The following is a 115,343-nucleotide window of genomic DNA, read 5'->3' as shown; positions in this document are numbered from 1 at the left end:
CCAGGCAGCAGCAGGTTGGGCTCACAGGAATGTCCATCTCGCCCGCCTTCTATATTGCCCTTGGCATATCGGGCCAGGCGAATCATGTGGTGGGCATAAGGTACGCCGGGAAAGTTCTCGCCGTGAACAGTGATCCAGCCGCAGAGATATTCAAATATTCGGATTACGGCATTGTCTGTGATGTGAATGAGTTCATTGATGGATTCCTGAGCTATCTCGGGAAGAATCCGTGGAAAGAATGATCACGGTTTCTGGAACACAAACACATACTCATGCTTGAAGACATAGAATCCTGACTTGAGCGCCCTGTATCTCCAGAGGTTTTCGCTGCTTCTCTTGCCTCGGGTGTTCTGGATGTCCTTCACAATTATTCCCCTGATCTTCATATTCAGGGAGGCTACGGCATCCATGCACCTGAATCCAAGCGGTACTATCTCTCCGTCGCGGTACGCATCGCCAATGACCAGGCCCATATAGCCTCCACTCTTCAGCACGGCAATGGACTTTTTTGCTATCTGCGTGAACCGGGATATGAAGCTCTCCATGTCCGGGGAGGTACTGAGATCGCCCTGATCATCTGAAAACCTTATTATATCCCAGTAAGGGGGATGCAGCAGCACCATGTCGAAGCTGGATACTCCGTTCCTTTCCATTACTGGCACCAGATCGACAGTGTAGGAATCTCCCAGAATTATCTCCGCCCTTGTTCCGTCGTGAGGCAGTGACTGCACAGCCTCTCTGGTCCTTGAATATACCTCAGGGTTTATCTCTATTCCAACAGAATTCCTTTCCATTCTGATGGCCTCAATCAGCGTAGTTCCTGATCCGCAGAATGGATCAAGGATCCAGTCAGATGTCCTGGTATACCTCATCATCAGCTGGTGTGGAATCTGCGGGACAAAATTTCCCCAGTACCATCCCTTGTGTCCTGCCTCCCGGTCACGCTTCCCAAGAATCCAGAGGCTGTCTGTTCTGATCTCGTCGTAGGCCTTCCACAGATTTATGTTGAACTCCAGTGAACTGGCACTTGCGGAACTGCCAATGTCTCTTATGACGGATCTTACGTAATAATGAGCCCGGTCGATCCCCCTGGACCCAAGAATCCTGTGCAAATGGTCAAGAATGACTGACTTCAACGGTTCCGGAACCTCGTCAGCAAGCTGGACGGCATTAGCAGTTTCTTCCTTGATCTTATTGAGATCACCTTCTGCAAGAAGGTTTTCACAGAGAAAATGCAGTCTTTTTAGAGGTTCTGCAGCTATATTTTCAGAAGTTATGGACATTTGAGGCTTGTAAGTTATTGAACATAAAATTTTAACATTTGCACATATGAAGAAATTTGCTTTCAGAATTTTCCAGAATTGAGGGAGTGAAGATCAGGGGATCCTGCCTTCCAGCCCTCAGATACGCGACCAGTTACAACAGCTTCAGTCAGAGCTCCACCATTATCTGGCCGTTTTCCACCCTGGTCTTGTAGGAATGAAGTGGGCCGATATCTCCTGACCCCTCCGGCGGGCTGATCACGGAGCCGTCCTTTGGATTGAAAACAGCAAAGTGGTTGGGGCAAATGAGAGTATGATCATCCATGAAGCCTTCCGAGAGATCATAATCTTCGTGCGTGCAGTAACACGATGTTGCGTAATAGTTTGCTCCATCTCTTATAAGCAGTACCTCTCTTCCTTCTATGTTTGCCTTGAAAAGGTCCCCATCCTTCATGGCCCCTTCCTTGGCTATCTTATACCATGCCATGTTACTTTGATTGTATTAGGCAAATTATAATTTGCGTTTTTCTTGAAATTCCAAATGTGGATGATTGTCAGTGGTTTGTTCCTCTATGAGAGTGGACAGGCTTATGACTAATGCCCATCCCTCTATTATGTTTCCTTTCCATTTTTCATATACTTCCCTAGGGAATCTGCAATTGGCCACAGAGTGCAGCCTTTCATTGCTGTAGAATAAGATAAACCTGGATACTGTGCTGCCTGGATCCTTGAAGGAAGAAAACTCAAACCTCCTTATCGCTTTCTTCTCCAGTATGGAACTGAATGATACTATGTGTGCATTCCATTGGAGTGGCAGGATGTATCCTCTCATTTGCGATGTTAAATGATCATAGGAACAGCTGCACAGATCTGATCACAAACTTAGTGCCGTTGTCGCGTCTCATCCAGACACTGGAAAGCATCTTTATTCCTTGATCCAGGGGGCGTAAGATCCATTGCCTTCTTCACATCATCAGAGGTGCAGTTATATCCGGGATATTTTCCGATTGCTTCCCTGATTCCACCGATCATCGGATTTCACTATGCACGGAAAATCAGCGGATAAGGGTTTCTATTTCTTATTAGACTCAGTCTATCATTTCAAATAGACTGGATGTTCTGTTTTCTCCATGCATGCAGACGTATTTCATGTCAATTTTTGAGATTTCGTTAGACGCCTTCACTGTGGAGATGGGATGACAGCCATTTTGGCCCAACTTCTGTAATCGTATGTGTGTTAATGGGATTTTTCCCTTTTGATACTTCAGTCTTCGGATATGATGTAAATTTCCATACACACACCGTCCATGGCTTCAGTAAGCGCTGGGCATGATTCTAGCCACCGACGATCTTCTCACCTTTAAGAAAGGTCTCACCGAAAATTTCCAGAAACTGCAAGTCTTAAGCCGGACGTTTTTGGGGTCATGCATCTCACCAGTATAGATACATGTACGGTCATCGTCACTGGTTCCAGAAATGGCTCCCGGAACCACTGGTCTCCATCGTACACATGCAACTATCTGATGGGTAAGTAATTTACGATGTCCAGCAATCCAGAACCACTGGCTTAGCCGTCAGTTTGATATGGCTTCCAAATTTGTTCCAAGCTTGCTCCCTTAGGAATCCCTGAAAACAGAGGTTCTCAAACACATTCTGAAAGTTCTAATACAACTCTTGTCGGAACCATGGTTCAGCAGTAGCCATAAATGCATCCTGTCGGAAAAGCCATAGAAATAGAGGATTTCTGTAACTTGAATCCACCACTGGCTCAACTCACTCCACACCAATGGTTTCCATTGTACACTGCAATCATCCGGTGAATGCCTATTTTACCATGGCGCGCCACAATCTGATAGTGGCGCTATTACTGGCTCATGCTGGCTCCTCAAATGGTCCCGGCTGGCGCATGTCAGAAAAGCCAAGAAAAAAGCGGATTTGCAGAATACAACGGTACCATTGGCCGGAGCCATTTATTGCAAGTGCCTGGTCGAATTTCATTTATATACATGGATGCAGACATATAGAACAATCCTGTTTCCAATATTTAATCATTTGTCCGACAGATGTCATATTTATCCAATGATGTAATTGTTAATTTATGACCGATCCTGTCAGAAAGTTGCTGAAGAATGTCTGCTCCGATATTTCACAGGAAACACTCACCGATCTGAATTCAAAGAGGATCAAGCTTCTGGATCACACAGTTCTGCTGGTGAAATCCGCCATGAGGAATGAGGATTTAACAGATATGGCAATGGGGAGTGGAATAAGCAAATCACAGCATACCAGGTATTCGTTGAAATGTTCTATTCCCTTCTGTATCCGTACATAATGGCGCATAACTACAGCGTATACAGCAGATTCCTGAACATTATGGGAATAGATTCAACATTCATCAGAACACGAATCAGGGAATCTGGAAAATACAGGCGGCAGAAAACGGAGAACGGGATCAAGATGCACAGTGCCTCCATAATATTTCCATTCACCCTGCCCGTTGAATCCGTGGTTACTCCTGCAAACATGAATGATTCCCCTGAATTCGATGTAGTACTTTCCTCTATGGATCAGGATCTCCTGGGAGAATCCATACTCACATTCGATCTCGGCTATTATGATCTTGAAAGGTTCAGGGACCTGAAGAACAGGAACATAATGTTTGTTACCAGAATCAAGAGGAACGCCAGGTATGAAATCATCAGGGAATATGCCCATTCAAGAATCATAAGATTCAGGAATGGTATTGTCATGAGGCTGGTATCCCTCATGATTGGGGGAAAACAGAGGGATTACCTGACAGACATCATGGACATGCCTGACATCTATATACACAACATATACCGGCAGAGATGGTCCATTGAGATATTTTTCAGGACCATGAAATCATACCTGAAGCTGGATCATCTCATATCGAAGAAGATTAATGGCATCATGGTGCAGATATTCACTGCACTGATTTCATATCTCATTCTTATGATGATCCAGGACATGCTTTCCCTTTTCATTGGAATCCCGGATTTGATCAGGTACATCCGACATGGGATTCCGCTGCCATTCAAATCGGATGGCAAAACTGCAATACAGTATACCATATAATAACAATTGAACTGTCGGGTCTCCTCCGGAGAGGAGACCCTTACTCCCACATTACAAGAGCATATTATGATCAGCATCCATTAGATTAAGGTTTCTTCCGGTGATTTTCCAAAATTCAGCACGGAGTGCATGGGAGCATGACACCTGTCAACATACTTAGGTGCAAAAATTTACAGCAATTTCACAGAATTGCATGAAGCAATGCTTAAGTATTGGAAACAGGGTTGATAGAAGTAATAAATTTAGATCTTCTATGAAAAAAGTTCTATGACATTCATGTCATGGCATTGGCCTTATTTATCTTTCCTTCATTGCCATTTCTCTTCAGCCTCTCCTTCTGAACATTCCTGAGCACATTCATGCGATCTTCCAGGGTGATGGTCTGGGAGGGCTTTACTGCCCTTGATCTCATGGATGCTATCTTCCTCTCTGTCAATGTATCTATCTGGTCAACGAAATGCTCTCCCTTCTTCAGCATTGTGTAAATGGTCTCAAGCAGTATCCTTGCAATTGCAACAATTGCACGGTTCTTCCCCAATCTCCGTACAAGGCTGAGATACTTCTTCCTCATCCGTTCGCTGTACTTGATGACAATATGTGCTGCATTCACCATTATGAATCGGAGCATGGAGGGTCCATGCTTTGATATGTGACCCTTTATGTCACGATTCCCGGACTGGTCCTGCCTTGGAACAAGGCCTGCGTATGAAGCAAGCTTCTCCTTTGAATCGAATCTGGATATGTCATCTATCTCTGACATGATTGCAGCTGATGAATATATGCCCATACCGGGAATTGTCATGAGGAGATTCACGTTCCTGTCATTCATGACAGATCTGGATATCTCATCCTCCACCATGGTCTCTTTCCCCATCAGGTATGCTATCTGATCCAGCAGATCAGCGAGGACGAATCTCTGGGCAGTGGAAATGCTATCCACTGATCCCAGAATGCATTTCATCCCCTTCTTTCCGAATATGTCAGTTGCATCAATGCTTATGCCTGCAGATGCCAGGATGGCATGAACCCTGTTCTTGATCATGGTTATGGCCTCTCCAAGTGACCTTCTGTACCTGACGAGTGATCTCAGATCATCAGAGTACCTGGAGGGGAGATGCACCTCAGGGAGTTCCCCTAACCTCAGGAGCTTTGCTAATTTGTAGGAATCCTCCCTGTCGTTCTTCTTCGCAGTCCTGAATATGAGTGCCAGTGTGGACGGATCTGCCATATGTGTGTGGAATCCCATGTCCCTGAGCTTCCGGGCAACATACTTCCCAGTTGTGGATACCTCCAGGGCAATCTCAGTATCCGCAACAGCATATCTTGCCCTGAACCCATCCCATGATGATGCACTGTTGCCCATATCATACTGTTCATTCACATTCCCCTCATTATCCATTTCCGTAACAAATACGGTACGTTTATGTATATCAAGTCCTATGTATATCCAGACCACCTCCAGTGGTTTGTGTGGGAGCATGAGTCGGAGTAATCTCGACAGCCTTCTATTCACCCTTGTTTCAGGGTATTATGTCGAGGCGAAGGGCAGCAAATCTAAGTTGCGACCTCGCAGGTCAAGTCTAAACTCTGCTGCCTCTCCGGCTCTCACGCTAACATCGTCATGAAAGCGTGGCCAAAAGAACTTTTTTCATGACATCTATGGCAAAGAAGAGGAATAAAAATGACCCGCACATACGGGAAGCAATAGAAACCATGCTTAAGGCCGGCCAGAGCCAGCGCACCATAGCGGCATCTCTGAGGATGCGTCGAGCCACTGTGGCCACAATATTACGGCAGATACGGGAAAGCGAGTTAATGCAGAAACCGCCAAATTCGAAAGCGGGAGTCACTTCAGAACCATCCGGGAACCATGGCAGCGAATCACAATCAGACAAATCGACCAGGGTCAGCAGGAAACCGGCTAAAGAGATCACCGAGGTCCGTACAGTTAGCCGTTACGTGCAGAAAGGGAGCGAATACCTGAGCGATATGCTGCTGAGTGACCTGAAACTCAGCATGGAATCGGCCAAGGCCATTCGTGAACTTGAATTAAGGTACCGCGTGAGTGCCGAGAAGTACGGCGTAAACTGGGTTACATTTCTGAACGAAGCGATTGAATGGGGATTTCAGTCCATAGTCGAGGCCGACGCCATGCTGCAAGAATGGCGGTGACGGCAGCGGGAACGGCTCATTCAGGAGCAGGAAACCAATCAGGCATTAGAGTGGGTTATTACCGCCCATAAGGCAAGGCGTGAATCAAATAGCAGATGAGAAAACAAGACAGAATAGAATAGCGAACGAACTAAGAAAGGGCAATAGAATAGTGCACCGGCAGCAGCGGCCAAGGAAATTACACCGGCCGATGTCATAGATCAGGTCAACCAGCGGATAATGGCCGGGCCATTGTCAAGTCTTGCTGATCCGGTCAGGCACGACGAATAGAAAATGTGCTCAACAGGTTCCTGTGATCCTTGAAATAAAGGCCCAGTTTACATTCAGAAGACTTGTAAAGATGGGATGGCACATTCACACAGAGAAATGGAAATAACTTCTTCGGATACAAGCAGCATTCATCCCATGGTGTGGATATGCCACTGGTACGGGAATTTGTCATCATCACTGCCTCAGTGCATGATTCCCGAGCGGAACTCTCCGTTTCGGAGACGCCATGTTACCTGGATCGTGGATACCAGGGTGTTCCCTGTCGTGAAATAAACGGCACCACGAATCGTGCATCCAGAAACACTCCCCTGACCATGAAACAGATACGCAGGAATCTCAGGATTTCAAGGAAACGGACGTCGGGAGAACACCGTATTCAGTGATCAAGAGAGTACAGAATGGTGACCATACCCTTGTCACCATGGTGAGAAGAGCCAGGGTGAAGATGACATTCGTGAACATGGCATACAACCTTTTAACTGTTGTTCACCTGAAGAGAAGGGGGGTGATGGCGTAAGCGCTGTAAAATAAGGGAAGAACCAGGAGAAGATGCGGAAAATAGATGGAAATATGAAGAGTCTTCTGTGAAAACTGACTGAATTTGTGGGAACTTCACAGAATCAATAGAATCTTAAAAAACTGCCAGTTAAAAGAAAAGGTCTAAAAGAGAATAATGACGATCGATAACTTTGGGCAGAGTCCTGAAATAAATATTGAAGAAAGTAGATCAAGGATACTATAGAAGCACTAAATGAAAAAAAGATAAATAAATTTTTACGGGTCTGACATCACGCTTATCATTATGGGTATGCTGACAGAAGATTCTTGATATCCGTTACCCGCACCATGGGAAAGTCCAATGTAAACAGTATAATCTGCTTCACTGCTGTGGGTTAGTGATTCTCCAAATCCAGATGTTATATAGGCAAAGGCATATCCACTAAGTCCTGCACCGCCAGTCGTAGCACCATAATTTGTCGCAAACAGTGTTCCAGCGGACAATCCGCTGAGTGGTGAACCGGATGCGAACAGTGTACCTGAAAAGAGACCAGTGGCACCACTGAGGTTCGTGAGATTCAAATCTGGAGGAGCGCTTGAAGGCGTAAATGCAACATCGGATGAGATGATATGAGGTGTTTCAGCAATAAATCCAACCGTGCCTCCATTGGTTATTGTCAGGTGAACGGAGACCCAGTTTCCAGGCGCCAGATTTGTCACATTTACATAGTATATTACGTCTAGTGAATATCCCGAATATGGCACAGTTGCCAACGTAGGTGCATTCGTTGTTTCAGTTGACAGATCTGCCGCAGTTATTACTACACTGCCTGTATTGCTACCAAGCCCTCCTGAGACCGTTACGTTAGTGTTACTCACATAGCCTGAAAAGAATTCCCCAGTTTGAGATAATGATATATCCCCAGCCGTTGCAGAAACATTTGTGCTAACTGATCCTGTGAAGGCAGAAAAAGCAAGTGCACCGCTCATCGTTAGAAGAACGGGCACGATTAATAATGCTATCACTTTCTTGTTCATTGCTATCCACTCCCTTATGGATCCGAGGTTATCGTGAAAGGCACAGCATAGTTGAAACTGGACTCTGCCCAGTAGTTGTTGCTCCCTCCACCAAGTCCTACATAGACATAGTAGCTAACTGAGCTGCCCGAATCCATTGAAGTTGCTGGTACTGAAGAAACGTAGATCACGTAGCCGCTGTCTGATGACATATCTGTTGTAAATGCAGAAGCACTAGATGCTGTTGTGAAATTAGTCATTCCTGATGTGACCGTTGATGACTGAGAGCCCACTGGCGTGCCAGTCGTTATAATGAACCCTACAGATCCGTTGTTCGTTATTGTGAACTCAAACTGAGCCCAGCTTCCCGGTGCCATACCTTCAACCTCAACTGTTTGAGACTTTACGCTATTATTTGCTTGAGTGTGCAACCCTGCCCATCCCAGATCGATCGGAAGGTTGGAGTTTACATGACCTGTATAGTTTACTGGCAGTGTCATCGTTGACATGGAAGCAGTAAGCGAACCGTTTGCCGGATAGTTTCCGTAGGCCAATGTCAGAAGCGTGTTGTCCGAATAGTAACCAGTCAGAACCATATTCTGGTTGTAACTCATATAACCCGCTGTCGCGCTCACATTTGTGGTTATGGAACCAGAGAAGGCTGAGAAAGCGAGAGCCCCGCTCATCACAACCAGCACCGGCACCAAAGCCAACACTAACAATTTTTTGTTCATTTGGTTTTCACCGAAGGATGATTATCACGAAAATACTTAAAGGGCCAGAATTATATATCAGTACCATAAATATGGATAATTAATATGTATGAAAGATACATTTAGTCACACCTAGAACTTTCTTCCTTTAGGTCCAGACATGCCCTCCTTGACTATTGAGGCCACAATGATTATCATTACGGCAGCAGCTGTTACCCTGCCATAAATTAAGGGATAACCAAGGTAAGGAACATGATAGATCACAATGCCCACAAGATCCGATGAGGGAACGAGTCCGGGATCGTCCACGGGATTATTTATTCCACGGGTTCTGAAATAGATTTTTCCGTCCACATTTTTAATCTGGACCACCTCGTGCGCGTAAAGTGTGCCATTATCCCACGGAGCATGAAATTCAATTATTTCGCCCGTTTTGATCGTCTGCGCAGAGGCTGGTTTAATAATTAAGAGCGAACCAGGTACAATGACAGGATACATGCTTGGCGTTGGATCAGCTGCCACAGTGTGGGTAACGTACCCACCTACTGCCCCTGTCGCTATGATAATCACGAATGATGCAAAAACAATATCAGACAATCTGGCCTTTCTTCTTATGCGAAGCTTTTTTTTCGATTTGAGAAGTTTTCTAACCCAGATGTTTTCGCCAAAAACAAAATAGGTCAGCCAGAATAGTATAGATACCGATATAATCTCCCAAACAATATTGAATAGAGGAGAAACCTTTTCTGTGAGGCCAAGAAATGAAAATGTTGAATAAAGAAAGAAGAACAGGACAGGAGTAACAAGTTTTTTGTTCACTGAAATGTAAAGATAGGAAACATATATTGAAAATGCAAGGTCAAAACTCAGCTGATATAGAAGAATTTTAACTATCTGAATCAGCGTGTACGGGACAACTACTGGTGTAAGCACAAGAAAATATGCAGCTCCAGAAGCTATCATTCCGTAGAATATTTTCCTGCCGCCCATATCCACAAATGTTGAGAAGATGACGGGAACAAGGACAACGGAAAGTGCAAGGGAATACTCCATTGAGTTTATGAAGGCGGAACTATAGAAAACAATATTCAGGGTGTGTGAAAGAAATGCGGGCATTATGAGAAGAAATGCTAGAATGGCAAAGAGAACTGGAGCATACTGCCATTTTCTGTCTCCACGGAATTTTCTGTAATAGAGGAAGAGAACCGGCAGAGTTGAAAGCATCACGATCCATGGGCTGAATTTGAAAAGGTAGCTGGACTGCCAGAAAACAATGTACAATACCGGTATGTACCATCTTGGCTTCATTTTTTGATCTCCGAATAATATGTCTTTCCATCAATCTCAATAAATACTATATCATTGAAGATGAACACAGGTCTTTCCACAAAAGTTGCCATTCTGAACAGGTCATCCGCACTCTTTACAGGTATGGCCCCTTCCGGTGGGCCAACACTCAATTCAATGAGGTTCTCTCGGTTATCATTTTTGAATTTCTGAACAGGATCAGGCCGTGATGGCATAACCAAATATACGAAAGAGCCAAGAAGTATTGCAGCCACGAAAATCAGCGCATAAGAAATATCACGATTCAGCGGGATAATAATCTTTCCCGGAATCACAGCATTCTTGAAATACGAACCTGTCACTGGGGCATCTCCGGGTCCTGTAACAGAATCGGTGGTTCCGCCTATGGCAATGGTGAGATTTGAATCCGCAAGTCCAAGATCGCTTTTTGCCTGGGAAATTATGTTTATAGAATAGGACGAACCTGAGGTAAACCCAAGCTGATCATTGATCTCAGATCCCAAGGAAACATTGGAGGTCAGATTTATTTTCATCATAAAAGAATCCGAAAAGCCAGATGTTGCGTTAAAAACCTTATATATACTATATGATAGTTTCTCCCATGATGGGCTTGATGATACTATGTACACAGTGTAACTGTAATAGATCTGTTCACTTGATCCACGAGAATTGAAACCTATCTTTTCCCCTGATTAACACTACATTCTATCTCAAATAAGCTGTTTTAAGGTGTCTGTGAAGGAAAAGATTCTTATAGATTGTAGTGTTATTATCACTACATGACATTCACCCGGAGGCTTCCAAAGGGAAAAAACATCTACGTTTACCGTGTGACAAACCACAGGATAAAGGGAACTAAGGAAGTGAAACAGGATTCTGTGTATCTTGGAAAGGAGATTACCGTGGATGGAAAAACCGTGATACAGGAACCGAGGAAGCGGATCATGGTTAGGAGGCTTCTGGAATCTGCGCCATACATAATGTACCGATATGCGGAGGATTTCGGAATAATGGATGATTTCATACCTGCCATAAGCGGTTTCACCAGCATGAGGGAGGCAGCCAGGAGAATCGTTGTACTGGCTGCAATGGACATGTTCGGTTCCACCGGTTCCATTGAAATGCATACGGGCATAAGGGATGGCACAGTGAAGGAGAACCGTGATCTGGTGGATTTCATCGGTTCTGAAAGTCCCCATATTGCAGCAGTCCTTCAGAAGGCCATATCGAAACGCATAGTGAAGGAGTTCGGATCCTCAGGCATAGTATATGATCTCAGTGCAATACGATACTACGGAAAGGATAATGATCTTGCAGAGTACGGCCATTACTATCATTCCAACGGGGAGAACAGGGAGATCAACTTTGTTCTGGCAGTGACAAGGGATTCCGGAATACCGGTGCACCACAGGATCATGCCCGGCAACATAGTGTCGGTTTCAGCCATCAGCAATCTTGTGATGGAACTGAAGGATTTCGGCATCCGTTCAGTGATGATTGTCATGGACAGGGGTTTCTATTCCGAATCCAACGTGAAGGAACTCCAGGATCACGGCATAATCGCTTCAGTCCCCGGTACGCTCTCCGTATATACGGATCTCTTGAAGAAGTCCTCGGGCATAGAGAGCTCCAGGAACTACATGCAGTATGGTGAGGATACAATATTCCACAAATCATTCATGATCAATAAGATGCGTTACATTGTGTACTACAGTGCAAAGAGGAAGGCAGAAAGGATAGAATCCTTCTACTCCAAACTCTCGGAGGCGGAGAAAAGGCTCAGGGGCATGATGGCTGTGAAGTTCAGCAGCAGGAACGACATGATTCGGTCCGTCACGGAATCTGTCAGGGGCATGGGAAGGTACATATCGCTTAAATTCACCGGATCAACATTCACATATTCACTGAAGCACAGAGCAATACAGTCACACACATCACGCATGGGATTCTTCATACTACTCACAAACACCAAGATCAGTGAGGCGGATATCCTGCAGATATACAGAAGGAAGGATGTGGTTGAGAAGGCATTCATGCATTCAAAATCCGCCATGGAACCTCTGTATGCACGTACAGAGGATGGTACACGGGCGAAGGTGTTCCTCTCCATTCTCGGGTATGCAATCATGGCAATGATTGCATACAGGTGCGGCCTGACATACAACCGGACTCTGGAAACCATAAGGGGCATCAAGGAGGTTGTCTACGCCAATGGCTCCCACAGTACTGTGGAACTCACAAAGGATCAGAAAACACTGCTGGAGAAACTTTCAATTGAACTGTAGTGTTAAAATAGGGCAAAGATAGGTTGAAATAATTTACGTTCACATCAATAAATATATTTTTGCTAATGCTTTTATATATTACAGATGGATCTGTGAGGTTAGTATTGTTGCCATAAAGGGTGCTATTTCGCAACTGATCAACAAGAGTCATACGTGTATTTAGTGAATAAGAACCATATGCTTCACGAACATCCCTCGGACGAGGCTGAACAAGAACAACGAGAGCTACGGCAAGAATAATGATGCCCACTACTGCTAAAACCGTAGATTTACTTTTCTTACTAATTATAGACTTCATGAAGATATTGAACCAAGTGAATATCCTTTAAAATATTTTGCAGTGCAGAGTATATATCAAAAAATATAGAAAGAATAAGGGCGCAAATTTTGATATTTGGCTGGCCAGTCCTCATAGATTATGGAGAATTTCTTTATGGTGTACATAATCGAGGCATCAGGTTTCTGTAGTTACTGCTCTGTCATTGTTATGATCAGTGGTAAGGTGAACGAGGACTCCTGGTAATTGTTTCCAGAGGTCTGTGATAGAAAAATGAAGAAGCCGATTGTAAGTGTAAAGCCAGGAGATACCTGGTTTCCATTTTCCCATATTATGCCATAATAACCTCCGGGATTCTGGCACTGGCTTACGGTGTTGTTAACAACTGCAAACCACGCTTCCTGATTATTGCAGCTAGTTGCGTTGTAGAAGCTCAATCCATTCCCCGAGAAGTGCCCAAAGGATATATTCGATACGGATAAAATCTGGTCATTGGGATTGTAAATCTGTATACAGAACAATATTGCATTTCCAGGTGAGAAATTTGATATGTTCAGGTTGTCAGCTATGGAACCGGAATAAGATGTATGATTCTTAATAACCTCAACTGGCGGCCACAGTTCATTGAACAGACAGTTCGAATCACTCTTGAAAACGTGACTGTTAACGTAGAGTTCAGTATTATCGGCCCAGAAAGCACACACTGAAACGCCGTCGTTGATTCCAAAAAAATTTGCTGTAGCTGAAACATTTGTGGTTGCGGTTCCTGAAAAAGCAGAAAAAGCAAGAGATCCGGACATGACCGAAATAATCATCACGGAACAGATTATGATAGCCCGGATTCGCATATCCTACTAATGCTGGAGTATTTAAAAACCATTTTGAATTTTAAATATGAACCTTTCATCAATTTATGTAACGAAGACAAAGTTTTATACCTTTATCTGTCACCATTCTGCACTGACATTTCAGAAATTACCTGGCAGGATTTAATGAATTTATTCCGGGCTCGTTGTCTGCAGTTTTCACAAGTTCATGATCTGAATATTTCAGGTTTTTAACCCTTCTGGCCAGTCGTACTATGTCTACATAGAATAGAATTATAACTGCACCGAAAATCAAAGTAGCTCCTATCATAATATCATCTATCTGCTTTATCGGAGCAAAGGAAGGAACTATGATGTAAAGAGTAAGTATGGTATACTGCATTGCAGCTACAATTATGCCATAGGCAAGGACTGTATTGGTCATTATGGACGTCAGCGCCTGAAGCGAAACCAGATTTTTCTGCTTTCTGGTTATCCTATCAAGATAATTATGAAGCTCCGCTATTTCCTTGGTGGCATCACTGGCGATATTCGACGCCCCCTCCTCTATCCTTTCAGTAAAATTTTCCATATTGTCAAGAAGCTGTTCAGTATCCCTGCTGGTTTTGCTTTCTACGAAAAAACGTATGATCTTTTTCAGGAATATCACGTTCATTATTCTGGTCTGGTCCTCACTGAGCTGTCTCATTTCTGCGATATATTTTCGTGACTCCTTTCTCAATCCCACGAAAACAAATAAGCATGTTATGAAGATGATGGTGGGAGTAATAACCATTATTGGATTTATCATGCTGAGTACATTTTCCTGACACTTTGCAGTGCATCGCTTCCAGCTTTCGTTAGTGAGTATGAGCTTTCATTTTCATTGTCTTTTCTTAACTGAACGTAATTCTTCTTTATGAGTTCATCCAGTAGTTCGTTTGCTGTCCTGTAATTCAGGTTGCACTTGTAGATTATGTTGGTGATTCTGCTGCTGTGCTCATTTAAAAGTTCCATGACGTCCAGCATTATTCTCATTCGATCTCTTCTAAGTCTCATTGTTCCCGGTGTGTTTCTTCGTCCAATTGAATCCTTAACCAATGATTTCTCTGAGTCAGCAGTAAAGAGTTCACTGCCGAATCTGAAATTTTTTATGATGGTGGCCCCAATCATTTTCATGGCATTTATGAGATTGCCATGGTTTACATCGCAACTGCACATTATGAATATCATGTCGGTATATTCTTCGGTCGTGAGAATCTGAACCTTTCCTATTATTTCATAAATTGAAACGTAATCTTTGTCAGCCTTAAGTATGATAATTTTACCACCATCTTTAGATTCGCAGTAAAAATCAACATGGTGATTTATTCCACTCTTCCCTTTTAATGAGGCTTTCTTCTTTAAGATCCACACCTTAGGGTCAAGCTGAAGAATATCATCTCTAATTGAAATGCCCTTTTGAGCGTCATCATTAACCGAATCTAACATACAAAAAACATGCCGCTGATGATAATTAAATTTCTTATGTTATTATAAGTATATATCTATATTATAAATGTATTTAACATACAATTAGGTGACCTGATTGATCACCATGAAGGTAACAATAGAAGATTTAGATATACTGGATTCATCTGGTCTAGCTGTAAGCTAAGTGCAGATTACTTATCCATTTAACGGATGTGAGCGGGAAGTCTATTTTTGCAGGATATGGTGGCTAAGAAAGCGAAGTTTTATGATTGCTCTCAATATATTCATTTATCTGTGGTAAGAGGAAATGAGAGGGATGGGATTTACATATTGCTTTACATACGTCTGCCTGCGAAAAATTAGCGGACTCATCGTGAAGCATGTGACCACCTTTTGGCTTATGGGAGTTAACGCTCATGGATATTCTGCCAGCAAACTCTGAATTTCGGAGCTTCCCGCTAAAGCTGGGAGAGAAAGCCGCATATTTGTCTTGCGGTAATAAAATAGGTGATTATTTTGGATCAGGAAGTTAAGAAAAAATATCTTGAAGCAGGCGTCATAGGCAGGAATGCGCTGGAACTTGGAAAGAGCCTGGCAACACCCGGTGCTCTGCTTCTGGATGTTGCAGAAAAAATTGAAGGCTTCATCAGGGAACAGGGGGCGGTTCCGTCATTTCCCGTAAATCTGTCCATAAACAACGAGGCCGCACATTATTCACCATATGTGGGCGACAAAAGGAAATTTGCCACCGGAGATGTGGTGAAGATAGATGTGGGGGCATCGGTGGACGGTTACCTCTCGGATAATGCTGCCACTGTGGAAGTTGGAGAATCCGGCCAGCACAGTGATCTCATTGATGCCACCAGGGAGGCCCTCAATGCAGCCATAAAGAAGGTCAGACCTGGAGCCCAGATCAGGTCCATAGGACAGGAAATCGGCAGGGTAATCACATCACACGGATTCAAACCCATAAGAAATCTTGGTGGGCACGGCCTCAACAGATACGATCTGCACTCTGAGATATTCATCCCAAATTATGATGACGGAAATGGCGAGACATTCCATGCGGATATGGCCATTGCCATTGAGCCATTTGCCAGCACGGGCATAGGCATGATTCACAATGGCCCGGGCGGGCACATTTACATACTCAGCGGAACAAAGGTCAGGAAGGATGAGCCTCTGTACCAGAATTTCAACACGGTCCCATTCGCGGAGAGATGGGTGGCAAAGATAATGCCGGACTACTCAGACTACCTTCACAGGATGATGAAAGCAAAGGAAGTGAGTGAATTCGCAGTCCTGAAAGAGCACAAGGGATCTTTCATATCCCAGGCGGAGCACACTCTTCTTATACTTTCAGATGAGGTCATTGTGACTACGGCCTGATGAGGCCATATATTTCGTCAACCACCCTGTCCAGCTGGTCTTCGCCGTTAATGGTAATGAGGTGTTTCCTCAGCACACCGGTATAATAGGACCTTACCCTGTCAAGGTACTGGAGATCCTCAAAGCCTGTTATGCTGCGCCGGCTCCATATTCTCTTTATTGCTGTGTCTGCACTTATGTCAAGGTAAACATTGATGTCAGGTCTTACCTTTATGATTTCTGAAACTTCCGACATCCATGTAACAACCCTTTCCGGAGTGCCGAAAATTCCTTCAATAAGTGGTCCCTGATAGGCGAAGGATGAGTAGATGTACCTGTCGCACAGCACCAGGTAGCCCTGATCAAGCTTCTCAGATATCTCGGCCTGGTGCCTGTACCTGTCCTCGGTGAACATGAAGAAGAGTTTCAGGGCGCTTTCCGGATCCCTCTGCGACACAAGCTTCCCGGAAATACTGTCAACGCTGAATGTAGGTTCATGGGTGAGGAAAACACTTATGCCATCACTTTCAAGCTTATCCCTGAGCCTTGACGATACCGTTGTCTTGCCTGAGCCGTCAATGCCTTCAAGAGCTACAAACATTCACAGAGTGAACTGTTTGATCTATATTGAAGTAATGATTGGATGCTGCAACAAAAACATATATGCACGCTCAATATGGCAGCAGAGTCCGGAAAAAAATTCTATGCGCTTAAAGATTCCAGGCGGGGCGCTGTTGAGCAACAGGCATGTCTCTGCAATATCCATGGCCCAGCTCATCAGGATTCTTGGGCGATCCCAGTCCTGGATATTCATACCGGTGTACCTTTCAGTTATACGGCATGTCCCTTATATCCAGATAGGCTTGCTTTTTTTCGGTACTGCACTTCTCAGCCTTCCGTTCTCAATCTACGGCGGAAATCTCATAGACCGGCTGGGAAGAAGAATGGCAGCAGTGTGGCTTCCTCCCATAATTATGGCGCTTCTTCTCTTCATGGCATTCTCCATATACTTCCATTCATCTCTGTATTTCATCTATTCAGCATTTCTGCTGGTTGAGCCGTTCACAAGCATTCAGGGGATACTGGATAATGTTGTAATAACAGACACCACGGAAGAGAAGCAGAGGACTGATGCCTTCAGCATGGTGAGGATTGCCGGAAACCTCGGTTTCTCAGTAGGCCCTGCACTGGGAGGTTTCCTGTCCCAGATCAGCTATTTCTATGTCTTCCTTTTCCCAGCCGTGCTCACTGCCGGGGAGTGGCTTCTCTACATCCGTTATGTGTCGGAGACCAAGACGGATTTTTTAGTGAGGACAGGAAATTTCGAATTTCCCTGGAGGGACACTAAGTTTGTGATCCTGAGTCTCCTGGTGGCGTCCATGTGGTTCGTGGCAGGACAGTGGGGCACAACCCTGACGCTTTTCTGGACCAACATAGACAGGGTGCCAAACTACATGATCGGCATACTCTATTCAGTGAACGGCCTGGCAGTGGTGTTTCTCCAGATGCCAGTGAACTGGGTGCTGGCAAGGATGAGGGATTTCAACAGGATCGCCCTGGGCGGCGCCATATATTCCATGGGTTTCTTTGTCCTGGCATTCTTCTCGGGTTTTCCGTTTCTCATTGCCGACGTCATTTTTCTTACCATTGGTGAAAACGTGATGTCACCTGTCACGTACAGCCTCATTGGAAAGATATCGCCGGCGGAGAAACGGGGCCAGTATTTTGGTGCATTCCAGCTGCTTCTTGGTCTCATTGCCCCCATGGCACCGGTACTGGGCACCGGCCTCCTCTCCAGGTTCTCATATGACCCCCTGCTTGTGTGGCTGCCAATCCTTGTCATAGGGATATCCATGTCTTTCCTGGTTTCCAGAGTCGGCATGATCATGAGATCCGAAAGGAAGCCTGAAAGCTATGAGACAAAACTCTGATGACATTAACAACATGCCTTAAGAACGGGCAGGCATGACCAGACCATGGATCATGGGGATGGTTTCAACACAAGGGCAGTGCATGCCGGTGAGATTATGGACGAACGTTTTGGAAATGTTGTCACTCCAATATTCGAGACAGCAACATTCATGTCGCCAAACAGGAGCGCAGACCCGTATATGGACATCAGCAGGGGCGAGCCCTTCCTGTACACACGATGGGGCAATCCCACAACACAGGCACTGGAATCCAAGTATGCATCTCTTGACAACGTGAAATACGGGCTTGCTTTCTCATCGGGAATGGCGGCCATCAGCTCTGCGGTGTTCGGCCTGTGCAGCAGGGGTGACAGGATACTTTCCATAAATGAACTGTACGGCCAGACACACTCATTCTTCTCCTCATACCTCCAGAAATTTGGCATTGGATGCGATTTCATAAGCCTGGATCAGGCCAACTCACTTTCATTCAAGCCAGAAAGTCACGCACTGCTGTACCTGGAATCCATAATAAACCCAACACTGAAGGTTGCTGATCTGGATAGAATCGGCAGGTTCTGCAGGGAGAACGGCATTCCGCTCCTTGTGGATGCGACATTTGCCTCCCCGTACAACCAGAACCCCTCTGAATTCGGCGCATCAGTGGTTCTGCACAGCGGAACCAAGTACATTTCGGGGCACAGTGATGTTACTCTGGGACTGGCAGGCACAGACAACAAGGATATATTCCACAGGATACAGGCAGTGAGGAGAACCACCGGCCCAGTGCCGGATCCGCTGCAGTCTTATCTTGCATCAAGGGGAATGAAGACAGTTGGACTCCGGGTTGAGAAACAGAACAGGGTGGCCATGGATCTTGCAGGGTTCCTGAGCCAGCACAGAAAGGTGGTCCGTGTGCATTATCCCGGGCTTGAGGAATCGCCCTACCATGCAATAGCCAGGAAAGTGCTCAGGGGATATGGCGGCATGGTATCATTTGAGGTCGTCGGAGGCCTCAATGGTGCAAGGAAATTCATGGCTTCACTGAAGGTGCCTGCCGTGGCAGCAAGCCTGGGAGGTGTTGAGAGCCTTGTAACCCTTCCCGTTGAGACAAGCCATTCCTCAATACCGCCCCATGAAAGGAAAGCCATGGGAATCGAAGACGGGCTGGTGAGGTTTTCATGCGGCATTGAGGATTCACAGGATCTGATTGATGATATGGATAACGCGCTGTCGCTGCTGTGATGATTCACAGCAGCTTGAAAGATCCGGTTATGGGGTCAAGGGCGCTGGACTCAGCGGGTCCTATGCCCACGCATGTCAGGGTCCCGGGATCAACCTGGGTGTGGCCTGCGTCAAATATGGCCTCGGTTATTATGCCCTCTGAATCCGCCCGGGACTTTAACTCAAGAAGCTCCTGCTGATTGGCCAGCCTCACCACGATCTTCTTCTGCCCCCCCTCCATCCACTTCCTGAAAATCTTCTTCTCTTTCTTCTCAGCCTTCAGTGCACAGGCAACGGCAGCATGTGCCACCTGTGCTGCTATCTTTCCCTTGCCAAGGTCAAGATCCTTCCTTACGGCTATAACCATCTTCACTTCATCTACCATGGGACATCCTTCTTTTTCATTGCAAAGCCTATTATGTTCACCCCTCTGTGTAAGGGGGGCGTTATGACCAGAATTGCCACAGCTCCTATTATGTTCCCGTAGTAGCTCATGAAGAACGGCCTGGCAAATATGAACAGAAAGAGGAAAGACATCAGCACGAATGGCCACTGATCCAGGAGGGCACCCTTGCCGCCCCTCTGTATGCCAATCCTCCTCTTTATGAAGGATCCGGCAACATCACCCGTGAGCGATCCAAAGGACATTGCCAGAAGTACCACCAGTATCTCACTGAATGTCCTGCCGTAGGGCAGAGACCCAGCGAAGCCAGATATGTAGAAAATGCCGGCAAGTATGAAGCCAATGATCACACCGGCAAGTGATCCCCCGAAGTATCCAGTCCAGGTCTTCCCGTCCCCAAGGATTCGCTTCCCATCGGGGAAGTTCTTCCCAGCATCCATCGGATAGTGTCCTCCGGTGATCACTGCAGCAGGGTTGGCCACAAATGCCGGAATGAACAGGATGAAGGCGTATACTATGTCAAGAATTATTTTGACTATCTCAGGCATATTCCTCAACGGCCTTAAGTATATCCGCCTTTGTGACAATACCTTTCAGTTCACCGTTCTCCATTATGAGCACTGCGCTTGAATACTTCAGCAGTGGGTAGATCATGGATATGGGTGATGAGCGATCAAGCTGCGGTAGCGTTGGGCCCATGACCTTCCTGACAACCAGTGTTTTCAGGGAATCTATTGTATTGCCCTTCAGCAGGAGATCATTGATATCCGATTCCGACACGGTTCCAACAACCTTCCTGTCAAGTGTTGCAACAGGAAGCTGTGAAAAGCCCTTCTCCCTCATGACATTAAGTGCAGTTATTATTGAATCGGTGGGAGAGCACGTTATGACCGGTGCCGTCATTATTTTCTCGGCAGTTATGTCAATGGTTGTTGCCTTCTGCCCGGTCCTGTTGAGGTAGTCAAAAATCTTCCTGACCTTGTCATATGTGGGATTTATGCTGCCCTTTTCAAGCCTTGCAATATATGACTGGCTCACGCCACTTATCCTGGCCAGCTCTTTCTGGCTGATCCCTAGGTTCTTACGCATCTTCCTGAGTTCCTCAATGGACGGCAGCATGACGGGGAGAGATTATTACCGGTTTATTAAAATTCACTGTGGTTGAATTACTCAAAAGAATAATCTGCAGCTCAGCTGGTCAGGCTGCACAGGGCAAACACAGGCAGCAATGGCCGGTATGGCTTTCGTAATGATGGACCCTCAATTTACCGGGAAAGTAACAGCAATCACCATTCTTACAACTGTTTGCAGCACTTTTCCCTGCCTTGTGGCCTCTCAACTCTGTACTGGCAGCGTGACAGCAGCTTCCTCATGGGACTGCAGTGTTCCACTGGATTAAGCCTGTTGACGGTCCCCGCTTTCAGGCACATGTTCCTGCTTACAAAGGCAGGCTATATGGCGGTGTAAATACCATTGGGCACGCCCTGTGCCTGTTATGCTTCAGGCAGAGAATTCAGGTCAGGTTCGGATAAATCAATATAGTAAGGTACATTTACTGTTCTATTGTCTGATATCAGAAATTGGCTTGAAAAGAACAACAGGTTCACGGGTCTTGGCATAGCGATCCTGACATCTGCAATAATCGTTGTTCTTTCGGTATATGTCTACGGGGAGATAATCTTCCTTGTTCCTGTTGTAACATTCTTCAGCTTCCATTTCACCAAGCTCTACAAGCTTAAACCCAGGTTCCTGGGAAGCGTTGTGGTGTTTATCATAGCTGCAATGCTTTCTTCTGCCATCGTTGCCAACATAGAATACTCCTCACACCCAACATTTGCGACCACGTTTCCAAATGGAATCCAGGTTCTGGGAAACGTGACTCCCTATGGCTCTGTTGCTGATGATTTCCACTACACCATTACAATAACCCAGAACTCATCAACAAACGTCAATCTGTCAAGCGTGGTGCTTCACATTGCAACTTCCGGCTATACTGCAAATCATATACTGGCTGCTTCCATAACAAACTCCTCAGGCATAACAACTTACAGGTATTATTACAACACCACAGATCTTCCCTCAGGGATTTACAAATACAACGTCAGTTACACGGAAACAAATGGAACAGTTGTTTACAGTGGGCCCATGGGAGGGCCTGTGCATGATCCAGAGATAGATCTCTTTGAGGGCTTTGTGCCAACATATCTGCTCACTTACCTCATATACTTTGAGCTCATATTTGCAGTTGGCGTATTCATAGGCCGCAGCATAGGAAACAGCATGAGATACAGCCAGCAGAGGAGAAACCAGCCTCCACCCCAGTCATGATCCTGCCAGTGGGCAGGGCTTGATCATGCCCATGGGGACAGTTCCTCATGATATTTTTCTGGTGCCATTCGAAATACAGACTGGAGATACGAAATCATCCTTGCATTTGATCACTGGAAACATTAATATTACCTGAACGGAATGTTAAATGCGATGGGAATGGCAAGTTATCGATTCAGATGCAGGGATATAGGCATGGATTGCCAGTATGAAGTGTCATCAAAGAAGGCGGAAGATCTGATTCCACAGATCGTGGAACATGCAAAAAACCAGCACGGGATTGAGGAGATCAACGAAGATCTGAAGCAGAAGATCAATGGGGCGATAAAGAGGCGCATGTTCTGATATTCGTTATCATTCATATAGATATACTCAGCCTTTATAAATAATATTGAAACCATCGGAAGCAATATATATGTGTGTGAATTTCTAAATAGATGGCAACATATACCAGACGAGTACAGCTTACCGGAGGCTCCACTTTCATAATATCGCTTCCATCCAAATGGGTTAAGGAAGCCCGGATCAGCAAGGGCAGTGAAGTGATAATTGATGATTCCCAGGGTGTTCTGACTGTAACGCATTCCCAGGCAAGGCCCAAGGAGAATGCGCGCATACTCACAGTGACTGGAAAGCCAAACCCGGAATATTTCCAGCGTGTCCTGACTTCCCTTTACATAGCGGGCTTTGACACTCTCACCATAAAAAGCCCGAAATACATGGACGCAGGGATGGTGGATGCAATATCCCGGTTCTCCCGGCTGGTGATGGGTGTGGAGATATTCGACGAGTCCTCAAGGTCTGTGGTGCTCCAGAATGTGCTTGATTCCAAGTCATTTCCTCTTCCAAATGCCGTGAGGCGCATGTCGCTGAATGTGCAGACAATGATAGAGGATACAATAAACGGCATTTCCGGTTCAGATTCAGCCCTGCTGGACAGCGTAATCAACCGCGATGATGATGTTGACAGGTATCAGCTCTATGTTTACAGGGAGGTGAAGAGCGGCGAGAGCGATGAATCCAACAGTGTCTTTTACCTCATATTCTCCCGCATTCTTGAAAGGATAGCGGATCATGCTGTGAACCTGTGCAAGCTCTGGAAAACCGTACCGGAACACAGTGGAAAGGAATCCGAATCAATAGTGGAGTTCCTCAGGGAATCAGGCCAGATGTACAATGAGGCGGTTGATGCTTTCTATGCAAAGAAATTCGATTCCCTGGATCCCATAATAGGGAAGAAAACCTCCGTAACGGCAAGGAAGGACGAGATCCTCCGGTCACTTCAGGGAGGCGAAATGGTGGCAATCGTTGTGCCCTCATCCGAGGAAATCGTAAGGATTGGCCTGTACGCCACAGACATAGCGGAGCTTGCCATGGATATGATCCTCTCAGAGAGGGAGGAATTCAGTATCTGAGATCATTCCAGGAATACCTTCTCAACCTTGGGATTCTGCAGGTCTCCTGATATTATTCCGGCAGGCGTTTCAGGATCATGGTTGAAGATGCATACGCATTTTTCACGAATGGCCCTTTCAATGAGTTTCCTCTTCATCCTGACAGTTTCCATGGGAAAGCTGTCTATGGCAGTTACATAGGGGATCTTCACGTGAAAGGCCGAAGGTATGAGGTCACCGAAATACATGATCTGGTGGGTTCCGCTTCCGGCAATGATGACCTGGTGCCCGGCCGTGTGCCCGCCAGTCCTGATGACCCTGATATCGTTCTTGAACCTCACTGATCCGTCCAGCCTGATCCTGCTGGCCCTGTTCATCTGCGCGGTATTGCGGATGTAGCTGCTTCTTGTGAACTCGTTGGGCCTGCTGTATGCCCTGAACTCAAGGTCCTGGGCAACAAGGGAGGCATTCCTGAAGACACGTTTTCCAGGCATCCCGTCCAGGCTGTGTCCGCTGTGGTCAAAGTGCAGGTGGGAATGTATGATGAATCTTATGTCATCAGGATTCATGATGTCAGTGATCTGCGGTACAATATCACTGGTTTTTTCTATTTCATAGATAGTACGCATCTTCTGGCTTTCCGGAAAACCGATGCCGCTGTCTATGAGAGCCGAATAATCCTTCCCCTGGAGAAGTACAACGTTCAGTGCCAGCTTCACTCTCCCGCTGGGTGTTTCCCTGAAAGTTTTGCTCCATATTGGCCTTGGCACTATGCCGAAATATGCTCCGGGGTCAAGGGTGAAATAGCCATCGGAAAGCAATCTGGCCTCAAATTCTCCTGTCTTCATCTGGACATCCCCTGGAAATCATCGGGCCTGTCCCTGATCCTGCCAACCTCCTTTATGTAATCCATTATGGCCGTATCCTCAAGATTGCTAACATCTCCAGGATCCTGGCCAAGGAAAGCTCTTTTCACGACCCTCCTCACTATCTTGCCGTTCCTGGTCTTGGGAAGCTGCGGAAGCCATATGGTGAACCTGGGAAGAAATGACTTTCCCATGCTCTCCTCCACCTTCGTCCTGATTGCTTCCATGGTTGCGTCGCTGTTCTCGCCAGTGTAGAATATGACAACGGCTTCCCCCTTCAGGGCATCAGGCACTCCTATGACCGCAGATTCCACGACTCCCGGCACCTCCATTACTGCATTCTCAATCTCGTTGGGCCCGAGCCTTTTCCCGGACACCTTGATGACATCGTCTGACCTTCCGAACAGGAAATAGTAACCGTTGCGGTCCCTCATTGCCCAGTCCCCCTGAACCCATACGTCCTTGAACTGGGACCAGTAGGTTTCCAGATATTTCTCCGGCTGTCCCCATATTCCCCTGGTCATGGAAGGGCAGTGGCTCTTTGAAACAAGGTAGCCGACCTGATCCACCACATCCATGCCATCCTCGCTCATCACGGAAGTATTCATGCCCAGTCCACGGTACAGGCACCTTGGCATGAGTGGTATGGCAGGAGTGGATGCCAGGAAGCATCCGATTATGTCGGTTCCTCCTGATATATTCGCTATGGGGGTTTTACCTGACCCAATCTCCCTGAATAGCCACAGCCATGATTCCTCGTCCCAGGGCTCCCCGGTGGATCCGAAGACCCGCACGGATGGCATGGGAAATGCAGCATTCCTGGATTTCAGGGACCTCACAAGTGTTGGGGAAAGGCCAAGAAGCGTGATCCCATGGGATGAAATTATCCTCCAGAGCCTCCTGATGTCAGGATAATCAACAGCCCCGTCATAAACGAAGATTGATCCGCCAAGTGCATTGGCGCCAAGAATTGACCATGGGCCCATCATCCATCCAAGGTCGGATATCCAGAAGAGGGTATCCTCCGGCCCCATGTCCATATAATATTTCACCTCCTTCACGATGTTTACAAAGCTCCCGCCATGGACATGCACAGTTCCCTTGGGTTTTCCCGTTGTGCCGGAGGTGTAAAGCATTATGGCCGGGTCCTCGGACCCAGTGTCGGCCGATTCAACATACTTTCCTGAATCAACGCTCTTCCAGAAATCAAAGACGTCAGGTGATTTAGCATCCTTGACTATGTGCATTATATCTGGCATGGAATGAACTGTGGACTGCATGTCCACGGTCTTTCCCTTCCTGGAATAGAATGCGAATGAAAACAGTGCCTTTGCGCCTGAATCCTGAATCCTGGTCTTTACCGCCTCAATACCATATCCTGAAAATACAGGCACGGCAACAGCGCCGATTCTGAGGACAGAATAGAGGGCAACAACCCCTTCCAGTGATGGCGGCATGTATATGCCAACCCTGTCGCCCCTGGCAATGCCAGCTTCCCGAAGAAAACCTCCAAGCTTGCCGGTAACCCTGTTAAGTTCCCTGAAGCTCATTGATCCGGATCTGCCGTCCTCGGTTTCATACTTCACCGCAGGCCTGTCAGAATCACCAAATTTTTCCACGCAGTTATGGGCGATGTTTATGTGCCCTCCGGTGAACCATTTTGTCCAGGGTTTTCCACCGCTGGCATCCATCACACTACCATAGGGCTTCCTGAAGGTGATGTTGCAATCCTCAATAACCGCAGGCCAGAACCATTCTGGATCAGCATCTGCACGGTCATAGAGATTATCAAGTGTCTGCAATCCGTGTTTTCTGGCCAGCCTCATTATATTTGTTGATTGGGAGTCTGGTGGATAGTACACCATTTCGGACATAAACACCATACTCCCGGACAAAACAATAATTTTGCGGTCACTGCCGGCACTGGTGAAAAAAGGCACTCTCATTCTGTCATTATTAAGCGGTTGTGCAACAGTTTTATGCCATTGCGGCATGAATATCCATGACTTCAAGAATATTGATGCACGTGGGGCCATCCATTGGCAACTATGATGTTCTGTCGGCCGCTGTCCAGCCAAATATTGGTTTTGCATCACCTGAGTTCAACAGTGCCATGAAGAACTCCCTTGAGGGCTTCAGGTATGTTACCGGATCGGACAGTTCTTACACACCTTTCATTCTTCCCGGCAGCGGAACAGTTGCAATGGAGAGCGTTATGTCCTTCATACCTCGCGGCTCCCGCATACTTGTGGTGAGCAATGGAGTATTCGGGGACCGCTGGGAGGCAATAATGTCAAGATATCCTTTGATCCTGAAGGTGCTGAGGGCTGAAGCCGGGAAGGCAGTCTCCACTGGGGAGATTGAGCACGAGGTATCCTCAGGCAGGTACTTCGCCGTTGCAATGACCCAGGTTGAGACAAGCACAGGGGTGAGGCTTGATGTGGAATCAGTTGCAAAGGCAGTCAGGAACCATGTGGATCTGGTGATTGTTGATGGAGTCGCAAGCATAGGCGGAGAGACCATGAAAGCGGCGCAGTGGGGCATAGACGTATGTCTCACGGCAAGCCAGAAGGCACTGGGTGCCCAGGCAGGAGCCGGTCTGCTTGTGGCATCGCCATCAGCAATGGAGAAGCTGAAGGGTGAGTCCATAAGCGGTTATTTCGCCGATCTCAGGAACTGGTCAGATATAATGAATAAGTTTCTTGCAGGGGGCGGGGGATATTTCGCAACTCCTCCCATAGGCACTGTATTCTCGATACAGAAGAGCATGGATCTCATCAGGTCAGAGACCATGGAGGCCAGGGTCAGGCGCCACGAGATATGCTCCCAGGCATTCAGGGCCGGAATCAGTCATCTTGGCCTTGAAATCCTGGCGTCAGAGAAGCTGAGAAGCAATACTGTCAGCGGCGTTATGGTTGATGGCATAAACATAGCCGATTTCCTGCAGAGATGCATGAAGAAAGGAGTGGAGTTCGGCGCAGGGGTGCATCCCTCTGTGCGGGACAGATACTTCAGGGTGGGGCACATGGGATGGGTTCAGCCCGCTCATATTATAACAGCCCTCAACGCAATAGAATCTTCTTTGGAGGAGATGGGGAAGAGGGTGGACAGGGGCAGTGCCCTGGCCGCAGGTGAAATATTCTCCAGATATCCCGGAATCTGAATATTCATGAAATTGCAGAGCTGAAATATATGGGTTCATTCATCAGGATTTTGCGGATCTGCCATGGAAAGAATTTCGTTTTCTGGTTTCAGGGCAGGATCCGTTTCCACAGAAATCCTGGTCACCGATATAAGGCCGGAATGGAGGACCACTGAGATATCATCCATATGGCCGCAGGCCTCAGGTTTTTCCTGGACAGGCACGATCCTGAAGGAACCAGTTTCGGCTGTCCTGTGATTGAAAACAAGTTTCCTTCTGTACAGAGGGCGCTTGGAGAATGGCACCTCCACAATTCCTGTGTTTTTATGAACATTCTCCGGAAAATTGACGTTGATCATTCCACTGTTGCGAATTCTGGAATTCAGGAATTCAGAAACCATCCAGGCTGCAATTGCAGATCCATTTTCATAAATCTCAGGACTGGAACGGTTCTCGGCAGTGACATGCTGTGAAAATGCGAATGAGGGTACACCCATCATGGAGGCCAGCAGTGCAGCAGACATGGTCCCGCTGTTAAAGATGATTCCATAGCCTGCATTGATTCCGGCATTTGTACCGCTAACAACCGCGTCTATCTGACCTGGGAATAATATATTCAGGGAAAGCAGCACGCAGTCTGCAGGCGTACCTCTGACAGAATATGCCAGGCCTCCATCAAGACTGAACCTGACGTAGTCAACAGGCTCAGACAGGCTAATTGACATTCCGGATCCACTCCTTTCCTGGGATGGTGCAACAACCACAACATCAATCCCTTCATTCCTCAGGGATTTCCACAGGGACCTGATACCAGGGCTGAATATACCATCGTCATTTGTCAGGAGTATCATTGTCCTCCACCTGCTTCTGCAGCCTTCTGAGCTATTTCCGGAACCTGCAGTGTTTCGCCTGAGGACTTCTCCAGGCCTTTTCTGGCTGTCTCAGGGATTCCCACCAGCGTTACTATGGAGGCAACAAGGGCAATGGAACCAAGGAAATACACAGCAAATGATTCGCCATAGACACCGAAGAGATATGGGAATATGAAAGTGGATACAGTGGCGCCCATCCTTCCGGAGGCAACAGTCAGTGCCTGTATGGTTCCCCTGATCTTTGTGGGGGCCAGTTCAATGCCAAGCATTCCCGAAGCTGAAACTGATCCGGGACCTGCCTGCTGGAACAGGTTCTGGGAGCCATAGAGCACAAGTGCAATTGCTGGCACTGCCAGTACTCCGGCCAAATGTTTGTACATTCCAAAAGATACCAGGGCCGCAGCCATGCCAATGAATCCGGCAATCTGCAGGGGTTTTCTTCCTCTCTTATCTATGAGCGACAGGGCGATGAGACCACCCGGGACCACAAAAAGTCCCTCCATGAGAAGCTGGAAGTCACCAGAGTTAAGCCCAAGGCTTCCGGCTATGAGGCTTGGCCCGAATAGAATGCCGGAATAGGCAACCATGTCGAAGAGGAACCATAAAACTGAAGCAGACAGAAATACCTTCCACTGCTTCCTGAGATAGTACCTGAGGCCGTTGCTGTCCCTGACTATTGTGCTGGGATCAACACTCCTGCCGCTTATCTCATGGATGACTTCTGCCGCCCCATCCCTGTCCCCCTTAATTCTGCCAAGATATCTGGCCGTTTCAGGCATTTTTCTCCTGAGGTATATGACAGCAACTGCTGGAATTGATCCTGCTGCCAGCACAATCCTCCAGAGAATGGAATCCGACACAACTCCATGAAGGCCCAGGTATACCACAGCTGCAACCGTTGCACCGAAACCCCAGAGCAGCCCGAACCCAAGGGCAATTATTTTACCACGATCTCTTGAGTTTGCGTGTTCTCCCATTATCATGGGTGAGAGCACATAATCTGCTCCCACTCCAATTCCCAGAACAGTCCTGATGAGTATGAGCTCAAGGGGATTGGCGGCAAATATCTGAAGGACAGCGGCAACAGCCATTATGGTGACATCAAGGCCATAGAAACGCTTCCGCCCTCCATTTGAAAGGATGCCGAAAATCAGCGCACCTGCCACGGCACCAATTAATGCCGATCCAGCCAGAAGGGAGGATTCTATTCCAGTCAGGCTTTTGATCCCGAATGATACAAGCACAAGAGGAAGGACTATGCCAATGGATGAAAGATCATATCCATCGGTGAAGACTCCCATTCCAGTGGTAATCAGGCTCTTCCAGTGGAAAAAACTCAGTTTCTTGCTATCCAGATTTTCATAAGGATCATCTAACATTTTGTTCCCAGGTAGCCAGCCCTGGGTTACATATTTATCTAATTCAAATACTAAATACATTGGACAATATCTATATATACCATATACATGGTCCAAATATTTTACATGGAACTAATTACGCCCGTCAGGACACCAAGCTTATATTACCTCTGAGAAATAGCACCCGATCTCTTGAACGGCAGCATCTACGAAAGGGAACTGTCCGGAATACTATCCGGGAACGAGAACGTTATATCGAGGTTGATCAAGCGCCTGGATCCTGTTTCGCAGGAGGCCCTGAGATCAATAATATCGCGGCCCTTCTTTGTGACGCGTTCGGCGGGTTCCCTTGGTGCTGACCTGATTGCGCTCAGGCATGATTATTCAATGATAATAGAGGTGAAGTCATCGGTGAATGACACCATAATGTTCACGGAGGCTTCCGGGCAAAGGCAGGACCAGGCCACCCGCCTCAGGGATCTGTGCCAGAGGGCAGGCCTCTTCGTTGTTTATGCCTACAGGCTGAAAAGTGTTGGTGGAGATCCATGGCGTATATTCACCATTCCTGCCAGTCCCCAAGGTCGAATACGCCACCTGTATGAGATAATCCCGGATGTGGGCGAAACAAGAAATGGAAATTTCATTTTAAAATGGGCTGAGGGTATGCCCCTCACAAAACTCATAGACTATATGAATCAGGAAATTTAGTGGGAGGCCACAATGGCCTTTTCAAGAGCCTCAACGCCCATGTCTATCTGATCCCTTGTTATGTTCAGGGCAGGGATCAGCCTTATGGCGCTCAGTCCTGCAGCCAGTACAATGAGGCCGTTCTCAAGTGCCTTGAGTTCAACCGTGTCCCTGTATTTGGTTGCCGGTTCCTTTGTCTTCCTGTCCTTCACGAAGTCCACGGCAAGCATGAGCCCTATGCCTCTCACATCTCCAATGACATCATGTTTTTCCTGAAGTTCAAGCAGGCGCTTCTTGAAGTAATCTCCCTGCTTTGTGGCATTTTCCAGAAGGTTCTCGGTTTTTATGGTGTCAATTACCGCAACTGCTGCAGCACTGGCAAGAAGGTTTCCGCCGAATGTGTTTGAGTGCAGCCCGGCTTCCGGGAAATCCAGTGAATCCTTTACAATAATTGCACCCATGGGAACACCGTTTGCAATGGCCTTTGCAAGCCCTATGATTTCAGGCTCGACTCCGAAGTGCTCCGATGCAAAGAATTTGCCGGTTCTGCCCATTCCCGTCTGAACCTCATCCATTATGACAACTGCATTGTTTTCGTCGGCCAGTTTCCTCAGCTTCCTGTGGAAGTTCTTTGGTGGCACAATGTAGCCGCCCTCTCCCTGGATTGGTTCCACAAGGAATCCTGCAAGGTTCTCCCGCGGGAGGTAGGTGCGAAGCATGTACCTGTCGATGAAGTCTATGACGCGATCTTCCAGTTCGTCCGGTTCCTCGTAACCATCTATGTTGAAAGGGTTCCTGTATGGGTTGGGGTAAGGTGCATGCTCAACTCCAGGCATGGAGGGGAAAAAGCCCTTGTGGTGGATGGCCCTGGACGCTGTGAATGACAGTGCACCCTGGGACCTTCCATGGAATCCGCCAATGAAGCCTATGAACTGCTGTTTTCCAGTATGTGCCTTGGCAATCTTGATAGCTGCCTCAGTGCTTTCAGTTCCGCTGTTTGTGAAGAACACTTTCTTCTGGAAACTGCCGGGAGCCACACTCTCCAGTGCTCTGGCAGCATCCACCTGAATCTTGTAGTAAAAGTCAGTGCCTGCAAAGTGCCAGAGCTTGTGGAGCTGTTTCTCAACGGCCTCTGTCACATGTGGATTCACGTGCCCGAGATTTGTGACGCTTATGCCCGTGGAAAAGTCCAGGTACACATTGCCGTCAACATCCTGGATGAAGGCCCCTTCACCCCTTTCTGCAACTATGGGGAGGGATTTTGTGCTGGTTACCATGTATTTCTCATCATCCTGGATAATCTTCCTGGCCTTTGGCCCGGGTGGAGTCACCTTTATTGATATGCCGTTCAATTTTTCAGTTTTTTCCATATCTTTCATCATGGTTCTCAGTTACTTATATTTGCCAATAATATATATCTTGTTGAAAGAAAAACGGATGTATTATACGTATTTCGTATTAAAAATAAAATATGAAAGCATATTTATCTCTTATTTCACTGTGGGGAAGATGGACATATCTGAGAAGATCATCAGGACCCGTGATTTCTACAGGGATGAACTTACAGATATGGATTTCTATCTCAGGCTCTCAAAGCGCATAAAGGATCCATGGCTCAAGCAGTCGCTGGAAAGGCTCTCGGCCATAGAAAAGGAGCATTCTGAATTCTGGAAGGCATATCTTGAACGAAACGGAGAGAATGTTGACAATCTGGGTCCAAGGAGTTTCAGGGTCTCGTTACTGCTTTTCCTTCACTGGATCCTGGGAACTGGACTGACAGCCAAGATAATGGAGCATGGCGAAGTTGAGACTGTTGCCTCCTACAGGAAAGCCGGCCCACTTGCGGCTGATGATCCGGAATTCAAGGCTGGCCTTGAGAAGATAATTGACGACGAGGTTGAGCACGAGGATGTATTCAGCTACACTCTGGACCAGAGCAAGGAGCAGCTGGAACGGAACAGGAATGTTATATACGGCATAAGCGACGGTCTGGTGGAAGTTCTCGCAGCACTGGCCGGCCTAACAGCCATAATTTCTGATCACACATACGTTGCCATGGGCGGCCTCATAGTGGGTGTGAGTGGCGCCATGAGCATGAGCGTGGGTGCATATCTTGCAACGAATTCCGAAACACAGTTCAAGATATCACAGATGCGAAGGAATGCAATACTTAACAATCAGGAGAATGACGACTCAAAGGTGCAGAAATACAGGAACGAAAGCAGGAGGGCAGCTGTAAACACTGGAATGTTCTATATTCTTGGCGCTGCAATACCAATAATACCATTTCTCTTCCTCCCTGTTCTTTACGCACTCATACTCTCAGTGATCCTTGTGGGATTTTCCCAGGCAATATCCAACTCAATCGTTGCCATTTCAATGAACATGAGCGTGAGAAAGGAAGCAGTTAAATCAGCTGCACTGGCCCTTCTTGCTGCGTTTGGCTCATTTCTTGTGGGCCAGATATTTCACATCGTGTTCCACATTTCCATCATCTGATGGCCCATGAGCTCTCAATGAAATGCCACTGCAGGGTTTTTCGGCATCACATGTTATCGGAGTCCAGAAAAATGGTGAATCAGAACGTGCTGATTTTCAAATGAATGCTGCACATTGCTGCAATGGGTGATGCCAGTTTCAACACCATACCAGAGAAATACCATTTCGGCAACTCGATGAATAGATATATTATGGGGAGCCCATTAGCATTCTCATGAGCCCACCCTCCATAGTGATTCATAATCTCGTCAAGAACTACGGCGAAACAAGGGCTCTTGACGGTGTAGACATGGAGATAAGTCCGGGAGAAATATTTGGCCTGCTCGGTCCGAACGGTTCTGGCAAAACAACACTTTTGCGGATCATATGCTCCATACTTGACTACACATCCGGTTATGTAAGGGTTTCAGGACTGGACGTTTCCAGGGACAGCCTGGAGGTCAAGCGCATAACAGGATACGTTCCGGAAACCCCTGTACTGTATGAATCCCTGACACCAACGGAATTTCTGAATTTCATAGGATCGGTCAGGAAAATTGATCACGAAACTCTGGCAAGGCGTATAGAGAGTTTCGCCAGCGCATTGGAGATAATGGATAAAATGAACACTTTCATCGGATCGCTTTCATTTGGCACAAAGCAGAAGGTGGCAATAATGGCGGCACTAATACACGATCCCGAGATCATAATCCTCGATGAAGGCATGAATGGACTTGACCCGAGGTCTGCCAAGATATTGAAGAACCTGCTTAATGACTATGCAGCAAGAGGCAAGACCATAATATTCTCAACCCACGTTCTTGAGGTAGCGGAGACGGTGTGCACAAGGATGTCAATAATCTACAGAGGAAAGATTGTGGATACTGGAACTCTGGAAGAACTGAGAGAAAGGTCCGGGACATCAAAACTTGAAGATATTTTCCTGAATGTTACCGGTGAAGGCGATCTGGGGCCAGTCATAAAATCGCTGAGAGAGACGATGTCCTCGTGAATCACGACATATTTGAACTGAGCAGGCGAATAGTTGCCGAGCAGAGATATCTTGCACTCAAGGATTCTCCAAAATTCCAGGAGAAAACGGGCAGGTCTGCAACACAGGGCGCCAGGTACATTGAGCGCCTTATATTCATCACCTACGCCGTAACTGCAATTTCAATGATTGCATTCTCCTCATTCCTGACGTATACGCAGATAAGGCTTCCAGATCCTGTGGATCATCTGCAGACGCTTTCTCTTCTTCTTTATGCCTACATATTCATCATAAGCCTGTACAGCTTCATAATGTTCACAAACATCGTTCGCACTTACAGGCTTTTTGAGCCGCTTAAGCCCCTTCCCACAAGGATCGGCCACCAGGTCCTTCCTCTTTCATGGTTCGTGTTCACAGGTTCCTCAAGCCTCTTTGTAATAGTTCCAATACTCTGGGCATACATCTATATCACAGGAAACATTCTTTCAGCCTTTACCGGAGTATTGTGGGCTTTCATCATGCTTGGGCTTGGTTACACGGCCGGAAGCGCCATGATATATATTCTGTCTGGAAGTGTGGAGAGAAAGCGTGGTCTCAGGAGCGGGTCCATTTCTACAATTCTGAGGGTTACAGGGTTCATAGCATTCTTCATTCTTTTTGAAATTGCCATACAGATTCCACAGGAGATCCCGGTGCTGCCTTCAATCAGGGGTCATCTTTCGTACCTGTTTGTGCCGCTTTTGAATTCGGCCTATATAATATTCCCCGCAGCACAGCCATCCTCATATGTCTATTACGGCATGGCTGCGTCGTTTATCTACGCCCTGATGGCACTTTTTCTCTTCCTTACGGTCAACATGCGCACATTCAGCAGGGTGACACAGACCGAGACGGTGTCCTATAACACCGCAGACATATCTCAGAAGAAGTTGCACGAATCAAAGTCTGGATTCTATATCACAATATTCAGGAAGGATGTGCGGAATATTTTCAGAAAGTCCCAGAATTTTCTGATGATGCTCATACCAGTATTCCTGGTTCTTCCTACACTTCTCTCCATATTCTTCTATTCATCAGATGTTACCTTCGGCTCAATTTCAATTTATTATTCTATGCTTGCAATAGTGATAGTTTCATCAGCCTTCTATTCCATAGTGCTCATAATATCGGAAGGAAACGGCATCAGTGTACTCCAGGCACTTCCAGTCAGGCTCATGGATATCATCTACTCTAAGGAATACGTTGGTGCAGCGGTCTTTGCAGCAATAGTTGCGCCAATATCGGTGCTGTTTCTTATGAAGGCCAGAGGAAACCCTGTAATCTTCTTCCTCTTTCCCGTTAATCTTGTAATTGCATACATATACAGCTCCCTGTATAACCTCCGGCGGCTCATGAGGAAGGTTCCCAGGGGAGCCACCACTGTTAACTTCTATTCCTTTGGCGGAAACACTGAGCTTGTGATCCTCTTTGCCATAACTGCATTACTGATTTCCCTCCCGACACTTGTTTCCACAGTGATTTCATATATTTCTCTGGGAATAACTTTTTCACATTCTGTGGCTTTCTACCTGTCAACACTGGCGCTCAATCTGCTGAGTCTCTTCGTAGTAATGAACATTGTAAACAACTCAAAATAAGTTGCAAAACCAGAATATTTTGCGTAAGATATGATAGATGGTATTTTTCATTCAACTATCAGCCAATGACCAACCCAGTGAGGGATATTGACTGGCATTTGTCATCAGTATGTATTTTTTCACTTAAATTATGATTTTATGTAATCCGGTGAATTTTCTAATTCGTTTACCAGCTTTGGGATAGAATATGAACAATATTTATATAATTGAGCAAAATGCTATAATTTACCGTGAGAATTTTAAGAAATAAAATAACGATGTGTGAATTTTTTTTGATATATATTGATCTTTTGTAAAGATGACTTTAAGTAGTAATAGTATTTTATTGATCATGCAAGGAAAATTAGATGCTAAAGATCTTCTGATTTTAAACCACCTTAAGGAGAATGGTAGAGACAAAATCTCAGAAATATCATCCAAACTTGATATTCCGCGCGCAACTGTTTTTGAGAGAATGGAGAAGTTACGAAGGGAAGGTTTCATTAAAAGATACACGCTGGATATGGACTATGATAAGCTTGGTTACAGCATCATGTCATATATTCTCATAGAATTTGACTTCAGGTCTCCAGTGAATCATAGAGAACTGGTTGAACAGATTGCAAAGCTGGACAACGTGATTTCTGCATCCATAATAGCGGGAAACTGGGACATAATCGTACTTGCTGTTGCACGCAACATGAAAGAACTCTCCGACCTTGTGCTGGAAAACCTCAAGGGAATGAAGGGGATATCAAAAACCCTGTCCGTTCCGGTGTTTGAGCACATTAAGTAACTATTCTCCATTACTCTTGAGGAGAATGGATATACCGGTAGGAAAACGTTGACCCAGTTTGAATTCTGCTCTCTGCATAATAATACAATTCAGTATAACATATCATATTCCATACAGATGAAGGCATTTACGGTGTATCATGGCAATGGGAAATCGTTTAAATTTTGATTTTTTTAATTCTATACAAGCAATGCTGCCTTAAAATTATGATACCGTTAGGAGTTTGATGGAAGCAGTAAAACCCTCATGCTTTAGCATGGAGATACACGGGTCCCCATTAACGGAAATAATATAATTGAGAGTGGCATTCCATTCTGTCCACACCTGGAATGGTAAGGCACTCTCACGAAGAGTAAGACGGTTAAGCTGGACTGAATGTTCGCAAGAACACATTGATTCCAGCGGCATGTTCTCCGTGAGGAGAATGGATAAATGCCTCAAGCCCTCTGCTGGAATCAGGCTGTGGAGCGATGCCCGAAAGGGATAATGAATAGCCTCCTTCCCCTGGTGCGGGAATGTCAACCAGCCAATGTTGCGGTTCGATGAAACCATGCCTGCGGGCATGGGGGAAGACAGCAGCAAGTCCACTCCTTTAGGGATGGGCAGTTGAAATAAGTCACTGGTAGGGGGTAAGCAAGCTGGGATAGCCTAGCCTGGTAGGGCGCAGGTCTGGAAAACCTGTTCTCTTTGTAGATCGGGAGTTCAAATCTCCCTCCCAGCGCTTGACACGAGATTGAAACTCACTCCACCAGATGGAATAGCGGCTGGCCACAAACAAAAACATCGATAAAATTTCTCTACCATTAAATCAAAGGTCATGCAGAAATCATCATGAATTTTCTGAGCATTGTTGCACATGTTGGATGATGACGGAAAACCCGTGAGAAAGTAGCAAAGGACGAATCAATTACGGAAAATTAGGAAAAAAGAGATTCTGCATCGAATTCCGGGGATATGTTTGGAAAGTGGTTCAGAGGTTCAGAAGGTGTTATCTCCATGATGGAATTATCATAATGAAAGAAATGGCGGGAAGGGTTTCCCCAGAAATGAGGAGGGGCATTATTGAAAGATATTCTGCCGGGAATATTTCAAGGGCACAACTTGCCAGGGAAAACGGGATATCCGTATCCACAGTGAACCGTATACTGAAGGAGGCTGTTGCAGTTGATTCCGGAATCAAAGGAAAGGAAGCCGTTAAGCCGGATCAGGGTAATGAAAAACACGGAATCTATGATGAATATATTGAATATCTCGCATCCAATGGCATCAGCAGGGAAGACCTTATCCGCATCATTTCTGAATTGAAGGAAGTGGAGGCAAGATTCTCATCCAGTTCTGAGAAGGTACCGCAGGGTGAAGTTTCAGGGGGTCTATCAGATTACGTTTTCAGGGACTTTCTGGAATGGGTTGAAAACAGGAAGAGCCATGATCTGGAAGCCGCATCATTGTCATCCGAAATAAATCTGCTGGAAAACCAGAAATCCAGGCTGAAAGAGGAAATGGACAGTCTCAGTTCACGGGTGGTCAATCTGGAGATGTCTGTTGGACAGATGAGGCAGGAAGCACAGAAGGTGATTGATTCCGTATCCATGGCACAGGAAAGGATAAATGCCATGGAATCACGTTTAGCCGAAGATCGAGAAATGCTCGTTGTGGCGTCTGGCATTAACTGGATACTTAAGAATGGGGAAATCACAGATGAGACTCTGGAGTTCATCAGGAGATACCACAATCTCTGGGATCCTACAGATGGCGAGATCAGAATAAAGATCAGGAACGCACTGATCCAGGAAATGGAAAATTCACTTTCAAAGCTTAAAAGTGCTGTTTCTGCTTGATGTGATGTTGTGGCCCGCTTTAAGCGTCGCCCCCCATAATCATCTGCAAAGAAACTAAATAAATCCACGTTCAACCATTTTGTTTACACGCCTTGTCCAGTAGTTTTTCCTTGTGAGTATGAGCGCAAGAATCACTGCCATGAGGGCACTTAGATAAATAAGTGAAATGGGTATAAAAATTATGGAGAAGGCAATTATGTAGAATCCTATTACTGGCAGGATCATCAGAAACTGGTTGGCGCTGAACCTTGCCGGTATGTAATTTTCATCCTTCATCTGGTAAGGCCTGACAGAGAAAGCCATGAAAAGGTACACTCCCACCATGAATGGGCTTGCAATCTCGAAAACAGGAATGACCATGAGGGTGCCCTGCACCCCAAGAAGATACAGCGCAAAGCCTGCAATGGCTATTGGAATGCCGGCAATGGCAGCCTGGATCATTTTAGATATAATGAGCATGTTGACGTAGGATCCCGGTTCCATGGACATGAAGGATAGCCAGGCCCTTTCATATGCCATGGCACCTGAACTCATGATCATCTGCGGTGTCGACCCGAGGTATATGATAAGAAACATTGTAACAAGGTTGACTCCGGAGATTCCCGGAAAAGAAATATACTCCGAAGGTACAGCGTAATGCAGCATATAAATGGAATAACCCACTGCAATGGCGATGAATATGATGAAAACAACGGAAAACTGTATTCTCCTAGCAGTGGACTTTATGTTTCCCATTGAGCTTGCCCTGGTGGCAAGGCTTATCTGAGTTATTCCCAGCTTCAGGATTGCCATGTTTGGAGAGAGACCCTCATACCTGGAAGTTTTCCTGAAATTAATAGACTGTTTCCGTATTCCGGAAACACGGTATGGTAGATTCTCCCCTGAAAGGATTCTCACCGCAAAGAACATGCTGGCAATGGTCACGGGAAGAATTGTAATAAGGGACAGAACAGGATCGTACTTCAGGAAAGAGATTGCGCCATATTTGAAGCCAAGATAGCTGGAAAGTATCCAGAGCAGGGACACAGCTGCAAGTGGGATTCTCAGGAAAAGTGACCTGTCAGTCAGGACAATGCCAACAGAAACCGAGAACAGGGCAAGCAGGATTACATCAAGAATGGCAACTCCCACGAGGGCGGAATATCTGTAAATCCCAAGGATTGTTATGAGCGAAGCTGCCAGAAGTATGAGGCCCGACGCAAGGAACTGTGCTGTAAACAGGGCAGGAACCAGGTCCCTTCTCCGGATAGCTGATACCAGCAGGAATTCCTGGTCAGACTTTGTGACTGAAATTCCGCCAAAAATTATGGATATTGTGGAGAAAACACCTATTATAAGGGTGAAATAAAGGTCGCCATACAGGTATCCACTGCCAGCATCATTTCCTGACAGTGAAATCAGGGAGTACAGGAGCACAAACGCTATGACGGCGAAATAAGAAGCAGAAAACCTTGTCCTCAGGATGAGCTTCATTACCCTAGTGAACATCTGACATCAACCGCGCAACAATGGATTCAATGGGCGTATCCTTGGCTGCTTCAGCTCTGAGTTCGGACATGCTGCCCTCCCAAATTCTGTTTCCATGGGATATGATGAGGCACCTGTCTGTCAACCTCTCTGCTATTGACATTATGTGTGTGGACACGAGAAATGTTGCTTTCATGCCGGTAAGGAAACTGATAACTTTCTCCTGCGTTGGAATATCAAGATAATTGAGGGGTTCATCCATGAGGACAATTTCAGGATGATGTATGATGGACAGTGCCAGGGCCAGTTTCTGGCGGTTTCCTCTTGACAGCCTTGAGGTCCTGGCCTTTTCATATTCCCTGAGTTCCAGCAGATCGATGAGCGACTCTATTCGATTCGCAAGGTCAGGGGTGTTTCTTATGGCACCAATATATTCCAGGTTCTCCCTGACAGAAAGGGTCAGGTAAGGGCTTGCATCCTCGGGAAGATAACCCATCAATCTCTTTGCATCATAGCTGTTTGGAGGAAAACCCTTTATTGATAAGGAACCAGCATCCGGTTTCAGCATTCCAGCAAGAAGCTTAAGTGTTGTTGATTTCCCGGCGCCATTTGGGCCAATGAGTGCAACCCTCTCGCCACAGGGGATATGAAGGGTCAGTCCCTTGAGGGCATCCTGCTGGCCATAGCTCTTCCACACGCTATCGGCCGAAATGCAATAGGAACTGAACTGAAAACCCTGATTCTCTTCTATGTTCATAATCATGACTAACATAGTTCGGTGATATATAACGAATGGGAAATCATGGAGGGGTGCCTTCAGGACGTGGCAAACAGGACTTCCGGTTCGTTGCACATGCAGGTCAGTTTTACACCATGAAACCAAAACCTATGGGTGGCCGCGGCCATGAGGTTATCAAAAACATCAACAGGAAAGAATTATAAGCAGTTTTTAAATGCACCTTTATTCGTGATGTTAAATGGTAGATGTTAAGAAAGTGCCGCCAGATATGCTGCTGAAAAATCTGGCAGAAACGTTCAAGGGAGACAAGAGAGTGGAAGTACCTGAATGGGCTTCATATCTCAAGGCAGGAATACACAGGGAGAAATCATGGGAAGACCCGGACTGGTATTACAAGAGGCTGGCTTCCACCCTCAGGAAGGTTTATCTCAACGGGCCCATAGGCATATCCAAACTAAGTGAGGAGTACGGAGGAAGGGTTGACAGAGGTTCAATCAGTTACCATCCTGCCAAGGGGAGCCGCTTCATAGTCCGCAAAATGCTTCTTCAGCTGGAATCACTGGGTTACGTCAAGAAGGACAGAAAGGGGAGAATGGTTTCTCCGCAGGGCTCGTCCGTCCTTGATAAGGCATCAAAGGAGGTTATGAAGAGCCTGGCGCAGTCAAATCCATCTCTCGAGAAATATCTTTAAGTGATGGGGAATGGACAGCGACGATGAGCTTGAGGAACTGAGAAGAAGAAAACTGCTGGAAATGCAGAGAAATTCGCAGGAACAGCAGGAAATTGAAGAACAGAGGAGAATGCAGGAGGCCGAGAAGGCCAGAAAGCAGCAGATTCTCAGACAGATACTTGCTCCGGACGCGAGAGAGAGGCTGGCGAATGTGAGGCTCGTGAGACCAGACCTTGCTGAGAACGTCGAGAACCAGCTGGTGCAACTTGCATCAATGGGCAGGATTAACCGCCTGCTGACCGACAGTGACATAAGGGACATACTGGCAAAACTCACAGAGAAGAAAAGGGAAACAAGAATAGAGAGGAGATAACATTGAGCAGAAACAAGGAACTTGGAAGAAAGATCAGGCTGATGAAGAAAGTAAAGGAAAACAGGCGAGTTCCAGGCTGGGTAATGATGAAAACCGACAGGAGAGTAACCACGAACCCAAGAAGAAGGAACTGGAGAAGGGGCAATCTTAAACTGTAGGTGAAACAATGGTAGAAAATGAATATTCCAGTGAAACCATAATGAATATACCACTCAGGGGAACCAGAGATTCCTCAAGGTCCAGAAGAGCGGATACGGCCATATCCATGATAAGGGCGTATGTCTCAAAGAACACGAGAATTGAGGAAACAAAGATATGGATAGATTCCAGAGTGAACGAAGATATATGGAAAAGGGGCAGGGAAAATGTTCAGTCAAAGATCACTGTAAAGGTTATTAAGCTCCAGGATGGAACGGCTGAAGTATTGTTGCCCTGATTAAATGATTAGAAAAACATCTATTCTTAGAAGTAATTTTATAGGCGTATATGCCCGCGTCTGGGAAGACGTGGCATTCGTGCCTGTGCCAATCGAAGATGATTCTCTCAGAGATATTGAGGAAGGGCTTCAGGTTCAAACTGAGAAGATACTCATAGACAATTCCAATCTCATAGGAAGCCTTATGGTTCTCAATTCAAGGGGCATCATACTTCCTGTAAACAGCGAGAAGCTGGATCTCGATCTGGCATCGGGCAGGAACATTCTTTATCTTAAGGACCGCATAAATGCTGTGGGGAATGACATAGTCGCAAACGATCATGCGGCAATGGTGCACAGGGGATACACGGCATCCTCAATAAAGAAAATAGCCGATACGCTTGACGTTGAGGTCGTGAAGGGAACCATTGGGGGGATAAAAACGGTGGGATCCGCATCGGTCCTCAGCGCCAAGGGAATGCTTGTAACTCCGGACGCTGATGAGGAGGAAATGAAGTTTCTTTCCGATCTTTTCAAGGTCCCGGTCAAATCCGGAACGGCAAATTTCGGGAACATGTATGTGGGCTCATCAATACTTGCAAACAGCAAAGGCGTTCTGGTTGGCAAGGATACCACACCTGTTGAAATTGGCCGAATAGATGATATCCTGTCCTGATGGCAGTAGCTATGCTGTGTGCAGGCTGGATATATCAGTTATCTCGGCTTATGGAAGCTTACCGCAATTCATCTGTTCCTGAGTTCCGATATCCTGAAGATGGGATGAAGTTCAACGCCGTTTTCTGACAGGAGTTCCTTTCCGCCTTCTTCACGGTCCACAACGCAGTATGCCCTCGTGGCGATCCCGCCAGATTCCCTTATGAAGTTCACTGCCTTAAGGACTGAGTTTCCGGTTGTAACCACATCCTCAATTATATCCACTCTCTCATCAGGCACTATCTCTCCTATATTCAGCTTGCCTGTGCCGTGCTTTCTTTCCTTTCTTATGATCACATAGCGAATTTTTCCTGACAGGGATGTGGACACGAGCAGCGGAACAGCACCAAGCTCCATTCCAGCGATCACCTTTGCAGCTACCATCTGGCTGAAAATTTCACCGATTGCCTCCACGACCTGGGGATCTGTGGCTGCATCCTTGATGTCCACATAATAATCAGACTTCTTGCCGGAAGTGAGCACAAATTCACCAAACTTTACCGCGCCAAGCTCCAGAAGCCTATTTCTCAGAAACTCTTTCCTGCTTTCCATCCAGGGGTAATAATTTAAAGCCTTAATTAAATACCCCACGGCAGGTCAATTCCATTGAACAGTTACGGGAAAAGGATTCTTGCAGTTACTGGAACAGGTTCATTCCTTTCAGTCATAAATTCCTCATCACTTCTCATAGCAATACCCGCCATTATCCGGAGCCTCCACGTAAGCTTCTTCATGGCAATATGGATCATCGTTGTCTATTCACTTGCATTGACCGTCCTGACTCCTGTCCTTGGAAAGTACTCTGACATAATAGGAAGAAAACGCCTCTACTCCTCCGGTTACATTGTGTTTTTCATTGGTTCACTGATATCCTCCATAGCCACAGGGGGAGACGTGCTTCTGGCAGGGCGTGTTGTCCAGGGAATAGGTGGTGCACTTCTCTTCTCAAACAGCCTCGCAATACTCACAGACAGTTTCGATGCGGCTGAGCTTGGTGAAGCCATGGGCATAAACGCCGCAATTGTAGCGCTGGGGACATCCATTGGCCCCCTCGTTGGCGGGCTGCTCACGGAATTCAACTGGCGATATATATTCGTATTCAACATGCCCATTGCCATATATGGCTTTATAGCATCAACCGTAACAATAAGGGAAATACCCAGAAAGATTTCTGCCCACATTGACCTTCGTGGGGCAGTGCTCCTGTCCCTCACGATTGTTGTAGCAATTGTTCTTATGACAGTCCTGCCGGGAATATCATTAAGATCCTGGATATTCATAAGCCTGCTTGTTGCACTGGTACTGTTTCTCTCGCTGTTCTTATATCAGGAAAGTTTATCCCGGCGCCCCATAATTGATCCAACCCTATTCAGGATCAATGCGTTCAGGGACTCCATAATCGCACTGGTGGGAGGCTCAATCGCAAGATTTTCGGTGCTCTTCTTACTCATACTGTTCCTGCAGGGCCCCCTTGAAAAGGATCCACTCACCGCAGGGGTACTGGTAATACCCTTTGCCGGTGCCATGGGTATTTTCAGCTTTCTTTCAGGTTACATCAAGGGAAAACTGTCCCCGTCCGGCATGGAATCACTTGGCCTCATGCTCTCTGGCCTTGGTGCCCTGTTACTTGCGGCCGTTGCCTTCAGGGCATCAGATTATGCCCTTCTTGGCATGGCAATGGCAGTGGCTGGGGCTGGCAGCGGGCTTTTCTACACGCCCAACAGCACTGTGACCATGCTGTCCGTTCCTCCCGGGAAGAGGGGAGAGACTGCAGGCGTGAGAACCCTTATGCTCAATCTTGGGTCTGTCCTTGGCCTTACAATTGTTTTTATGGTGATCTCAGCCTACGTGCCGGGATCCATTGTTGATTCAATATTTCTTGGGATAACAACGCCTGCGGTTGAAAATTTCACGGGGGCATTCATCCACGCAACACAGATAGCTTTCATAATTGCTGCAGTATTCTCGCTTATCCCTGTTCCACTGGTGATGCGTTCCAGATTGAAGCGGAAGCTGTCAGACAGAAGATGACAGACGCTGGATCACATAAGTCAAGGCTTTTGTAGGTTTGCTATGCACAAAAATTATATATTCATTTTATTATCTTATCAGACATATGGGCGACATAGTTGATCTTTTGTTCAAGTCCGCCATGGATAATGTGGAGGCGGAAAAGCATGTGCAGTCCCAGGATGAAGAATTTTTATCACCCGAAGACAGGGAAATCGCTGAGATAGCCAACAGGCTCAGGGTAAGAATAAAGATAATAGGCTGCGGCGGCGGAGGCTCCAACACCATAAACCGGCTGGCCGGAGAAGGCATTGCCGGTGCGGATCTTGTGGCCCTCAACACAGATGCAAGCCACCTTTCCACCATAAGGACAAGATACAAGATGCTCATCGGCAAGAAGAGGACAAGGGGGCTGGGGACCGGCGCAATACCGCAGATAGGTGAGGAAGCTGCAATGGAAGACCTTCCCGCAATCCAGAAACTGGTTCAGAGGACTGACATAGCCTTTGTCACCTGCGGTCTTGGAGGCGGAACAGGCACAGGTTCAGCTCCTATTGTGGCCAAGAGTGCAAAGGATGCTGGTTCACTGGTGATCTCAATAGTCACATTGCCCTTCACGGCCGAGGGAAGAATAAGAATGGAGAATGCGGCTGCGGGGCTTGAGAAGATATCGCAGTATTCAGACACAGTCATTGCCATTCCTAACGACAAGCTTCTGAAGGAGGTCCCAAAGAAGCCAATAACAGAGGCCTTTGAGTACGCAGATTCAGTGCTCTCCGAGGCTATGAAAGGCATCACGGAACTCATTACAAAGACAGGGCTCATAAACCTGGACTACGCTGACATAAGGACAATAATGAAGGACGGCGGCGTAGCAATGATTGGAATTGGCGAGGCTGCAGGCGGGTCCAACAGGGTAATGTCGGCAGTCAATGACGCCATCACATCGCCACTTGTGGAGGCCGACATATCCGACGCAAAGAACTGCCTCATAAGGGTCATAGGGGGCCCAAGCATGACAGTGAGCGAAGCAGAGAATGCAATGGCCGAGATACAGAAACGCATAAACAGGGATGCCAGGATCATATGGGGCGCCAATGTTGATCCGGAAATGGGAGACAGAATCCGTGTGCTTGTCCTGCTTACAGGGGTTAAATCTCCATACATGATATCCGGGTCCAATGAGGCAAGGAACATAAGGAAGCTTCTTGGGGACATCAGCGAGGATTCAGGAATAGACATGGTGTGATGCCGGAAACGGCACCCCCATGGAAATGATTTTTAACCCACTGTCCATCTTCTCAGGGTATAATTGGAATCGAAACTTGTTGTAGCGCTGGATCTCATGAAGGAGAGTGACCTGATTGAGATGGCAGCTAAGATTGGATCCATGGTATTTGCAATAAAACTGAACTGGCCTGCAATACTTCTGTCAGGATCCAGAATAATCAGGGATGTGTCTCGCTATTCACGTGTCATATGTGACTTCAAGGTTGCGGACATACCAAACACAAATTCCCTCATAACGGAGAAAGCGCTTGAAATGGGAGCATGGGGGATTATCTCCCACTCATTCACGGGGCACGATTCCCTTCGCGCTGTAATTGAATCCGCAGGCGACATGAAGGTTTTTTCTGTTGTCTCAATGAGCCATCCCGGATCAGCGGAATTCATAAACCCGAATACAGACAGGCTTGTGGAAATGTCAGTCCGTGCCGGTGCAGCAGGCTTCATAGCACCGGGAAACAACCCTGCAGAAATAGCCCGGATCCGAAAGATGGCTCCGGGAAAGATCATAATGACCCCCGGCGTGGGAGCGCAGGGGGGGAAGGCAGGGGACGCAATACGTGCAGGCGCAGATCTTGTCATTGTGGGAAGATCGGTATACACATCCGCTGATCCTGTTAAACAGGTGGGCAATCTCAACATGGAGATTGATTCCTCAGTTTAGCGGGTAAAATCCGCCAAAGTAGAGCAGCAGTATTATTGGCAGGACTACCAGGACCAGCATCACGTAGAATGCCACATAATATACGCGCATTGCCCTTCTTATGTCACCGACGGAAGGATCAAACCCACTTTCATTCATCACGTAATGGCCAACTCTCTCCATTCTCAGGTTGAGCGATGCTGCCATGGCACCTATGACCCATCCCTCACCGGGGCTGTCAGTGGCAAGCCTCATGGCCTTGAAGGGCATATTGCTCACTCTGTAGTTCAGGAACTCTGAACCCAGCAGTATGAGAAATGCAGATACCCGCGCGGGAATGTAGTTCAGCATTGTATGGAATACTGCCGGCCAGTGCCCGAAATAAAAGTTCCTGCGATTTTTCTGCCCAACCATGCCGTCAAGGATATCGACCACCCTTGCCACCAGTGATCCTATGATCCCCAGTACTGAAAAATAAAACAGGGGTGAGACCACCTCATTCAGCAGAGTGTTGGATATTGTCTCTATCACAGCTGAAGCTATATGGGGGGAATCCTGGCCTGATAGATCTCTTTTCACTATGTGAGATGCATACACAGCAGCATCCTCAACAGCACCGCTCTCCAGAGATGTGATTATGGGATTGACCTTATCGCTCAGGCTGGTTATGGAAAAAAGCCCCTTGAACAGGATAATGCCAACGATTGCCTGAATAATCAGCACTCTTGAAACTAGTATGAGCAAACCGGTGAATGGAATGGCAAAAAGCACAGAGATGAATATTGCAAAAAAGGCTCCTGCAGCCATACGGTGGCTGTAGGTTCTGAAAAACGTCTCAAAGAAAGTTGAGACCCTGCGGATAAGCGTCACAGGACTGAGATATTTCCTGGGATCGCCAAAGACGAAGTCAAGCACTACTGCCCCGATAAGGACGGTGATGGTGATTTCAAGGGATGCAGGATTCATGACAAGGTTCTCTTTATTACGTCAAGATCGATGCTCTCAATAAAAGCTTTGGTGAATAAGTCTATATTTTTTTCCATTTCGCTTTCGTAATCCATCTTAACTGGCATACCTGAAAGCAAAGAAAGGATATTGTTGTGTTCAAGAACGCCGTGAATATTGGTTCCCATGACATTTCCAGATTCCGATACTGCGCCTTCCGGACCGTGATCTGTCAGGAGAAACGGCCTTGATCCTGTGGTGACCGTTCCATAATGAATCTCGTATCCCTTCCTCATAGCCTTGTTTGCCCCGTCGTTATAAGGTCCATAAAGCACAGTCCTCACTGTTTTCTCTCTGCCATATACTGTACTTGTATCCAGAAGCCCAAGTCCTGTCAGTGATTTTCCACACACCTGTATTCCAGCTGGATCTTCAATATTATTTCCAAGCATCTGAAAACCGCCGCATACGCCAAGAATCTTCCCACCGGCCGAAGCATGATGCCGGATTATATCCGCAAGTCCTGTTTTTAAAAGGAATTCCATATCACTCTCCACATTTTTTGATCCCGGCAGCAATAGGGATCTGCAACCGGCTGAGTAATACTGTTCTGGCGAGGTTATATACGTGAATCCCACGCCAGATGTTATGAGGGGATCAACATCACTGTAATTCTCCATCTGAGGATAGCGTATGACACATATTCTACCACCCGGCGATCCCGACTCCCCATAATCGAGGGAATCCTCTCCAGGAAGTCTGAAGGGAGTAAATGGCATGACACCTATAACCTTCTTCCCGGTGAGTTTTTCAATATCTTCAATGCCGCTCTTCAGCAGATCTGCCGATCCCCTCATCTTGTTAATAACGATCCATTTGAGGAGATCCGGCCTCTGCATCAATTTCACAGTACCATATATGGAGGCAAAGACTCCTCCCCGTTCTATATCTGCAACAAGAACCGCAGGTGTGCCATATATTTCTGAAACAAACATGTTGGCCAGATCCCGCTCGAAAATATTGATTTCAGCTGGAGAGCCTGCACCTTCTGCCACAATAAGATCGAACTTTTTTGCGAGATAATCCAGCGATGATTTAACAACGTTCTTTCCCTCAGAGGAAAGGAATTTTCCGTAACTCTTCTGATCCATGGTTCCCATGCTCTTCCCGAGAACTATGACCTGTGACCTTCCATTGCCCTCAGGTTTCAGCAGGATTGGATTCATCTCCTTTTCAGGCTCTGTTCTGGAAGCTCTTGCCTGAAGCCATTGTGATCTTGATATCTCATATCCTCCCTCTATGGATACGGAGTTCAGTGACATATTCACAGACTTGAAGGGGCTCACCCGAAAGCCCAGATCAGAAAAGTACCTGCAAAGGGCCATGGCAATGGTGCTCTTACCGGAGCTGGATGAAGTTCCAACCACCTGCAGGATACGGGGTCTGTTTTCCATAAATGCTGAATTGCAACGATGTATAAAACTGCCTCAAGATACATCAGCGCCATAGACGCATTATCAGGCCATTCGGGATGGTCTGCCGGCCTGCATGTTTCATCACAAGAGCTGGTTTGCTCTATATTCTCACAGGTTATGGCAGGTCAGAAAAGTTTCCTCATATGGTACATACTTCAGGGAATTTTTTACGAAAGTTATTTATTGGGTGCTGGCATTCACACTAAGCTTCTACGCTGATTGGTCCATATGAGTGAGCTTCTCGATGAATTTGAAGGAAAAAGGGAGGTTATTCGGCAAATAGTGGAAGAGCACATCAAGAAAAGAGATGAGGCTGCTGCCGAAAGCCATAGATATGCTGAGGAAAGAGATATTCTTAACAACAAGGTTCACGAGATGCGTGATGAGGTTAAGAAAAAAATAGCCGAGAAGAACGAACTCATAGAACAGGTCCAGAAACTCCGTGCTGAAAAGGAGGAACATTATGCGAACCTCTCTGAACTGAGGAAAGATTACAGGAAAGTCAGGCAGGAGACAAATGTTGAAGGCGTTGACAAGCAGAGCCTCAGATTGAAGGAAAAGGAACTTCAGCGCCTGGAGATCAAGCAGCAGACCACCGAGCTGGGCAAGGACGAAGAGAAGAAAGTTGTCCACGAGATAAGGAAGCTTACCAATGAGATAAAGCAGATAAAGCAGATCAGGGAAAAGGAGCTTGAAAGTAACGACGCAGTAAGAGACCTGAACCAGAAGATAACTGCTGAGAGGAAAGCCGGCGAAGCATTAAAGGTCCAGATTGATGAAATTTCATCAAGGATAACAGCACTGAGTGACGAGATCAACAAAGACCTTCAGGAACTGGATGAAACAAGGAAGAAAGCTGACGAGTACCACGAGCTCTTCATCAAGTTCAGCCAGGAATCCACAAAGGAGCATGAAGCATTTATCCAGGCCAAGAACGATCTCAGGGATCTTGAGAAGGTAATTTCAAGCCTGCGTACCAAAACAAGGGCGACTAAGAAGAAGGAGAAGGAAGGCGAGCTGCAGAGCAGGGCAACAGAACTCTTTGAGAAGTTCAAGAATGGCGAACAGCTCACAACGGAGGACCTGCTCATTTTACAGAAGGCAGGATTCCTTTAAACTCATATTTATAACTGGATCATGGAGAGTTTTCTTCCTCAATGACGTCAGACGACAGGGATACATTATAAACCCTGGAATTGCTCTGAAGTTTGAGCTGTGGAGCCAGGACGCTTTCATGCACCTCGCACGACTTATCTATTGAGGTCCCCTTCATTATGACAGATTTTACAAGTTTTGAACCGTCATTTACCTTCACGTTGTCCATGAGGATGGAATCCTCTATGACAACATTATCACCGATCTGAACATTGTCGTAGATTGCGCTTTTCCTTATGACTGTTCCCTTGCCTATCTTCACTGACGATCCTATATATGTTGGCCCCTGAATATCAGCCCCTCTGATGTCCTTCATGAAACTGTTGATTATGAGCTTCCCTGAAAGATTCTCACCGTTCATGGCAGTGCCATATTTCTCCGTCATGAGCTGATTTGCCCTTATCATGTCATTTGGCCTTCCGGTATCCAGCCATGTCCCCTCGCCTATGTACCCGTGTATCTTGATTCCTTCACCCAGAAGCAGGGGGAAGAGCTGCTTTGCGAAATCATATGGCTGTCCTGCTGGAATGTAGTCAAGTATCTCCGGCTCCATAATGTAAAGGCCTGCATTTATAAGATTGGAAAAGGCCTGGTCAGGAGTGGGCTTTTCGAGGAATCTGGTAATCAGGTTGTCCTTCATCTCCACTATGCCGAACTGTGAGGGATCTTCCACTGTTGTCAGGACAATTGTGATCTTTGCCTTTGATTTCCGGTGGAAATCCACAATCTTCGCCACATTGAAGTCTATGAGCGTGTCCCCGCTTCCAACCACAAATGTGTCGTCAATGAACTTTGATATGAGCTTGATGCTGCCCGCTGTTCCGGCAGCCTCTTTTTCCACTGAAAAAAGTATATTCTGGTCAGACTGCTTGAACTGCAGGACACCTTTAATCAGTGATTCAAATTTGTAGCCTGCAGTTATGATTGCATCCTTTATTCCTGCTTCATAATAGGAATCCAGGACATATCCTATGCACGGCTTTCCGGCAATGGGGACCAGCGGCTTGGGGATGGAGTATGTTATTGGTCTCAGCCTTGTGCCCTTGCCTCCTGCCATCACAACAGCTTTCAGTGACATAGATTAATAGCATTAATTTGAACATTAATTTTGCGGCTACAGGAATAGACTATCTGCATAGATATGTGCACCAGGCAAAAACTTTGTGTGCAGCCTGGAGAAATATTAAATTCACCGCGTGCATCAGTATCACGCTATGAACAGATACATAAGCCTGCTTCCTTACTGGTTCCTGAATTTCACCATAGGTTTCGGGTGGTTCACTCTTTCACCTATACTCCCGGATCTTTCAACACATTATGCCGTAGGTGCTGCATCAATATTGCTTCTCATATCATTGTACGGCTATACAATGGTGGCATTCGCACTTCTTTCGGGGTATCTGTCGGCTAAATATTCCATAAGAATTTCCCTCATGATTTCTGCTTCCCTGTCAGTTGCAGGGCTCATCATAAGGTCCGTTTCACCAGATTATGCGGTGCTCTTTCTGGGCCAGATCATTGCTGCCTCTGCATACCCCCTGGCACTTGGCCCTGTTGGGGCTCTGGCCCAGTCCATAAACAGAGAAAGGGCCAATACTGTTGTTGGAGTCAGTGTTGGGATACTGTTTCTTGGCATGTCTGCTGGTGCGCTCCTCACTCCATACTTCTTTGCATTGCTTAAGGACAGCATATCCGGCATATTCCTTCTGGACGCTGTCCTTGCAATGGCTGCCCTTGTCATTCTTCCGCTGGGATCAAGAACATATCCAAGGGAATATGCCGGCAGGTCCCTTCGTGGGTCATTCCGGCCGGGGATGATCAAGAACTGGTACGTTGGTCTGATCATATCGGCATTCTCTGTTATGTTCGGAGGGATCGCCTCATCAGCCCTGATAAATCATCATGTAAGCACAAGCAGTGCTCTGGCCTATGGCGGTGCAATGTCGGGTCTGGCATTCCTTGGGTCTGCTCTGGGGGCCATAATCCTGCCTCCCCTGTTTGAGAGAATCAGGATGATACGTGCTGGAATGGTTATCACCTCCGCCCTGTCTCTGGTTTCTATCTTATTTTTGACATATTTTCTTGCATTCACATCTGTAATAAGTGTGCTGCTGGTATCATTCTTCATGTTCGGCTTCTTCGGCAACGCCTTCTGGTCCATGGCAATGACTTCCACAACCAGGTACGTTGAGGACCCTGCGAAGGCCGGCTTCTCAACGTCCATGTACAGTGTGGCAACAAATCTTGGAGTAGCTCTGATTCCAACGTTCTTTGGGACGTTCTTCCTGGCTTCACCGGCATACGGGATGATCATAACGTCTGTCCTTGTGGCTGCTGCGTTTATACTTTCATTTTTCCTTATTGCAGGGCGGATGGCCTCCAGATCTCCAGAAATGACCGCAGGTTAGAATGTAACAGATGAATATGTCTGACAACATTTATATATAATACTTGCCATAAGGCTATAGAGTTAATCATTATGTCATCACTGATCTATCCAGCCGCAATAGAACCATATGCTGTGTACATAACACTCCTGCTGGGCTTTGTTGATGGCCTCCTGTTTGGGCTCGCAATCAAGAAGGCCCTTGTTTCTGTTGTTCTCATAGTGGTGGCGTTCATCCTGGCTTCATTCCTTGGTCTTACGTTTATCCCGAGCCTCCAGACCTCACAGATATACTCGTCTCTTTCAGCATTCTTCAGCCAGCTCAACTTTGGAACAATTGGCGTTACATTCTCAATTGTTCTGTTTGCAATAGGTTTCGGTATAGGCATATGGAAGGGATGATGGTAGCCAACCTGCTATTGCTCCCTCCTGAGGCCCTTCCGTGAGGCGCTTTGAGGAGTGCCGGGAACCGTTTCATCATTTCAGGGTCACGCCATATAACGTACCTTTTAAAAGTGTAATGGTAAGAAATTGCCAAAAATATGGTCATTATCAGTATATACTGGTGGAATGGTGCTTGGAAAAGTAGTATGAATGGAGAGATTCAATGTTCATCCATTGGAACCTTGAATCTTACCCCTGATCTGATGAGGTCTCTGGAACTGGAGTACCCGGCATCGGCATGCCTTATTACGCCTATTCCCGGATCAGCATTCAGGACAGTTGAAACTTTCTCGTCTGCCTCTTTTGTGCCATCAACCACAAGGACAAACCCAGCATGAATTGAGTTGCCAATTCCAGTTCCACCGCCATGGTGGACAGACACCCATGTGGCACCCGATGACGCATTGAGCAGTGCATTCAAAATGGGCCAGTCCGCTATGGCATCACTGCCATCCTTCATCCCTTCAGTTTCCCTGAATGGTGACGCTACAGAACCTGTGTCATGGTGGTCCCTGCCTATGGCTATGGGTGCGGAAACAATCTTCTTGCGAACCATCTCGTTCATCATCAGGCCCAGCTTTTCCCTCATTCCGTATCCAGCATAGCAGATTCTGGCCGGGAGCCCCTGAAACTTGACCTTTTCCCTGGCTAGCTTGATCCAGTTCACCAGATGTTCATCATGGCTGAAATTCTCAATTATGGCCTCGTCAATCCGGTATATATCCTCAGGATCTCCGGAGAGAGCAACCCAGCGGAACGGGCCAGAGCCCACGGCAAAAAGGTCCCTGATATAGGCAGGAACATATCCCTGTATGTCAAACGCATTCTTCAGGCCGCCTTCCTGTGCCCGGGTCCTCAGGTTGTTGCCGTAGTCAAATACCTTCGATCCGTTCTGCTTGAACCACAGCATTGCACTGGTCTCCTTCACTATGGAAGCGTAGACTGCCCTGCGATAGCCATCCGGGTCCCTGTTCCGGAAATCCGAAGCAGATTCAACAGTATATCCCTCCGGGATGTATCCGAGGTTCAGGTCATGAGCAGCTGTCTGGTCCGATACCACATCCGGGACCACCTTCATGGACATTAGCTGTGAGTAAACAGTTGCTGCATTCCCAAGGAGTCCTATGGAAAGGGGTTTACCAGCCTGAACTGCCTCGTCTTTCAACTTCAGGGCCTGCTCCAGGCTGTCTGTCCATGTGTCCAGATATTTTCCGTTGATTCTCCTGTGAATTTTCTCTGGATTTATCTCCACAACAATTCCGACTCCATTGTTCATGGTTATTGCAAGGGGCTGTGCGCCCCCCATTTCGCCAAGTCCTGCAGTAAGGAACCATTTTCCCCGCAGATCCTTTGAATGGAAATCCTTTCTCGCAATTGCTGCCAGTGTTTCGTATGTTCCCTGAAGAACGCCCTGAGATCCGATATAAATCCAGCTTCCGGCGGTCATCTGGCCAAACATGGTGAGACCCCTGCGTTCAAGGTCCCAGAAGATATCATCCGTGGCCCACCTGGGGACTATCTGTGCGTTAGCTATGAGTACACGCGGTGCCCATTTTGAGGTCTTGAATGCACCAACAGGTTTCCCCGACTGTATCAACAGTGTCTCATCGTTGTACAGTTCCTTGAGCATACTGATTATCTCATTGAAGGCATCCCAGCTCCTGGCGGCCTTTCCCTTGCCCCCGTAAACTATGAGGTTGTCCGGGTCCATTGCCACATCCGGGTCAAGATTGTTCATGAGCAGCCTCATTGCCGCTTCCTGTCCCCAGCCTCTGGTATGCAGCTCACTTCCATGTGGTGCATGTATCACGTGATCAATTTTTCTTGGAGCATCATATTCTTTCTCAACGGTCATAATGAGAATATGACTTTAAATTGATTAAGTCTTTTGATTCCATATATTCTGGATGCAGACCAGGCTGGTCAATCCCATCCTGAATATCTGAAGATAGTACTGAAATCATGTGCGTGACAGGTATCTTTGCAACTCATGATTTGGTTGCATTACCGGGGGAGCAGTGACAACTTTGATGCGGCTTGCTCCACCCAGGAATTGGTGATTATCATTGATCATCGGCTCATTTACCGTAATGAAGGATCAGTGGTTAACTCGTTTGAAAACCTGTAAATGTTTTAACGCTGGAGGTAGATACAGATGCAATGACCATCAAGCTGATATCGTGGAATGTGAACGGGCTCAGGGCTGCTATGAAATCAGGGCTGTCCGGCTTCATACAGAAGGAATCCCCTGACATCATGGCAATGCAGGAAGTCAAGATTTCTGAGGGACAGGTGCCATTGGAACTGTCATCAGGCGGATATACTGCATATTTGAATCCAGCTGAAAAAAAGGGCTACAGCGGCACTCTCACATTATCAAGGATACACCCGATCTCACTTATCCGTGGAATCGGAAATCCTGAATTTGACACAGAAGGAAGGATAATGGGACTGGAACTGGACAATTTCTATTTCCTGAACGTATATTTCCCCAATTCGCAAAGAGGCCTCACAAGGCTGGATTATAAGCTGGCATTCAACTCTGAATTTCACAGGTTCTGCAATAAATTGAGGGAAAAGAAGCCGGTGGTAATAACAGGGGACTTCAACGTGGCACACAGGGAGATAGATATTGCAAACCCCAGGAGCAATGAACACAATGCGGGGTTCACAAAGGAAGAGAGAGACTGGATGACAGAGTTTCTGGAGGACGGTTATGTTGACACATTCAGGATGTTCAATGGCGATCCGGGCCATTACTCATGGTGGTCGTATATGCACAACGCAAGATCACGGAATATAGGCTGGCGCATAGATTATTTCGTTGTGTCGGCGGACTTGAAATCCCGGGTGGAGGATGCAGGAATAATGGAGGAGGTCACAGGATCGGATCATGCTCCGGTGTACCTTGTGCTTGACTATTGAGCACAGAAGTATCCCTGACTATGGTATTTTCCCGGCCTTCCCCGAGTGATATTATGTCAACAGGGATGTCAAGCAGCTCCTCAACTTTCTCGACGTATTTCCTGAGTGCTGCGGGAAGAGCATTGAAGGTGTAACCGCCTTCATGTTGGACAAGCTTTCCCCAGGGTTCCATATCCATATAGTCCATCTCAACCCCTGAAAATTCCTGGAAACTTCTGGGAATGTAGTCGATCTCCTTTCCATCTTTTCTGTAGGCCGTACAGATCCTGATTTTATCCATCTGCCCCAGTGTGTCCAGCCTTGTGATAGCCAGCGCGTCCACGTCATTCATCATGATGGAATACCTGAGCATCGGGATATCAAGCCATCCCACGCGCCTTGGTCTTCCCGTTGTGGTACCAAACTCATGGCCGAGATCTCTCAGCCTGGCTGCCTGGGTTTCCTCAAGTTCCGTGGGAAAAGGCCCGGATCCCACTTTTGACATGTAGGCTTTTGCAACACCAATGACATAATCCACTTTCCTGAATGGAAATCCCGCTCCCAGTGATAGCGCTCCAGCAAGCGCATTTGAAGAGGTTACAAAGGGGTACATTCCGAAGTCTATGTCAAGCATTGTACCCTGTGCCCCCTCAAAAAGTATGCTCTTACCCTTCCTGTACTGCCTGAAAATTTCAAGCTCAGTATACTCAAGGAACGGCGTGAGCTTCTGGCCAACCATGTATAATTCATCCACCATGGCTTCCCTGTTCTCCTTTCTGCTGAAATCAGTGCTGGCAAGCAGGCTTTCCTTCATTCTGTATATGGTCTCAACCTTTTCCATTAGAGTATCACGGCTCAGAAGGTCAACCATCCTTATGCCGGTCCTTGCATATTTGTCCTCATATGTGGGGCCTATGCCCTGGGCAGTTGTTCCAATGCTCAGCTTTGATCTTACGGACTCTTCCTTTGTGTCAAGTATCTTGTGCATTGGCGTTACGACATGCGCCATCTTGCTTATGATAATGTGCGAAGTACAGCCTGAGGCCGTGAGCTTGTCCATTTCCTCTGCCAGGCCGTGGGGGTCGATCACCATTCCATTTCCAAGTACCACAGTTTCGCATCTCAGGGATCCTGATGGCACCAGATGAAATTTGTAGGTTTTGCCGTTTGCAACAACGGTATGGCCTGCATTCCCGCCACCATTGAATCTTACGGCAACCTGGAACATTCCGCTCAGGAAGTCAGTGATCTTACCCTTGCCCTCATCGCCAAACTGCAAGCCGAGAACAGCAGCTATCACTCTAGAAACCTCCATGATGAATTTGTTGACAAAAATTGCGGGAATTTATCAGAGGCTGAGCACATCCTGAAAACTTTTTTGAAGTCCACTTCCAAATCATTGTTTCTTGCCTAATAAGGCTTCGTGACACTAAAACACGAACGTCCCACAGCGATCATTCTCTAAGTCACTGCCTGCCGGTTTTCATGCATCCGGCAGCCAGAGGAAAGAAACCGAAAATAATGATCAACATTTTCATCATTTCAGGATCTTCCATTATCAGCGGTGCCAGTAACCCCGGATCCTTTAACGGCGGAATTGTTGCAGGAAATAATGAGTATTTACTCATAACAAATATTGATGCAAGACTGAAAATATAAGAGTGAATAAGGAATTCCACAGAGATAACACATGGCATACATCAAGGTGATAGAGGGAAAGGGTATGCAGATACCCAGCAATCCTACAATAGGTTACATAGAAGGTGACGGAATTGGTCCGGACATTACCAAGGCATCCATAGCAGCAATTAACGCTTCACTGGAAATAGCATACAAGGGCGAAAGAAACATTGTCTGGGAGAAAGTACTGGCGGGCGAGGAGGCCATGGAAAATACAGGGAAGCATCTACCGCAGGAATCTCTTGATCTTCTGAAGAAGTGTGTCGTATCAATAAAGGGGCCACTGACAACGCCCATTGGCCAGGGTTTCAGGAGCCTGAATGTCACCCTGAGGCAATATTTTGACCTGTATGCGAATATAAGGCCGGTCAAATTCTTTCCGGGAGTCCCGTCTCCAGTGAAAAATCCGGAGAAGATGAACATGGTTGTGTTCAGGGAAAATACCGAGGACCTCTACATGGGAATAGAATGGAAATACGATTCGCCGGAAGCCACAATGCTGAGGAAATTTCTCTCAGATAATTTCTCCGTTAACCTTACGGATGACACGGGAATTGGCATAAAGCCAATCAGCAGGTTCAGATCAGCAAGGCTGGTCAGGAAGGCACTGGAATACGCTGTCCAGAACAAGAGAAAGAGCGTCACTCTGGTTCACAAGGGAAACATCATGAAGTACACTGAGGGCGCATTCAAGGACTGGGGCTATGAAGTGGCAAGGACAGAATTCGGGGATAAGACGGTGACCGAGGAGGAATACCTGAAACAGCCTGAGGCTTTTCCCTCCAGGATAGTTGTTAAGGACAGGATAACTGACAACATGTTCCAGCAGGTTCTCACAAGGACTGAGGACTATGATATAATCGCAACAACCAACCTCAACGGGGACTACCTATCAGATGCCCTTGCTGCTCAGGTGGGCGGGCTTGGCCTGGCTCCTGGCGGAAATGTCGGAGATGTTTACGCAATATTCGAGGCAGTACACGGCACTGCCCCCAAGTATGCTGGAATGGATGTGGCCAATCCAACTTCCCTGATGCTGTCTGGAGAGATGATGCTGCGCCATCTTGGATGGAATGAAGCCGCAAATATACTTGAAAGTGCCATAATGTCCGCCTACAAGGACCAGAAGGTGACCCAGGATCTTGCAAGGGTCCTCAACATAAAGGCGCTCAAGTGCAGTGAATTCTCATCGGAAGTAATAAAGAGGATGCGGCCCATAAAGTAATCCTCCTATCTTTTTATAACAGTTTCTCTCACTCCGGACATTTCATCCATGAGGTATCTCACTCCGTGCCGGTATGTCCAGTTTTTCCCGGATCCGGATATGGGTATTGAATCCGGAAGGTAATCTGGGAAATCATTTATTATGAGAGTGGGAAAAGCCAGCTTCTCTGAGGCAAAAAACGCAGTATTCATGTCCGAGGTGAATATGCTGGCACTTATTCCGGTTGGAGCATCATTTGCTATCTTTATTGCCTGGGACATGGATGAGACAGGTGCAATCATTGTGACAGGCCCCGGAACATCATTGTTCCAGATGTATGAGGACGTGTCGATATTCTCGATGAGTGTCGGCATCATGAGGGAATCTGTCCTGGTACCCCCTGATAATATATTTCCCCCCAGTGATCGGGCCACGGACACAAAATCTTCGGCGGATTTTGCCTCATCAATTGAAATCATGGGGCCAACATCCGTCTCCGGATCCATGGGATCCCCCACCCTGAAATGCGACACTATCTCCATGAGCCTGTTTTTAAGGTACTCATAGGAATCCTGATGTACCAGTATCCTCTGGAGGTGGTGGCCAGTGTAGGTGGAAGTCAGGAAGGCAGACCTTGCAATCTGTTCCGCTGCCATGTCGAGATCGGCATCATCCCATACAATGGCCGGAAAATTTCCGAATATTTCCATCATGTACTTCTTCAGTCCACCCATTGCTGCTATACGCGTGGCAGTTTCCCATTTCCCGGAAAAACCAAGGATCTTGATTTCACGTGATTCTACAAGGAACTTCGTGACATTGCCAAATCCGGATGTCCTGGCGACCTGCATTGAATTGCCCGGGAAGCCTGCCTCAGAAATGATCTTCTGCAACCGGTCAGTGGTTGCAGGAGTGAGGCTTGAGGGTTTCACTATGACACTGTCCCTTACGGCAAGGGCAGATGCCGTCATGGCTGAAGTTGAAAATAGGGGACTGAAGTATGAAGCTATGTACAGCATGGGGCCAAGCGGTATTGGGACTGAATAGGTTATCCTGTTCAAGCCTGAAGGCGATGTATCAAGCCTCCTGGTTTCGCCATTTGATTTCAGGATTTCGGCTGCAGCGATCCTGAATGCATCCTGGGATCGCAACACCTCGTCCATGGCCAGTTTTACGGGCTTTCCCGTTTCCTGTGCAAGCATTTCAGCAAGAATGGAAGCTTCCCGGGATATGATATCTGCAGCCTCAAGCAGGTTCTCCTGGAGCTTGAAACCTGGATATTCCTCAAGGCTGTGATGTGCATTTACGCTGTGTCGTATCATCTCGCGCGATTCAGGGAGGCTCGTTTCCTTGACTTCGTAAAAACGTGAATCAGTGAACTTGTTTCGGATTATCATGATATGAGATTTTCTTCTACTATTAAATAGGTATAACCTTATCAATTCGTATACTGCTTAATGTACTATTTATGGTTTACACTTCATGAAGGCATGAGAAGAGACATCACTTCATATCAAGTTCATAATGCACGGCTTCCTTTTTCCTGACTTCATATTTCCACATGGGCACTTCGCTGGCAATTTCTTCGGCCACGAATTTGCATGCTGAAAAGGCATCGTCACTTCTTCTTCCCCAGGCCATGACAATTGAAACATAATCACCGATGGATATTTTTCCTGTCCTGAGAATCACAGATATGTCAGTGACTGGGTACCGGTCCATGGCATCTGACCTTATGCGTTTCAGCACCCTCAGGGCCGTCTCCTGATCAGTCTCATAATATATCCCCATCACGTCAGGAAAACCTGAGAACTGGGTCGCCTTTACCAGTGAGAAGACGGCGCTTCTGTTGTCCGGGTTAGAATCAGCCATGAAATCTGGCAGGTCAATCCTGTCATCAGTTATGACCGGTTCCATGTTGATCATATTAGTACCCTGATTCAGTATTTAACATTTGCGAGCGGGAATTCCCCTTTCGCAAGATAGGGGATGAAAGCGAACAAAAACTATTTTAGCGAAGGCAAACAAATTATCTAAGTATTAGTAGGTAATTACTTAAACAGCATGTTCAAAGCATATAAGTTCCGATTGTATCCCGATAAGGAACAGCAAATTCTCCTGGAAAAGCACTTTGGATCATGCAGGTTTGTATGGAATTATTTCCTTGATCTGCGGAACACGCAGTATGTGGAAACGGGAAAGGGGATGAGTTACAAGAGTATGCAGTCCCTTCTTCCTTCGTTAAAGAAAGAAAATGAGTGGTTAAAAGATATCAATGCACAGAGTCTTCAGGTGGTGCTTCAAAATCTTGACACTGCATTCTCAAGATTCTTCAGGAATATTGCGGGATATCCCACCTTCAAGAAAAAGAAAACTGGGGGTTCATTCACAGTTCCCCAGCATTTCACCGTTAATGACAATCACCTGGCAATCCCGAAATTCAAGAATCCATTGCGTCTCTTCATGCACAGGAACATTGAAGGCGAAATGAGGAGCCTGACCATATCAAAAACACCATCGGGAAAATATTATGCCTCAATACTGGCTGAGACAGGAATAAAAATACCTGAACCTGTAAAGATTGAAGCAGGTACATCTACTGGTATTGATGTGGGCATAACTGCATTCCTGACCACCTCTGACGGAATGCAGATCCACAATCCCAAAAATCTGAAGAAATCGGAAAAGAAACTGGCAATATTGCAGAAGAGGCTTTCCCGAAAGCAGAAGGGGTCAAAGAACAGGAATAAGGCAGGAGTAAAAGTGGCTAAAGCACAGGAACACATAGCAAACCAGAGAATGGATTTCCACAACAAGGTATCAGATGCAATGCTCAAGGCGTATGACACCGTAATAACGGAAGACCTGAACGTATCGGGTATGATGAAGAACCATCATCTTGCAAGGAGCATAGTAGATGCAGGATGGTCTTCTTTCGTGACAATGCTGAAAACCAAGGCACTGTCAAGAGGAAAGAACATAATAGAGATCGGAAGATTCGATCCATCGTCAAAGATGTGTTCAAAGTGTGGGTATATCTACAACCTGAAGCTCAGTGAAAGAACATGGACATGTCCCAGATGTAATATCACACATGACAGGGAATGGAATGCCGCAAAAAACATAAAGAAATTCGGTCTCATACAGACCGATGTACCCACGGACAGTGGGGAAGTCACGCCTATGGAGATATCTCTGACGGGATGCCTGATTCGTGAAGGCATTAGCCATGTATCGTTGAAATAGGAAGCCCCCTGCGTTAGATGGGGGAGGATGTCACTAGTGATCAATGTTGATTCAAATTTCACCATAAATGCTGCTTTAACGGGATTCCTGCTGGCGGATTTCTGCGTTTCCAGAAAATTGATGCGCCGATGCTGCAATGCAGAAGGTCAAATCGCAAGAATTAATGAACCTCATGGCATTTCCCAGGCATGGGCACTATCCTGGTGACCGGATCCATGGGTCAGATAGGTACAGAACTTGTTCCCCTGCTTGTGAAGAAATTCGGGCCTTCAAGGGTCATAGCAAGCGATGTGAAACCTCCGAATCCAGATATTTTTCATGACGTTGAATATGTGCCTCTTGACGTGACAAACAGGGACATGGTTGCATCCACTTTGAAGGAGTGCTCAGTGACAGAAGTTTTTCACATGGCCGGAATCCTTTCAGCCCTGGGTGAAAGAAACCCTGAGATGGCGTTCATGGTGAACAGTGTTGGGACCTTCAATATACTGGACTCTGCAATGAAAGCTGGCGTCAACAGGGTGATGATTCCAAGTACAATAGGGGTGTTTGGCAAAGATACGCCGCGGGACAATGTCCCTGTGGTAACAGTCACAAGACCCACCACAATGTACGGTGTGACAAAGGTCAACGCCGAGCTCCTGTCGGCATATTTCCGCAATAAATTTGGCCTGGATGTCAGGGGTGTGCGGTATCCCGGGATTGTCAGCTACAAGACTCCCCCGTCTGCCGGTACAACCGACTACGCTGTGGACATGTACTACCATGCAGTTGCCGGGAAAAATTATGAATGCTACCTGAAGGAGGATGCCGCCCTTCCCATGATGTACATGCCTGATGCGCTTGATTCTCTGATGAAGCTTTACTCTGCGGATGAAAGCAGGCTCAGGTACACCATAGACTACAACATATCGGCATTCAGCTTTGATCCCAGGACCCTGGCGGAATCCATCAGGAAAGTTATACCGGACTTTAATGTGAGTTACAGGCCAGACTACAGACAGGCAATAGCAGAAACATGGCCAAGGAGCCTGGATTCAACAGACGCAAAAATCGACTGGGGCTTCTCACCGGAATATGACCTTGACGCAATGACAGAAGATATGATCAGGAACCTGAAGGGAATTCACCTTAAGAGCCAGCCTAGTCAGTGAGGTTCACTTCAACAACGCATTTGTTGTCACCATCAGAGAATTTCTCCCTGATCCTGAAGTCCTGGTTTATTGAGTTCTTTATTATGTCTGATCCAAGGGCGGTGCATATGATCCTGCTGTTGTTCTTTGCAAGCTCGTAAAATATGCAGTTGTGCCTTATAATCCTCACAACATCATCTGTGACCTCCAGGCGTGCATAATAGCCAAGCTTGTTGAGTGTCCCAACGAATTCCTGAAGCCTCTTCAGCTTGTCCTCCCTTGATTCAGGAATGCCTGACGGCCTTTTCCATCCGGATTCTCCCACTATCTTGTCCGCAACCTTTCCCAGAATGAAATTGACCTTCTCCCTCCCGAATTCCGATTCGAGTTCCTCCACCAGCATTGTTGCGAATGATATGTATCTCTTGGGCAGGAGCCCCATGCCTTTCTCCGTGAGCCTGTAGAACTTCTTGGGCCTTCCCGTTCCGCCTCCCCTGAAAAACGGCTGGACATAACCTTTCTTTTCCAGTGATTCCATATGTTCCTTGACAGCGTTCTTGTTAATTCCAAGCAGGTGGGCAAGATCATCCATGCTTCTCTCTGAGTAACTCAGCTCCTGTATTATATTGCCTTTCATCTGCCCCAGAAGTGAGGACAGTTCACCCATGGTCTCAACAGTATCGTCCATGTTCAACTAATAGCCATGCACGAGCGCTATATATACTTTAGTCAGTTTAGACATAAGAAAGTGTTTAAATACAATTTACTCATATGCAATGAGAAGGTGCAACATTTGCCAGAATTGATCATTAACAATCTCAGTGCCTCAGTGGAGGGCAAACAGATATTGAAGGGAGTGAATCTTACAGTTAAGGGCGGAGAAATACACGCTCTGATGGGTCCCAACGGGGCTGGAAAGAGCACTCTGGGTAATGTGCTCATAGGGCATCCTAACTACATAATCAACGGGGGCTCAATCATACTTGATGGGAAGGACCTTACCGGCAAGACCCCGGAGGAGAGGGCAAGGGCAGGTCTGTTCCTGGCATTTCAGAGTCCGGTTGCCGTTGTGGGCGTGAAGCTATCAGCATTCATGAGGGCGGCATACAAGCAGGTCCATCCAGAGGACAAATCCAAACTTTCAGAATTCTACGACAGGATGAAGATACACATGAAGAAGGTTGGACTGGACGAATCCTTCATGTCAAGGTCAGTCAATGACGGCTTTTCAGGCGGGGAGAGAAAGAGATTCGAGATCCTGCAGATGATGATCCTGAGGCCGAAGATTGTGGTGCTGGATGAGATTGATTCGGGACTGGATGTTGATGCCCTGAAGCTGGTTGCTGAGGAGATCAAGGAATATTACAGCCAGGAAGTGGGCTTCCTGATCATTACCCATTACCAGAGAATACTGAAGGATATAGAGCCGGAGTTCGTGCACATCCTCAAGGATGGGAAGATTGTCATGGATGGAGACAACAGCCTGTCACTGAGGATCGAGGAAGAAGGGTACGACTGGATAAAGAATACTGCGTGAGGTGAATTAAGATGGAAACAGAATACAGCAAGGAAGAGGAAATGGAAAAACTTCTTGAAGACCTCAAGAAGTCCAATGTAAGGAAAGAGGACTGGGAATTCCACGACAACCTGCAGCCGGTATACTCCACAGGTGCAGGCCTGAACAGGAAGATTGTGGAGGAGATATCGGAGATAAAGAAGGAACCGGACTGGATGAGGAGATTCAGGCTCAAGGCCCTTGAGATATTCCAGAGCAAGCCTGTTCCAACATGGGGGCCTGATCTTTCCGGCATAGACTGGGAGAACACAAAATATTACACGCGTCCAGACGAGGTCACAACTAACAACTGGGATGAGGTTCCCGACCAGATCAAGGACACGTTTCAGAAGCTGGGGGTACCTGAGATGGAGCAGAAATACCTTGCAGGGTCAGTTGCACAGTACGACAGCGAGGGGGTCTATCACAATCTCAGGAAGGTGTGGGAAGACAAGGGCGTACTGTTCATGGACCTTGATCTTGCACTTAAGACCCATCCTGACCTGGTGAAGGACTACTTCTGCAGGGCAGTGCCGCCAACGGACAACAAGTTTGCAGCACTGAACGGTGCTGTGTGGAGCGGAGGATCATTCCTCTATGTTCCAAAGGGGGTTAAGATCGACATGCCACTGCAGACCTATTTCAGGATGAACGGGGAGCAGACCGGCCAGTTTGAGCACACAATTGTGGTGGCGGATGAGGGTTCAAGCGTCCACTACATTGAGGGATGCACAGCACCCAGATACGAGAAGAACTCACTGCACAGCGCAATAGTTGAAATATACGTGAACAAGAACGCCCACGCAAGGTACACAAGCGTTCAGAACTGGTCAAAGAGTGTGTACAACATGCCCACAAAGAGGGCATGGGTGGAGGAGAACGGCCAGATGGAATGGGTGGGCGGATCGCTTGGATCCAAGGTTACAATGCTTTACCCGTCATCATACCTGAGAGGCCCTCATGCATCGGCGCACAACCTCAATGTATCGCTGGCAGGTCCGGGCACCATCAAGGATACAGGGGCCAAGGCACTTCATCTGGCACCATATACCAGCTCAAGGATTGTTGCAAAGAGCATAAGCATCGAGGATGGGAAGGCAATATACCGCGGACTGCTGAGGATGAACAAGGGTGCGGTCCATTCCAAGAGCCATGTCCAGTGTGATGCGCTGCTCATAAACGATGAATCCCAGAGCTTCACTTTCCCGCACGACGAGATATACGAACCAACTGCCACATTTGGCCATGAAGCCACAGTGGGCAGGATCGGGACAGACGAACTCACATATCTCAGGTCCAGGGGTCTCAGCGAGGACGAGGCAAGCTCAATGATAGTGCTTGGCTTCCTTGATGACGTCATGAAGGAAATCCCCATGGAATTTGCTGTGGAAATGAACAGGCTCATCAAGCTTGAAATGAACAAGCTTGGCGCAGTAGGATGATCTTCCATGGAGAACTATCCTGAATTACTCAGAAGCAGGCTGAACGATCCGGCTTACGAATACCGGAGGGATTCCTTTCTGGAATTCCTGAAGGCACCCGTCCGCACCTACAAGGAAAGCCCTACGGTAAAGGACTATGTGGAGGTTGCAGACAGTGAGCTGGAGCGGATGATTTACGCAGAGCCTGTGAACGGGTCATTTGATCCGCAGCCAGATGGCACGGCCCAGATTGTAATGTCCAATGACGTCTTAACCAGGTCATCCATTCCGGAGAAATCTGGAGTGTTCATAACTGACATGGCCACGGCAATACGTGAAAACCGCGCTCTTGTGGAGAAGTACGTCTATCCAAACCTTGGCAGGGACAGGACCGAGCACCTGATCAACGCTGCCTGGAGAAACGGCCTTTTCATATACATCCCTGACAGGACCGATATATCCCTGAGGATTCACCAGATATCAGATTCCAGGGAATCATATTCAAAGAAATCAGTGATAATATGCGGGAAGGACAGCAGTGTGAAGATAACCGACATTCACGTATCACAGGGCAACGGCAATGGCATTCAGGGACAGAACATATACTGCCACGTGGGGGAGAACAGCACCATGCAGTACAGCTACCTGCAGGACAAGGAAAACACAGCTACAGACATTACTTACATAAGAGAATTCATGGACAAATATGCCAGATTCCGGCTGTTCCATGTAAACCACGGATCTTCCAGGGTCATATTCACGGACGAATCCGTACAGATGGGTGAATCATCAGACTTCAGGGTTTACGGTGTGAATTTCAGCAGCGGTACGCAGAAGATGGATATCAGGGACAGCAGTTTCCAGGTGGGAACGGCATCATCATCAGATATACAGGTCAGGGGGGTTGTTACAGGAAAGAGTTCAACAATCCACAGGGGAAACATAGACCTTGAGGAGGTAGCCAGGAATTCCACGGGTTTCTATGATTCCAGAATACTGCTGCTTTCAAAGGATGGGTATGCAAACAGCAAGCCCGGGCTCATGATCAAGAACGCCAACACCAGGTCCAAGCATGCGTCTTCCATAAGTGATGTGGACGAGGATCAGGTTTTCTATCTCAGATCCCGCGGCATAGGCGAAGCCCAGGCAAAGCGCATGATCACTGCGGGTTTTGTTGAATCCCTCATAGAAAGAGGCGGTGATCCGGAAATGATTTCGAAAGTGAACGAATATGCAGAGGGACTTGGTGTGGATGCCTTCCTGGGAACGGATTAAGGAAGACTTCCCAATTTTCCACAACCTGGGCAGCGGCTACACCTACCTTGACAGCGCGGCAACAAGCCAGAAGCCACTGCCCGTCATAAATGCAATGTCAGACTTTTATCTCTACCACAACAGCAACGTGCATCGCGGCATATACAGGCTCAGCGAGGAAGCCACTGAGATGTACGACAGGTCGCGGGAAAACGTATCACGCTTCATCGGTTCACGTGATCCCAGGCAGATAGTCTTTGTAAGGAACGCCACAGAGGCTCTCAATCTTCTGTCATACACACTTGGCAGGGAACTGGTCCAGGGAGATGAGATCCTGATCACCATAATGGAGCACCATTCAAACATAGTGCCGTGGCAGTTTCTTCAGGACCGGGGTATAAAACTTGTCTATGCTGACATTAGGCCGGACGGCACGCTTGATCTGGATGATCTGCAGAGCAAGATCTCGCCAAGGACCAGGATAGTGTCCGTTACCCACGTGTCAAATGTCCTCGGTACTGTAAATCCTGTCAGAGAGATAGGAAAAATTGCGCATGACAACGGATCCAGATTCATAGTTGATGGCGCGCAGAGCGTCCCGCACATGCAGGTCGATGTGGAAGCAATGGGATGTGATTTCATGGCGTTTTCAGGTCACAAGATGCTTGGGCCGACAGGAATCGGAGTACTTTACGGAAGGAAAGAACTGCTGGAAAGCATGCACCCATTCATGGGGGGCGGTGAAATGATCAGCGAGGTCTACAGAGATCATTCAACATGGGCCGATGTGCCTGAGAAGTTTGAGGCGGGCACACCGGATATAGCCGGGGCCATAGGTCTTTCTGCAGCTGTGGATTACCTGAGATCAATCGGGATGGATAATGTCATGAAACACGGGCGCGATCTCATAAGGCTGACCCTGGAAATCGAGGAGGAAGAAAATATACCGGGGCTTGTTTCTTACGGCCCCAGAGATACGGAAATAAGGGGACCTGTGTATTCTTTCTCAATTGGTGATATCCCGCCATTCAGCGTAAACCAGACCCTTTCAGATTATGGAATAGGTGTGGGGGCTTCAATACATCCCCATGACGTGGCCTCCTCCCTGGACGCATCCGGAATAGCAGTGAGGTCAGGGCACCACTGTGCAATGCCGCTGACCCACAGGCTCAACACAGTAGCCACAACACGTGCATCTTACTATGTCTACAACACGGAGGAAGATGTGAGAAAGCTTTTCAGGTCCCTGAAAAGAACAGCAGAGGTGTACTCCAGATGACTGACGTGGAGGAGAAGACCGAGATACTCATGGATCATTACCGATCGCCGCATAACTACGGCAGGATGGAGGGCCCAACTGCACAGCTTCTGGAGTACAATCCAGTATGCGGTGACGCAGTCCAGATGTTTGTGAAGCTGAAGGGAAATATTGTGGAAGACGTAAAATTCATAGGAAGGGGATGCTCCATAAGCCAGGGATCAGCTTCCATGGTGACGGATCTTGCAAAGGGTAAGAGCGTGGGCGAGGTCATGGGGATAACGCCGCAGTTCCTGCTTGATCTCATTGGCTTGCCCCTTGGCCCAAGCAGAGAAAAATGCGCACTGCTTCCGCTGAACACACTTCAGAAGTGCCTGTCGAAGCTGAACCGGGAAAATGTGAATCCATGATGACATACAGGGTCAGAATTGAAAGGGATAAGTGCATGGGCGATGCAATATGCACCGCGCTCTGCAGCAACTGGTATATGGATACGGACGGAAAAGCACGCTTCAGGCAGGAAACAATAAGCGATTCGGACTATGAATCAAATCATGAGGCTGAAATATCCTGTCCTGCAGGCATCATTGAGGTACGGAAGGCCTGAAGGCATCTCTTATGGCCGGATTTCCGACTATTCCGGCAGAAATCAGATCATGGGTCCTGAACCTCACCTGCTTTGCAGAATCCCTTTCCCTGACTGTGACTGTGGAATCCTGCAGGGTCTGGCTGTCGAAAGTTATGCAGTACGGAGTCCCGATTTCATCCTGCCTGGCGTACCTGCGGCCTATTGATCCGGACTGGTCATATACGACGTACGGGTCTTTTTTTCTCAGACTGGCAAAGAAGCTTTCAGCCAGCTTATCCAGGCCATCCTTATTTACAAGTGGGAACACCGCGGCATGGTATGGAGCAACAGATTCAGGAAGGCTCAGTACCTTGAAGCCATTCTCCCTGGTCCTGAATGAATGGATCATAACGCTGATGAATATCCTGTCAATGCCGTAGGAAGGCTCTATTATGGAAGGCGTTACTGTCCTGTCTTCCATCTTCACTGACATTGTTTCTCCGCTTGATTTCTCGTGGTTTGCAAGGTCATTCCGGTCCGCTATGCCAACAACCTCGACCCAGTCATCATCAATACGCACTTCCACATCCCATGTATCTGATGAATAGTGGGCAAGGTCATTCAGGGGAACCTGCCTGAACCTTACGCTGTCCAGGTTTATGCCCACATCCCTGAGAATACTGGCAGTCTTGTCAATGAAGTATGACATGGAGTTGCTGCTCATGAGGGGGGATGCCTCAGGAGACGTGACCTCTGCAGTGATGGGAGCGCCCGATCTTGGGAGGAGATTAAGCCTGTGCGTGCCGGTGAAATCCTTCCAGAATTTTTTCTGAGGGTCCACAAACACCTCCACCTCACCCTGGCTGAATTCCTTGAGCCTGATGAGGCTCTGGCGCGGAGATATCTCATTCCTGAAGCCCTTTCCAAGCTGAGCCACCGCCATTGGGAGCCTGTTCCTGTAGAAATTGTTCAGGAGCTTGAAGTTGACAAATATTCCCTGCGCGGTCTCAGGCCTGAGATAGAGATCCCCAACGCTGCCCTGTGACGGCATCCGGAACATGAGCTTGAATTCAGTGGCGCTTGTGATCCTGTTTCCGCATACAACGCATTTTACCACATTGTTGGCAAGGAATTCATTGGCCTCAGGTACGGTCTTTATGATGTTGTGGAAGCCTGAAGCCTCAAGGACAGTTTCAAGCTTCTGCCTGTTATGGCATTTGGAGCATTCAGTTGCCAGATCAGCAAATTTGTCAAGGTGCCCGGATGCCCTGAAGACGGAGGCGGGAACCATGACCGGGGTATCAATGAAAATTGCATCATCTGCAAGATAGCTCTCCTTCCATATGCGCACTATATTGTCCCGCAGAAGCACTCCGAGAGGGCCGTAGTCATAGAGCCCGGATTCGCCTCCGTATATGGAGAATGAAGGCCAGAAAAACCCCCTCCTTTTTGCCAGTTCCACTACCTGATCGTATACCTTCATAGGAATACACTCAGAATCTGGATGTCCTGGAGCATGCCAACAAGGTGCCCGTTACCCTGCACTATTGGCAGCTGGTTATAGTTTCCTGTTTCCATCTTTTTTGCGGCGGCTTCCACTGTATCTGTGGAATTTGCAACCACCGGATTTTTGATCATGAACTGCTTGACGGGCGTGTGAGGGAGCTCGAGATTGCTCTTCTCAATCATGTACGTAACCACATTCCGTATCCCTTCCCAGGACCAGGGATCCTCGTCATCAGCCATCCCGGTTTCGGAGAACTGGAATTTTGACCTGACATCAATGTTGTCAAATATGTCACGATCCGTGACCAGGCCAACAAAATCCCCGTTAATGTCTATAACAGGGCATGCGTATGCCTTCGAAACGCGCATTATGAAGGAAACCACGCTCAGTGGGGATTCTTCCCATACCGGGACCGCAATGCTCCTTTCTATTTCCTTGACCTTCAGCTTCCCGAAGCGTTCTCTCACAAGCCTCAGGAAATTCTGGGGAGTCAGTATTCCAACAACGTTTCCGGAATCATCAACAACAGCAAGGTGCCTTCTGAACTGCTTTATCATCTCACGTGCTGCTTCTTCCACTGTGGTATCGGGAGCTACTGCCTTTGCTCTCCTCATGACCATTGCGGTCTGGTTCTCATCAGGATTCTCGAATATGTCCCTGCGGCTGATGACTCCAGCATATTTGCCGGACTGATCAACAAGCGGCAACCCGGTTATGTTGTTCTTAATGAGTATCTTTATGACTTCACCAACGGTGCTTGGTACGTGATATGTAATTGGATTCCGTGTCATTATATCGGCAGCAGTTCCAGGCATAGCATGGTGAATCGCTGCAATATATTAAACCATTTCAAATGGCATGCTGGAACGGCAATTCTCCTGTCAGTTCCTGTAGAATATCTTCCTTTCCTTCCCGTATATTATCATGAGCGCGATTACGAACGCCGCAGAGATAATCCCAAGAATCACGAAATCATGATGGAATCCTATCTGTGAACTCAGGTAGCCAAAAACAACCGGTATGATCATGAAGAGTATGTTATTATAAGCCATGAAATAGGAGTTCGCAGCGTTTCTCTCCTCAGGTTCTGTGCCTCTGGCAATCATCATGGTAGTTATAGGGAATATGCTTCCATGGGGTATTCCCATGAAGACCATGACCACAAGGAAGGCGTAGAAAGTTGGGATAAAAGGTATGGATACCAGTGAGGCAACGGTCAGAGCTGACGAAATAACCAGGGGGGTCCTGAGCCCTTCTATGGGCTTTAGCGCAAGCAGCAGGCGTGTTGTGAATGACGATGCGAAGAATACGATAAATGCTGAATAAGCTATACTGCTGCTAACGTGATAGTTCTGTTCCGCATATATGACCAGGAATGAAGTAATAGCAGCAAAGGGCACATTGTATACGCTTATTGAGAGCAGGGAGGCATGCAACGACCTGTTCCCAAGGGTATTTCTCCCCCTCCTTTCCCCGCCTCCCTGTGGAAATCTTACCAGTGGGGAAACTGCTGTACCGATTATCCCCATGGGAAGAAATGCCAGGAAAACCCCCCTGTATCCAACAAGTGGCAGGATAACGGTCTCGATCACAGGACCTATGACAAGGCTCAGGCTAAGGCTTACGGAATAGATTGCCAACAGCCTCATCTGGGCACGATGATCCCCATGCAGTGAAGCTGATGTTACAAGATTGGGGAAAACCATTCCAAATGCCACGCCTGAGAGGGCAGCAATAGGCCATATGCTGAGGGAATCTGAGAAGTACAGGAGAACCAGAGATACATCAATTACTGCTATGGAAACTATGAAAATACGTCTTCTTTGGGCACTTTCCAGCCGCGGGTTGAGGAGTAAGGTTGTAAGGAAAGTGGTCGCGTAGGTAAGTGCAGTGAGTTCCCCCACAGAAATATTGCTGAAATTAAAGATGTCCTTGGAGAATATGGGCATGGTGGTAATCATCATATTGTTTGTGGACCTCAAGGTTACCGTTATGCCAACTATGATCAGGGCTGATACAAGCAGCGAGAATTTCCCTGGTTTCACATTCAGCTGCTCCTCGCCCATACCAGTTCACCGTTGCCCATGACTTATCAGATGTGAGGTATATTGTTCAATGCAATAAATACTGTTTGCAGCGGATATGCCATTATTGTTTTTTATACATCATGAATTTTAGAAAAATTATTTCCATCACATCGGCATGAAGGCATGAAATGAATTCACACGGCTCATATGAATTCTGGAGCAACGTTATTGCCGATGTCCTAGCAACTGGAAGACTCACATTACCCAAGGTAAATTTTGGTGGTTCAATTACGCCACGACCCGAGGAAAGCGGCCTGTTCAAGAGATCAGTCGGGGAGCCGAAGGGACAGATAGCGGACTGGAGGGCAAACATTCCGGGGTCAGATCGGGGAGTGCATGCAGTGGAATTTCCGGGGCATTACTCCATACATGTTGATCATTTCGATCCCGCGAAACATCCGGTGATGCACCTTCTCAGGGACAGCCCCCTTACGCTGGTCACTGTTCTTGCTGCAGGTCTGGGGGCGTTCCTTCTTCTGGGAATATTTGGCAGAAAATGACGTGGTGGTGGCACATCACAGCAATAATATGTAAATAGTAGTGCATAATGATTATTGCAGGGGATGAAAATGTTCAGATTTTTGTCAGATGATGATAATATGTGCGGTCCCAGGCCGCCAGATGGTCCAATTTCAGTGGATTCAGAGATAATAACCCGCGTGGCGCGCCCCATGCCCGGTCAGGCGGAAAGCCTGGAATCCCCCATGGATTACGATGCGGTGTTCAGCGTGGTGAAAAGATCTGTGAGAAGAGTCACCGGCAGGGAACGGGCGGGACTTGGATTTGCTCTTTCACGGCTGCCGCCGACACTTGGAGCCTTCTGGCAGGTGGGAGGAAACTATATTGTTATGAATGAGGCACTTGTGGATGAGATGGCAAGGATTGCAGCCTCACCCCTGGAGTTTAACTCATTTGTGTACATGATATTGACCCATGAGTATCTGCATTCTGTCGGTTACATAGACGAACGGGAAGCCAGAATCATGACAGAGAAAGTTGCGAGAAGCACCTTTGGTGCTGGTCACCCGGCCACAACCATGAGCAGCAGAGACATATGGCAGATGTATCCGCAACTCCTGTCCGTACGCGGAGGAACAGGTTCATCCATAAGAATAATTTCGAAATTTGATTCGGATTCCCTCTCCTACTTTGCGTGAGTGGCATCAGTGTATTTCCAGAAATCAGTTTACGTTTCAAGGACTGCAAAGGTGCAGAAAATATTGGAACAGCAGGGGATTGCGTCCATGCTGATTCCTCCCGGACCGGATTTCTTCTATTTCACAGGATTTGAAACGGAATCAATGGAGAGGCTGACTGTGCTTGTCATCACTCCAGACAAAGTAGTGCTTGTATGTCCATCCCTGATGAAGGAACAGGCGGAGGAAAGCACATGGCTGGAGGAAATAGAGGCTTGGACGGATGTTGAGGATCCATTTGCAATGCTGAAGTCATTTTTGCCGGAGGGCAGATGTGCAATTGGAGGAACCCTTCCATACTCAATGCTGAGTGGTCTCAGGTCTGCCATCAGTGGCCCGGACATCCTGGCAGATGCCTTTACCGCTCCACTGCGCATGTCAAAGGACGATGCTGAGCTCCAGACCATACATGAAGCAGTAAGGAAATCTGAAGCTGCTTTGCTGGACACATTTCCGGAAATATCGGCAGGAATGACGGAAATAGGCATAGCAAGAATCCTTGACAGCAAGATGGTGGAGCACGGTCTGCAGGGTCCTGCATTCCAGACCATAGTGTCGGCAGGCTCCAACTCAGCAATGCCGCACCATTCTCCTGACAATACTGCACTTAAGCGGGGAGACATGCTGGTTATAGACTTTGGAGGACGCCATAACGGGTATGCCTCTGACATAACGCGGACATTCTTCCTGGGAAAGCCTGATACCCAGTTCGAGAGGATATATGATCTCGTGAGAAAGGCAAATGAGGAATCCAGGAACAGTGCAGGTCCGGAATCCACATACGGGGGACTTGACGCAAGAGCAAGGTCAGTAATTGAGGCGGGCGGTTACGGAAAATACTTCATCCACAGGCTGGGTCACGGTCTTGGGATATCAGTGCATGAAGATCCTTATGTGGTAGGCGGGAATGAGCAGAGGCTCATCAGAAATTCTGTATTCACCATTGAGCCAGGAATATACATTCCCGGCAAAGGAGGAGTGCGTATTGAGGATACGAATTACTTTGACGGGTCTCGCTGTGTGGCATTCAACACTATGACCCGTGAAATGCAGATAATCCACTGATCATTTTCCGCATTTCTTTACGGCCTCGGAAACAAGCCGGTAAACAAGGATAGATGCTTCCATTCCAAATTCTGTGAGGCGGCCACCGAATTCCATGTCATGGCTGCCACTTGAAATGAAAAGCGATGCAGTATCCGTTGAAGTACCCGGGGCCCTTTTCCCTGTTGCAGAGTCACGGATATCCATGTCGTTAAAGGCCTGGGCCTTTGCCTCAATTATATCCTGCATTCCGTTGACTGCCGCCGAATCCCCCAGGGGAGCATCCGTCAGCATGGCTATGTTCACCGTACCCTGAGATGGAATTCCATGGCTTCCCACGCTGAGGGCATTGCTGATTCCTGCGGTGATCCATGCACTTATGCAGAATCCGGCGGACATTATTTCTCCGAATGCGTACTTCTTCACGTCGCAGGCGGTAAAATTCATGCAGGTCTGTGAGGCCTCCAGCCCGCTGGCTTCAAGGAACCGGGTACCTTCACTGAGCACATCCCCGCGGAAGTCATGGGGAACAGTCCTGTTAACGTAATATTTGCAGGTGCCTGTGCCGCCATTGAATGGTGCAGAACTGAATTTCCTGACAGCCACGCCAAAATCAATCAGATAATGGGTGTCTCGCAAATAGAATTTATAAAATGGCCGGCTGCGCATGGAACATAATTATTGCATTGCAGAAAAATCTCCCCTCATGGCCGCCATAAAAATAGGGAAATTAGTTTTCAAGTTCTCTGAAGATTTCGTCGTAGATATTTTCTTCCGGCTTCTCCACTTCCTGTGAATTTGCAATCCTGTAAATATTGTCCTTCTTGAATTTCCACTGGTTGACTCTCCAGGATCTCCCTTTCATTATGTTCACTTCTTCCCTGAAAGTTTCAAGAAATCCAAATTCTTCGAGGTTATAGAATACGTCTCTTTCCGGGGCAGAAAGTACGTTGTCCAGCACGTAGTCCTCGTAGCCGAAAAATGAAAGAACGAAATCGCAGAGTTCTTCGACATCCTTCCTGGCCATGCCCTTCTTTCCGTAGGTCTTCTCAAGAGCACTGATCAGGATCTCCCTTGTCATTACGGCCATGCGATCCGCCACTTATTCCTGCAACCATATTAAGTTTTCTTATTTGATATGTGACTTCATTACTAATATCGTATTCCTGCGGGGTAAGCATATGCCAGATATTTGTGGACTTAAAATATCTCCTTTTGCAGATCATGGTAAAGAATTCGTATTTATTATTTTTAACGAAATTGAGCGGGAAATCCCCCCTTCCGAAATGGAAGGGATGAAAGTGAAACCTTTTTTCTGTTTTCTTGAAATATTACAATGCTCACCAGCAGACAGAATGGAAGAAGGTCGGATAACATGTAGCTCCATGCGTGCCTGTTTCCGTAAAGTCGAATGGCTGAGCATGGAGATCAAAATACCCCCGGACCGGAGGGAATTCATGCCTGTGGAGGTTCCGCTGGTAACCGTCGAAGCAGGAAGCCCCTTTCGAAAGATAGGGGAGGAGGTCACGAAACACTGTAGCCGCACATAACTGGATGACCGGTTGATTGCAAGATGCCGGAAAATATTTAAGCAAGCTAGGGCCGAAATGCAGGGTGCAGAAATGTATTCCAGGGCGATCTTCGTGGTGAGCTGATTCTGGAGAGAATGCCTTGCGGGATTTTTCAATATCCTGGCATGTAATGGAGTCATGGTGGCTGACGCAAAGGATCATTGGCTCTTCGCCAGCCCGGAACACATGGCGAGCAGCATGAGCCAGAGCGGGATGTGATCTGGCATATCGGCCTGAACAACCCTACCATGGGAAGAAAAGAGTTGCCATGGCATTCAAATTGTAATGAGTTCAAGGCGTGTATTTGATCTTGGTTCAAGTGTCAGGGTACCCTTGAAGGGAATGATGTCCTGGGAAACGAATTTCCTGGAAGCGTCATGGACTGCAAGCCCCATGCCATCAATTATCCTTATAATGGCGCCTTCAGGGGCCTCAAGGGTCACCTTCTCGTCTGCCTTTACGAAATATTCACTGAGTGTTCTTTCTCCCGTAGAAAACAGTTCCTTCCTGTATCCCCATGGTTCATCATCCCTGTCTGCGTAGTCCTTCCGGATCTGGTCAAGGTCCTTTTCACTGTCTATTCCAAGCCACATAGTTTCCTCAGTAAAGGCCCCGGCGAGCTTGTCGTTCGCCAGCATGGGGAAGACTGTTGTTTCCACATCCCGATCCATGTAATCCCTGGAAAAATAAGGAAAGGCTTTCTTTTTTATGTAATAGATGCCGGCGTTGATGAAATGGTCAAGGTATGGTTTTTCTCTGAATGTTGTGATCTGGTCCCCAAGGGTGTCAACGATCCCAAATGGGCTGCGCATCCTGACTACAAACATCACAATGCCATAGTTAGATGCCTGCGAGAAATTGACAAACCTCTTGAAGTTGAGGTCCGTCACAGTATCCCCATTCCTCAGCAGAATGTCCTCATCAGATCTCTCTTTCAGCAGGTTTCTCAGTGAAAAGAGAGTGCCCAGCGGCTTGTCCTCCCGGAGATAGTGAAACCTGATCCCCATGTGCTCAGAACCGTACATTTCCTCAATCTTCTCCCCCCGGTAGCCGGAAAGGACATACAGATCCTTTATGCCAATGTTGGCAAAATCAAAAATCTGCCTGTCCATTATTGTGTAGTTCTCCCGTATCTGTACAAGTGCTTTCGGTATCTCATCGGTTATGGGCTTCAGCCTCTTGCCATAACCTCCCGCCAGTATGGCGCCAATCATGTTATGGTAATATCGCAGGTATTTTTAACATCTGTGAGCGGAGTCCTCCCTTTCATAAATGAGTCTACTAAAACAGGCCTTGTGTTATTGCATCTATCCTCGCCTGTTTTGGCTGGCTTCCGGAAAGGATTGATGTGGGATGCCTGAATATGATTTCCAGGAGCCTCTTGCCCATCCGTTCAGTTGTATGGGGCCACCATCAAGCGGCTTTGGTCCAGATCACGGGATCTGGAACACATCGCCTGGCTTGAGTATCTTCACCTGTGTCACATTTCCGGCAAGTTTTCTGAACTCCTCAGGGTCGGAATCTATTCCGGGAAATGTACCGTAATGCATGGGTATGGTGTACTTCGCCTTGATCAATCCGGCTGCCACTGCGGCTTCTCTGGGACCCATTGTGTAGAATCCTCCAGTTGGCAGGAGGGCAACATCGGGCTTGTAAAGCTCCCCGATATATTTCATATCACCGAAAAGAGCAGTGTCTCCGGCATGATATATTGTCTTCCCATCGCCGGTTACCACAAATCCTGATTCATTCCCGCTGTGGACGGCAGCAGTAAGGCCGATGGAAACCTCCCCAAAGCGGGTCTGGCTTCCCTTGTTCATCCCTATGAAGTGATCCTCACCGAGTTCATCCTTTTCTCTCCCCTGTGACAGCTCAAACATTCCAACGATCTTTGCGCCGGTTCTCTTTGATATGGCATAGGCATCGCCCACGTGGTCAAAATGCGTGTGCGTCACCAGCACATAGTCAATATTGTTCAGCTCACTTTCCTTCACTGCTGCCCTGGGATTATTTGTCAGGAAGGGGTCGATTACCATTCTTGTCTTGCTGAATTCCACCAGCCATGCGGCATGTCCGAGCCATTGCAACTTTACCATGTTTATCGGGTGAACATGTGTTCTTTCTAAAAAATCCTTTAGTGTCCTCATGCGTATAAACGATTTAACAACGTTTAAGTACATTAAAGAAATTAGCATGAGGCTAATAATATGTTAAACACAATAACACTTACACGCAAGGAAAGAGACTGCCTGGTTCTAATCGGGGACAATGCAGCCTCAGATTTTCCCCTCAGGCTGGTTGAAGTTGCAAACCACCTCGGGATCAAGTCCCCCACTGCACTGAATCTGGTGAAGAGGCTGGTGTCAAAGGGGATGCTTCTGAGGGAGCACGGAATGCTGGTGCTTTCAGCAGAAGGGAAGGAGGAATACGCGAGAATAATTGAATCACACCGTGTGATTGAAACAATGATGACAAGGAACGGCGTTGATCTTGCTGACGCATGCAGGCTTTCATGCAACCTGGACTTTATCATCGATGAAACAGCAGTGAATTCCATCTTCAACCAGCTTGGAAAGCCAAAATCATGTCCGCACGGCAAGAAGATTGAGGTGGTCTGAATGTACATAAATCTCTGGAATCCTGAATACGACGGCCTCATATCTGCCCTGATCATATCATATCTCCTTGGCATAGTTCATGGTATAACGCCGGATGAACACACATGGCCAATAACATTCTCATATTCCGTTGGAAGCTACAGCACAAGGGGAGGCTTCAAGGCTGGAGCCATGTTCTCGACTGGCTTCACCGTTCAGCGTGCACTTCTCTCACAGATCGCATATTTCGCCCTTGCAGGGATATTCATGACAGCAATGGCCTTCGGCCTCACTTACATACTTGTGGGAGTTGCCATGGCGGCCGCAGGTATCTATATAGCAACAAGAGGTAGGTACGCGCACTTCCACCTCATCGAGAACTATCTGGGAAAGGCGTTTCACCTGCATCCGCACGAGGAGGCGCAGAACAGGGAGGAGCTGGATCACACCGCAAATCCCATAATACACGATCTGAAGCCCGTCCCCCTCAAGCTGGCTTTCGTGCATGGGCTGATTGCAGGGTTCGGATTCGGGGCATTTGCTTTGATAATTTACACAATACTGGCACCTTCAATGCCATCCCCATGGATAGGTTTTGCACCCGGCCTGCTATTCGGTCTGGGAACAATGACAATGCAGATATTTTTCGGCATGGGGTTTGGAAAGTGGATACAATCCAAAAAGAAACTCTCACTGCAGGGGATTCAGTATGTCGCCAGGAACATAAGCCGCTACGTCCTGACATACGGCGGCTATGCTTTCATTGTGGCCGGGGCGGCAATCCTAGCTTTTCCAGAACTTCTTGACTATGGCATTAGCACAGGCATACATGTCCATAACCTTGATAACCTGGGAATTGGCTTCTTCATAGTGATCTTCGCCGTTGTCATAATTGGCGCGGTGGGGTATGTCCGGTCAATGAAGAATGCCACCAGGCTTTACAAAGTGGTGTCACCATCTCAGCCAGATGAAAGGGACGTGAGCCAGATCAGCGGGCACCCCAACCAGTAGGTGCCTGGTGATGTCTGGAAGTTTATCAGAAACCAAACCGGGGCATGCCAACAGGCTTAGAAAGGGAACAGTGGGAACATGGGGGGCAATTGCAGAGGAAATAGCTGCAATGGCTCCAGCGTGTGATACCGTCGCGTTCATGACGTCGGCTGCTGCATTTGCCTTCGTCCTCACCCCGCTTTCTTTCCTCATCGCCACGCTGACAATGTTCCTTGAGGTCAATACCCTTTACCACCTTTCCAGAAGGCATGCCAGTGCCGGAGGGTATTATGGCTATATTTCCACTGCATTCGGTCCCCGTCCTGCAATTGTCTCTGGATTGCTATATGTCATGTACCAGATCGCAAGCACTGCAGCAATACCCGTATATGTTGCAGGGGTTGTGCTTCCCGGGGTCCTTGAATATTTCTTCAAGATCAACCTGCCTGCATGGGTCTGGATACCGTTCATACTTCTTTTCATCGTATTACCCATAGGCCTGGCAATTCTTGGAATCAGGCCACAGATGAAGTATGTGAGAATTGCGGCATTCTTTGAGGTGGCTTTCCTTGCAGTTCTTTCTGCCATAATTATCTTCAAGGCCCATGACAACACCCTGGCAGTGTTCAATCCGGGTGCCTGGCCCTCCTATTCCGGGAATTTCTCATCGGTTGGTGGGCCTGCAGCAGGAGTGGGGCTGGGGATGATTTTCGGGTTAACAAGCTTCATAGGATACGGCGGATCGGCGCCTCTGGGCGAGGAGGTGAAGAGCAGCAGGAACATTACAAAATCACTTGTCTACGGCCTCCTGATCGTGGGAATTGTTCTCACTGAGATTGCCTACGCCATGACAGTTGGCTGGGGAGTCTCACTCATGACGTCCTTTGCAGCCAGCAACATTCCCGGGATAATCGTGGCAACCCTGTACACCGGCATAGCTGGAGGACTCATGCTGGCAATGGTGGCGTTCAACTCAGCATTTTCGGATTCGGTTGCAATGCAGTCCAATGCGGGCAGGGTATATTTTGCCATGGCAAGGGATGGAATAATCCCGAAATTCTTTGCACACATAAGCAGGCGATGGGTGACGCCAAGCAAGGCACTTGCTTTTATAGGGACATTTTCAAGCGTGGGTTCCCTGGCAGCTGCTTTCCTGATTGCCTACTCAATGGGAATATCGCCCATCAGGCTTATATCGGGAGCGGCAACTGGAATATATGTGACAAAAGCCCTGTCAGACACATTTGATCTGCTGACGACAATAGCACTGGTTGGGCTCATAATAACTCACATCCTGCTGAACACATCTGTCATAACACTTTTCAGGCGCCTGAAGGAAGTTCACAAGAGGCGTCTTCACAAGATCATACATCCAATTGAGCATTATGTGCTGCCACTCATTGCAACAGCAATATTCATTTTCGTGCTGTACGAAAGTGTGTGGCCTCCGGTCTTCCCGGTGACAGAGGCAGTAATAGTGGCAGCCGTGTATCTGGCGTTCGCAATGTCATACGCAGTGCTCCTGAAGAAAAGAAGGCCTGATCTGGTCAAAAGGGCAGGAAAAACAGTGAACATAGTGGAGGAAGAGAAACTTGCAGAACAGTGATGATCCTGTAATCATGGATCTGGCATTCATGAATGATATTAAGGGCCGGCTGTTTCTCTACCATGACAGGCTGGTCTTCCAGTCAAGGAAAATGGATAAGGTTTTTCCCATAGCTGGCATAAGGAAACTTGCCTACGAAAAGAAGACCTTTGTGACATCTACCCTCTTTGTTAACGATGTACCAATCACGGTGTGCAGAGCGCATATCTGGGCAGCAAGAATGGTTGATCTGGGACTCAGGTGCAATGTGGATGGGAGGATCAGTTAATTCTATATGTCTCATGAACCTTTCAAATTATGATAAATGTTGGTTTTTTCTATTCAGTCGTAAGTGGCAGGGAACAGGAGTTCGAGGAAACATTCAAAGGTGTCATAAAGTTTCTAATGGAGAACGACACAGGAATAAGGGACGCTAGGCTCTACAGGGATGTTTCGGTTCCAGGTGAATACATGATATTCAGTGAATGGGACAGTGTTGATTCTTTCAGGAAGTTCATTGCCAGCAGGCCGTTCAAGGAAACAACGGAACAGGGCAAGAGCATCCTCAGGGGAAAGCCCAGGCATATAATTCTCAGGGCGGAGGAACCCTGATCAGTCTGCTGATTCCGGCTGTTGAACCCGGTCTCGCTCCTCCTTCCTGAAAGCAACATCGAAATACATCAGTGTCAGGAGCAGGAGTATTACTCCGCCTATGATCGTTGTGTAGAAAACCTGCGTCTGCATTGCATTGTTGTTCAGCAGGCTCAATATGTTCAGGGATTTCCCCATGAGGTCTGGATATTGCGAATATGCCAGGAAAAATACCGAAACAGCCAGCAAACCCTGAAAAACAATCTTGTTCTGCACAATGGCCCTGGTCTTGCCGGAGAGCCACAGCACCGGCACAAGAATGGTAAGTATTACAGGCACCGCAAGGACGTAGGGATTATTCAGGTTCCCCAGATAAACAAAGGAGACTCCAGCAATTACCATTCCAGCCATTACAACCAAAGGGGGCAGATAACGCTTCACATCCAGTCCATAGAATATTGAGGCGAAACCAAAAAGGAGGATTGCAGAGCCCATTATGAAACCGTCATCTGGAAGAAAAGACGCGAAGGCAGAAAGGCTGAACGTCATCCTGGAGTAATGTATGCCCCTGCCGCTGATGAATGCCGTGTAGATAACCAGTACCATTGCTCCCAGGACAAATGTTATGATGGCATAGATACTGTAGAGGAATCTGCGGTTGATCTTCCGGTTTTTCCATATGTACTCAGCAGATATTATGGACGCGTTCCTCAAAACATACAGAATGAGGAATAACAGGATGTAACTGATGAATGAATACGCAATCAGCGGCAGCGCCGACGGGATAAGGGCTTCAAGATTTACCACATAGAATACAAAGAATGTTCCTGTAACTTCCCATATTGGGACGAGGTACCTGAAAACCTTTCGCTCGCTCTCCCTGTATTTGAACAGAATTGCTGATGCTGCCATGAGCTCCGTGGACAGGATTGCAAAGAGCATTGCAAAAATTGCCAGGTTGAGCCCTATTTCGGGATGAATGATCTGTACCATTTTGACCCCCTGCTTTTTTCAAGTTCCTCTTCAATTCTTTCCTGCCTGAGCACCTTTGCCGCAAAATAGAAAGTGAACGGTACAAGAACGAGATAGAAGATTATTATGGCGATACCCAGAGGAACCACCGAAGGAGAAGTATTTGCAGCCTGAGACACAGTCATGACATTGTAGATGATCCATGGCTGCCTGCCAACTTCATCTGTTACCCAGCCTGAATCATAAACCACCTCTATGAGAACACCGGCAACCAGCATTCCGTAAAGTGAAAGCCTTCCGGTAAGGTCTTTTCTCCGGATCAGGAGATACATGAGATAGAGGGCGAATAAACCAACAAGCGTCCCCCCGCCCACCATAATGTCAAAGGTAAGATGCACAAAGAGGGGAGGCCAGAGGCTGGACGGAAACTGGGAGAGCCCCGGAACTGCAGTTTTTGAGTTGAGTGTAAGAAAGGCCAGTATGCTCTGCAGGCCGGGGATGGTGATATAGTATTCCGGATGTCCGTTGATCATTATTCCTCCAATCATTTCAGGTGCATTAACAGTTGGGTGAAGATTCAGCTCAATTGCCGCGTATTTGAGGGGCTGGAGTGATATGAGCATTCTTGCATTGGAATCCCCGGTTATGCCTGCCAGAAGAAGGGCAATGAACCCCACAACTGAGGTGAGCATCATTGCTTTCCTGTAGAAAATTCTGGAATCCTGCGTATGGTTCTTCAGGTAGCTGAATGCCAGATAGGCAAGCAGCAGGAATGATCCTGCAGCAAGCGTTGTGGTTACAACATGGGATATCTCCACGAATCCAGAAGGTGCCATGACTGCTGCAAGCGGATTTATGTTGGTTGGCTGTCCGTTAACAAGGGCAAAGCCAGCTGGCGTATTCATGAATGCGTTGATCATTGTGATAAAAACCGCGGACATCACTGTTCCTATGGCTACGAAGAGGGAAAGTGCCCAGTGTTTGTACCTGTTCCGGAATGCATCCCAGTAATAAACGTAGAGAACGAGGCTGATGGTCTCAAGGAAGAAGGCAAATACTTCATAATAGAATGGAAGAATGTCAACCTTGCCGATGAATACCATGAAGCTGGGCCAGAGAGCAAAGAGCTCAACGGCCAGAACAGTGCCGCTGGCAGTCCCAACGGCGAAAAAAATGACCAGTGCCTTTGCCAGGCGGCGAGATAGTGATTCAAAATACACATCTTTTCTTCTCAGCCCTATGAATTCGGCGGCAGAAACTATGACAGAAAGTGAAATGCTCAGTGTCACAATCAGTATGTGCGCCCCAAGTGTGTAGCCCATGAGGAACCTGTCGAAATTGATCACTGACACCATGATTATCACTCAGTTGATGTTTATATATAACATTTCACGTGTAAAATTGTGCAAAAATGTTCATATAATGCATGACATGAACCCACCGTTAAAAGCACATAGGGGAAGGCAATATTCCTTCATGGCGCTGGAGGCAGTCCATGGGTAGAGTCAACGTAAGCTTGAAGAACGATCTCATAAGGGCCATAGAAGATTACGCCAGCAGAAACGGGAGAACAGTGAGTGCCGTTATTGGGGAAGCAGCCAGCATATTTCTTGAATCTCAGGAATCCGGAATCAGGCCTGAGGATATAGTCAGGTCGTTCAGGGTGCTCCTGATCCTTAAGGAGATCGATTCCGTGCCGGTCCCGTCCACACTGCTTGATGCCATGATCCATTCATCCCTTGAGGCATCCGGTGATAAAATCATTGAAAAGTGGAGGGAGAAGGGGGTAATCATAGGCAACATCCTGCGGAAATACGCAAAAACGCTTCCGGATTTCGCAAGATTCATAACAGAATACAGGGATCAGATACCCGCAAACGTTTTCAGCATAGAGCTTGAGGGGGATGAGGCAACAGTGATAATTTCCGGCGCAGGATACAGCAGGGATGCTGCAAGATGCACAGCGGAAGGCCTATCCGGCTTTCTTGCATTATACGGTTACAGAGCAGACAGCACCGAGTTTTCAGAGGGATTTGTTAAGATAGTGGCAACAAGGATTTCATAGAAGCGTTGCATAGGTACAGTACAATGTCTGATGGACAGAAAAACTTCCTCATCATTGGACACAGGGGGTTGCCCGGTTCTGCACCGGAAAACACACTGAAGTCATTCAGGATGGCACTCTCATCAGGAGCTGATGGAGTGGAACTGGATGTCCAGCTTTCAAAGGATGGCGTACCGGTGGTGTTTCACGATTTCACCATAGGGAGGATGTGCGGTCAGGATACTCCAATATCTGCAATGAACTTTGGTGAAATAAGAAACCTGAAGGTTGCAGGTTCCGAACCCATCCCAACCCTCAAGGAAGCCCTTGAATCCCTTTCCGGAAAGGCTGTTTTCGTGGAATTGAAAATCTCAGCCACAAGGGATGTTTCCTACAGGAGAAATGTGTGCGGAAGGATCAGGGAAGTTATTGTATCGTCCAAGATGAAGGAGAATGTCATAATAACATCATTTGATCATGATGGTCTGCGCCTGTACCGTGAACTTGACAGGCGTCAGCAGATCGGGATCATTTATGACAGGGAATCAATGGCATTCTATGTTGAACGAGGAATGGATCCAGAATCAATAATAGATTCATACAGCATACTTATTCCTGATTATACATACCACGCTGCGGATGATATCAGACTCCTTTCCGAGCATGGTAAGAAAATCTTTCCATGGACTGTAAACGATCCTGGAATTGCGAAGGTCATGAAGGAAGCAGGGTGTTACGGCATCATAACAGATTTTGCTGACAGGATGCTGCTCCTTCAGGACTAACAGTTAAGCTGTAACCATTTTGTACTCAGTGAGGTTACATATCTTATGAATACCGACATTGCCTTTATTCATGCCCCCAGCATCTATGATTTCAGGAAACGCAACCTCAAGGAGGGGCCCATAGGCGATGTGGTGCCATCCACTCCCGTTTTTGAAATGTACCCTGTAGGTTTCATAAGCATGCTGAATTATGCAATATCTCAGGGCTTCAACGGAAGGATTTCCAATCTTGCGGTTCTGATGCTCTCTGATGACAGGTTCGACGCGGAGAAGTACATCAAGAATATTGATGCTGCAATCTATGGGATTGATCTGCACTGGCTTCCTCACGTGCATGGCGCCTTCAATATAGCAAGGATTGTCAAGAAACTGCATCCCGACAGGAAGGTTCTTCTGGGCGGATTCTCCTCATCGTATTTCGCAGAGGACATAATGCAGAGCAATGAGGCAGTTGATTTCATACTGGCTGGAGATTTTGTTGAGAAGCAGCTCATAAGCCTCCTGGATGCGGTTGAGAAAGGTTCCAGCCTTGAAAACGTTCCGAACCTGCTTTACAGGGACGGAGGAAAAATAAGGAGAAACCCTCCATTGAAGGACGATGATCCCACTGCTGAGGTTTTCATAAATTATAAAATTCTTGTCAGGAACTCCATCAAATACCATGATATCCGGGGGCATCTGCCATATTATGCATGGATAAAGAACCCTGTGGCAATGACTCTGATTCAGAGGGGATGCCAGTATAACTGCGGATTCTGCGGTGGATCAAATTTCGCATACAAGAACAGATACTTTTCCACCTCTCCGGTGAAAAGGTCTCCTGAAAGGATTGCAGAAGAACTGGAATCGGTGAAGGAGACCATAAACTCGCCTGTTTTCATAGCAGGAGATATAAACCAGGCCGGTGAAAAATACTACAGGGAGCTTTTCTCGGAATTCAGTTCAAGAGGACTGGACATGCCTCTGCTCACCGAATATTTTGTTCCACCGGGAAGGGAATATTTCCAGTATCTTTCCACTAAAATCAAAGACTTCTCCTGCGAGATATCTCCTGATTCTTCAGACATGAAAATTAGAAATGCCACTGGAAGATTTTACTCCAATGAGGAACTGGAGAAATCAATAGCTCTTGCCAGGGAGTACGGCTCCAAGAAGTTTGATGTCTACTTTTCCATAGGCCTGCCAAACCAGACCCTGGTGGACGTAATGAAGGATGCATCATATTCCGAACACCTCTCCAGTGATTACGGCAATGCAGAAATGCCAGTATATGGTTTTATTTCTCCACTGGCTCCATTCCTTGATCCAGGATCACTGTTTTACGAAATGCCTGAAAAATACGGGTTTACCATATTTGCCAGAAAAATCATGGATTACTACAACCTTCTGGACAGGGGAAAGTCATGGGACGATTTCCTGAACTATGAAACAAAGTGGATGTCGAAGGCAGAAATGGTCAAGGCCACATACCTTTCCGGCATAAAAATGGTGGAGGTCGGGAGCAGGCTCGGGTATATCGAATACAGTGAGAAGAACAGAATAATAAACAATATAATGAGTTACATTAACGGCGAGGATTACACGCCTCACGAGGACAAAAGCCACCACCTTACATACCTGGTCAAGGAGATAGACTGGTCCCGGAAACATGGCATTACCGGGGTATCATCGTTGGTGTTCATCTACTCAATCTACGAAAGAATGAGAAGGGCAGTGTACGGGATGTGACTCATATTGCAGGGTAATAATTTATAACCACATAAGTCATGAAAACATGGACTGATTTGAAAAAACCATAATGGTTCACTGGTGGTAAATATGGATATGAAGCAAAAAATAAAGAGTATAATATGCGCAGTTGATTTTTCTGAGGAATCCATGAAGGCAGTTGAATTTGCAGCGTCTCTGGTGGGTCAGAACAGTGAGGCGACGCTATATCTGCTCAATGTTGTCAAGCCAGTGTACGCTCCAATTGGTGATTCTGCTGGAGCAGCGGAAATACTGATGGAACAGAATGATGCAATTGTCAAGGAATCAAAGGAGAGAATTGAGGAGATCGCAAAGACCCTCAGGAACAACGGTCTGGATAAGGTTCATGGTATAGTGAGAACCGGTGAGCCTGTTTCATCAATACTCAATACAATAAAGGAGTTCAAAGGGGACCTCATAGTCATGGGAAACAGGAAGCACGGATTCCGCAAGGGCATACTGTTTGGATCAGTGTCTGAACGGGTTTCTGCTGACTCTCCAGTTTCGGTACTCATAGTGAGATAAGATACCGGGGAAAAAGGATCTTTTCCCTTGCCTTTCTCATTTTTCATTTGCTGTATTCATAGGCATGGATTCATGCTTTCCCGGCAGCATCTTGTCACCCGGTCATGGAATGCAACAGTTCATATGCTGAAGTGACGGAAAATTACATTCTTTCCCAGGTCAATAAGGGCCATGGCCACAAAGGTCAGGAGCAGCACAAGGAGCACATTCATCAGAGGTATTGGCGTGACAAGTATGCCAAGCCATGAAATAAGGGATATTGCCACTATGTCTGCTGCGGATGCAGTCAACAGCCACCTGCTTGGTCTTGAATCCCAGAATCTCCTTCTGGACCTCACCATGTATACAGTAAACTGTCCGGAAAATACCAGCATGTCAAATATGAATGTATGTATCTGGCTCACGTTCAATCCAAGCAAGAGTCCGATTTCCAGTATGGCAAATGATTCCACAAGTATGAGTATGGCAAGGCTCATGGACGATCCCACCAGTGATCTGACATTCCACTTCTCAGGATTTCTGGAATAGCTCACGTTGTCCGTGGCTATTGACATGGTGACAAAGTCATTTGCGAAGAGCAGCAGTATGACATCAAATGGAGTTGTAACAAAGAAGCGGTAGATAAAGAATGATGTTGTGAGGAACAGCGCCACCTGGATTGTTTTTATTATCTTGTTGAGGGTGTATGTCAGCATCCTCTGAAAAATCTTCCTGCCATCCTCCACAGCACTTACAATGTCTGAAATCCCCTCGTGAGTCAGGACAATACTGGCGGAGGCTTTGGCCACATCCGTGGCGGACGCAACGGCTATTCCCACTTCCGCCTGTTTAAGGGCCGGTGCATCGTTAACGCCATCGCCGGTCATGCCTGAAATATGCCCCTCCTTCTGCAGCATGGTCACTATGGTGAACTTATCTTCAGGGAAGACTTCAGCAAAGGAATCGCAGTCATCGATATTCACGGTCCCGGCCTTAATATCAGCCATTCTGCATATTCTCTCTCCTATTCCCACCTCCCTGGCTATTTCCATGGCAATTGGCGTCGAATCTCCTGTCACCATTCTGGCTTTCACTCCAAGATCCTCGAGTTGCCCAACAAGTTTGGCAGAATCTGGCCTTGGTGGATCATGTAGCGGTATTATGCCGCAGAACTTCCGTTCATCACCATTCATGAGGGCAACACCAAGCGACCTGTAACCCTTCAGTGACAGATCCCTGACCTTTGACATGACCTCTTCAGGATCATTATTGTGACACAGCTGTGCAATCACCTGTGGGGCGCCCTTTGTCACGGTTGCTGTGGTTCCATTGATCTGGAAAGTGGCTTCAGTGCGTTTCAGGGCCGGGCTGAAAGGGGTGAACTTTACTCTGGTTACCGGTCCTGTATCTATTCCGTTTGCCTTTCCATAGGCCAGTATTGCCATGTCTATGGAATCCAGACTGGCCTCGTCAGACGCGAGCATTGCATACCTGATAAGGTCGCTGGAATTGCATCCCATGGCAATGGGATCCACAACGGAAATCCTGTTCTGTGTCAGGGTGCCGGTCTTGTCAAAGCATATGGAATCCATGGATGCGGCATCCTCCACTGCGCTCAGTCTTGTAACCAGGGCACCCTTCCTGGAAAGATCAACTGCGCCGTATGCTGTTGCAATGGTGAAGGTTGCAGGCAGGGCAACAGGAATGGACGCAATCAGAACGACAAGTGAGAAGGGCAGAGCCTCCAGGATCGATACACCATATAAAATGGCGAAAGCTATAAGGGCTATGACAAGAGCAGCATCTATTGCTGCCAGGTATTTCACTATTGAAAGTATCAGTGACTCAAGATGTGAACCGGCCTTTGCCCTGTTAACAAGTTCAGTTGTTTTTCCATAGAATGTGTTGCTTCCAGTCGCCACCACGACGCCTGTTGCCTCCCCACCCTTGGCAACTGTCCCGGAATATATTCTTCCATCCTTCCCTTTTCGTACTGGCTCAGATTCACCTGTAAGGGCAGACTGGTCTGAAAGAACTTCCCCGGAGATTATCTTGATATCAGCAGGAACTATGTCACCCATTCTTACATGCACTATGTCACCGGGAACCAGCTCTGCTGCGGGAATGAGGTTCCATTTTCCGTCCCTCACTGCTCTGGCTGAGACGTTAACTCTTTCAGTTAGCATCTCCACAGCATCGTCTGCCTTCGATTCCTGGAAATAGCTTATGATGCTGTTGAATATGAGCAACGCGACTATTATATAGGTATCAAGCTGCTTTCCTATAAGATAAGTGAAAACTGCCGTAATTTCCAGCATCCATGGAACGGGAGCCCAGAATTTACGGAGCAGCTTCATGACGCCGCTCTCCTTTTTTTCCTCGATTATGTTTCGGCCGTAGGTTTTCCGGCGTTCAATGGCATCATTTGTGGTTAAACCTGCCTCAGTTGACTTGAGAACTTTAAGGCTTTCAGCAGCGGAGATGCTGTCAAAACTGTCAGGCAACTTTCTCATCCCCAGACTTCGCGGTGAATTCTGTTTGAATTACGTGATGGGAAACGATGCAGCAGAATCCGGTCACTTTTTTTAATAGAAATATGAAGTCCAGAGAACATAATTTTGAATTGCGGGAATATTATTAAATCTGTACTTTCCTCAAAGTATAAGCTCTGTGACAGATATAAGATACCTGACATCGAATTTCGTCTTTCTCAGTATGGATTCATATAGATAAATGAAGTATCTTACATCTCAGGTTAATTGTTTAATTCGTAAGGTAAGATTTTATGTTGGTGATAAAATGACATTTGTTGATCCGTTGGCAGTAATGCTGATAGGACTTGCAATGGGAACTTTCCTGGGAGCCTTCTATTACTATTTCAAGGCGAGGGGAAACGAGGAACAGATACGAAACCTTGTGGTGCCAGCTCTGGCAATAGGTTTCTTTGACTTCATAAGCGGGTTTTACATGTCCTTTGCCTGGCCAATGACCAGCTTTGGAACTCCTTACAATATGCTGTTTGGCGATCCTCTGCTTCTGTTTGGGCTTCTCCTTATGGTATCCGCAGTGATGGTTTATAAGAACATGCATCTGGGCATGGTACCAATGCTATTCCTCCTGATGGGAATTTACGTGCTTGTTGGGGCATACAGCATAGTTGAGCTGAAGCTTGAGACTGGACAGGACCTCATAACAGCACTGGGACTATATCTCTTTGATGGTATCGGCGCCCTTCTGGCTCCAATTGCCTACATCAAGCCCGAAGGATCAAGGAAATCCATATACTATGTTGAGTGGATAATCCTTGGGATAGGCACAATATTTGCGCTGGTCATAGGTTACATGGCTCTGAACGGACATCTGGCTGCTCCACCATAAGCAGCGCAGGTATCTCTGTTTGCCATCATAATTTTTTTTATTTTCTGTGGCCGATGAGTTTACATCATCTCTAATTTTCTTCCTTGAATTCTACCTTCATCATTCCGTTGTTTGCTTAATAGAATCGCACCCCGTGTTGACGAACAGGGAAGATGGAATAATATTTATACATGCGAATGTTATATATCATTGATTGAAATGGGAAGAGGTTCAACAGGAGCGAAAGCCGGCGCTGTTGCCGGTATTCTTTATGGGGCAGTACTTGCGGTTCTTACAGAAATTATACTTTATGTTGAAAAATCAAGTATAATGTCTGCTCTGAGTGTTTATGCGAAAGAGTTCTCGACCTCTGCCATAACCATTTCGGCGTCTTCTATATATAATTCTGAAGTGACAATTGCGCCTGTTGGGCTTATAATCGAGGGAATCATAGGAGGCCTGATACTTGGCGCAATCTTTGGTGTTGCAGTGCACAGAATACCTGGGAGAAATGATAAGGTCAAGGGGATAGCCTTCGGTTTAATATTGTGGATTCTCTTTGACGTACTGCTTGGTCTTTTGAGCAGAAGCGAATACGGGAACACCTATTATGTTCTGACGGTTGTTGCAGGCCTGGTTTCAGTGGTTATTTACGGATACATACTGGGAGTATTGTTCGGCAAGTGGTGGGTGGAACCGTCCAGCCAGAGACAGAATGATACATTCCAGTTCAACCAGTGAAAAAACGACATTGTCCAAATTGAGAAAATTATTATTACTCTGTCTACTATCTATTTTGTATGACAAAATATTTCTCCGATATAAAAGGAGCTAAAAGAATTATAATAACCCGAGCTCCATCTAAATATAAAAAAGGAATAAAGGTGTTTCCGTTAATTCCATCATATGTAAAGGTGGAACTTGAAAATGGAGACGTAAAGACATTAACATACAAGAAGAGGTAAAATCTTTCAGTCTTTCTGGTGATTTGCATTTTTTCTTATCCATCAGAACTTAGCATTGCATCTCGTAGAATTAATTTAAATCACACTGGCGGTCTGCTCAGACGTGAGGTCATGGAGACAATCACTCTATTCAATACTGGCAAATCGCCATTATCTGAAATAGCACTGGAAATGGAAGAATTCAGAAGTGGTCTCTCTATTATTGATGAGGAAGGTAATTTAATCCCATTTCTCACTAAGGAGGATATTAGAAATAGATTAGCAGAGGGTATTAAAGCAAAACTAGACACAGATGAAATATTTCTGGCATGGATGGTTCTTTCAAGACCAATTCAACCGCAGGAATATTATGTGATAAAACTTCGGTATTTAGAGTATGAAGATCCCGAGAAGAACATATCTGATAGGACGGTAAGCTTCTTGCCACTTTACAGGGCTCCTTTTTTTAATGTTGTTATCAGTTTTTTTGCCAATGAAACATTAAGTGTTTCATTCGATTTTGAAGAAGGAGTTACTCATGAATACGAACCAGTTTTGTTTGCGAGAGATAAAAATGGGAATGATATCCAAGATGTTAGTATCGAAGATAATTTCCATTACGATGTAAATCAACATAACTTTTCTTTAAGTATATCCGGAAGAAGGAGGAGTCAAACAGGGATTCAATCAATCTTGCTTTTATATACTGTTTTTCCAGATAAGGAAGTCCGTACTATTGTAGGCGGAATAACTTGGTTCGCCATTCTTTTCCCCCTCCTAATAGTTATAACTTATTTTCACTTCAATAACCTTTCTTTATTTGGCATAATGTCCACAACTGAGTTGTTGTCTATCATTTCGTTAGGAATAGCACGATTCCCAAGTGGCTTAATATCCATAAAGAGGAGATTGATTGTTTCTATGACCGAGCTATTTTTAGTATATGTTCTAATTCTTATGCCCATAAGTTGGTTTTTCTTAATATATAAATTTATACATTATCTAATGTAGATTCAAGATAATTAATGTCTCTGCACTCATTTACACGTTGCAATCAGTTACCCCCTTCCTTTACCCTTATTTACCGTTTCACTGTGATAATGAAATGTGTCCAATGAGTCAGTAAGACCCACCTTAGGGTATGCCACAGGGTCAGCAAGAAACCAGGCCTTTATATCCAAGGTTGAGGGTGTCCATAGATACATTTCAGATAGTGGTCTTTCCGGTGATCTCTTTCCCGATCACTGTGCTTATTTTTATTTTAACATTAATATATCCCAGAAATCGAAACCTGGTTATTTAAAGAAAGCCTGCAAGATTTGGTTTTGATTTACACTGCTTTGGACTTTTATAGGTATGCAGGGGATGGGATTTGAACCCACGTATCCCTACGGAACCAGACCCTCAATCTGGCGCCTTTGACCAATCTCGACAACCCCTGCCTAGAGGTAGGCGATTGAGTCAGACAATATTTATTTTTGCCTTTCTTGTAGCCTTATGGAATAATGCCTGAAAAGCAGCATGCCAATAATGACAGCATAAAATGTCATTGGCCTCAATCTTAAGGCATATCCCCAGTTCCGGTGCAATTTGCCTTCCTTGACACCATATTATGCAGGTCACTCCGGTATCTCACCGGCAAAGAAGTTAATATACACTTTATCATGTTTCAGAAAGTTGAGCGATATGCCTGTAACTGACAGTATTGTGAAAGTCCTGGGAAAGCATGCACTGGATTTTGTGAAGATGGATAATTGTACACGGAATGGCAGAGGTGAAAAAAATGAGTAAAGAGATCGGAAAGGCATATATTGTGGACGCCATCAGGACGCCAATCGGGAAGAGAAATGGATCACTGAAGGAAATCCACCCGGTGGATCTTCTTGGGAATCTCCTGAAGGGAGAGGTGAAAAGGATTGGCGTACTTCCGGAGTCGTACGATGACTTTATTGTGGGATGCGTCACGCAGGCCGGCGATCAGGGCTTCAATATTGCAAGGAACGCATGGCTCTCTGCAGGAATGCCTGAATCTGTGCCAGGAACCACCATAGACAGACAGTGCGGATCCAGTCTCCAGGCAGTCTCATTCGCTGCTCAGGCGGTGATTTCAAGAACTGAAGACCTCATAATGGCTGGAGGCGTAGAATCAATGTCACGTGTTCCCATGGGGAGCACTATTAACAGCACCGGAAATCCAATAACACTTGGTCTAGCAATGCGATACGGACTGGATAAGGAATGGTTCAGCCAGGCTTATGGCGCGGAACTTATTGCGAAGAAGTATGGATTCCACCGAGATGAGCTGGATGAATTCAGTTACATGAGCCACGTCAAGGCTGCCGCCTCCAGAGACATGATTGCGCAGGAACTCATGCCGGTGCAGGCTGACGTCACGGGCGATGGTGAGATTGTCACAATTCTTGATCATGATGAAGGTGTCAGGGCCAATCCGGACCTGGAAAAGATGAAATCCCTTCCCCCAGCATTCCGTGGCCTGACGCTCATAACTGCAGGGAACTCCAGCCAGATTTCAGATGGCGCAAGCATCTCAGCTATTGCGTCGGAGGAAGCTGTGGAGAAATACAACCTGAAGCCCCGTGCGGAGATCTTGTCCATGGGGGCAGTTGGTGTTGATCCTGTCACAATGCTAACAGGACCAATTCCGGTGACAAAGAAAGTGCTTTCAAGGTCAGGATTGGATATATCAGAAATTGACCTGTTCGAGGTCAACGAAGCATTTGCACCTGTTGTTATGGCCTGGCAGGAAGAATTCGATGTTCCACTGGACCGTCTGAATGTACTGGGTGGGGCAATTGCTATGGGCCATCCCCTTGGTGCAACAGGCACAAGGGTGCTCTCAACAATGATCAATGCGCTGGAAATAAAAAACAAGAGAACCGGTTTGATTGCCATATGTGAGGGTGGAGGGATGGCAAACGGGATGGTTGTAAAAAGATTGTGAGCCAGAAAATGTGATTACTTGTCACATTTTCCGGTGGGGCAGGCAGGGTCAAATGTTGCCTCAAGCTTCAGGTATTTGTCAGGCACCTTTGTCATGAGTTCTATGGTCTGCTTCTCTGCCTCAGGCTTCTTGGGATCAGGCTTCCTGGCTTTCTTTGCAGCCTGCGTTCCGGAGTAGAGAACCTGCTCCGTCTTGCTCCTGTCCCTGTATACCGTTATTCCCTTGCAGTGAAGTTCGTGTGCCATCAGGTAAGCCTTGGCGATGTCCTCTGGCGTGGCCGTGGACGGCAGGTTTATGGTCTTTGAAACGCCTGAATCGCAGTATCTCTGGAATGTTGCCTGCATGAGCACATGCCATTCCGGGTCTATCTCATGTGCCGTGACGAACACTCTCTTGATGTCATCGGGAAGGGCAATATTGTGGAGATTTCCCGTGACTGCAACCTCATGCATGAGATCCTCGGAATACAGGTTCCTGTCCTTGAGCATCTGCTCAAATATTGGATTCACCTCCATGAGCTCCTGGCCGTTCAGGACATGCCTGACAAAGGCAATTGCGAACAGCGGCTCAATGGAAGAGGAACAGTTTGCAATTATGGAGATTGTTCCGGTTGGCGCAATGGTTGTTGTGGTGGAGTTCCTCATGGTGATTCCCTCCTTTTCATGCGTGGAACCGTACCAGCCAGGGAAAACCCCGCGTTCCTCAGCCAGATCGTGGGATTCGGCATGGGATTCTTTCTCAAGGAAGCTCATGACTCTTTCACCCATCTCCAGGCCATCACCGCTGTTGTATGGTATTCCAAGCAGAGCAAGCAGGTCTGCGAATCCCATGTATCCCAGTCCTATCTTCCTGGTAGTCCTGGCCATCTTCTCTATTTTTTCAACAGGGAACTTATTGGCGTCAATGACATCATCAAGGAATTTTGTTGAAATCCTTATGACCTCCCTCAAATGATCCCAGTCCACAGAACCATCCTTCACGAACTTTCCAAGATTTATGGAACCAAGGTTGCACGGTTCATAGGGCATGAGCGGCTGTTCCCCACATGGATTGGTTGCCTCAATGTCGGCTATGTGCCTTACCGGGTTCTTCCTGTTTATCTCATCCAGGAATATCAGTCCGGGGTCTGCCGTCTGCCATGCCTTGTTTATTATGGTGTCCCACATGCTCCTGGCCTTGATGCGGCTCACTATTTTTCCGCTCCTGGGGCTCCTGAGGTCCACATACTCATCAGCGTCAAGTTTCTCAAAGAACTCATCGGTCATGCCCACAGATATGTTGAAATTGCTCAGTATGGTGTTTTCAGAGTCCTTGCTCATTATGAACTCCATTATATCGGGGTGGTCGTATCTGAGTATACCCATGTTCGCACCTCTTCTCTTGCCACCCTGCTTTATCACATCCGTGGTTGTGTCGAATATCTTCATGAACGACACAGGACCGGATGCAACCCCCTTGGTTGATCCAACAAGATCGTCCTTCTCCCTGAGTCGTGAGAATGAGAAACCTGTACCTCCGCCAGATTTGTGTATCATCGCCTGGTACTTCAGGGCATCAAAAATCTCCTCTATGCTGTCACCAACAGGGAGAACGAAGCAGGCTGAAAGCTGTCCAAGCCTTGCCCCGGCATTCATCAGGGTGGGTGAATTTGGAACGAATTCCAGCCTTGTCATGACGTTGTAGTACTGATCAATTATCTCCGGGGTGGAAGTAGGCTTTGTCTGAACAAACTCCATGAATTCCTGGAATGTGCCTGAGATCTGTCCCTCCTGGCTGAGGTGGCCAAACGCCCTCTCAAGCACCTCCATCTGCGTGGTTGCCAGGCTTCCTATAATCCTGCCGTTCTTGGGGAGTTTTCCTGTCTTCTGGAACGTCCTGTAATCATAAAGGAGATTCACTATGCCAACATGGTTAGCCACACGCCTGAACATCTGGCTCGGAGTCTCAACGATCTTCCCATCCTCATCCTTGAGCAGATACCTTGCCTCAAGGGTCTTAACTGCATTTATTGAGAGCTTAAGGTCATCCTTTACCCCAATTCTCTCCTTTTCTTCCCTTATTGTCCTTCTCTTTTCCCTGTAAAGGATGTAGGCCTTTGCAACATCGTTATAGCGGTTGCCCTTCTTGGAGGAAGCCATCAGGACCTGTTCCACCTTGTCCTGGATCTGCTCGACTGTGGGTCTCAGCGTCTCCTTCTCAACTTCCCTGACAACTTTATCAGCAACCTCGTCAGCTTCCTTCATGGAACCTGCCTTCACTGAGAGCATGGCCTTATAGATCGCCCTTGAAATCTTTGTAACGTCAAAGTCGACCTCTGTACCGTCTCTTTTGTCTATTCTCTTTATCTTATACTCATGCTCTGAAATCATTTCTCCAACTCCTATTGCGGGTAACGTTATCATTCCGTTGCAGTACCTAAAGTCTTTGTTTATCTTTCCTTCATCAGGTCGGAAAACAATCAGGTATACAACCTGATAACCAAGCTTATACCAGGTTGGATCATATTAAGCTTTTTGTCCACAAACTGGTGTATTGCAAATCTATTGACACAGTACGCATCCGGCGTTAAATGTCAATGAAAGTGGCCATCCGGGGAGATTCTGCGCCTATGTTCGGCCAATGATCCTCATATATTCTGAACCATGATGCAACAATCGATGAAAAGTGAGTTCAAACATTAATATTGGTGTTAGCGATGGGAAGCCATGAGCCTTGTTGAGTGCGTCCCAAACTTCAGCGAAGGGCGTGACAGGAAGATAGTTGATGAAATAGTGGCGGCAATCGCCGCCGTACCAACCGTAAGAATACTGGATTCCGAGATGGATGAGAACCACAACAGGTCAGTGGTGACATTCCTCAGCGACGGATCAAGGGCTGTTGAGGCGGCGTTCCAGGGGATCAAGAGAGCCGCCGAACTCATAGACCTGAACCATCATTCGGGCGAGCACCCCAGATTTGGTGCATCAGATGTTATACCTTTTATCCCTGTCTCAGGGGTAACCATGAAGGAATGTATTGAAATGGCAAGGGAGCTCGGGAAAAGGGTTGGCGAGGAACTCAAGATCCCAGTTTACCTCTATGGGGAGGCGGCCGCTGTTGAATCCAGACGGAGCCTTGAGAACATAAGAAGCAAGAGTTTCCAGTATGAGCAGCTTAAGGAAGCCATAGGGGAGGAGAAGTGGAAGCCGGATTTCGGGCTAGCAAAGGTGGGCAGTGCGGGAGCCAGCATAATCGGTGCCAGGGATTTCCTAATAGCGTACAACGTTAACCTTAACACAACGGACATGGAGAAGGGAAAGAAAATAGCCAGTGCCCTCAGGGCCAGGGACGGCGGTTTCACATTTGTGAAAGCTCTTGCTTTTTTCCTTGATGACAAGAACATGGTGCAGATATCCATGAATCTTACAAATTTCAGGAAAACACCCATCTACAGGGCGTATGAAATGGTGAAACTTGAAGCCTCAAGATATGGAATCACGGTGGCTGAATCCGAGATCATAGGGCTCACGCCGCTTGATGCCATAACAGGAACCGCCAGCTTCTATCTGCAGTTGAGCGGGTTCAGCAGAAAGCAGATTCTGGAAACAAAGATGTGGGGTGAATAAATGGAAACACTGGATAGTTTTATGGAACGGCTGGCAAGCCCAAGCCCTGCACCCGGTGGCGGGGCAGCCAGCGCAGCAGTATCTGTGGTTGCGGCATCGCTTGTCAGCATGGTGGCCGGCCTCACCATAGGCAAGAAAGGATATGAGGGTGCCCAGGAGACAATGAAGCAGGTCCTGGAGAAGAGCAGGAAGCTGACGGCAGATCTCAGATCCCTTATGGAGGAGGATGAGGCAGCCTTCAACAGGCTCTTTGCAGCGTGGAAAATGCCGAAATCAACAGAGGAGGAAAAGAAGAGGAGAAGGGAGGCCATGGACATTGCCACCAGGGGAGCAATACAGGTTCCCTGGAAGATTGCAGGGGCAGCTGGCCAGGTACTCAGGCTCGCCGCTGCCATTGCCGCGCAGGGAAACTCCAGTGCAATTACCGATGCCGGCTCAGCCCTGGAATTTTCTCTTGCATCAATCAGGGCAGCACTGCAGAATGTTGAGATCAACCTGAAGTCCCTGAGCGATCATGAATATGCTGAAAGTGAAAGGATGAAGGTGAAGGTCTTCACGGAAGATGCCCTGGAGATATACAAAAACGCCACGAAGGATGTCAGAAGGAGGATGCAGGCGTGAAAGGAGGACTGCCAGAAATCCAGGAAATAAGGGAAGCTGCACAGTACCTGAAGGGAAAGGTGAACCGCACTGAACTCCATCATTCCACAACATTCAGCCAGATTGTGGGAGGAGATATCTATTTCAAGATGGAGAATCACCAGAAAACAGGGTCTTTCAAGGCCCGTGGAGCCCTTAACCGCGTCTCGCGGCTCACCCCGGAAGAGAAGTCGCACGGAATAATCACGGCAAGTTCAGGAAACCATGCACAGGGTGTTGCCTACGCAGCAATGGTCAACGGCATCAATGCGAAGATAGTGATGCCGGAGCACACAGTTCCTGCCAAGATAAATGCTGTGCAGGGATACGGAGCCGATGTTGTGCTCAGAGGTAGAGACTATTCGGAAGCCCGTGATGCGGCAGAAACAATACGGAAATCTGAGGGCCGCGCCTTCATAGAGGCATTCAACGACCCCTACATCATCGCGGGACAGGGCACCATAGGCCTGGAAATACTGGAGGATCTGCCAGACGTGTCCACCATTGTTGTTCCAATCGGTGGAGGCGGACTCATATCCGGCATTTCAATAGCGGCAAAATCCATCAACCCTTCCATAAGGATCGTGGGAGTGGAAAGCGAACTCTCTGATTCAATGAAAGCCTCCGTGGAACAGGGCAGGATTGTGGATCACACCAGCGGTGACAGCATTGCAGATGGGATTTCAGTCAAGTTTCCAGGGGAACTCACACTGGCTGCGGTCAGGAAAAATGTTGATGAAATAGTCACGGTAAGCGATGAGAGCATCGCCCTTGCCATATACAAGCTGCTGGAGAGAAACAAGACGCTTGTTGAGCCCTCAGGGGCGGCAGCGCTGGCGGCAATAATGGACAGGAAAGTTGATGTAAGCCACGGGAAAACCGTGGTAATACTATCGGGGGGAAACATGAACTTCCTTCTCCTCTCCAAGATAATATTCAAGTCCATGGAGATTGAATCAAAGCTTGTGAGGATAGAGTTCAAGATCCCTGACAGGCCGGGTACACTCTACAGGATTTCACAGGCCATATCCGAAACTGGAGGAAACATATTCCATGCCGAGGTGGACAATCTGGCCAAGGATACGCCGGTGGGATATCAGGCAGTGACATTTGCCATAAACGTCAGGGACGAGAAGCACCTGTCCGCACTGCTTGAAAGGATTGCCGGGCTTGGATACAGGTATGAGATAGTCACCTGATGACGCTGAAATCCCGAAGGTCCTCCACGGCATCCTCATGGGAAAGGTATTTCTCCACGCGTGCCGGGAAAAGCTCCGTGCAGCACATCTGGATGGTGATCTGAACTTTTTCCTGATCGCCTTCCATGTGGGCTTCCACACTCCCATCATCAAGATTCCTTATCCACCCGGTGACGCCATTCTTAGCGGCAAGGCCGGCAACATTTCTCCTGAAGTTCACTCCCTGAACCTGCCCGTAAAATAAGACCCTTCTTGCTATCTTCATGATCACACCTAGTTCCTGCTTATTATTGTTATGATATCGCCGTCCAGCAGATCGTAATCCAGCCCAACCCTCAACTCTGCCTGTTTTCTCTGAGGTCCGGTAAGTATGGCATACCGGAAAGATTCAAGCATCTCACGGCTGATCTTCCTCACCACATCCCTCACCACAGCACCATTCCTCAATACCATTGGACGATCAAGGTCCACATAGCCTGATTTCTCCCTGAGATAAACCCTCACAAGTGCAAGTGCGCGGTATATTTCATCCTTCAGCTGCGGTATGCCTGCCTTGGTTGTTGCGGAAACCTCTATGACTCTGCCCATTGACCTCAGATCATCGATGTCTTCATCTTTGTGAGGAAGATCTATCTTGTTTACGACAAAAATACCCGGAATGTACACTGTATGCCCCTTGAGGTGATCGATGAGATCATCGGAAGTGATGTTCTCCCTGATGAATACTTCAGCGTTGGTAATCTTGAACTCCTTCAGTATCTCCCTTATCTGTACGTCGTCTACGGGGACCTTTCGCGGTTTGTGTATCCGGATGCCGCCGCTGTTTGATCTCTTTATGGAGATATTTCTTTCTCGCCTGTTAAGGACGATTCCTGCCCTGTGAAGCTCATTGACTATCCTGTCAACACCCTTCACCTGAACGTCTGTAACCACCACAACAAGGTCGGCATTCCTCACCATGCTCAGTATTTCCCTGCCCCTTCCAGAGCCCACACTGGCGTTCTCAATTATGCCCGGGAGATCCAGTATCTGTATCTGCGCCCCGTTATAGCTCATTGTGCCTGGAACCACTTTCAATGTGGTGAATGCAAAATTGCCAGTTTCACTCATCTGGGATGTCAGATCATTCAGGATGCTGGATTTTCCCACATTGGGGAAGCCCACAAGCGCCACCGTGGAGTCGCCTGACTTTGGAATTGCGAACCCCTCGCCTCCCCCTTTTTTCTGGGACATGAGCTCTATCTCGAGGCGGGACATCTTGGCCTTGAGAAGGCCTATATGCTTCTCTGTGGCTTTGTTGTACTCCGTCTTTTTAAGCTCTTCCTCTATTTCCTTGATGCGATCCTGAATTGTGGCCATTGTTGCAGCATGTAATGTTGAGGTGGTTAAAAGCGATTCATTTTATGACAGGGATGGCAGGAACTATTGCTGATCCCTGGCTTCAGCAATCTGTGTGATGGATGGAATCAGGTAATCTAGGACGTCCCTGACAATGATCAGCGGGCTGATGTGGTCTTTCAGGAAATCTCTCCCGAGATCAGTAATGGTGTAGACCTTCACATCGCGGTTCTTGGCCCTGAACTGGCTTGAGATTCTGATAAATTTCCTTCTGAGAAGTGATCCCAGCAGAACATATATGGTTCCCGGGGCGATCTTCCGGTCAATCATCCCGGAAACATATACCTGAAGGGCATATCCATGCATATCTTCATGACAGAGTTTTTCAAGAACAAGAAGTGTCATGACCCCGCGGAGTATCTTTTCCCTTTCAACCATTTTATGAATAATGCTTAAATAGAATATATACATTGCTTATAGATGACTGACTTATCTATAAATGCCTCCTCAGGTTCAATTAAACACGGCGCAAGAAATCTGGCCATGACCTCACTGGGACATTTTGTCAACGACGGAACAGTTTTCTTCTTTCCACTGCTGGTGGATATCCTTGTGAAGGTCAACTCCCTTTCGCCGCTGTTCGTTACGTTCCTTCTTGGAATCTTCTATACCGCAGCTTCCCTGTTCTCCATCATGGTGGGCAGGATTTCCGAATTATGGGATCGCAAAGGATTTCTCATAGGTATAGGACTTTCCCTCATGGCCACTGGAGTTCTCGGCTTCTATGAGGTCATAACCGGGTCGCTCGGGGCGGCACTTCCATATGTTGCTGGATTCTCTGCACTGTCGGCAGGAGTGGGATCATCGTTCTATCACCCTCTGGGTGGAGCAATACTGCAAAGCACGTTCACCCCAAGTTCAAGGGGAAAGGCCTTGGGCGTAAACGGCTCCATGGGCAGCGTGGGTAGAGCCGTATATCCCTCTCTGCTTTATGGGTTTGCAGCTCTCCTGACCCTAGACTTCTCCTTCGTGGTTTTTGCCATTATAGCTGTTATTTCAGCAGTTTTCATAGCATTTTTCCTCAGGGATGTACGATCCAGGCCCAAGCCTGTAGATGAAATACACGAAAAGGGGAAGAAGGCTAAGGGAAACAGGGGAATCCTGACTTATTCAATAATAATGCTTTCAATCGTGACCTTCATAAGGAGCACAGCATCCCAGGGCATTGCTTCATGGATCCCTTCCTACCTGTCCAACGTGAAGGATCTGGGCATTTCATCTCTTCTGGGATACTCCATCACCCTCATGTTCATAGCGGCAATAGTGGGCCAACCCATTTTCGGGTATTTCGCAGACAGGATGGACAAGCGCGTCCTGCTTTCAATAAGCTCATTTGGCACAGCTGCTTCCACCCTTGCCTACATAAACTCCTCGGGCCTGGAATCCCTTGTGTTCCTTGTTATATTTGGGTTCTTCACCTTCAGCGGGTTCCCGCTGCTTTTCTCGCTGATATCTGAATATGTTCCAAGGGGAGATTCGTCCATGGCCAACTCAGTGGTCTGGGGCCTCGGAAACCAGGGGGGAATGGCACTTGGGCCAATACTTGTGGGCCTCATAATCGTGGATAGCTATTCACGCCTGCCATTCACATTCACCATCATGGTGGCCGTAACTGTGGTATCCGGAATACTTGTGTTTGCACTCCCGCGTCCTGCCGGAAAAGCGAAAATGTCACTGTTCGGGTAAACTCCACCATCCCGGGCATGCAAAAATTGCTGAAGGATCATATTTTCCTGAAGAGCTGGTAAAGGAAGAGAGTCTCGAAGAAAAAGCTCTCACTGGCTTTTTCCTTGAACACAAATTTTTCATATTTTGCCTTCAGTGCATCAACGTCAGTCAGGCTGGATATGATGATGTAAATGGAACCGGCATTGTCCAGGAACATGTCTGCCTTATCCAGGAAGGGCCCTATAACAGAAAAACCATCTGGACCCCCGTTCCACTGCTCTGCTCCCTCAATCCTGTCCTCAACAGGAAGATAGGGCGGATTGAATATAATGGTGTCAAATTTTCCGTCAATGTTGCTGAACAGGCTGCTGTTCAATATGGTCAGCGAAACCCTGTTCCTTATGGCATTCTTTTCTGTGCACTCCAGAGCTTTCTGTGAAATGTCACAGCAGGTTACTGTTCTCCCCATCCTGGCACAGTAGATGGAAATTATGCCGGTTCCGCATCCAATCTCCAGGACCCTGTTTCCAGGTATAATATTGTCCATTATGAGAAACGTGTCCTCTGCAGGCCTGTACACGTCCTGGCAGTGCTCTATGGCAATACCCAGGTACTTTTCATAGGGGATTATCACTGTTTCAATCATAGTTGCGAGGCATAAAATTTTAACCCATGGCAAAAATTAATCTGCCTGTACAGGACGCAGTAAGAAATCGGGTCGACAGGCACCGTCTGTTTTCAGCAACATGGGAGATTCCACATAACTCATGTAAAGCTTTAGTAAGTTGATTGCCATAGGACAACCGGCTCCGGAGTATCGGGCAACACCGCAATGTTGCAGGTAAAAGTGCCAGATATATTAACCGGGGAAACAATGAGAGGTCTGAACTTCATTGACTGGTGGAAACGACCGTAACATAATCATAACTGAGAAAGCTGATGCTGCAAGAAGGATCGCTTACATTCTATCCAACGGGGAATCAAAGCAGAAGAGGAGCAAAGGCCTCAACTACATAGAGTACCAGGATGATGGCGGCACGAACATTGTTATCCCTTTGAGCGGGCACATAGTTGAACTGGACTTCCCTCCGACCATGAAGGACTGGAAATCAGTGAGCCTGGAGAAACTCATCGATGCTGAGATCACGAGAAATGTAACCAACAAGAATGCCTTCAATTCCCTGGTATCACTGAGCGACAGGGCCTGGCGCATAATCATTGCCACTGACTTCGACAGGGAGGGTGAACTCATAGGGTCAGAAGCTCTTGATATTATACGCACAAACGTCCTTGACAGGATAAAACTTGATCCTGAGATCAGGCGAGCAAGGTTCAGTGCACTGACACCGGAAGAGATAAGGAAAGCTTTCTCTGATCTCACCGATCTTGACAACAATCTTGCCCAGTCAGCCGCTGCAAGGGAGGAAATAGATCTTTACTGGGGGGCGGTCCTGACACGGTTCTTTTCCATAACGTCAGGCAGGATGGGTAAGAATTTCATTTCCATCGGAAGGGTGCAGACGCCCACTCTCGTCCTTGTGGTGAGAAGAGAGCTGGAAATCAGGGATTTCCAGAAAAAACCATACTGGATTATCAACATACTGCTCAACAGGAAAAAGGATTTCACTGCAACATACAGCGATGGTCCCATATGGGAGAAGGAAAAAGCAGAGAAGATATTTGCAGAAATTGACGGGAAAGATGCAACGGTGCTGGAATATTCCACCAGGGAGGAGCGCATACCCCGGCCCGTTCCGTTCAACACCACGGAATTTCTCCGCGAAGCTTCACGGATTGGGGTGCAGCCCGGAAAGGCCATGAAGATTGCAGAATCGCTATACACCAGAGGATACATCAGCTATCCAAGGACCGATAACACGGTCTACCAGAAGTCCATACATTTCAAGTCGGTCCTCACGAAGCTCCTGGACACTGAATTCAGGGAAGATGTCCAGAAAGTGCTTGACCAGGAATCCATCCGCCCTTCAAGGGGGCGCATCGAGGCCACAGACCATCCACCCATATACCCGGTTTCGGCTGCAAAGAAGGGGGCGCTTTCAGGGGATTTCGCCCGTATATACGAACTGGTCCTTCGCAGGTTCCTTGCAACACTTTACAGGGAGGGGAAGAGGGAGATTACCGATGCCGCCTTTGACGTGAACGGCCACAGGTTCTCGTCCAGGGGCCTTAAGGTGCTGGACAGCGGATGGCTGGAACTGTACCCGTACAGGAAGGTGCAGGAATCATTCGTACCTCCTCTTGCTCCTGGCGATACCGTCAAAGGTAAAAAATGGAACATTGATGAGGAGGAGACAAAGCCTCCTGCACGTTATGATTTTGCCTCACTCATAAAAAAGATGGAAGAGCTGAATCTGGGCACAAAAAGCACCAGACATGACATAATAGACAAGCTCCAGTCAAGAGGATTTATTGAAGGAAACCCGGTCAGGCCCACGTACCTGGGCATGGGTGTAATTGAATCTCTCCTCACGGTTAAATCCGACATAACAGAACCGGACATGACAGCAGAGCTGGAAAAGGACATGGACCGGATTGCAAACAACGAAATAGGCAAGGATCAGGTTGTGGCAGTCTCCAGGGAAATGCTCCACCATGTGCTTGCACAGTTCCGGGAGAAGGATGCCATAATCAGGGATACCATACAGAAAGCGCTTCGCATGGGGCGTGAGGTGGGCACCTGCCCGGAGCATGGAACGCCTGTGCTCCTGGTCAGGAATCGTGAATACTCAAGGATAAAGTGCAGCCATGAAGGCTGCAGAATAGATTTCCCTGCGCCCCTCATGGGAACTCCTGAAATCCTGGAGGAAAAATGTCCTGTCTGCGGCCTTCCAGAGATTCGCATAATCCGCAGGGGGCAATCCCCGGAGATCAGGTGCATTGATCCGCACTGCAAGTTCAACCAGGAAAAGAACACCTACGGAAAATGTCCGGAGGATGGCGGAGATCTTGTCCTGCGCCAGTCAAGGTTCGGCAAGAGGTTCCTGGGATGCTCAAATTACCCCAATTGCAAGAAAACATATCCTGTGCCGCAGATGGGAAACCTGAAGGCTACCGGGGAGGTATGCCCGCACTGCGGTGCACCACTGATCATATCTTTCAGGGGAAAGAGGGCATGGAAATTCTGCCCCAACATGTCGTGTGAATATAACAGGAAGAAGGGAAAGGTGAGCAAGGCTGCAGAACAGGATTCCTGAGATTTCCGGGATAGCGGTGCTCATTACCTCCTCGCTTCTTGCCACATTCATGTCAATTTCCCTCATTGCAGTATCGCCCGGCGTCCAGGCAAAGAGCCCCACCAGCGGCCTCACCTATGTTGCATATTACCTCATAGCAGCCCTTGCTTTCACGGGTGTTGTCATATTCATAGGCAGGAGGAAGTTCGGGAACATCCTCAGATGGGTGTTCATTGCCGTCATTGCATACGTCACATTCTATGTGTGGAGCATTCTTGGTCTCTATATCGCACAGACGTATGCAGAATATTATGCCATAAGCTTTGGCGCCCCTGCAATAATGGTGATCCTGCTTATTTTCAAGTACGAATGGTATGTGGTTGACGTTGCCGGATTTTTCCTTTCAGCCGGGGTGGCTTCCATATGGGCCACCATAATAGGCGTGTGGTCCTCCGTGCTTTTCCTTGCAGTTTTTGCAATATATGACTATATTGCAGTATACAGGACGAAACACATGATAAGCCTTGCTGGAACAGCAATGGATTCCAGGCTGCCCATGCTCTTTGTCTTCCCATCGGAGAAAGGGACCAGCATGGCTGGCATGTCATTTCCAAAAACATCCGCACCGCCTTCTGAAAGGACCGGATCAGGCACATTCATCCTGGGCTTTGGAGATATTGTTTTTCCCTGCATAATGGTGGCATCCTCTGCACTTTACGGCGAGAAGAATCTTATCCCGTTCCTGCTGCTTCCCCTGGCAGGTGCAATTGCAGGCATCATGGTGCTTCTCTTCACAAAGGTCTCAAGGCCCGCACCGGGCCTGCCATTTATCAACAGCGGCGCAATTGCCGGTTTCCTGGTTGCATTTCTTGCATTCAGGGTTTTCTGATCAGTGAAGGAACACTCTCTTACCGGTGAAATACATAGGAATATCAAGTTCCTCAGCCCTGGCAACCACCTCATCATCTCTTATGGAACCGCCTGGCTGGATGATTGCCGCAATTCCTGACTTTCCTGCCAGTTCAACATTATCATAGAACGGGAAGAATGCGTCAGAGGCAAGCACTGATCCTCTGGACTTTTCACCAGCCCTCTCAACAGCAACCTTCAGGGCCTCTATCCTTGAGGTCTGTCCGGCGCCTATACCGGTGGTGGTCATGTCCTTTGCAAGGACTATGGCATTGCTCCGACTGTGTGCAACAACCTTCCACGCAAATTCCAGGTCTCTGAGCTGTTCCCTGCTTGCTGCGGTTGAGGTCTTCTGATCAAGCTTCTCATATTGGGTTGACAGCCTGCTCTGCACAAGGAACCCGTTTGATATGGATCTGACCCGGGGATTCTGGTCAGGTACCAGCGGCACCCTGAGCACACGGAGATTCTTCTTCTTTTTCAGGCCTTCCAGTGCATCAGGATCATATTCCGGAGCGATGATGACCTCCACGAAAAGCTTCGAGATTGCTTCAAGGGATCCGGAGTCGAACTTCCTGTTAATGGCAATGACCGATCCGTATGCAGATTCCTGATCAGCTGCAATGGCTCTCTTGAGGGCAGTATTTATGTCTGCGGCAGATGAAACGCCACACGGGGTGTTATGCTTCAGTACAACGGCCACAGGATCTGTGAACTCAAGTGCAGTCTCAAAGGCTGAATCCGCATCCAGGATATTGTTGTATGAAAGCTCCTTTCCCTGAAGCTGAGTGGCATTGGCAATCCCATACTGCGTTCCGTCGGAATACACATACCCCTTCTGGTCAGGGTTTTCGCCATAGCGAAGTTCACGTCCTCTGGTACCCTTCAGGTACATTGAAGGCGGAGCTGTGCCGAAAAGTTCACCGTTCATTGATCCGTAAATGGAAATGTCATAGTCGGCTGATCTGGAAAACGCCTTAAGGGCCAGCCTCTTCCTGGTCTCGCCTGAAATCTTGCCGTTCTGCTGAAGCTCTGTGGCAACGGAATCGTACTGAGAGGGATCAGAAAGGACAGTGACATGTTCGTAGTTCTTTGCCGCAGCACGAAGGAGAGATAAACCTCCTATGTCAATATTCTCTATCATATCCTCAAGCTTATGGGTCTTAGCTGCCTCATCAAAGGGGTAAAGATTTACGATGACCATGTCAAATTCGGGAAATCCACGCTCCTGCAACTGCCTGCTGCTCTCGGGATCGCGCTTGGAGAGAATGCCGGCAAAAATGGCTGGATGAAGCGTCTTCACCCTTCCATGCAGCAGTTCCTCAAAGCCCGTAAGGGTTGATATGTTCCTGCACGTAAATCCTGAATCAGTCAGGAACCTGTATGTGCCCCCTGAAGCATAGATTTCATCTACATACTTCGAGATCCCGTGAAGGAATGAATCGAGCCTATCCTTGTTATGAACACTGGCCAGAATCTTCATGATGCAGGAGTAATGAACAACTTCCTTAATTCATTTTACAGTGGCCGCAAAAATTACCAGTGGTAATTTTACTTTTGGCGTGGTAATTTGGCAGCCAGAAATACAAAACCTTTATTTCAGTTTATAAATCCCCTGAAAAAAGAGGCAAAATAATGGAAAGAAACATTGCAGTCGAAGGCATCATACAGACACCAACAGCAAAGAGAGAAGTCGAGATTGTTGAAAGGAAGGGTATCGGGCATCCGGACAGCGTTTCTGACGGGATTGCCGAGTCCGTAAGCAGGGCATTGAGCAGGTATTACCTCAAGGAATATGGCAAGATTCTGCACCACAATACGGATCAGGTTGAGGTTGTAGGAGGGCAGTCTGCTCCCCAGTTCGGTGGCGGGAAGGTCCTGGAACCGACTTACATACTTCTCAGCGGTAGGGCAACAACCAAGGTCGGAAATGACAGGATACCATTCAAGTCAATAGCAATAAAGGCGACCAGGGAATTCCTGAACTCAAACTTCAAGCATCTTGACCTGGATTCTGATGTCATGATCGACTGCAGGATTGGGCACGGTTCAGTTGACCTTACTGAGATATATGATACATCAAAGCTGAGGGCAAACGACACATCATTTGGAGTGGGTTTTGCGCCATATACTGATACAGAGAGGCTTGTGTACGAGACGGAGAGATACCTTAACGGACCGGCACTGAAGTCAAAGCTGCCAGCCATAGGCTACGACATAAAGGTCATGGGATTCAGGCAGGGCGGAACAATAAACCTGACCGTTGCAGCAGCTTATGTGGATAAGTTCGTAAAGGATGATCCCGAGTACTTTTCCGTCAAGAGCGAGCTGAAGGAACTCATAGCCAAGAATGCAGCTAAGGTCACCAATGAACCAGTAAAGATATTTGTTAACACAGCTGACGATGAGAATGGAAAGGGCACAGGGCACTACCTCACAGTGACTGGCATGTCAATGGAAAACGGGGATGATGGTTCTGTTGGAAGGGGGAACAGGGTTTCCGGTCTCATAACTCCATACAGGCCAATGAGCATGGAAGCGGCAGCAGGCAAGAACCCCGTCACGCATGTGGGCAAACTGTATAATGTGCTGTCAAACATGATTGCCCAGGACATTGTAAAGGAACACCCCGGGGATGTCCAGGAGGTTCATGTCAGGATTGTGTCGCAGATCGGAAGACGCATAGACGATCCGCATGTTGCAAGCATCCAGGTCATATACGCGGACAACGCTGACCAGTCCAAGATAAAGAACAACATAAGGAACCTGGCAGACGATCGCCTTGCCAACATAGGGAATCTGACCAACCTCTTTGTTGAGGGAAAAGTCTCGGTTTTCTAAAGTATCTTCCACATAGTGTAGGCATCAGACGAATCGCTGTAATAGGCCTTCAGTCTTGATGTCACAACAAACCCCAATTTTCTGTAAAAATTTATTGCATTATCATTATCCGTTCTAACTTCCAGTTTTACGCTCATGAAGTTGTTCCTGCTGCACAACGCAAGGAAGGACTGCATGAGGGCTCCACCTATGCCCATGTTCCTGAACTGCTGGTCAACCGCCAGTATGAGTACCCTTGCTTCTGTGGGTGAAAATCTTGATCCGATTATGAATCCCTGTATCTCGCGCCCCATGGTGTACACAAGGAAAGCCTGGGGCCATTCATCATAAAGATCCATTATGAGTGCCTCTGAGTAATATTCGGAAAGAGAAGCTGAGGCAATCTCAAGAATCCTGTCCAGATCTCTTCCGTCGAACTGCCTTATGGTTCCATAATCGGCATTTGTGATCGCCATCTATATGGATCAGTGCTAATTGGATTTCTACTTTTCTCCTGTATGGGAGAATGTCGTTTCCCGAAATCATGTCTGTTGCAGTGCCGGCAGCCTGCGTCGAATCGGGCAATTATTATGAAAAAATTGAATGGCGCTTCCGGCTGGGGAGAAGGCTGAATCAGCTGTTACCCCGAATCTGCATGTTCTTAATTTTCCTTACCTGTCTGTTGTATGCGTCTGCAATTTCAGAAAGCCCGATGGTTCCAAGGACTGTCTTCCCGTCAGAAGGGGAAACAACGACCAGCTTTCCCGTGGTGCTCTTTATAAGTGTGTCCAGTGCCACATGGATGTTCTCTTTGCTTGAAATAGTTAGGGGATTCCTGTTCATGACCTCCTCCACCTTGATTGATCTCAGATCTGAATCCGGGTTTATATTCTCCAGCGAAATCGTACCCTGAAGATTTCTGGCAAGTTCAACCACAACCATCTTGGTTTTCGTTGTTCTTAAAAGATTCAATGCCACGCTGAGATCATCATCCGGAGAAACCCATGGGTAGTTTCTCTGCATTGCATCCTCGACAAGCACTTCATCCATGACGGGTTTTTCATATTCAAGGGCATGTGCTGGAGAAGCTGATCTGTCCTTGACCTGAGCACTGTAAATGGAGTACTTTGGACCCGATACAAAGTACGAGACAGTGGTGGCCAGCATCAGCGGGAGGAACAGCGCAAATCCTCCGGTCATCTCCGTACCCATGATCAGTATTGATATGGGTGCTTTCGCTATGCCTCCAAAAAATGAGATCATGGCCACTATGGTGATCTCCACCACGTTGAGAAATGGAAAGAACGGATGTACAACAATGCCAATGGCTGCACCAAGGAATGCTCCCGTAACAATCCCGGGTGCAAAGACTCCTCCCGAGCCTCCGGATCCAATGGTCAGAGAAGTGGCCAGTATCTTGAGGAAGAAGAGAAGCAGGAGTATCCAGAGTGGAAGCAATTCCAGGTTCTGGAAGAAAATCTGCTGAACCCAGCCATACCCAAGGCCAAGTATCTGAGGAAACCAGATGGCTATTATGCCAACAAACAGCGCACCCAGTGCGGGCCTGAGCATTTTCGGGAATCGCCCCATCTTCCTGAAGAGTCCCTGTATGCCGTAGAAAGCCTTAACATACAGTATTCCGCCCAGCCCGGCTATTATGCCCACGGCAAGGTAAACAATCAGGGATTCAGGATGGGAAAATCCCAGGAGAACCGAGGAATCAGGGATAGTGAACAGTGGCTTGTAATCAAATAAGTAGCCAAATATTGAGTAGCCGACTATTGATGCTACAATGGAAGGGATCAGTGCCTCAACCTCGAAATCCTGGCGATACAGTATTTCTGTGCTGAGAAGTGCGCCCCCAAGTGGAGCCATGAATATGCTGCCGATTCCCGCACCTATGCCGGCAGCCATGGCTATTCTTCTGTCATGGTCGCTCATCTTGAACGCATCAGCAACGAAGGAGCCAAATCCGGCAGCTATCTGGGCAGTTGGCCCTTCCCTGCCTGCACTCCCGCCTGAGCCAATAGTTACTGCTGATGCAACAAGCTTCACAAGCGGGATCCGCCTGCGTATCTTTCCGTTATTATTATGGAATGCACTTATGGCAGCGTCGGTTCCATGTCCTTCCGCCTCTGGGGCAAACCTGTAGACTATGAAACCTGATATGAGCCCTCCAAGAACAGTGGAAACCGGTATCAAAAATGCCCTGAATTTACCAATTGTGTAGTCAGGCAAACCGCCAGAAGACCCAGTAGAAGGCGGATTAAATCCGGTGATGCCAAAGAGCATGTAATGTGTTACTAGCTTTATACTCTCATAAAGCGCAATGCTTCCCAGGCCGGCAATGATCCCGATGAGTGTACCTATAAACACCCATTTTCCAACGGACCCGCGGTTAACCATTGATACAACGGCATTCCAGACTCTATGTATAATGTTAAACCGCGCCATCACTTCTGAATAATTAAGAAATACAAAATATATGGGGTAGAATTTCCTTGTTCAATTAACCTTTAATATTGAATATAAACACAGTCAGCAGCAATATGGGCGAAGGAGCGTGTATAGGTTTAACTGATGTACGCTGATCTGCAATTCTTGGCTTAACATGAAATAGTCTCAGTGCGATTTGTTGATGAAGAATTGAGAAGCGTCTGCCGCAGGATTCCTGGAAAGCCTCATTTCAGGAATGTACTTCTTGAAATATGTTGCCCGCTGGTCCAGTATAACTGCAACACCAGTGTCGCTTTCGCTCCTGATGAGCCTTCCGATGGCCTGCCTCATCTTTATAACAACAGGGAATGTCACGGCGTATTCCCACCCTTTCCCGTATACGGACTGATAATAGGAATAAAGTGCCTTCTGCCTTGCACCCGGTCTGGGATAAGGAATCCCGGCCAGAACAACCACCTGCAGTTCATTGCCCGGAAAATTTATGCCTTCCGACAGGCGTCCTCCCATTACTGCGAGCATGGGAAGATTCTCTTTCCTGAACCTGTTCAGCATGGACATGAGATCGCCCTGGCTCTTGGCCTTTGTCTCAGCCAGATATTCAATGTCAAAGCCGATGTCGATTATCCTGTTCATGATGTTGTAGGATGTGAAGAAAATCAGTGCCTTTTTTCCTGTGGACCGCACGATATCCTGTATCTGGTTGCGCATGTTCAGTGCTTCCCTGTCGTCAAAGGAATCATATTTGGTTGAGATTCCGTCATAATAAAGGACAAGCTTGTTTTCTTCAGGAAATATGGAGGAAACTTTCCTGGTGGCAATTTCTGTGAATCCAGTTATGTTCTTGTATATCTGGAATGGTTCAAGAGTCCCTGACATGTGAATTGTCCGTGACATCCTGAGACTCTGGAGGATTCCGGTGGGTTCAAGGCAGAAAGCTTCCACTGTGCCATTGTTTTCGGAGTTCAGGATAGCCACGTAGCCCTCCTCCTCGCTTGCTTTCCATGACAGCACCCTGGACGCCAGGCTCAGTACATGGGATCTTGGGATTCTCCCCATGTCTTCCTTGCGCGTGGTGATGTTGTCGCCGAAGATATGGAACAGTGCAGCATATGACCAGAACTGATCCATCTTTATGCTCGCACCTATGGATGAATATTCAACCAGATCTGCAAATCGTATGCGAACCTCATCCTGTCCCTTCAGCATATCCCTGGACAGGTCCAGGATGCCGTTTCGAAGCGTTTCACAGAAGTCGGTGGCCCTGAACCTCTCCTGAAGTTCTGCATCCCCGAATTCCAGAGCTTCTTTTTCGGCAAGATTGATGCTGTTGATGGATATGGTGAAGGAGGAGACCTCCCTGGCAAGATCAGGAAGATTGTGCGCCTCATCAAGAACTATGACAAGATCCTCCCTTGCTACACCCCATCTTGATAAGAAGCGCTCGGCGACATCCGGATTCAGGAAGAAGGCATATGGTGCTATTGCTATGTCTGCCTTTGAGGCAGCCAGTTTCAGGGATTCATAGGGGCAGATCTCTGATTCCAGCCCGTACATCAGAAATTCCTCGGCTGTGGG

General features: G+C 47.3%; 116 protein-coding genes and 2 tRNA genes (2 of these 118 cut by a window edge). 67 read left to right on the top strand and 51 right to left on the bottom strand.

Annotation, left to right across the window (positions count from 1 at the left end; translation table 11 throughout):
- Positions 1-242 carry the final stretch of an FAD-binding protein gene (locus RE469_04055; protein ID WMT45372.1) on the top strand. Its footprint begins 1,504 nt before the window's first position, so the window shows 242 of its 1,746 coding nt (coding positions 1,505-1,746); the start codon falls outside the window, past its left edge; its stop codon occupies positions 240-242.
- On the opposite strand, the gene RE469_04050 is transcribed toward RE469_04055, so the two are convergent.
- The 3 genes from RE469_04050 to RE469_04040 form a co-directional block, all read right to left on the bottom strand.
- Positions 243-1,283, bottom strand: coding sequence for a DNA methyltransferase (locus RE469_04050; GenBank protein WMT45371.1), 1,041 nt, complete (start codon positions 1,281-1,283; stop codon positions 243-245).
- A gap of 148 nt (positions 1,284-1,431) precedes the next feature.
- A complete protein-coding gene (locus RE469_04045) occupies positions 1,432-1,749 on the bottom strand; it encodes a Rieske (2Fe-2S) protein (protein WMT45370.1) in 318 nt (105 codons plus the stop codon).
- 24 nt (positions 1,750-1,773) lie between these two features.
- Positions 1,774-2,094 (bottom strand): hypothetical protein, encoded by a 321-nt coding sequence (locus tag RE469_04040; protein ID WMT45369.1) that lies wholly within the window; start codon positions 2,092-2,094, stop codon positions 1,774-1,776.
- 1,266 nt (positions 2,095-3,360) lie between these two features.
- Here RE469_04040 and RE469_04035 point away from each other — a divergent pair.
- Together RE469_04035 and RE469_04030 are read left to right on the top strand one after the other, a co-directional pair.
- The gene (locus tag RE469_04035; GenBank protein WMT45368.1) at positions 3,361-3,594 is read left to right on the top strand and encodes a hypothetical protein; all 234 of its coding nucleotides are present in this window, start codon (positions 3,361-3,363) and stop codon (positions 3,592-3,594) included.
- Positions 3,564-4,358: an IS4 family transposase gene (locus RE469_04030; protein WMT45367.1), complete on the top strand. Its 795-nt coding sequence runs from the start codon at positions 3,564-3,566 to the stop codon at positions 4,356-4,358. The genes RE469_04035 and RE469_04030 overlap by 31 nt, the downstream gene beginning before the upstream one ends.
- 274 nt (positions 4,359-4,632) lie before the next feature.
- On the opposite strand, the gene RE469_04025 is transcribed toward RE469_04030, so the two are convergent.
- A complete protein-coding gene (locus RE469_04025) occupies positions 4,633-5,838 on the bottom strand; it encodes an IS110 family transposase (protein WMT45366.1) in 1,206 nt (401 codons plus the stop codon).
- Positions 5,839-6,008: 170 nt separating this feature from the next.
- On the opposite strand from RE469_04025, the gene RE469_04020 reads away from it, so the two are divergent.
- From RE469_04020 to RE469_04010, 3 genes are all read left to right on the top strand, one after another.
- Positions 6,009-6,530 (top strand): hypothetical protein, encoded by a 522-nt coding sequence (locus tag RE469_04020; protein ID WMT45365.1) that lies wholly within the window; start codon positions 6,009-6,011, stop codon positions 6,528-6,530.
- 416 nt (positions 6,531-6,946) lie between these two features.
- A complete protein-coding gene (locus tag RE469_04015; protein ID WMT45364.1) occupies positions 6,947-7,183 on the top strand; it encodes a hypothetical protein in 237 nt (78 codons plus the stop codon).
- Positions 7,180-7,317, top strand: coding sequence for a hypothetical protein (locus RE469_04010; GenBank protein ID WMT45363.1), 138 nt, complete (start codon positions 7,180-7,182; stop codon positions 7,315-7,317). Before RE469_04015 ends, RE469_04010 begins: the two co-directional genes overlap by 4 nt.
- 257 nt (positions 7,318-7,574) lie before the next feature.
- Here the strand turns inward: RE469_04010 and RE469_04005 are convergent, their stop codons facing one another.
- From RE469_04005 to RE469_03990, 4 genes are all read right to left on the bottom strand, one after another.
- A complete protein-coding gene (locus RE469_04005) occupies positions 7,575-8,336 on the bottom strand; it encodes a hypothetical protein (GenBank protein WMT45362.1) in 762 nt (253 codons plus the stop codon).
- A gap of 14 nt (positions 8,337-8,350) precedes the next feature.
- Positions 8,351-9,001 carry a hypothetical protein gene (locus tag RE469_04000; protein ID WMT45361.1) on the bottom strand — a complete coding sequence of 217 codons (651 nt, stop codon included), beginning with the start codon at positions 8,999-9,001 and terminating at the stop codon, positions 8,351-8,353.
- Positions 9,002-9,160: 159 nt separating this feature from the next.
- Complete coding sequence (locus RE469_03995; protein WMT45360.1) at positions 9,161-10,336, bottom strand: signal peptidase I; 1,176 nt, start codon at positions 10,334-10,336, stop codon at positions 9,161-9,163.
- Complete coding sequence (locus RE469_03990) at positions 10,333-10,872, bottom strand: hypothetical protein (GenBank protein WMT45359.1); 540 nt, start codon at positions 10,870-10,872, stop codon at positions 10,333-10,335. The genes RE469_03995 and RE469_03990 overlap by 4 nt, the downstream gene beginning before the upstream one ends.
- Positions 10,873-11,115: 243 nt before the next feature.
- Between RE469_03990 and RE469_03985 the strand changes: the two genes are divergently transcribed.
- The gene (locus tag RE469_03985) at positions 11,116-12,621 is read left to right on the top strand and encodes an IS1634 family transposase (protein ID WMT45358.1); all 1,506 of its coding nucleotides are present in this window, start codon (positions 11,116-11,118) and stop codon (positions 12,619-12,621) included.
- A gap of 468 nt (positions 12,622-13,089) precedes the next feature.
- On the opposite strand, the gene RE469_03980 is transcribed toward RE469_03985, so the two are convergent.
- The 3 genes from RE469_03980 to RE469_03970 form a co-directional block, all read right to left on the bottom strand.
- On the bottom strand, positions 13,090-13,746 hold the full coding sequence (locus RE469_03980) for a hypothetical protein (protein WMT45357.1): 657 nt from the start codon (positions 13,744-13,746) through the stop codon (positions 13,090-13,092).
- 127 nt (positions 13,747-13,873) lie between these two features.
- The gene (locus RE469_03975; GenBank protein WMT45356.1) at positions 13,874-14,515 is read right to left on the bottom strand and encodes a hypothetical protein; all 642 of its coding nucleotides are present in this window, start codon (positions 14,513-14,515) and stop codon (positions 13,874-13,876) included.
- Positions 14,512-15,195, bottom strand: a complete 684-nt coding sequence (locus RE469_03970; protein WMT45355.1) for a winged helix-turn-helix domain-containing protein — start codon at positions 15,193-15,195, stop codon at positions 14,512-14,514. Before RE469_03970 ends, RE469_03975 begins: the two co-directional genes overlap by 4 nt.
- A gap of 489 nt (positions 15,196-15,684) precedes the next feature.
- On the opposite strand from RE469_03970, the gene map reads away from it, so the two are divergent.
- Positions 15,685-16,566: a type II methionyl aminopeptidase gene (map, locus tag RE469_03965; GenBank protein ID WMT45354.1), complete on the top strand. Its 882-nt coding sequence runs from the start codon at positions 15,685-15,687 to the stop codon at positions 16,564-16,566.
- On the opposite strand, the gene tmk is transcribed toward map, so the two are convergent.
- On the bottom strand, positions 16,556-17,146 hold the full coding sequence (tmk, locus tag RE469_03960; protein ID WMT45353.1) for a dTMP kinase: 591 nt from the start codon (positions 17,144-17,146) through the stop codon (positions 16,556-16,558). The two genes, map and tmk, sit on opposite strands and share 11 nt — an antisense overlap.
- Before the next feature lie 133 nt (positions 17,147-17,279).
- Here tmk and RE469_03955 point away from each other — a divergent pair, with 133 nt between their 5' ends.
- Both RE469_03955 and RE469_03950 read left to right on the top strand, forming a co-directional pair.
- On the top strand, positions 17,280-18,476 hold the full coding sequence (locus RE469_03955) for an MFS transporter (protein ID WMT45352.1): 1,197 nt from the start codon (positions 17,280-17,282) through the stop codon (positions 18,474-18,476).
- Positions 18,477-18,521: 45 nt separating this feature from the next.
- The gene (locus RE469_03950) at positions 18,522-19,700 is read left to right on the top strand and encodes a PLP-dependent transferase (protein ID WMT45351.1); all 1,179 of its coding nucleotides are present in this window, start codon (positions 18,522-18,524) and stop codon (positions 19,698-19,700) included.
- Between the two features lie 4 nt (positions 19,701-19,704).
- On the opposite strand, the gene pth2 is transcribed toward RE469_03950, so the two are convergent.
- Genes pth2 through RE469_03935 form a run of 3 tightly spaced genes read right to left on the bottom strand, consistent with a single transcriptional unit; the run spans position 19,705 to position 21,201 of the window.
- Positions 19,705-20,064: a peptidyl-tRNA hydrolase Pth2 gene (gene pth2, locus RE469_03945; GenBank protein ID WMT45350.1), complete on the bottom strand. Its 360-nt coding sequence runs from the start codon at positions 20,062-20,064 to the stop codon at positions 19,705-19,707.
- Positions 20,058-20,630, bottom strand: a complete 573-nt coding sequence (locus tag RE469_03940; protein ID WMT45349.1) for a CDP-2,3-bis-(O-geranylgeranyl)-sn-glycerol synthase — start codon at positions 20,628-20,630, stop codon at positions 20,058-20,060. The genes pth2 and RE469_03940 overlap by 7 nt, the downstream gene beginning before the upstream one ends.
- A complete protein-coding gene (locus RE469_03935) occupies positions 20,623-21,201 on the bottom strand; it encodes a CBS domain-containing protein (GenBank protein ID WMT45348.1) in 579 nt (192 codons plus the stop codon). The genes RE469_03940 and RE469_03935 overlap by 8 nt, the downstream gene beginning before the upstream one ends.
- Before the next feature lie 444 nt (positions 21,202-21,645).
- On the opposite strand from RE469_03935, the gene RE469_03930 reads away from it, so the two are divergent.
- The 3 genes from RE469_03930 to RE469_03920 all read left to right on the top strand — a co-directional run bounded on the left by RE469_03930 (position 21,646) and on the right by RE469_03920 (position 23,825).
- A complete protein-coding gene (locus RE469_03930; protein WMT45347.1) occupies positions 21,646-22,410 on the top strand; it encodes a hypothetical protein in 765 nt (254 codons plus the stop codon).
- A gap of 153 nt (positions 22,411-22,563) precedes the next feature.
- Positions 22,564-22,755 carry a DUF1059 domain-containing protein gene (locus RE469_03925; protein WMT45346.1) on the top strand — a complete coding sequence of 64 codons (192 nt, stop codon included), beginning with the start codon at positions 22,564-22,566 and terminating at the stop codon, positions 22,753-22,755.
- A gap of 92 nt (positions 22,756-22,847) precedes the next feature.
- Positions 22,848-23,825 (top strand): PhoU domain-containing protein, encoded by a 978-nt coding sequence (locus tag RE469_03920; GenBank protein WMT45345.1) that lies wholly within the window; start codon positions 22,848-22,850, stop codon positions 23,823-23,825.
- 2 nt (positions 23,826-23,827) lie between these two features.
- On the opposite strand, the gene RE469_03915 is transcribed toward RE469_03920, so the two are convergent.
- Positions 23,828-24,652, bottom strand: a complete 825-nt coding sequence (locus RE469_03915; protein WMT45344.1) for an MBL fold metallo-hydrolase — start codon at positions 24,650-24,652, stop codon at positions 23,828-23,830.
- The gene (locus RE469_03910; protein ID WMT45343.1) at positions 24,649-26,544 is read right to left on the bottom strand and encodes an AMP-binding protein; all 1,896 of its coding nucleotides are present in this window, start codon (positions 26,542-26,544) and stop codon (positions 24,649-24,651) included. The genes RE469_03915 and RE469_03910 overlap by 4 nt, the downstream gene beginning before the upstream one ends.
- A gap of 128 nt (positions 26,545-26,672) precedes the next feature.
- Here RE469_03910 and RE469_03905 point away from each other — a divergent pair, with 128 nt between their 5' ends.
- Positions 26,673-27,833 (top strand): alanine--glyoxylate aminotransferase family protein, encoded by a 1,161-nt coding sequence (locus RE469_03905; GenBank protein ID WMT45342.1) that lies wholly within the window; start codon positions 26,673-26,675, stop codon positions 27,831-27,833.
- A 35-nt stretch (positions 27,834-27,868) separates the two neighbouring features.
- Here RE469_03905 and surE read toward each other — a convergent pair whose 3' ends face one another.
- Complete coding sequence (gene surE, locus RE469_03900) at positions 27,869-28,663, bottom strand: 5'/3'-nucleotidase SurE (protein WMT45341.1); 795 nt, start codon at positions 28,661-28,663, stop codon at positions 27,869-27,871.
- On the bottom strand, positions 28,660-30,063 hold the full coding sequence (locus RE469_03895; GenBank protein WMT45340.1) for an MFS transporter: 1,404 nt from the start codon (positions 30,061-30,063) through the stop codon (positions 28,660-28,662). Before RE469_03895 ends, surE begins: the two co-directional genes overlap by 4 nt.
- 171 nt (positions 30,064-30,234) lie before the next feature.
- Here RE469_03895 and RE469_03890 point away from each other — a divergent pair, with 171 nt between their 5' ends.
- Positions 30,235-30,750 carry a hypothetical protein gene (locus tag RE469_03890; GenBank protein ID WMT45339.1) on the top strand — a complete coding sequence of 172 codons (516 nt, stop codon included), beginning with the start codon at positions 30,235-30,237 and terminating at the stop codon, positions 30,748-30,750.
- Here RE469_03890 and RE469_03885 read toward each other — a convergent pair.
- Positions 30,747-32,099: an acetyl ornithine aminotransferase family protein gene (locus tag RE469_03885; protein WMT45338.1), complete on the bottom strand. Its 1,353-nt coding sequence runs from the start codon at positions 32,097-32,099 to the stop codon at positions 30,747-30,749. The two genes, RE469_03890 and RE469_03885, sit on opposite strands and share 4 nt — an antisense overlap.
- Before the next feature lie 139 nt (positions 32,100-32,238).
- Here RE469_03885 and RE469_03880 point away from each other — a divergent pair, with 139 nt between their 5' ends.
- The 6 genes from RE469_03880 to RE469_03855 all read left to right on the top strand — a co-directional run bounded on the left by RE469_03880 (position 32,239) and on the right by RE469_03855 (position 38,448).
- The gene (locus RE469_03880; protein WMT45337.1) at positions 32,239-33,228 is read left to right on the top strand and encodes a VIT1/CCC1 family protein; all 990 of its coding nucleotides are present in this window, start codon (positions 32,239-32,241) and stop codon (positions 33,226-33,228) included.
- Positions 33,229-33,442: 214 nt separating this feature from the next.
- Positions 33,443-34,219, top strand: a complete 777-nt coding sequence (locus RE469_03875) for an ABC transporter ATP-binding protein (GenBank protein ID WMT45336.1) — start codon at positions 33,443-33,445, stop codon at positions 34,217-34,219.
- A complete protein-coding gene (locus RE469_03870) occupies positions 34,216-35,835 on the top strand; it encodes a hypothetical protein (protein WMT45335.1) in 1,620 nt (539 codons plus the stop codon). Before RE469_03875 ends, RE469_03870 begins: the two co-directional genes overlap by 4 nt.
- 331 nt (positions 35,836-36,166) lie before the next feature.
- Positions 36,167-36,610, top strand: coding sequence for an Lrp/AsnC family transcriptional regulator (locus tag RE469_03865; protein ID WMT45334.1), 444 nt, complete (start codon positions 36,167-36,169; stop codon positions 36,608-36,610).
- Positions 36,611-37,247: 637 nt separating this feature from the next.
- Positions 37,248-37,331, top strand: a tRNA-Ser gene (locus RE469_03860).
- 292 nt (positions 37,332-37,623) lie between these two features.
- Complete coding sequence (locus tag RE469_03855) at positions 37,624-38,448, top strand: helix-turn-helix domain-containing protein (protein ID WMT45333.1); 825 nt, start codon at positions 37,624-37,626, stop codon at positions 38,446-38,448.
- A gap of 54 nt (positions 38,449-38,502) precedes the next feature.
- On the opposite strand, the gene RE469_03850 is transcribed toward RE469_03855, so the two are convergent.
- Positions 38,503-39,936, bottom strand: a complete 1,434-nt coding sequence (locus tag RE469_03850) for a hypothetical protein (GenBank protein WMT45332.1) — start codon at positions 39,934-39,936, stop codon at positions 38,503-38,505.
- Positions 39,926-40,672 carry an ABC transporter ATP-binding protein gene (locus RE469_03845; GenBank protein ID WMT45331.1) on the bottom strand — a complete coding sequence of 249 codons (747 nt, stop codon included), beginning with the start codon at positions 40,670-40,672 and terminating at the stop codon, positions 39,926-39,928. Before RE469_03845 ends, RE469_03850 begins: the two co-directional genes overlap by 11 nt.
- Before the next feature lie 220 nt (positions 40,673-40,892).
- Between RE469_03845 and RE469_03840 the strand changes: the two genes are divergently transcribed.
- The 5 genes from RE469_03840 to RE469_03820 are packed head-to-tail and all read left to right on the top strand — an operon-like array spanning position 40,893 to position 42,788.
- Positions 40,893-41,345 carry a 30S ribosomal protein S19e gene (locus RE469_03840; protein ID WMT45330.1) on the top strand — a complete coding sequence of 151 codons (453 nt, stop codon included), beginning with the start codon at positions 40,893-40,895 and terminating at the stop codon, positions 41,343-41,345.
- Between the two features lie 10 nt (positions 41,346-41,355).
- The gene (locus RE469_03835; GenBank protein WMT45329.1) at positions 41,356-41,697 is read left to right on the top strand and encodes a DNA-binding protein; all 342 of its coding nucleotides are present in this window, start codon (positions 41,356-41,358) and stop codon (positions 41,695-41,697) included.
- A gap of 2 nt (positions 41,698-41,699) precedes the next feature.
- Positions 41,700-41,855 carry a 50S ribosomal protein L39e gene (locus RE469_03830; GenBank protein WMT45328.1) on the top strand — a complete coding sequence of 52 codons (156 nt, stop codon included), beginning with the start codon at positions 41,700-41,702 and terminating at the stop codon, positions 41,853-41,855.
- An 8-nt stretch (positions 41,856-41,863) separates the two neighbouring features.
- The gene (locus RE469_03825; protein ID WMT45327.1) at positions 41,864-42,133 is read left to right on the top strand and encodes a 50S ribosomal protein L31e; all 270 of its coding nucleotides are present in this window, start codon (positions 41,864-41,866) and stop codon (positions 42,131-42,133) included.
- A 4-nt stretch (positions 42,134-42,137) separates the two neighbouring features.
- Complete coding sequence (locus RE469_03820) at positions 42,138-42,788, top strand: translation initiation factor IF-6 (protein WMT45326.1); 651 nt, start codon at positions 42,138-42,140, stop codon at positions 42,786-42,788.
- 68 nt (positions 42,789-42,856) lie between these two features.
- On the opposite strand, the gene pyrE is transcribed toward RE469_03820, so the two are convergent.
- The gene (gene pyrE, locus RE469_03815) at positions 42,857-43,378 is read right to left on the bottom strand and encodes an orotate phosphoribosyltransferase (GenBank protein ID WMT45325.1); all 522 of its coding nucleotides are present in this window, start codon (positions 43,376-43,378) and stop codon (positions 42,857-42,859) included.
- A gap of 54 nt (positions 43,379-43,432) precedes the next feature.
- On the opposite strand from pyrE, the gene RE469_03810 reads away from it, so the two are divergent.
- The 3 genes from RE469_03810 to pyrF all read left to right on the top strand — a co-directional run bounded on the left by RE469_03810 (position 43,433) and on the right by pyrF (position 46,787).
- A complete protein-coding gene (locus RE469_03810; protein ID WMT45324.1) occupies positions 43,433-44,857 on the top strand; it encodes an MFS transporter in 1,425 nt (474 codons plus the stop codon).
- An 85-nt stretch (positions 44,858-44,942) separates the two neighbouring features.
- Positions 44,943-46,085, top strand: a complete 1,143-nt coding sequence (gene ftsZ, locus RE469_03805; protein WMT45323.1) for a cell division protein FtsZ — start codon at positions 44,943-44,945, stop codon at positions 46,083-46,085.
- A gap of 63 nt (positions 46,086-46,148) precedes the next feature.
- Positions 46,149-46,787 (top strand): orotidine-5'-phosphate decarboxylase, encoded by a 639-nt coding sequence (gene pyrF, locus RE469_03800; protein WMT45322.1) that lies wholly within the window; start codon positions 46,149-46,151, stop codon positions 46,785-46,787.
- On the opposite strand, the gene RE469_03795 is transcribed toward pyrF, so the two are convergent.
- Both RE469_03795 and RE469_03790 read right to left on the bottom strand, forming a co-directional pair.
- Positions 46,779-47,732, bottom strand: a complete 954-nt coding sequence (locus RE469_03795; protein WMT45321.1) for a CobD/CbiB family cobalamin biosynthesis protein — start codon at positions 47,730-47,732, stop codon at positions 46,779-46,781. The genes pyrF and RE469_03795 overlap by 9 nt on opposite strands.
- Positions 47,729-49,165: a cobyric acid synthase gene (locus RE469_03790; protein ID WMT45320.1), complete on the bottom strand. Its 1,437-nt coding sequence runs from the start codon at positions 49,163-49,165 to the stop codon at positions 47,729-47,731. Before RE469_03790 ends, RE469_03795 begins: the two co-directional genes overlap by 4 nt.
- 249 nt (positions 49,166-49,414) lie before the next feature.
- On the opposite strand from RE469_03790, the gene RE469_03785 reads away from it, so the two are divergent.
- Positions 49,415-50,302, top strand: a complete 888-nt coding sequence (locus RE469_03785) for a coiled-coil protein (protein ID WMT45319.1) — start codon at positions 49,415-49,417, stop codon at positions 50,300-50,302.
- A 19-nt stretch (positions 50,303-50,321) separates the two neighbouring features.
- Here the strand turns inward: RE469_03785 and RE469_03780 are convergent, their stop codons facing one another.
- Positions 50,322-51,419, bottom strand: coding sequence for an NDP-sugar synthase (locus tag RE469_03780; GenBank protein WMT45318.1), 1,098 nt, complete (start codon positions 51,417-51,419; stop codon positions 50,322-50,324).
- 136 nt (positions 51,420-51,555) lie between these two features.
- On the opposite strand from RE469_03780, the gene RE469_03775 reads away from it, so the two are divergent.
- Complete coding sequence (locus RE469_03775) at positions 51,556-52,749, top strand: MFS transporter (GenBank protein WMT45317.1); 1,194 nt, start codon at positions 51,556-51,558, stop codon at positions 52,747-52,749.
- A 71-nt stretch (positions 52,750-52,820) separates the two neighbouring features.
- Positions 52,821-53,129 carry a hypothetical protein gene (locus RE469_03770; protein WMT45316.1) on the top strand — a complete coding sequence of 103 codons (309 nt, stop codon included), beginning with the start codon at positions 52,821-52,823 and terminating at the stop codon, positions 53,127-53,129.
- Positions 53,130-53,331: 202 nt separating this feature from the next.
- Here RE469_03770 and hutU read toward each other — a convergent pair whose 3' ends face one another.
- On the bottom strand, positions 53,332-55,026 hold the full coding sequence (gene hutU / locus RE469_03765; GenBank protein ID WMT45315.1) for a urocanate hydratase: 1,695 nt from the start codon (positions 55,024-55,026) through the stop codon (positions 53,332-53,334).
- Positions 55,027-55,331: 305 nt separating this feature from the next.
- Between hutU and RE469_03760 the strand changes: the two genes are divergently transcribed.
- On the top strand, positions 55,332-56,096 hold the full coding sequence (locus tag RE469_03760; protein ID WMT45314.1) for an exodeoxyribonuclease III: 765 nt from the start codon (positions 55,332-55,334) through the stop codon (positions 56,094-56,096).
- Here the strand turns inward: RE469_03760 and RE469_03755 are convergent.
- Positions 56,050-57,375, bottom strand: coding sequence for an adenylosuccinate synthase (locus RE469_03755; protein ID WMT45313.1), 1,326 nt, complete (start codon positions 57,373-57,375; stop codon positions 56,050-56,052). The two genes, RE469_03760 and RE469_03755, sit on opposite strands and share 47 nt — an antisense overlap.
- Positions 57,376-57,765: 390 nt before the next feature.
- Between RE469_03755 and icd the strand changes: the two genes are divergently transcribed.
- Positions 57,766-58,980, top strand: coding sequence for an isocitrate dehydrogenase (NADP(+)) (gene icd, locus RE469_03750; protein ID WMT45312.1), 1,215 nt, complete (start codon positions 57,766-57,768; stop codon positions 58,978-58,980).
- Positions 58,981-58,985: 5 nt separating this feature from the next.
- Here the strand turns inward: icd and RE469_03745 are convergent, their stop codons facing one another.
- Positions 58,986-60,356 (bottom strand): aldehyde dehydrogenase family protein, encoded by a 1,371-nt coding sequence (locus RE469_03745; protein ID WMT45311.1) that lies wholly within the window; start codon positions 60,354-60,356, stop codon positions 58,986-58,988.
- A 106-nt stretch (positions 60,357-60,462) separates the two neighbouring features.
- Positions 60,463-60,885 (bottom strand): molybdenum cofactor biosynthesis protein MoaE, encoded by a 423-nt coding sequence (locus tag RE469_03740; protein WMT45310.1) that lies wholly within the window; start codon positions 60,883-60,885, stop codon positions 60,463-60,465.
- Positions 60,886-61,023: 138 nt separating this feature from the next.
- Between RE469_03740 and RE469_03735 the strand changes: the two genes are divergently transcribed.
- Together RE469_03735 and RE469_03730 are read left to right on the top strand one after the other, a co-directional pair.
- Positions 61,024-62,205 carry an RNA-guided endonuclease TnpB family protein gene (locus RE469_03735; protein ID WMT45309.1) on the top strand — a complete coding sequence of 394 codons (1,182 nt, stop codon included), beginning with the start codon at positions 61,024-61,026 and terminating at the stop codon, positions 62,203-62,205.
- A gap of 188 nt (positions 62,206-62,393) precedes the next feature.
- A complete protein-coding gene (locus tag RE469_03730; GenBank protein ID WMT45308.1) occupies positions 62,394-63,359 on the top strand; it encodes an NAD-dependent epimerase/dehydratase family protein in 966 nt (321 codons plus the stop codon).
- On the opposite strand, the gene RE469_03725 is transcribed toward RE469_03730, so the two are convergent.
- The gene (locus RE469_03725; GenBank protein ID WMT45635.1) at positions 63,349-64,026 is read right to left on the bottom strand and encodes a winged helix-turn-helix transcriptional regulator; all 678 of its coding nucleotides are present in this window, start codon (positions 64,024-64,026) and stop codon (positions 63,349-63,351) included. The genes RE469_03730 and RE469_03725 overlap by 11 nt on opposite strands.
- Before the next feature lie 96 nt (positions 64,027-64,122).
- Between RE469_03725 and sufC the strand changes: the two genes are divergently transcribed.
- Genes sufC through RE469_03695 form a run of 6 tightly spaced genes read left to right on the top strand, consistent with a single transcriptional unit; the run spans position 64,123 to position 69,433 of the window.
- Positions 64,123-64,875 (top strand): Fe-S cluster assembly ATPase SufC, encoded by a 753-nt coding sequence (sufC, locus tag RE469_03720; GenBank protein WMT45307.1) that lies wholly within the window; start codon positions 64,123-64,125, stop codon positions 64,873-64,875.
- 11 nt (positions 64,876-64,886) lie between these two features.
- A complete protein-coding gene (gene sufB, locus RE469_03715) occupies positions 64,887-66,335 on the top strand; it encodes a Fe-S cluster assembly protein SufB (protein ID WMT45306.1) in 1,449 nt (482 codons plus the stop codon).
- Positions 66,336-66,341: 6 nt separating this feature from the next.
- On the top strand, positions 66,342-67,589 hold the full coding sequence (locus tag RE469_03710; GenBank protein ID WMT45305.1) for a SufD family Fe-S cluster assembly protein: 1,248 nt from the start codon (positions 66,342-66,344) through the stop codon (positions 67,587-67,589).
- Positions 67,546-68,847: an aminotransferase class V-fold PLP-dependent enzyme gene (locus RE469_03705; protein WMT45304.1), complete on the top strand. Its 1,302-nt coding sequence runs from the start codon at positions 67,546-67,548 to the stop codon at positions 68,845-68,847. Before RE469_03710 ends, RE469_03705 begins: the two co-directional genes overlap by 44 nt.
- Positions 68,844-69,236, top strand: coding sequence for an iron-sulfur cluster assembly scaffold protein (locus RE469_03700; protein ID WMT45303.1), 393 nt, complete (start codon positions 68,844-68,846; stop codon positions 69,234-69,236). The genes RE469_03705 and RE469_03700 overlap by 4 nt, the downstream gene beginning before the upstream one ends.
- The gene (locus RE469_03695) at positions 69,233-69,433 is read left to right on the top strand and encodes a ferredoxin (GenBank protein WMT45302.1); all 201 of its coding nucleotides are present in this window, start codon (positions 69,233-69,235) and stop codon (positions 69,431-69,433) included. Before RE469_03700 ends, RE469_03695 begins: the two co-directional genes overlap by 4 nt.
- Here the strand turns inward: RE469_03695 and RE469_03690 are convergent.
- From RE469_03690 to RE469_03680, 3 genes are all read right to left on the bottom strand, one after another.
- Positions 69,411-70,877 (bottom strand): glycine--tRNA ligase, encoded by a 1,467-nt coding sequence (locus RE469_03690; protein ID WMT45301.1) that lies wholly within the window; start codon positions 70,875-70,877, stop codon positions 69,411-69,413. The genes RE469_03695 and RE469_03690 overlap by 23 nt on opposite strands.
- Positions 70,874-71,716: a CBS domain-containing protein gene (locus tag RE469_03685; protein WMT45300.1), complete on the bottom strand. Its 843-nt coding sequence runs from the start codon at positions 71,714-71,716 to the stop codon at positions 70,874-70,876. The genes RE469_03690 and RE469_03685 overlap by 4 nt, the downstream gene beginning before the upstream one ends.
- Positions 71,717-71,782: 66 nt before the next feature.
- Positions 71,783-72,967: an MFS transporter gene (locus tag RE469_03680; protein ID WMT45299.1), complete on the bottom strand. Its 1,185-nt coding sequence runs from the start codon at positions 72,965-72,967 to the stop codon at positions 71,783-71,785.
- A gap of 149 nt (positions 72,968-73,116) precedes the next feature.
- On the opposite strand from RE469_03680, the gene RE469_03675 reads away from it, so the two are divergent.
- From RE469_03675 to RE469_03665, 3 genes are all read left to right on the top strand, one after another.
- Positions 73,117-73,488: a hypothetical protein gene (locus tag RE469_03675; GenBank protein ID WMT45298.1), complete on the top strand. Its 372-nt coding sequence runs from the start codon at positions 73,117-73,119 to the stop codon at positions 73,486-73,488.
- A gap of 81 nt (positions 73,489-73,569) precedes the next feature.
- Entirely contained in the window at positions 73,570-74,145 is a 576-nt protein-coding gene (locus RE469_03670; GenBank protein WMT45297.1) for a hypothetical protein, read from the top strand.
- Entirely contained in the window at positions 74,146-75,249 is a 1,104-nt protein-coding gene (locus RE469_03665; GenBank protein ID WMT45296.1) for a Xaa-Pro peptidase family protein, read from the top strand. It begins immediately after the preceding gene.
- Here RE469_03665 and RE469_03660 read toward each other — a convergent pair whose 3' ends face one another.
- Positions 75,250-75,897 carry an adenosylcobinamide amidohydrolase gene (locus RE469_03660; GenBank protein ID WMT45295.1) on the bottom strand — a complete coding sequence of 216 codons (648 nt, stop codon included), beginning with the start codon at positions 75,895-75,897 and terminating at the stop codon, positions 75,250-75,252.
- 61 nt (positions 75,898-75,958) lie between these two features.
- On the bottom strand, positions 75,959-76,318 hold the full coding sequence (locus RE469_03655) for a DUF6015 family protein (protein ID WMT45294.1): 360 nt from the start codon (positions 76,316-76,318) through the stop codon (positions 75,959-75,961).
- Between the two features lie 91 nt (positions 76,319-76,409).
- Here RE469_03655 and RE469_03650 point away from each other — a divergent pair, with 91 nt between their 5' ends.
- Positions 76,410-76,778, top strand: a complete 369-nt coding sequence (locus RE469_03650; GenBank protein ID WMT45293.1) for a hypothetical protein — start codon at positions 76,410-76,412, stop codon at positions 76,776-76,778.
- A 296-nt stretch (positions 76,779-77,074) separates the two neighbouring features.
- Here the strand turns inward: RE469_03650 and RE469_03645 are convergent, their stop codons facing one another.
- Both RE469_03645 and RE469_03640 read right to left on the bottom strand, forming a co-directional pair.
- Entirely contained in the window at positions 77,075-78,013 is a 939-nt protein-coding gene (locus tag RE469_03645) for a nucleotidyltransferase family protein (GenBank protein WMT45292.1), read from the bottom strand.
- A gap of 219 nt (positions 78,014-78,232) precedes the next feature.
- Positions 78,233-78,895 carry a metal-dependent hydrolase gene (locus tag RE469_03640; protein WMT45291.1) on the bottom strand — a complete coding sequence of 221 codons (663 nt, stop codon included), beginning with the start codon at positions 78,893-78,895 and terminating at the stop codon, positions 78,233-78,235.
- 111 nt (positions 78,896-79,006) lie between these two features.
- Here RE469_03640 and RE469_03635 point away from each other — a divergent pair, with 111 nt between their 5' ends.
- Genes RE469_03635 through RE469_03615 form a run of 5 tightly spaced genes read left to right on the top strand, consistent with a single transcriptional unit; the run spans position 79,007 to position 82,583 of the window.
- Positions 79,007-79,417, top strand: coding sequence for a metal-dependent transcriptional regulator (locus RE469_03635; GenBank protein WMT45290.1), 411 nt, complete (start codon positions 79,007-79,009; stop codon positions 79,415-79,417).
- On the top strand, positions 79,418-80,407 hold the full coding sequence (locus RE469_03630; protein WMT45289.1) for a hypothetical protein: 990 nt from the start codon (positions 79,418-79,420) through the stop codon (positions 80,405-80,407).
- Between the two features lie 10 nt (positions 80,408-80,417).
- The gene (locus RE469_03625) at positions 80,418-81,992 is read left to right on the top strand and encodes an APC family permease (protein ID WMT45288.1); all 1,575 of its coding nucleotides are present in this window, start codon (positions 80,418-80,420) and stop codon (positions 81,990-81,992) included.
- Positions 81,979-82,260, top strand: a complete 282-nt coding sequence (locus RE469_03620) for a hypothetical protein (protein ID WMT45287.1) — start codon at positions 81,979-81,981, stop codon at positions 82,258-82,260. Before RE469_03625 ends, RE469_03620 begins: the two co-directional genes overlap by 14 nt.
- 29 nt (positions 82,261-82,289) lie before the next feature.
- On the top strand, positions 82,290-82,583 hold the full coding sequence (locus RE469_03615) for an antibiotic biosynthesis monooxygenase (protein ID WMT45286.1): 294 nt from the start codon (positions 82,290-82,292) through the stop codon (positions 82,581-82,583).
- Here the strand turns inward: RE469_03615 and RE469_03610 are convergent, their stop codons facing one another.
- Together RE469_03610 and RE469_03605 are read right to left on the bottom strand one after the other, a co-directional pair.
- Positions 82,584-83,555: a hypothetical protein gene (locus RE469_03610; protein ID WMT45285.1), complete on the bottom strand. Its 972-nt coding sequence runs from the start codon at positions 83,553-83,555 to the stop codon at positions 82,584-82,586.
- Positions 83,528-84,889, bottom strand: coding sequence for a cytochrome ubiquinol oxidase subunit I (locus tag RE469_03605; protein WMT45284.1), 1,362 nt, complete (start codon positions 84,887-84,889; stop codon positions 83,528-83,530). The genes RE469_03610 and RE469_03605 overlap by 28 nt, the downstream gene beginning before the upstream one ends.
- Before the next feature lie 140 nt (positions 84,890-85,029).
- Here RE469_03605 and RE469_03600 point away from each other — a divergent pair, with 140 nt between their 5' ends.
- The 4 genes from RE469_03600 (at position 85,030) to RE469_03585 (ending at position 88,637) form a co-directional block, all read left to right on the top strand.
- A complete protein-coding gene (locus RE469_03600; GenBank protein ID WMT45283.1) occupies positions 85,030-85,599 on the top strand; it encodes a hypothetical protein in 570 nt (189 codons plus the stop codon).
- A 23-nt stretch (positions 85,600-85,622) separates the two neighbouring features.
- Entirely contained in the window at positions 85,623-86,363 is a 741-nt protein-coding gene (locus tag RE469_03595; protein WMT45282.1) for a glycerophosphodiester phosphodiesterase, read from the top strand.
- A gap of 45 nt (positions 86,364-86,408) precedes the next feature.
- Positions 86,409-88,091 carry a TIGR04190 family B12-binding domain/radical SAM domain protein gene (locus RE469_03590; GenBank protein WMT45281.1) on the top strand — a complete coding sequence of 561 codons (1,683 nt, stop codon included), beginning with the start codon at positions 86,409-86,411 and terminating at the stop codon, positions 88,089-88,091.
- A gap of 90 nt (positions 88,092-88,181) precedes the next feature.
- A complete protein-coding gene (locus RE469_03585; GenBank protein ID WMT45280.1) occupies positions 88,182-88,637 on the top strand; it encodes a universal stress protein in 456 nt (151 codons plus the stop codon).
- A gap of 119 nt (positions 88,638-88,756) precedes the next feature.
- Here the strand turns inward: RE469_03585 and RE469_03580 are convergent, their stop codons facing one another.
- Positions 88,757-91,129 carry a plasma-membrane proton-efflux P-type ATPase gene (locus RE469_03580; GenBank protein ID WMT45279.1) on the bottom strand — a complete coding sequence of 791 codons (2,373 nt, stop codon included), beginning with the start codon at positions 91,127-91,129 and terminating at the stop codon, positions 88,757-88,759.
- A gap of 286 nt (positions 91,130-91,415) precedes the next feature.
- Here RE469_03580 and RE469_03575 point away from each other — a divergent pair, with 286 nt between their 5' ends.
- From RE469_03575 to RE469_03560, 4 genes are all read left to right on the top strand, one after another.
- Positions 91,416-91,994: a DUF981 domain-containing protein gene (locus RE469_03575; protein WMT45278.1), complete on the top strand. Its 579-nt coding sequence runs from the start codon at positions 91,416-91,418 to the stop codon at positions 91,992-91,994.
- A 198-nt stretch (positions 91,995-92,192) separates the two neighbouring features.
- Entirely contained in the window at positions 92,193-92,714 is a 522-nt protein-coding gene (locus tag RE469_03570) for a hypothetical protein (GenBank protein ID WMT45634.1), read from the top strand.
- 59 nt (positions 92,715-92,773) lie between these two features.
- The gene (locus tag RE469_03565; protein WMT45277.1) at positions 92,774-92,938 is read left to right on the top strand and encodes a hypothetical protein; all 165 of its coding nucleotides are present in this window, start codon (positions 92,774-92,776) and stop codon (positions 92,936-92,938) included.
- Between the two features lie 111 nt (positions 92,939-93,049).
- Positions 93,050-93,928 (top strand): hypothetical protein, encoded by an 879-nt coding sequence (locus tag RE469_03560; GenBank protein ID WMT45276.1) that lies wholly within the window; start codon positions 93,050-93,052, stop codon positions 93,926-93,928.
- A 346-nt stretch (positions 93,929-94,274) separates the two neighbouring features.
- On the opposite strand, the gene RE469_03555 is transcribed toward RE469_03560, so the two are convergent.
- Positions 94,275-94,359 (bottom strand) — tRNA-Leu (locus RE469_03555).
- Between the two features lie 341 nt (positions 94,360-94,700).
- Between RE469_03555 and RE469_03550 the strand changes: the two genes are divergently transcribed.
- Positions 94,701-95,879, top strand: coding sequence for a thiolase family protein (locus RE469_03550; GenBank protein WMT45275.1), 1,179 nt, complete (start codon positions 94,701-94,703; stop codon positions 95,877-95,879).
- A 14-nt stretch (positions 95,880-95,893) separates the two neighbouring features.
- Here RE469_03550 and RE469_03545 read toward each other — a convergent pair whose 3' ends face one another.
- A complete protein-coding gene (locus RE469_03545; GenBank protein ID WMT45274.1) occupies positions 95,894-98,281 on the bottom strand; it encodes an adenosylcobalamin-dependent ribonucleoside-diphosphate reductase in 2,388 nt (795 codons plus the stop codon).
- A gap of 303 nt (positions 98,282-98,584) precedes the next feature.
- Between RE469_03545 and ftcD the strand changes: the two genes are divergently transcribed.
- From ftcD to ilvA, 3 genes are read left to right on the top strand one after another with little or no spacing between them, the layout of a single operon-like run.
- On the top strand, positions 98,585-99,484 hold the full coding sequence (gene ftcD, locus RE469_03540) for a glutamate formimidoyltransferase (GenBank protein ID WMT45273.1): 900 nt from the start codon (positions 98,585-98,587) through the stop codon (positions 99,482-99,484).
- A complete protein-coding gene (locus tag RE469_03535) occupies positions 99,485-100,105 on the top strand; it encodes a cyclodeaminase/cyclohydrolase family protein (protein ID WMT45272.1) in 621 nt (206 codons plus the stop codon).
- On the top strand, positions 100,102-101,322 hold the full coding sequence (gene ilvA / locus RE469_03530; protein ID WMT45271.1) for a threonine ammonia-lyase: 1,221 nt from the start codon (positions 100,102-100,104) through the stop codon (positions 101,320-101,322). The genes RE469_03535 and ilvA overlap by 4 nt, the downstream gene beginning before the upstream one ends.
- Here the strand turns inward: ilvA and RE469_03525 are convergent.
- From RE469_03525 to RE469_03515, 3 genes are all read right to left on the bottom strand, one after another.
- Positions 101,315-101,587, bottom strand: coding sequence for an acylphosphatase (locus RE469_03525; GenBank protein ID WMT45270.1), 273 nt, complete (start codon positions 101,585-101,587; stop codon positions 101,315-101,317). The two genes, ilvA and RE469_03525, sit on opposite strands and share 8 nt — an antisense overlap.
- Positions 101,588-101,595: 8 nt before the next feature.
- The gene (locus RE469_03520) at positions 101,596-102,681 is read right to left on the bottom strand and encodes a GTPase (GenBank protein WMT45269.1); all 1,086 of its coding nucleotides are present in this window, start codon (positions 102,679-102,681) and stop codon (positions 101,596-101,598) included.
- A 63-nt stretch (positions 102,682-102,744) separates the two neighbouring features.
- The gene (locus RE469_03515) at positions 102,745-103,098 is read right to left on the bottom strand and encodes a PadR family transcriptional regulator (GenBank protein WMT45268.1); all 354 of its coding nucleotides are present in this window, start codon (positions 103,096-103,098) and stop codon (positions 102,745-102,747) included.
- A 42-nt stretch (positions 103,099-103,140) separates the two neighbouring features.
- Between RE469_03515 and RE469_03510 the strand changes: the two genes are divergently transcribed.
- A complete protein-coding gene (locus RE469_03510) occupies positions 103,141-104,406 on the top strand; it encodes an MFS transporter (protein WMT45267.1) in 1,266 nt (421 codons plus the stop codon).
- Between the two features lie 37 nt (positions 104,407-104,443).
- On the opposite strand, the gene RE469_03505 is transcribed toward RE469_03510, so the two are convergent.
- On the bottom strand, positions 104,444-105,022 hold the full coding sequence (locus tag RE469_03505) for a methyltransferase (GenBank protein ID WMT45266.1): 579 nt from the start codon (positions 105,020-105,022) through the stop codon (positions 104,444-104,446).
- 259 nt (positions 105,023-105,281) lie between these two features.
- Here RE469_03505 and RE469_03500 point away from each other — a divergent pair, with 259 nt between their 5' ends.
- Positions 105,282-107,603 carry a DNA topoisomerase I gene (locus RE469_03500; GenBank protein ID WMT45265.1) on the top strand — a complete coding sequence of 774 codons (2,322 nt, stop codon included), beginning with the start codon at positions 105,282-105,284 and terminating at the stop codon, positions 107,601-107,603.
- Positions 107,604-107,619: 16 nt separating this feature from the next.
- Positions 107,620-108,471 (top strand): presenilin family intramembrane aspartyl protease PSH, encoded by an 852-nt coding sequence (locus tag RE469_03495; protein ID WMT45264.1) that lies wholly within the window; start codon positions 107,620-107,622, stop codon positions 108,469-108,471.
- Here RE469_03495 and purH read toward each other — a convergent pair whose 3' ends face one another.
- On the bottom strand, positions 108,472-109,974 hold the full coding sequence (gene purH, locus RE469_03490; protein WMT45263.1) for a bifunctional phosphoribosylaminoimidazolecarboxamide formyltransferase/IMP cyclohydrolase: 1,503 nt from the start codon (positions 109,972-109,974) through the stop codon (positions 108,472-108,474).
- Between the two features lie 152 nt (positions 109,975-110,126).
- Here purH and RE469_03485 point away from each other — a divergent pair, with 152 nt between their 5' ends.
- Positions 110,127-111,332: a methionine adenosyltransferase gene (locus RE469_03485; protein WMT45262.1), complete on the top strand. Its 1,206-nt coding sequence runs from the start codon at positions 110,127-110,129 to the stop codon at positions 111,330-111,332.
- Here the strand turns inward: RE469_03485 and rimI are convergent.
- The 3 genes from rimI to RE469_03470 all read right to left on the bottom strand — a co-directional run.
- A complete protein-coding gene (gene rimI, locus RE469_03480; protein WMT45261.1) occupies positions 111,329-111,787 on the bottom strand; it encodes a ribosomal protein S18-alanine N-acetyltransferase in 459 nt (152 codons plus the stop codon). The two genes, RE469_03485 and rimI, sit on opposite strands and share 4 nt — an antisense overlap.
- Positions 111,788-111,944: 157 nt before the next feature.
- The gene (locus RE469_03475) at positions 111,945-113,765 is read right to left on the bottom strand and encodes a chloride channel protein (protein ID WMT45260.1); all 1,821 of its coding nucleotides are present in this window, start codon (positions 113,763-113,765) and stop codon (positions 111,945-111,947) included.
- Between the two features lie 168 nt (positions 113,766-113,933).
- Positions 113,934-115,343: the 3' portion of an ATP-dependent DNA helicase gene (locus RE469_03470; protein WMT45259.1), read on the bottom strand. 453 nt of this gene lie beyond the right edge of the window; only the last 1,410 of its 1,863 coding nucleotides appear in the window; its start codon lies beyond the right edge, outside the window; the stop codon is at positions 113,934-113,936.

It is taken from the genome of Cuniculiplasma divulgatum (genome assembly GCA_031200235.1).
GTDB lineage: Archaea > Thermoplasmatota > Thermoplasmata > Thermoplasmatales > Thermoplasmataceae > UBA509.
The sequence above is the reverse complement of the archived record's forward strand: the minus strand, read 5'-3'. Positions and strand labels throughout refer to the sequence as shown.

Excerpts from the sequence above, each read along its gene's own strand:
- RE469_04050 (WMT45371.1), bottom strand. The coding sequence starts at position 1,283 with ATGTCCATAACTTCTGAAAATATAGCTGCAGAACCTCTAAAAAGACTG.
- RE469_04045 (WMT45370.1), bottom strand. The coding sequence starts at position 1,749 with ATGGCATGGTATAAGATAGCCAAGGAAGGGGCCATGAAGGATGGGGAC.
- RE469_04040 (WMT45369.1), bottom strand. The coding sequence starts at position 2,094 with ATGAGAGGATACATCCTGCCACTCCAATGGAATGCACACATAGTATCA.
- RE469_04035 (WMT45368.1), top strand. The coding sequence starts at position 3,361 with ATGACCGATCCTGTCAGAAAGTTGCTGAAGAATGTCTGCTCCGATATT.
- RE469_04030 (WMT45367.1), top strand. The coding sequence starts at position 3,564 with ATGTTCTATTCCCTTCTGTATCCGTACATAATGGCGCATAACTACAGC.
- RE469_04025 (WMT45366.1), bottom strand. The coding sequence starts at position 5,838 with ATGCTCCCACACAAACCACTGGAGGTGGTCTGGATATACATAGGACTT.
- RE469_04020 (WMT45365.1), top strand. The coding sequence starts at position 6,009 with ATGACATCTATGGCAAAGAAGAGGAATAAAAATGACCCGCACATACGG.
- RE469_04015 (WMT45364.1), top strand. The coding sequence starts at position 6,947 with ATGCCACTGGTACGGGAATTTGTCATCATCACTGCCTCAGTGCATGAT.
- RE469_04005 (WMT45362.1), bottom strand. The coding sequence starts at position 8,336 with ATGAACAAGAAAGTGATAGCATTATTAATCGTGCCCGTTCTTCTAACG.
- RE469_04000 (WMT45361.1), bottom strand. The coding sequence starts at position 9,001 with ATGAGCGGGGCTCTCGCTTTCTCAGCCTTCTCTGGTTCCATAACCACA.
- RE469_03995 (WMT45360.1), bottom strand. The coding sequence starts at position 10,336 with ATGAAGCCAAGATGGTACATACCGGTATTGTACATTGTTTTCTGGCAG.
- RE469_03990 (WMT45359.1), bottom strand. The coding sequence starts at position 10,872 with ATGATGAAAATAAATCTGACCTCCAATGTTTCCTTGGGATCTGAGATC.
- RE469_03985 (WMT45358.1), top strand. The coding sequence starts at position 11,116 with ATGACATTCACCCGGAGGCTTCCAAAGGGAAAAAACATCTACGTTTAC.
- RE469_03980 (WMT45357.1), bottom strand. The coding sequence starts at position 13,746 with ATGCGAATCCGGGCTATCATAATCTGTTCCGTGATGATTATTTCGGTC.
- RE469_03975 (WMT45356.1), bottom strand. The coding sequence starts at position 14,515 with ATGATAAATCCAATAATGGTTATTACTCCCACCATCATCTTCATAACA.
- RE469_03970 (WMT45355.1), bottom strand. The coding sequence starts at position 15,195 with ATGTTAGATTCGGTTAATGATGACGCTCAAAAGGGCATTTCAATTAGA.
- tmk (WMT45353.1), bottom strand. The coding sequence starts at position 17,146 with ATGTTTGTAGCTCTTGAAGGCATTGACGGCTCAGGCAAGACAACGGTA.
- RE469_03950 (WMT45351.1), top strand. The coding sequence starts at position 18,522 with ATGGATCATGGGGATGGTTTCAACACAAGGGCAGTGCATGCCGGTGAG.
- pth2 (WMT45350.1), bottom strand. The coding sequence starts at position 20,064 with ATGGTAGATGAAGTGAAGATGGTTATAGCCGTAAGGAAGGATCTTGAC.
- RE469_03940 (WMT45349.1), bottom strand. The coding sequence starts at position 20,630 with ATGCCTGAGATAGTCAAAATAATTCTTGACATAGTATACGCCTTCATC.
- RE469_03935 (WMT45348.1), bottom strand. The coding sequence starts at position 21,201 with ATGCTGCCGTCCATTGAGGAACTCAGGAAGATGCGTAAGAACCTAGGG.
- RE469_03925 (WMT45346.1), top strand. The coding sequence starts at position 22,564 with ATGGGAATGGCAAGTTATCGATTCAGATGCAGGGATATAGGCATGGAT.
- RE469_03920 (WMT45345.1), top strand. The coding sequence starts at position 22,848 with ATGGCAACATATACCAGACGAGTACAGCTTACCGGAGGCTCCACTTTC.
- RE469_03915 (WMT45344.1), bottom strand. The coding sequence starts at position 24,652 with ATGAAGACAGGAGAATTTGAGGCCAGATTGCTTTCCGATGGCTATTTC.
- RE469_03910 (WMT45343.1), bottom strand. The coding sequence starts at position 26,544 with ATGTCCGAAATGGTGTACTATCCACCAGACTCCCAATCAACAAATATA.
- RE469_03905 (WMT45342.1), top strand. The coding sequence starts at position 26,673 with ATGACTTCAAGAATATTGATGCACGTGGGGCCATCCATTGGCAACTAT.
- surE (WMT45341.1), bottom strand. The coding sequence starts at position 28,663 with ATGATACTCCTGACAAATGACGATGGTATATTCAGCCCTGGTATCAGG.
- RE469_03895 (WMT45340.1), bottom strand. The coding sequence starts at position 30,063 with ATGTTAGATGATCCTTATGAAAATCTGGATAGCAAGAAACTGAGTTTT.
- RE469_03885 (WMT45338.1), bottom strand. The coding sequence starts at position 32,099 with ATGGAAAAAACTGAAAAATTGAACGGCATATCAATAAAGGTGACTCCA.
- RE469_03880 (WMT45337.1), top strand. The coding sequence starts at position 32,239 with ATGGACATATCTGAGAAGATCATCAGGACCCGTGATTTCTACAGGGAT.
- RE469_03875 (WMT45336.1), top strand. The coding sequence starts at position 33,443 with ATGAGCCCACCCTCCATAGTGATTCATAATCTCGTCAAGAACTACGGC.
- RE469_03865 (WMT45334.1), top strand. The coding sequence starts at position 36,167 with ATGCAAGGAAAATTAGATGCTAAAGATCTTCTGATTTTAAACCACCTT.
- RE469_03855 (WMT45333.1), top strand. The coding sequence starts at position 37,624 with ATGAAAGAAATGGCGGGAAGGGTTTCCCCAGAAATGAGGAGGGGCATT.
- RE469_03850 (WMT45332.1), bottom strand. The coding sequence starts at position 39,936 with ATGTTCACTAGGGTAATGAAGCTCATCCTGAGGACAAGGTTTTCTGCT.
- RE469_03845 (WMT45331.1), bottom strand. The coding sequence starts at position 40,672 with ATGAACATAGAAGAGAATCAGGGTTTTCAGTTCAGTTCCTATTGCATT.
- RE469_03840 (WMT45330.1), top strand. The coding sequence starts at position 40,893 with ATGGTAGATGTTAAGAAAGTGCCGCCAGATATGCTGCTGAAAAATCTG.
- RE469_03835 (WMT45329.1), top strand. The coding sequence starts at position 41,356 with ATGGACAGCGACGATGAGCTTGAGGAACTGAGAAGAAGAAAACTGCTG.
- RE469_03825 (WMT45327.1), top strand. The coding sequence starts at position 41,864 with ATGGTAGAAAATGAATATTCCAGTGAAACCATAATGAATATACCACTC.
- RE469_03820 (WMT45326.1), top strand. The coding sequence starts at position 42,138 with ATGATTAGAAAAACATCTATTCTTAGAAGTAATTTTATAGGCGTATAT.
- pyrE (WMT45325.1), bottom strand. The coding sequence starts at position 43,378 with ATGGAAAGCAGGAAAGAGTTTCTGAGAAATAGGCTTCTGGAGCTTGGC.
- ftsZ (WMT45323.1), top strand. The coding sequence starts at position 44,943 with ATGGGCGACATAGTTGATCTTTTGTTCAAGTCCGCCATGGATAATGTG.
- RE469_03795 (WMT45321.1), bottom strand. The coding sequence starts at position 47,732 with ATGAATCCTGCATCCCTTGAAATCACCATCACCGTCCTTATCGGGGCA.
- RE469_03790 (WMT45320.1), bottom strand. The coding sequence starts at position 49,165 with ATGGAAAACAGACCCCGTATCCTGCAGGTGGTTGGAACTTCATCCAGC.
- RE469_03785 (WMT45319.1), top strand. The coding sequence starts at position 49,415 with ATGAGTGAGCTTCTCGATGAATTTGAAGGAAAAAGGGAGGTTATTCGG.
- RE469_03780 (WMT45318.1), bottom strand. The coding sequence starts at position 51,419 with ATGTCACTGAAAGCTGTTGTGATGGCAGGAGGCAAGGGCACAAGGCTG.
- RE469_03775 (WMT45317.1), top strand. The coding sequence starts at position 51,556 with ATGAACAGATACATAAGCCTGCTTCCTTACTGGTTCCTGAATTTCACC.
- RE469_03770 (WMT45316.1), top strand. The coding sequence starts at position 52,821 with ATGTCATCACTGATCTATCCAGCCGCAATAGAACCATATGCTGTGTAC.
- hutU (WMT45315.1), bottom strand. The coding sequence starts at position 55,026 with ATGACCGTTGAGAAAGAATATGATGCTCCAAGAAAAATTGATCACGTG.
- RE469_03760 (WMT45314.1), top strand. The coding sequence starts at position 55,332 with ATGACCATCAAGCTGATATCGTGGAATGTGAACGGGCTCAGGGCTGCT.
- icd (WMT45312.1), top strand. The coding sequence starts at position 57,766 with ATGGCATACATCAAGGTGATAGAGGGAAAGGGTATGCAGATACCCAGC.
- RE469_03745 (WMT45311.1), bottom strand. The coding sequence starts at position 60,356 with ATGATAATCCGAAACAAGTTCACTGATTCACGTTTTTACGAAGTCAAG.
- RE469_03740 (WMT45310.1), bottom strand. The coding sequence starts at position 60,885 with ATGATCAACATGGAACCGGTCATAACTGATGACAGGATTGACCTGCCA.
- RE469_03735 (WMT45309.1), top strand. The coding sequence starts at position 61,024 with ATGTTCAAAGCATATAAGTTCCGATTGTATCCCGATAAGGAACAGCAA.
- RE469_03730 (WMT45308.1), top strand. The coding sequence starts at position 62,394 with ATGGGCACTATCCTGGTGACCGGATCCATGGGTCAGATAGGTACAGAA.
- RE469_03725 (WMT45635.1), bottom strand. The coding sequence starts at position 64,026 with ATGGACGATACTGTTGAGACCATGGGTGAACTGTCCTCACTTCTGGGG.
- sufB (WMT45306.1), top strand. The coding sequence starts at position 64,887 with ATGGAAACAGAATACAGCAAGGAAGAGGAAATGGAAAAACTTCTTGAA.
- RE469_03710 (WMT45305.1), top strand. The coding sequence starts at position 66,342 with ATGGAGAACTATCCTGAATTACTCAGAAGCAGGCTGAACGATCCGGCT.
- RE469_03705 (WMT45304.1), top strand. The coding sequence starts at position 67,546 with ATGCAGAGGGACTTGGTGTGGATGCCTTCCTGGGAACGGATTAAGGAA.
- RE469_03700 (WMT45303.1), top strand. The coding sequence starts at position 68,844 with ATGACTGACGTGGAGGAGAAGACCGAGATACTCATGGATCATTACCGA.
- RE469_03695 (WMT45302.1), top strand. The coding sequence starts at position 69,233 with ATGATGACATACAGGGTCAGAATTGAAAGGGATAAGTGCATGGGCGAT.
- RE469_03690 (WMT45301.1), bottom strand. The coding sequence starts at position 70,877 with ATGAAGGTATACGATCAGGTAGTGGAACTGGCAAAAAGGAGGGGGTTT.
- RE469_03685 (WMT45300.1), bottom strand. The coding sequence starts at position 71,716 with ATGCCTGGAACTGCTGCCGATATAATGACACGGAATCCAATTACATAT.
- RE469_03680 (WMT45299.1), bottom strand. The coding sequence starts at position 72,967 with ATGGGCGAGGAGCAGCTGAATGTGAAACCAGGGAAATTCTCGCTGCTT.
- RE469_03675 (WMT45298.1), top strand. The coding sequence starts at position 73,117 with ATGAATTCACACGGCTCATATGAATTCTGGAGCAACGTTATTGCCGAT.
- RE469_03660 (WMT45295.1), bottom strand. The coding sequence starts at position 75,897 with ATGCGCAGCCGGCCATTTTATAAATTCTATTTGCGAGACACCCATTAT.
- RE469_03655 (WMT45294.1), bottom strand. The coding sequence starts at position 76,318 with ATGGCCGTAATGACAAGGGAGATCCTGATCAGTGCTCTTGAGAAGACC.
- RE469_03650 (WMT45293.1), top strand. The coding sequence starts at position 76,410 with ATGCCAGATATTTGTGGACTTAAAATATCTCCTTTTGCAGATCATGGT.
- RE469_03645 (WMT45292.1), bottom strand. The coding sequence starts at position 78,013 with ATGATTGGCGCCATACTGGCGGGAGGTTATGGCAAGAGGCTGAAGCCC.
- RE469_03640 (WMT45291.1), bottom strand. The coding sequence starts at position 78,895 with ATGGTAAAGTTGCAATGGCTCGGACATGCCGCATGGCTGGTGGAATTC.
- RE469_03635 (WMT45290.1), top strand. The coding sequence starts at position 79,007 with ATGTTAAACACAATAACACTTACACGCAAGGAAAGAGACTGCCTGGTT.
- RE469_03630 (WMT45289.1), top strand. The coding sequence starts at position 79,418 with ATGTACATAAATCTCTGGAATCCTGAATACGACGGCCTCATATCTGCC.
- RE469_03625 (WMT45288.1), top strand. The coding sequence starts at position 80,418 with ATGTCTGGAAGTTTATCAGAAACCAAACCGGGGCATGCCAACAGGCTT.
- RE469_03615 (WMT45286.1), top strand. The coding sequence starts at position 82,290 with ATGATAAATGTTGGTTTTTTCTATTCAGTCGTAAGTGGCAGGGAACAG.
- RE469_03610 (WMT45285.1), bottom strand. The coding sequence starts at position 83,555 with ATGGTACAGATCATTCATCCCGAAATAGGGCTCAACCTGGCAATTTTT.
- RE469_03605 (WMT45284.1), bottom strand. The coding sequence starts at position 84,889 with ATGGTGTCAGTGATCAATTTCGACAGGTTCCTCATGGGCTACACACTT.
- RE469_03600 (WMT45283.1), top strand. The coding sequence starts at position 85,030 with ATGGGTAGAGTCAACGTAAGCTTGAAGAACGATCTCATAAGGGCCATA.
- RE469_03595 (WMT45282.1), top strand. The coding sequence starts at position 85,623 with ATGTCTGATGGACAGAAAAACTTCCTCATCATTGGACACAGGGGGTTG.
- RE469_03590 (WMT45281.1), top strand. The coding sequence starts at position 86,409 with ATGAATACCGACATTGCCTTTATTCATGCCCCCAGCATCTATGATTTC.
- RE469_03585 (WMT45280.1), top strand. The coding sequence starts at position 88,182 with ATGGATATGAAGCAAAAAATAAAGAGTATAATATGCGCAGTTGATTTT.
- RE469_03580 (WMT45279.1), bottom strand. The coding sequence starts at position 91,129 with ATGAGAAAGTTGCCTGACAGTTTTGACAGCATCTCCGCTGCTGAAAGC.
- RE469_03575 (WMT45278.1), top strand. The coding sequence starts at position 91,416 with ATGACATTTGTTGATCCGTTGGCAGTAATGCTGATAGGACTTGCAATG.
- RE469_03570 (WMT45634.1), top strand. The coding sequence starts at position 92,193 with ATGGGAAGAGGTTCAACAGGAGCGAAAGCCGGCGCTGTTGCCGGTATT.
- RE469_03565 (WMT45277.1), top strand. The coding sequence starts at position 92,774 with ATGACAAAATATTTCTCCGATATAAAAGGAGCTAAAAGAATTATAATA.
- RE469_03560 (WMT45276.1), top strand. The coding sequence starts at position 93,050 with ATGGAGACAATCACTCTATTCAATACTGGCAAATCGCCATTATCTGAA.
- RE469_03550 (WMT45275.1), top strand. The coding sequence starts at position 94,701 with ATGAGTAAAGAGATCGGAAAGGCATATATTGTGGACGCCATCAGGACG.
- RE469_03545 (WMT45274.1), bottom strand. The coding sequence starts at position 98,281 with ATGATAACGTTACCCGCAATAGGAGTTGGAGAAATGATTTCAGAGCAT.
- ftcD (WMT45273.1), top strand. The coding sequence starts at position 98,585 with ATGAGCCTTGTTGAGTGCGTCCCAAACTTCAGCGAAGGGCGTGACAGG.
- RE469_03535 (WMT45272.1), top strand. The coding sequence starts at position 99,485 with ATGGAAACACTGGATAGTTTTATGGAACGGCTGGCAAGCCCAAGCCCT.
- RE469_03525 (WMT45270.1), bottom strand. The coding sequence starts at position 101,587 with ATGAAGATAGCAAGAAGGGTCTTATTTTACGGGCAGGTTCAGGGAGTG.
- RE469_03520 (WMT45269.1), bottom strand. The coding sequence starts at position 102,681 with ATGGCCACAATTCAGGATCGCATCAAGGAAATAGAGGAAGAGCTTAAA.
- RE469_03515 (WMT45268.1), bottom strand. The coding sequence starts at position 103,098 with ATGGTTGAAAGGGAAAAGATACTCCGCGGGGTCATGACACTTCTTGTT.
- RE469_03510 (WMT45267.1), top strand. The coding sequence starts at position 103,141 with ATGACTGACTTATCTATAAATGCCTCCTCAGGTTCAATTAAACACGGC.
- purH (WMT45263.1), bottom strand. The coding sequence starts at position 109,974 with ATGAAGATTCTGGCCAGTGTTCATAACAAGGATAGGCTCGATTCATTC.
- RE469_03485 (WMT45262.1), top strand. The coding sequence starts at position 110,127 with ATGGAAAGAAACATTGCAGTCGAAGGCATCATACAGACACCAACAGCA.
- rimI (WMT45261.1), bottom strand. The coding sequence starts at position 111,787 with ATGGCGATCACAAATGCCGATTATGGAACCATAAGGCAGTTCGACGGA.
- RE469_03475 (WMT45260.1), bottom strand. The coding sequence starts at position 113,765 with ATGGCGCGGTTTAACATTATACATAGAGTCTGGAATGCCGTTGTATCA.